Source organism: Peptacetobacter sp., from assembly GCF_029264495.1.
Taxonomy (GTDB): domain Bacteria; phylum Bacillota; class Clostridia; order Peptostreptococcales; family Peptostreptococcaceae; genus Peptacetobacter.
On the sequence record NZ_JARIBH010000019.1, the window covers coordinates 1 to 115,343 of the forward strand.

The window sequence follows — 115,343 nt, forward strand, 5'->3', positions numbered from 1 at the left end:
AATTAATAAATAATGAAGGAGCGATGTAATGCTAAAAGGAAAAATAATAAAAGGTTTAAGTGGATTTTATTATGTGGATACAGAAACAGGTTTATATGAATGTAAAGCTAGAGGAATATTTAGAAAACAAAAAATAACTCCTTTAGTTGGCGATAATGTAGAAATAAGTGTTGTTGATGAAGAAAATAAAAAAGGAATAGTAGAAATAATAGAAGAAAGAGAAACTGAACTTGTAAGACCACCAATTGCAAATGTAGATAAGGCACTAATTGTATTTGCTATTAAAGATCCTAAGCCTAATTTATCTCTTTTAGATAGATTTATTGTTCATGCAGAAAGAGAAAATTTAGATATAGTTATAATATTTACAAAGATTGACTTAGATGATGGCTCTTTAGATGAATTAATTGAAATATATGAAAAAGCAGGATATAAGGTCATACCAGTAAGTAGTGAAAAACATATAAATATAGATAAAGTAAAAGATGAATTAGTAGGTAATACAGTCGTATTTGCTGGACCATCAGGTGTAGGTAAATCAAGTTTACTTAATCAAATAGATGAAACTTTCCAGTTGAAAACAGGAACAGTAAGTGAAAAAATAGGAAGAGGAAGACATACAACAAGACATGCAGAGTTATTAAAGCTTGAATGTGGTGGTATGGTAGCGGATACTCCTGGATTTAGTTCTTTAGAATTAGATGGAATTGATGAAATGGAATTAAAAGAATATTTTATTGAGTTTGATGAATATGATGAATGCAAATTTGGTTCAAAATGCGTGCATGAAAATGAACCGAGTTGTGATATAAAAGAAGCTGTTGAAAATAATGAAATATCAAAACAAAGATATGAAAGTTATATACAGTTGCTAAATGAAATAAGACAGAAAAACAGTAGGAGGTATTAGATTATGGTTAAATTAGCACCATCAATATTATCAGCAGATTTTGCTAGATTACTTGAAGATGTAAAAAAAGTTGAAAAAGCGGGATGTGAGTATTTACACATAGATGTTATGGACGGACATTTTGTACCAAATATAACTCTTGGCCCAGCAATAGTTAAAAGTTTAAGAAAAGACGTGGATATGGTATTTGATGCTCATCTTATGATAGAAAATCCAGATAATTATATAGAAGAGTTTGTAAAAGCAGGATGTGATATAATAACAGTTCATGTTGAAGCATGTACACATCTTCATAGAACTATACAAAATATAAAATCACATGGAATAAAAGCAGGTGTTGTTTTAAATCCAGCGACATCTTTAGATACAATAAAATATGTTCTTGATGATGTAGATATGGTACTTTTAATGTCTGTTAATCCTGGATTTGGAGGACAATCATATATACCATGTGTAACTGAAAAAATAAAAGAGCTTAGAAAAATGATAGATGAAAGAGGTCTAGATATAGAAATAGAAGTTGATGGTGGAGTTAAACCATCAAATATAAAAGAAGTAGTTGAAGCTGGAGCAGATGTATGTGTAGCAGGTTCTGCAATATTTGGAAAAGAAGATATAGATGCTGCAGTTAAAGATCTTAGAGAAAACGCAAAATAAATTTAGAAATAGAGTGATTTTAATTTGAAAATTTGTATTTTTTTAAATGGGAATGTAAAAGATTATAATGAAATTAAACAAAAAATTGAATCTGAAAACTATGATAAGATTATTTGTGCCGATGGAGGTGCAAATCATACATTTAAGATGGATTTAATTCCGAATTATATAATAGGAGATTTAGATTCTGTAAAAGAAAATATTGTAGATTTTTATAAAGAAAAAGATGTTGAATTTAAAAAATTCCCAGAAAAGAAAAATGAAACTGATTCAGAATTATGCATAATTTTAGCAGATATGCTTGGTGCGACAAAAGTTGATTTATATGCAGCTTTGGGAGGAAGAATAGATCATACTTTAGCGAATGTAAAGTTATTAGAGTATATGAGAAGGAAAAATATAGAATCAAGAATAATAACAGAAGATGAGATTTTATATCTTGTTCATAATGAAAGGATAAATATAAAAGGTAATAAAGGAGATACTATATCTGTTATTCCTATAATGGGAGATGCAAAAGGTATAACTCTTTATAATTTAGAATATCCTTTAGATAATTTTACTATGGATTATGCCAAGCCAAGAGGAGTATCAAATGTTATGCTAGGTGAAGAATGTGGAATAGAAATAAAAGATGGATCTGCAATAGTTGTTAGAAATTTAAAAGAAGTATAAAGTGAAAATAAAAACAGTAGAATAATGTAAATTCTACTGTTTTTTTGTGAAATTTATCTTACTATGAAAAGTATTATTATCTAATATTAATAGAATTTGCATTTATATGTAAAAAATTTGCATAATATACAAAAAATGATATAATAATGATTAATATTTTTACAAAAATAGGGGGAATTATGAAAAAAATAGATTCAATAATTTTTGATTTAGATGGAACAATGTGGGATACAAGAGAAGATGTTGCACAAATATGGAATGAAGTATTAATTAAATATGGTATGGATGCAACTTTAACATCTGATAAAGTTGGAGAATGTATGGGTATGCCATATATTGAAGCAATTAATATTCTTTTAAGTCATGTACCAGAAAAAATGAGAAGTATCATAATGGAAGAGTGTTCTAGTGTAGAAGTGGAAAAAATAGATGAAAGAAATGGTGGGAAAATATTTGATAATGTAGAAAAAACTATAAAAGAATTATATAAAAATTATAAATTATTTATAGTAAGTAATTGTCAAAAAGGATATATAGAAGCATTTTTAAGAATCAACAAACTTGAAAAATATTTTACTGATATAGAAGATGCTGAAAATACTGGTTTAACTAAGGGAGAAAATAATAAATTAATAATAGAGAGAAATAATTTAAAGAATCCTATATATGTAGGGGATACTCAAGGAGATGCAGATAGTGCAAAGTTTGCAGAAATTCCATTTATATTTGCAGAATATGGATTCGGAAAAACCAATTATGCTGATAGAAGTATAAAAGATATATCGGATTTATTAAAATTAGATATATTATATTAAACCTATATTAATATAAAAACTGCTGTAAGTTTCACAGCAGTTTTTTATTAATAAAATATTATAAATCATGAAAAATAGGCTTCATTTTATCAAAAGTACAGAATTTTTTAAAACCAATTTCTTTCAATTCGTTTTTTAATTCTTCTATTTGAGAATTTGATAAATCATTTTTACAATGTGAATCACTACCAATACTCAAAATCTCTCCACCTAACTCTAAATATAATTTTAAAATATCTCTAGAAGGCATTAAATCGTCTAATTTATATTTTTTAGAAGATGTATTTAATTCAATACCTTTTCTATCTTTTATTATATATTTTAAAATTTTTGTTATTATTTCTATATTTTCTACAAAAGGATTATAACCATCTTTTTCATCATACCTCTTCATTAAATCCATATGACCGAGTACAGAGTAATTATGATAATTTTGAACTAAGTAATACATAGTATCAAAATAATTTTTATAATATTCTTTTTCAGTTTTTCCATCTTGATAACTATGATCCCAAAATTCTTTATCATCTATTTGATGAATAGATAATATTACAAAATCTAATGGATATTTATGGAATATATTTTCATATTTTTTAATATTGTGCTTTTGAATTCCAAACTCTAATCCATTTTTTATAGTTATTTTATCATGGTATTTTTCTCTAAAAAATTCTAAATCAGAAAAATATTTGTCATAATCGACGTTAAAATATTTTTTAGTTGCCTTATTATTTCTAAGATCTTCCCAATCATCTTTTATACCATAATCAACATGGTCTGTAAAACAAATTTCTTTTATTCCTAAAGAAATAGCATCTTTTATACAATCTTCCATAGGATAACATGAATCACTACTAAAAATTGTATGTGTGTGATAATCACAAAACATAAAATTCTCCTTTTAATCAAATAAATATACTATAATTATACCATTGCTAAATAAAAAAATGTATATAAGAAAATAAAATTTAAAATATAAATTGTAGGATAATATATGTAATACAATATAAATAAAATTTATTCATAAGACAAATTATAAAGTAAAGTATAGAATTTCTTAATATAATCTTTAAAAATATATCTACATAATCTTAAAAATTAATATTTATAATAAAGACAAATAAAAGAAAGGAGAGATAGGATGAGAATTATAAAAAATATTTTTTATAAATTATAAATCATCTTACAACTTAGTATGTTGTATAATAAAAATTGATAAAATATAAAATTTATATAACATAGGAGAATAAAAATGAATACATATAATATATTAATTGTAGAAGATGAAAAAGAAATTGCTGATGCAGTAGAAATATACTTAAAAAATCAAGGATATAATGTTTTTAAAGCTTATAATGGAATGGAAGCTATTGAAATAGTAGAAAAAACAGAAATACACTTATCTATTGTAGATATAATGATGCCTATAATGGATGGAATTACATTTACAATGAAAGTTAGAGAAAAATATAATTTTCCAATAATAATGCTTTCAGCAAAATCTGAAGAAGTAGATAAAATAATGGGACTTAATATTGGAGCAGACGATTATATAACAAAACCATTTAAACCACTTGAACTTTTAGCTAGAGTAAACTCGCAATTAAGAAGATATACAAAATACATGAATATCAAATCAAGCAATGATGAAATAATAGAAAAAAATAAAAATATATACGAGATAGGTGGATTAGAGTTAAATGATGATACAAAAGAAGTTAGTGTTGACGGAAATATAGTAAAATTAACTCCAATAGAATTTAAAATTTTAGCACTTCTTATGAAAAATCCTGGAAGAGTATTTCCTGCAGAAGAGATTTATGAAAGGGTGTGGAATGAAGTAGCGATAAATACAGATACTGTTATGGTTCATGTAAGAAATATTAGAGAAAAAATAGAGTTGGATTCAAAGAATCCAAGATATTTAAAGGTGGTGTGGGGAGTTGGATACAAAATTGAAAAAATATAAAAATATAAAATCAAATAAAGTTTTAATTAATATTTTAGTAATAATTATTTTATTAGTATCGTCTTTAGGAGTAGTAAAAAGCTATAAAAATATAGATAATACTAAAATAGATGAAAATTGCTTAAATAAAAAAGAGGTAGCAACGTATTTTACAAGGAACTATTATAATTTATATTGGAATATGAAAAAAAATACAGAAGGTATTCACAATCCATCAGAATTATTTTTGAATGAAAAAGATATAGATATATATTTAAAAGATATAGACTTAACTGTTAAAAAGGATGATGTTAAAAATGATTTCAATAGAGCTTTTTTTGAACATGAAGATGGATTTGACTCTAATGAAATAATTAAATATAACGTATATAATAAATTAAATAAAAAAACATATGCAAATGAAGATAAAGATTTAAAATATATAAGGGAATATGATTTAGATAAAAAAAATAATAATAAAATAAATGAATTAAAACAGAAGTATTTGCTATTTGCGACTGTAGATTTTAATAATAATGGAGAAGCAACAATAAAATCACTACATGGAGCCGATAAAAATAATTATCAAGAACTTGAAAATTACAACAATACAATAAATTCAGAAATAACAAGCGATAATTATTTTAATAAATATAGTGATGATTATATGAAGTATAGTTTAAGTCCAATAAAAGATACAGTAATAACAATTGGTATAACTAAAAATGATGCTAAAACTGTATTTAAAAATATATACACTTATGAATATTCAGATTATTTAAGTAACATTATATCAGGATCTAAAATTGATTCTTACAGACAAATAGTTGGATATTCAGTAAGTATTATGATTATATTTGCTATATTAGGATTAATACTACCAAATTCTATAAGAAATAATATACTAGGAATGGATAAAATCACAAAAATACCTATAGAAATATTATTTATAATTGCAAGTATAATTTTATCATTTTTCATTGCTTTTAATCCAGTAATTTTTGTAAATAGTACTATAGAAGATATTTTAAAATATGAATTATTAAATGTGTTGCCTATAACAAATGGTATATCAGAGATAATTATTGTAATAATAAACTTATTATATTGGATGTTATTATTTGCAATGTTATTTATGTTAGGTATATATATAAGAAATATGTTATTCTCAAAAGAAGATAGAAAAACAATATTTAGATCATCTATAATAGTAAAACTTATAAAATGGATGAAAAAACAAATAAAAGCATTTTTAAACTGGGTAGATAGATTAGATTTAAAAGATGGAAGAGAAAAATTAATATTATCATGTTTAGCTATAAACTTTATATTAATAGTTATTTGTTCTATAATGTGGGGATTTGGAATAATACTAGCTGTGATTTATACTATAGTTTTATACAAACTTATAAAGAAAAAAACAGCAAAAGTATTTGACGATTACGATAAACTAGAAAAAATAACTAAAGATATAGCAGATGGAGATTTTAAAGAAATTTCAGATGAAGATTTAGGTATATTTAATCCTATAAAAGAAAATTTACAGAATATAAAAGTTGGATTTAGTAATGCTGTAAATGAAGAAGTAAAAAGTCAGAAAATGAAAACAGAACTTATAACAAATGTTTCACATGACTTAAAAACTCCTCTTACTTCTATAATAACTTATGTAGATTTGTTAAAGAAAGAAGATATAACAGAAGAAGAAAGAAAAAAATATTTAGAAACTATAGAAAAAAAATCAAATAGATTAAAATTCCTTATTGAAGATTTATTTGAAGTGAGTAAGGCTACAAGTGGCAATATAACTATGAATCCTATGAAAGTAGATGTTGTATCATTAATAAAACAAACTATAGTAGAGCTAGAAGATAAGTTAAATGCATCACATCTTAAAATAAAGACAGATTTTCCAAGTGAAAAAGTTATATTAGAACTAGATAATATGAGGACATTTAGAATATTCTCTAATCTAATATCAAATATATCTAAATATTCTATGCCATATACTAGAGTCTATATAAGTGTAAAAAAAGAAGAGGAAACAACAGAAATAGAATTTAAAAATATATCAGCTGAAGAATTGAATTGCAATGTAGAAAATCTCACAGAAAGATTTGTTAGAGGAGATAAGTCTAGAAATACAGAAGGAAGTGGACTTGGACTTGCAATAGTAAAAAGTTTTACAGAACTTCAAGGTGGTAAAATAAATATAAGTTCTGATGGAGATTTATTCAAAGTAAATTTAACATTTAAGAATAAATAAATTTATACAGAATTAATTATAAAAAAGAAGTTATCTAAATAGATAACTTCTTTTTAAATATATTAAACTTTTATATAAATTATTAGTTTAGCATATATGTTATATGAATAATTTGAATTTATTCAATATTATTTTATAACTTCTATAGCTTCAAATCCTTCTTCATTTACAGCATTCATTAATGCTTCATCAGTTACTGAATCATTTGCATTTACAGTAGCAGATTTATTTTCTAAACTAACTTCTAAAACTTCTACACCATCTAGAGCTGAAAGAGCTTCAGTTATTCTATTTATACAGTGTTGGCATCCCATACCTTCTATTTTTACTATTCTTTTCATAATAAACCTCCAAATATTAAAATTATATACCTATAAGGGGTATATTTATTATAATTTGATTATAGACATAAAATACGCTAAAGTCAATATAGTGTTGATTTTATTTTAAAATTGTGATAATTTAATAGTAGACAACTGAATCAATTAAGATGTCTTCAGGGCAGGGTGAGATTCCCGACCGGCGGTATAGTCCGCGAGCGTTTTTACGCAGGAATTGGCAAAGGTTCAATTCAGGATTTGGTGAAATTCCAAAACCGACAGTATAGTCTGGATGAGAGAAGATGTGTTAATAATAATCTATAATAAAATAAATATATTTTGCTTATGAATAAATAATTAGATATAAATAATCTAGTTTAATAAAGTAATAAATTAAAAATTTTAAAATAGAGAGTTAGAACACCTGAAAGACACTTAAGTCAAATCAGGTGTTTTTTATTTTAAATTTTTAGGAGGAATCAGATATGATTGAAAGTAAGACAAAAAAATTAACAAGAGTGGCAATGCTTAGTGCATTAGCATTTGCAGCGGTATTATTTATAAGAATACCATTAGTATTATTTCTTGAGTATGATCCAAAAGATGTAATAATCACTATTGGTGGTTTTATATGGGGACCAAGTATATCATTTGCAGTAGCTATAGTAACTGCTTTTATAGAATTTTTAACTATAAGTGAAGATGGAATAATAGGATTAATAATGAATATAATTTCTATTTGTTCATTCTGTTGTACAGCAGCATTTATATATAAAAAAGATAGAACTTTAAGAGGATCTATAATAGGATTAATATCAGGAACAGCTCTTTTAACAGTAGTTATGATAATTTGGAATTATTTAGTAACTCCAATATATATGGGAATACCAAGAACTGAAGTTGTAAAATTACTTGTACCTGCAATACTACCATTTAATTTAATAAAAGGTGGAATAGATTCAGCTATTATACTTTTAATATATAAACCAATAGTGTCTGCATTAAGAAGAACTATATTAAAAACTGAAAATAATAATTCAGAAAAAATGAAAATTCATCCAGGAATAATGGCTATAGCATTATTAATAATAGTTACTTGTATTTTATTTGTAATGACAATAAAAGGTATAATTTAAATAAAGGATTTTTAATTTATTTATAGAATATAATATATACTAAAATAAATTAATTTAGGAGGAGTATATATGATAATAACTACAACACCAACAGTAGAAGGATATAAAATAGTAGAATACAAAGGAATAACATATGGAGAAGTTGTTTCAGGTGTAAACTTTTTTAAGGATTTTGCGGCAAGTATAACAAATATATTTGGAGGTCGTTCAAATTCTTATGAAGATGAACTTCAAAATGCTAGAGTAAAAGCATTAGAAGAATTAGAAGAAAGAGCACTTGCAAAAGGTGCAAATGCTATAGTAGGAGTAGATACAGATTATGAAGTATTAGGTGCTGACAATGGAATGCTTATGGTTACAGTATCTGGTACAGCAGTACTTATTGAAAAAGAATATTAAATTTAAATATAAAATATAAATTTAATAATGAAGTAATAAAACTACCAACTTTGGTAGTTTTATTTTTATATAAATATTTTGAAATTTAAAATATAAATTTGATTTTTTAAAATTAAGTTATTGACATAAAAAAAAATTACTTGTATGATAAAAATATAAAATTTAAAATAAAAATCTTAAGACTGGAGAGAGTAGCTGTTTTGATTTTAATACAGAGAGTTGCATAAAGCTGAGAATGCAGCATAAATAGATTCAGTGAATGGGTCCACGAGGAGAGAAGTGAATTATAGTAGCTTAAACGTTTCTGCACGTTACGCAGTAGAGAAATATATTATTTATATATAATTTAGGTGGTACCGCGGAAATTTCGCCCTAGTGTTTTACACTAGGGTTTTTTTATTAAAATATTTAGGAGGAGATTATGAATAAAATAGGTATAATAGGAGCAATGGAAGAAGAAGTATCATTACTTTTAGAAAAGATAGAATTAGAGGAAAAAGTTTTAAAAGCAGGATTAGAATTCTATGTTGGAAAATTAAGAGGAAAAGATGTAATAGTTGTAAAATGTGGTGTAGGAAAAGTAAACTCAGCAATGTGTACACAGATACTTATAAGTGAATTTAAAGCAGAAGCACTTGTAAATATAGGTGTTGCAGGAGCATTAAATGATGAATTAGATGTAAATGATATAGTAATATCAACAGATGCAATAGAATATGATATGGATGCATCTGCATTTGGAGATCCAAAAGGAACTATACCAAGAATGGATTGTTCTGAATTTAAAGCAGATGAAAAATTAGTAGAAGTTGCGTATGAAGCTGCTATAAAAGAAAATAAAGGACATAATGTAATGAAAGGTAGAATAGCTACTGGAGATTTATTTGTAGCAGATATGGAAACAAAAAATGAATTAGTAAATGATTTTGGTGGATATTGTTGTGAAATGGAAGGAGCTGCAATGGCACATGTTTGTTATCTGAATAAAACTCCATATGTAATAATAAGAGCTATGTCAGATAAAGCTGATGGAAGTGCAGATGTTACATTTGATGAATTTGCAAAAAAAGCGGCAATAACATCAGCGAATATAATAATGGATATGTTAGAAATGATATAATTTAAAAATCTAATTATAATGGAGGTAATAAAAATGGATGAAAAAAAAATAATTTTTAGTGGTGCACAACCATCAGGAAAAATGACACTTGGAAATTATCTAGGAGCTATAAAAAACTGGACAGACCTTCAAAATGATTATGATTGTTTTTTCAGTGTAGTTGATTTGCACGCTATAACAGTACCTCAAGAAGCTAAAGTACTTAGAGAAAATGCAAAAAAACTTTTAGCACAATATATAGCTTGTGGACTTGATCCAGAGAAAAATACAATATTTATACAATCTCATGTAAAAGAACACCTTGAACTTATGTGGATTTTAAATACTATGACTTATATGGGAGAGCTTAGTAGAATGACACAATTTAAAGATAAATCTCAAAAATCAGAAGCTAATTTAAATGCAGGACTATTTACATATCCTGTACTTATGGCAGCTGATATATTATTATATCAAACTGATTTAGTACCAGTTGGAGATGATCAAAAACAACATTTAGAATTAGCTAGGGATTTAGCGAATAGATTTAACAATAGATACTCACCTACATTTAAAATACCGGAAGGATATTTCCCAAAAGGTGGGGCTAGAGTGATGAGCTTACAAGAGCCAACTAAAAAAATGAGCAAATCTGATAAAAATGAAAATGCGTTTATACTTCTTGAAGACGATCCAGATACTATAAGAAGAAAAATAAAAAAATGTGTAACTGATTCAGAAGGAGTAGTTAGATATTCAAATGAACAGCCTGGAATAAAAAATCTTTTAGAAATATATTCATCTTTATCAGGAAAATCAATAGATGATATAGTTGGAATGTATGAAGGTAAAGGATACGGCATTTTTAAAGAAGATACAGCAGAAGTTATAGTAAATACAATAGAGCCAATAAGAGAGAAATATTTATATCTTTTAAATAATAAGGATTATCTTGAAAATATATACTCAGAAGGTGCAAAAAAAGCAGAGGCAAAAGCAAGAAAAACACTTAGAAAAGTATATAAAAAAGTAGGTTTTTTAGAAAGAAAATACTAATCTAAATAATATCAAATATATGTAAACTTATTTTGAAATATTGTTAAAGGCAACTCAAAATATATCGGAAATAATTATTTTTGAATATATTTTTGGTTGCTTTTATTTTAAAATTAGATAAAAAAAATGAGCTATACAAGCTCATCAAAAGGGTAAGGTTATTCCTACTTTTGGGGAAAGTAGAACTTAAGATTAACGATTTTATTTATATTTAAGTTAATCTGTTATTTTTTTATTTATATTTAGAGTATACACGTGATAAATAAAACTGTCAATAAAATATCAATAAAATGTTATAAAAAAATCAATATTAAATTTAGAAACAAATAATATCTTAAACTTGTATTATGATATAATAAAATATAGATAATTGTGTAGAGTTATAAAAAGTACTTATTAGGGGTGATATATTGATATACGAAATAATAATAGTTATTTTAATAGCTATAGATCAGATTATAAAATTTGGAGTACTAGAATTTCTTAAAGAAAAACAAAGTATTTCTATAATACCAAATATATTTCATCTTACATATGTAGAAAATAGAGGAGCAGCATTTGGCATGTTTCAAAATAGTCAAATTATATTTGTTTTAATAGCTATAATAGCTACTATAGTAGGTCTTTATTGGATACATAAAAATGATAATATAAATAAAATTGGTAAATCTGCTGTTATAATGATTATCTCAGGTGCTATTGGGAATTTAACAGATAGAGTTAGATTAGGCTTTGTTGTAGATTATTTTGATTTTAGAATAATATGGCAATATGTTTTTAATTTTGCAGATATATTAGTAGTATGTGGAACTATATTATTATGTTTTTATATATTAAAATATGCTGATACTAAATAAATGATTAGAAACTAAAAATTAGGAGAGATGGAATGTTAAAAAATATAAATAAAGAAGAAACATCTAAAGAAAACTACGAAGAAATAAAAAATTTTTTAGTAGAAGAAGATGAAGAAGGAGATAGATTAGATGTATATCTTTCAGACCAATTTATAGATATGTCTAGGAGTTATATACAAAAAATAATAAAAGATAAAAAGGTAACAGTAAATGGAAAAATAGAAAAAGCTAAATATCTTGTGAAAGAAGAAGATTTTATAGAAATTGAAATTCCAAAACCAAAAGTTTTAGAAGTAATACCACAAGATATACCAATAGAAATTATATATGAAGATGATGATGTTATTATTGTAAATAAACCTCAAGGAATGGTTGTACATCCAGCACCAGGTAATTATGAAAATACATTAGTAAACGCTATTTTATTCCATTGTAAAGACAATTTATCTTCTATAAATGGGGTTATAAGACCAGGAATAGTACATAGAATAGATAAAGATACTTCTGGTATACTTATGATAGCTAAAAATAATAATTCCCATAATTGTTTAGCAGAACAATTAAAAGATCATTCTATTACTAGAGAATACGAATTTATATGTCATGGAGTATTTAAAGAAGATAAAATTACTGTAGATAGACCAATTGGCAGAAATCCAAAAGATAGATTAAAAATGGCAGTAGTTGCAAATGGTAAAAGAGCGGTAACTCACTTTGAAGTTATTGAAAGATTTAATGGATATACTCATGTAAGAGCAAGACTTGAAACAGGAAGAACTCATCAAATAAGAGTACATGCTATGTCTATAAATCATCCACTAGTTGGAGATCCAGTATATGGACCTAAGAATTCAAAAATAAAAATAAATGGACAGGCACTTCATGCAAAAAAATTAGGTTTTATACATCCTACAACTCAAAAATATATTGAATTTGATTCTGAGTTACCAGAGTATTTCCAAAAGCTTTTGGAAAAACTAAGAAAATATTAGAGAATTTATAATATTATAAAATTTTATAACTTTTATTGAAGGAGATAAATATAATGAAAAAAGCTGAATTAATGGATGAAAAGGCTATGACAAGAGCTATAACAAGGATAAGCCATGAGATAGTTGAAAAAAATAAAGGAATAGAAAATATAGTTCTTGTAGGGGTGAAAACTAGAGGAATTCCTATAGCCAAAAGAATAGCAAAAAAAATAGAAGAAATAGAAGGTACATCTCTTCCAGTAGGAGAAATTGACATTAGTAGATATAGAGATGATATAAGTGAACGAAGAGTAGAAGTTGCACTTCATGACGATATTAATTTATTTGATACTGATAAAAAAACTGTAGTTTTAATAGATGATGTTCTTTATACAGGAAGAACTGTAAGAGCAGCACTTGACTATATAATAGATAATGGAAGACCAAAAGCTATTCAATTAGCTGTTTTAGTTGATAGAGGACATAGAGAGTTGCCAATAAGAGCGGATTATGTAGGTAAAAATGTACCAACATCTAAAAATGAATTTATATCAGTTAAATTAATAGAAATAGATGGAGAAGATTCTGTAACTATAAATGAGTAATATAAAAAATAATATTATACTTAGTATTATTTAAAAAATACTGAAATAAAAAACACCTAAATGATAAATATTTAAGGTGTTTTTTTATTAAAATTTATTAATTGTAAATAATAAAAAATGGTCTATCATCTGATAGACCATTATATCTTTCGAACAAAATTTTAATTAAGCTCTTTCAACTTTTCCAGAACGTAGACATCTTGTACAAACTTTAACTCTTTTTGGAGTTCCGTCCACTACTGCTCTAACAGTTCTTAAGTTTGCAGACCAAGTTCTTTTGTTGTGTTTATTTGAGTGTGATACTGTATTTCCTGAATGTTTACCTTTACCACATACGCTACATACTCTTGACATTTACCGCACCTCCTTAAAAAATAAATAACTATTTAAAGACTAAAAACATATTTATAATATCATAAACTAAAAAACTTTGCAAGATAAAAATATATTTCTTTAAATAACATATTGAAGAATACATTTTTATAATATAAAATTATATATATAAATGCTTAGAATGTAAATAAAAAAATTTATTATTTGAAAAATAAAAATTTTAATTTTATAAAAATACTTGATATTATCATAAAAATTAGATTATTATATGCTATATAGATTTAATTTATAATACAATTATGGTATTATATTATTTATATTGATTGTTATAAATTTTAGTATTTAAAATTTATTTAATTGTCAAAAAGACTTTTAAGGAGGTTCAGAATTATGACCGCAAAAATAATAAATGAATACGGATGTATAGAAATAGATAAGCATGTAATAGCACAGGTTGCCTATAGATCAGCTATGGAAAGTTATGGGCTTGTTGGGCTTGCATCAAGAACAAAAGGTATAGTTGAACTTTTAAAGGGAGAAAATGCCACAAAAGGTGTAAAAGTAGAAGAAGCCGAAGATAATACTGTTGAGATAGAACTTTCTGTAATAATGCAATATGGCGTTAATATATCTACAGTTGCTAATAATATAATAGATAAAATAAAATATACAGTAGAGAATTTAATAGGAATTAAAGTAAGTAAAATAGATATAAATGTACAAGGGATAAGAGTGAAATAGGAGGAAAACAATGACCGAATATATAAAAGCAAAAGCATTTAGAGAAATGTTTATTTCGGGTGCCAACAATCTTCAAAATAACAAAGATTTAGTAGACAAATTGAATGTATTTCCAGTTCCAGATGGTGATACAGGTACAAATATGTCTCTTACTATATCTTATGCAATGAAAGAATTGGCAAAAGTAGAAGAAGATGATATTACCAAAATATCAAAAGCAATGTCTAAAGGATCATTAATGGGAGCAAGAGGAAACTCTGGTGTTATACTATCTCAAATAATAAGAGGTATAGCAAAATCAGTTGAAGGAAAAGAAAAACTTTCAACTATGGATATGGCAAAAGCTCTAAAAGGTGGTTCAGATACTGCATATAAAGCAGTTATAAAACCAGTAGAAGGTACAATATTAACTGTTATAAGAGAAACATCTGAACACGCTATAAAGATAGCAAAAAAAGAAAAAGATATTAACAAATTCCTTGAAAAAGTAGTTAAGGAAGCAAATATTTCATTAGAAAATACACCAAACTTATTAAAAAATCTTAAAGATGCAGGTGTTGTAGACTCAGGTGGTAAAGGATTAGCACTTATCATAGAAGGATTCTATTTAGCTTCTATAGGTAAAGCTGTTGAAAAAGCTTCTAAAGAAAAGGAAGAACTTAAAAATGTTTCTATATCTTCATCTGATTACTCTTCATCAGAAGATATAAAATTTGGATATTGTACTGAATTTATATTAGAATCAGATAAAATAGATGATTCTAAAATAAGAGATATAATGTTAGGCTATGGAGATAGTTTAGCAGTAGTTGGAGATGAAGGTGTAATAAAAGTACATGTTCATACTAATGAACCAGGAAATGTTCTTCAAGAAGCATTAAAATATGGACAGCTTTTAACTATAAAAATAGAAAATATGAGAATGCAGCATGAAAATATACTTGAAGGATTATCAGAAGAAAGTTATCAAGAACCAGTAGAAGAAAAAGAATTTGCATTTATATCAACTTCTATGGGTGATGGTTTAGATAGTATATTTAAAGATTTTGGTGTTGATTGTGTAATCCAAGGTGGTCAGACAATGAACCCAAGTACAGAAGATTTTATGAATGCAATAGATAAAATACATGCTAAAAATATATTTATACTACCAAATAATAGCAATATAATAATGGCAGCAAATCAGGCTAAAGAACTTAGCGATAAAAATATAATAGTAATACCTACAAAAAATATTCCACAAGCAGTAAGTGTTCTTGTAGGATTTAGTCCAGATGCAACAGTTGAAGAAAATGAAGCTAGTATGTTAGATGCATTAAGCTATGTTAAATCAGGACAAGTTACATTTGCAGTTAGAGATACTGTTATGAATGGTATAGAAATAAAAGAAGGAAATATAATCGGTATTGCAGAAAAAGAAATGATTGCAGCTGGAGATGAAGTTGACGATGTAACAACTAAATTAATAGAAAGCTTAGTTGATGAAGACTCAGCTATAATAACTTTATTCTATGGAGAAGATGTTACAGAAGAACAGGCAGAAGAATTAAGAGAAAAATTAGAAGAAAAATTTGAAGACATAGACATAGAACTTTACTATGGTGGTCAACCTCTTTATTACTACCTGATTTCAGTTGAATAAAAATAACTAAAAGAATCCTGTATAACTTTAACCTGTTATACAGGATTTTTTTATTAAATAATAACTTAAGAAGGTGATAGATTTGTTTGGCATAATGAATGAAAGCATACAATATGTTAAAGGGATTGGTCCTAAAAAAGCTGAAAAACTAAATAGATTAGGAATATATTCAATAAGAGATTTATTATATTATTTTCCAAGACAATTTGAAGATAGAAGTATTATAAAAAAAATAGCTCAATTAGAAAATGATGAAAAAGTTACAGTCAAAGCAATAATAACAAATATAGAAACGTATACTGTAAAAAGAGGAATGACTATAACTAGAGTAGATGTAAAAGACGATACAGGATTTGCCAAACTTATATTTTTTAATAGAGAGTATATAAAAAATACATTTAGAGTAGGAGATAGTATACTAGCTTTTGGAAAAGTTAAAAAAAATGGAGGATTTATAGAATTAAATTCTTGTGAAGTAGAGTATTTATCAAATACTCCTAAAAACATAGGTAAAATGTTTCCTGTATATCCTCTTAGCTATGGTATAACAAATAAAGATATTTCTAATAATATAAGAAATGTATTTGAAAATAAAGATATAAAAATACCAGAATATCTGCCAAAAGAAATATTAGAAAAATACAGACTATGTGGAATAGAATATGCGATAAAAAATATACATTTTCCACAAAATAAAGAAGCATTAAAAATAGCATTATATAGACTTATATTTGAAGAACTTTTAATACTTCAATTAGGTTTATTTATGTACAGAAGTGGAAGTGAAAATGAAAAAGGAATTATCTTTAAAAAAGACAATAGACTAGATGATATTTTAGAATCATTACCTTTTAGACTTACCAAAGCACAGAGTAGAGCATTAGATGAAATAATTGATGATATGTGTTCTGAAAAGGTAATGAATAGATTAGTACAAGGTGATGTTGGTAGTGGTAAAACCGTTGTAGCTCTTTTAGCATTATCAGAATGCGTTTTTAATGGATATCAAGGCGCTATGATGGCTCCTACAGAAATACTAGCAAAACAACATTATGAATCATTTATGGAGACATTTAAAGATATAGGAATAACTGTTGAAATATTGACAGGAAGTACTTCAAAAAAACAAAAAGAAATTATTCTTGAAAAAGTAAAAAATGGAGAGATTGATATTTTGATAGGGACACATGCTTTAATAGAAGATAATGTGGAATTTAAAAATATTGGGCTTGTTATAACAGATGAGCAACATAGATTTGGAGTTAGACAGAGGGGAAAATTATCTTCAAAAGGAAATCCAGATATACTTGTTATGACAGCCACACCCATTCCTAGAACACTTGCACTTATATTATATGGAGATTTAGATATATCTATAATAGATGAACTTCCTCCAGGGAGAATGCCTATAGAAACAATTGCTGTTGAAAAAAAGAAAAGAGAAAAAGTCTATAATACATTAGTAAGAAAAGAAGTAGAAAAAGGTAGACAAGTTTACATAGTGTGTCCTCTTGTTGAAGAAAGCGATGTATTAGATATAACATCAGCAACAGAAACAGAAGAAGAAATAAAAAATGAATTTTTCCCAGATTTAAGAGTGGGACTTTTACATGGGAAAATGAAAGCCTCTGAAAAAGAAAATATAATGAATGATTTTAAAAATCATAAATTAGATATATTAGTTTCAACAACTGTTATAGAAGTGGGTGTAAATGTTCCTAATTCTACACTTATGATAATAGAAAATGCTGAAAGATTTGGACTTGCACAGCTTCACCAGCTTAGAGGAAGAGTTGGTAGAGGGAAATATCAATCTTATTGTATTTTGATTTATAATTCTAAAAGTGAAGTTTGTAGAAAAAGAATGGAAATAATGGAAGATACAAATGACGGATTTAAGATTTCTGAAAAAGATTTAGAAATTAGAGGTCCTGGAGAATTTTTTGGAACAATGCAGCATGGAGTACCAGAACTAAAAATTGCAAATTTATTTAAACATATGAAAATATTAAAAGTTGTCCAAAAAGAAGCAAGAATTATTATAGGCGAAGATCCTAATTTAGAATTTAAAGAACATAAAGGCTTAAAAAAAGAAATAGAATTAAAATTTAAAAATAAAATAGATGAAGATATAACTATGAATTAATAAATATGAATACAATATCAATTACTATATGATATAATCTAGTTATATTAGTATCAAAATTTAAATTATTAAAATATATATTTTAAAATCGAAAAATATTTTTAAGTTTATAAGATGATAAAATAAATTATAAGAAAATGGAAGGAGAAAAAATTGAGAGTTATTTCTGGTAAAATTAGAGGGTTAAAGCTTAATCCACCAAAAGATCAAAGCGTAAGACCAACAACAGATAGAGTTAAAGAATCACTTTTTAATATCATAAATTCATATGTAATGGATTCAAATGTATTAGATCTTTTTTCGGGGTCTGGATCTTTGGGTATAGAATGTTTATCAAGAGGTGCAAAACATTGTGTATTTTCAGATTTAAGTAAAGACAGTATAAATATTATAAAATCTAATATAAAAAAAGCAAGATTAGAAAGTGAAAGTACAGTCATAAATAAAGATTATAAAAACGTTATATCAGAGATGGGAATTAAAAGGAATAAATTTGATATAATTATGATCGATCCACCATATTATGAAGGACTTTTTATAGATTGTATAGAAAGAATAGATAATAATAATATACTTTCAGAAGATGGAATAATAGTAGTTGAACATGATAAAAAAGATGAACTTCCAGAGCAAATAGGAAATATTATAAAAATCAAAGAAAAAAAATATGGAATAACAATATTAAGTTTTTATAAATTAGATGTGGAGGATTGTGATGAATAAATGTAATAGAACGAAAGCTATTTTTGCAGGAAGTTTTGATCCTATTACTAATGGACATTTAGATGTTATAAGAAGAGCATCTAAATTATTTGCAGAACTTCAGATAGGAATACTTATAAATCCTAATAAAGAACCTTTATTTACGTTAGAAGAAAGAGTAAAACTTATAGAAGATTGTACTGCTGATTTAGACAATATAAAAGTAGTTGCTTTTGATGGATTACTTATAAAATACTGTGAAGAAAATGGAATAGATGTATTAGTTAGAGGTATAAGAAGTGCAGCTGATGTAGATTATGAATTACAGATGGCACATATGAATAAAGAATTGGATTCATCTATAGAGACAATCTTTTTACCAAGTAATACAAAATTTTCTTTCATAAGTTCATCGCTTATTAAAGAAGTATTATCCTTTGGTGCAGATATAGAAAATTTAGTCCCAGAACAAGCTTTAAAAGAGCTAAAAATAAAGATTGAAAAAAAGGAGATATAATATGCAAATAGAAGAATCACACATACTAGAACTTATAAAAGAGTTAGAGTTTCTTATACAAGAGGCATCTTCAGTACCTTTTTCAACACATAAATGCAGTATAGAAAGACAAGATGCTTTAGACATAATTAGTGATATAAAAAGGGCTCTTCCAAAAGAACTAGAACAAGCAGTAAGCGTTACTGAAGAAAGTAAAGATATAATGAATAGAGCTATAAGTGAAGCACATCAGATGATAGAAGATGCTGAAAATAAAGCCAATGAAATAATAGAAGATGCAAAAATAGAAGCAGAAGAACTAAGACAAGATACAGAAGATGCTGTAAATGAATATATAAATAGCAGCAAACCAGTTTTAGAAGCAGAAGAAAAAGCACATAAAATAATAAGTAATGCAAAAGCTGTATCAGAGGAAATAAAAGTTGGTACAGCAGAATATGCAGACGAACTTTTATTGGAAGTTGAGCAGCATATTGTATCAATTTTGGACGAAATCAGACAAAATCGCGAAGAATTTAAGTAAAAATCAAAAAAATATTTGCTAATATGCTGATTTTTTTATATACTATGAAAGGAAACTTTGTTAAGAAGAATAAATTTTCTTGAAATAATTTTAGTTAAGACCAATTAATTTATATAAAGAAAGGTGATACCAACATGGAAAGAAAAGTAGGAACAATTTCTAGAGGAGTAAGAGCTCCAATCATAAGAGAAGGAGATGATCTAGCAACAATAGTAGTAGATTCTGTTTTAGAAGCAGCAAAAAGTGAAAACTATGAAATGAGAGATAAAGACGTAGTAGCTGTTACAGAAGCAATAGTAGCTAGAGCACAGGGAAACTATGCAAAAATAGATGACATAGCTGAAGATGTAAAAAATCAGTTAGGTGGAGAAACAATAGGAGTTATATTCCCAATATTAAGTAGAAATAGATTTGCTATATGTTTAAAAGGTATAGCAAGAGGAGCTAAAAAAGTAGTACTTATGCTTAGCTATCCATCTGATGAAGTAGGAAACCATCTAGTAGACATAGAACTTCTTGATGAAAAAGGAGTTAATCCATATTCAGATGTACTTACTCTTGAAAAATATAGAGAATTATTTGGAGAAAATAAACATACATTTACAGGTGTAGATTATGTTGAATATTATTCATCTCTAATAAAAGAAGCAGGAGCAGAAGTAGAAGTTATATTTGCTAACAATCCAAAAGTTATATTAAACTATACTAAAAATGTATTAACTTGTGACATACATACAAGAAAAAGAACTAAGAGAATACTTAAAGAAGCAGGAGCAGAAGTTGTAATAGGTCTTGATGATATATTAACTAAATCTATAAATGGAAGCGGATTTAATGAAAATTATGGACTATTAGGAACAAACAAATCAACAGAAGAAACTGTAAAATTATTCCCAAGAGATTGCAAAGATTTTGTTGAAGAAGTTCAGTCACAGTTTAAAGAAAAAACTGGTAAAAATGTAGAAGTAATGGTATACGGAGATGGAGCATTCAAAGATCCAGTAGGAAAAATATGGGAACTTGCTGACCCAGTAGTATCTCCAGCATATACTTCTGGTCTTGAAGGAACTCCAAATGAAGTTAAATTAAAATATTTAGCTGATAATGACTTTGCTGATTTAAAAGGTGAAGAATTAAAAAATGCTATATCAGAATATATAAAAAATAAAGATAATGATTTAGTTGGTGAAATGGTATCTCAAGGTACAACTCCAAGAAGATTAACTGACCTTATAGGTTCATTATGTGACCTTACATCAGGAAGTGGAGATAAAGGAACTCCAATAGTACATATACAAGGATACTTTGATAACTTTACTAATTAATTATGAAGATTAATATAAATAAAAATGCTGTTGCTGTTTAGTAACAGCATTTTTAATCTGTATTATATAAAAATTTATATAATACAGATTAAAAAATACATTTGTGTTATAATATTAAAATAGAGATTGAAAAAATACTTTATTGGAGGGTATTATTATGAAAAAGAAATTATTATCATTTATACTTATTTCTACAGTTATATTTTCATCTATAATAATGACAGGATGTAATAAATCTGATAAAGAAGAAAATAAAGATCCAAATATAAATGTAGAAGTAGATATTGCAAAACCTAATATAGAAGAGTTTAAAAGTATAGAAATTCCTCAATTAGGTAGAAATATAAATAGAGATGAATTTAAAGTAATAAATATTTCTGTTTATACTAGTTATAGTGATAAATATTCAAATATGAAAATGACTATTCCTAAATTTGAAGGTAAATGTGGAACAGTAGACTCTATACAAAGATACATATCAGGAGACGTTTCATCAAGTGAAAATGATATAGATAGAGTGTTTAAATATGATGAAGATTTTATACTATATACAAAAGGACTTGATAATAAAGGGATAAAAAAATTATTAAATGAACATAAACTTGTATTTGAATATAATAAAGGTGATGAAAAAGAAAAACAGGTTATATCATTAGGAAATGAAGCTAATTTTATAAAATAAAAAGTAAAAAGTGTTGATTTTAAAGACTTTCAATCTTACTAATCAACACTTTTTTTATTTATCTTATATATATTGGTTTTTCAAAATAATCCATAGAACCTTTCAAAAGATGTCTATTTTTTCTATAATAAACACTATTGTATAAATCTGTACACTTTATATCATTTTCTATTAAAAATTTAAATGATTCATCATCCATAAAATGCTCTATTTCTGAAAATTTATTTATTATTTTAATATCAGATGAATTTTTTATTTTTTTTATAATCTCTCTACCTTTTGAATTAAAAGCTAATATTCTTACATATGGAATAGTTTCAATACTTTTAGCGAATGTTATATCCTCTTTTTTTATATCTAATAAAATATTATTCAAACATCTCTTTACTCTAGTCATAGTATAGCGTTTAGACTTTATCAAATGAATTAAATCATTATAATCTTTTGCTATAAGAGCAGATTTGAAAATTTTATTTTCGATTCCCTCAGAGATATCAAAATAAGAATCTAAATAAATTTTGTTTCTTATAATAGTTGATATTAATATATCAAAAAAATCTTTAGGATATACTGGATTAAAATTATTATTTATACGACTTAATACCATATTTAAAGTTGAATCGGGTATAGAGTTAGAAATATTATCAGATATAGTGCTAATCAAATAATTATTATCTACATGATTATTGTTAGAGTTAATATCTATTAAAATATCATCTATTTTTTTTCTAACTGCACTTGCAGAATTTATATTCCCAGATATTTCCTCTGAATTGTACTCAGACATAATACGTCCTATTGTAAAAGGTTTTATATCACTTTTTGATAATAATATCTGTTTAATATATTCAATCCCTAAAATATTGTTTGGAGAATTTAAAATATTACTTAAATTTTCTTCAGATAAATTATATTTTTTTAAATCATTTACTACAAATGAAAAATCATGTAAATTATCACATAGTCTAAAATCATTGTTTTTAATATAGTCAAATAAAGCTTTGTTCCTTGCAGATGGAAATAATATTCCATCATCTAAATATGATGTAAGGTAATTTTTAAATTCTATAGGTTCTAGACAAAGTATGTAAGCAATAAGAGATAATATACCAATATCACCCTCTTCACTTCCAAAACAAATAGAATTAACACAATTTAGAGAGTTTAATAGAGATATAGCCCCTTTAGCAAAAAGTTCAGCACTTTGAGATGCATAAATAGATGGAAGTTCAACAACTAAATCAACCCCTGACTCTACTGCACTTTTAGCCCTAGAGAATTTATCAAATAAAGCTGGTTCACCTCTTTGTATAAAATTACCACTCATAACAGCTATAGAAGCATCAGCACCTGTTTTTTCTAGTGATTTTTCAAGATGATATACATGTCCGTTATGAAATGGATTATATTCGACAATTAGACCTGTTATATTCATATAAATTTAAACTCCTTATAAAATTTCTACTAATAACAAGAGTATAACTCAAGTGAATGAAATAAAAAAGTAAAAAGGCTTTAAATTTATGCAAAAAAATGATATATTATTAATGTTAATTCGGTTTTTATATAAGTAATTATATTGTGGGATTAAATAGGGATACTTACAATATTAGAATGATAACAAAATTTCTGGAGGTATAAATAATGAAAGTATTAGTTTTAAACTGTGGTAGTTCTTCATTAAAATATCAGTTAATAGATATGGAAAATGAATCAGTTTTATGTAAAGGTTTAGTTGAAAGAATAGGAATAGAAGGTTCTGTTCTTAAACACGAAAAAGATGGTCTAGAAGAAAAATATGTTGTTGAACAGCCAATGAAAGACCATAAAGATGCTATAAAACTTGTATTAGATGCTGTTGTTGATGAAAAAGTTGGAGCAGTTAAAGATATGAAAGAAATAGATGCAGTAGGACACAGAGTTGTTCATGCAGGTGAAAAATTTGCTCATTCAGTAGTAATAAATGATGAAGTAATAGAAACATTAAAAGAATGTATAGACCTTGCTCCTCTACACAACCCAGCTAACTTAATGGGTATAGATGCATGCAAAGCTATATTACCAGATGTACCAATGGTAGGTGTATTTGATACAGCTTTCCATCAGACAATGCCTAAATCATCATACTTATATGGTCTTCCATATGAATTATATACTAAATATGGTGTAAGAAGATACGGATTCCACGGTACTTCTCATAACTACGTTTCTCAGAAAGCAGCAGAAATGTTAGGAAAAGATATAAAAGACCTTAAAATAGTAACTTGTCACTTAGGAAATGGTGCTTCTATAGCAGCAGTAGATGGTGGTGAATGTGTAGATACATCTATGGGATTCACTCCACTTGAAGGTTTAATAATGGGAACTAGATGTGGAGATATAGATCCAGCTATACTACCATTCTTAATGAGAAAAGAAGGTTTAGATGCAGACGGTCTTGATAAATTAATGAATAAAGAATCTGGTGTATACGGAATGACTGGTATATCTTCAGACTTCAGAGATATAGAAAGTGCAGCTAGTGAAGGAAATGAATTAGCACAGGCTACTTTAGATGCATATGTTAAAAAAGTTCAGAAATATATAGGTGCTTATGCAGCTGAAATGAATGGATTAGATGCAGTTGTATTCACAGCTGGTGTTGGTGAAAACGGAATAGGAATAAGAGCTGAAATAGCATCTAATATGGAATTCTTAGGAATGAAATTAGATGAAGAAGCTAATAATGTTAGAGGAAAAGAAACTGTAATATCTACAGCTGATTCTAAAGTAAAAATGTTATTAATACCAACTAATGAAGAATTAATGATAGCTAGAGATACTTTATCTTTAGTAAAATAATTTATTAGAGTATAAATATATAATTTTAAATAAATTATTTACCTATCAAGTAAAAATACTTGACAAACAAATTTATGATTTGTATAATAATTAGGTAAATGTAAAAGAGGTGAGCTTTATGATAATTAATATTGAAAACCTACGCAGAAAAGAAATTGATAAAATTGACTTGAATTTTTGCGAAGAAATTGATACTATTAGTTACTGTGATGAAAAATATAAATTAGCTTCACCTATTGAAGTTGAGGGTAAGATTACTCGCAACGGAAAAGGTCTGTATATAAATGCAAATATCAAGATGTCTATTGTGGATAGATGTTCTAGATGTTTGGACGAGGTAGAAGTTCCTTTAGATTTTAATATACAGGGCTTTATAGTACAAGATAAGAATTATTCTGAGGATGAATATGAAGAATTCGATGCATTTGTGGTAGAAGATTTAGAAAATGTAGATCTTTTAAACATAATAAGTCAGAATTTAGATTTTAATATGCCTCATAAAGTTCTTTGTGATGAAGATTGTAAAGGTCTTTGTCATGGATGTGGAGCAAACCTTAATAGAGAGGATTGCAGATGCAGCGAAAAGATAAATGACGAGGATAATATAGATCCACGTTTTGCTAAATTAAAAGAATTACTGAAAAATGAATAAAGAGGAGGTGTCTTAAATGGCAGTACCAAAGAGAAAAACTTCTAAATCAAAAAGAGATATGAGAAGAGCAGCTAACTCAAAAATGGTTGCACCAGGTTTCGTAGAATGCCCACAGTGTCATGAACCAAAATTAGCACATAGAGTTTGTCCTGATTGTGGATATTATAAAGGTAAAGAAATCGTAGAAAAATAATAATTTTAGAAATAAAAAACATGTAGATTTTGTCTACATGTTTTTTTATGTCTTTTTCTATATATTATAGATTTTATGTAATGTATAATATAATTATAAATTTAAAATTTTTAACAAAAGATGTATTTTTTAGGGGTAAATAAAAAATACAAAAAATATATGTTGAAAAAAAGGAAAATATAATATATACTACTATTAGTAGCTGGTACTAAAAACTAGCTATAAAAATTGGAGGTAACATGAAAAAGAGAAGTAAAGTTCAGAGACAAAAAGAACTAGTGGATATGTTAAAAACAGATCCGTTCTATACAGATGAAGAACTTGCGGATGTATTCAATGTAAGTGTACAGACTATCAGGCTAGATCGAATGACTCTTAATATCCCAGAACTCAGAGAAAGAGTAAAATCTATAGCTGAATCACAAAGTACAAAAGTAAAAACATTAGGAATGAAAGAAATCACAGGAGAAATTATAGATCTTTCTGTAGGAGAAATAGGAATTTCTATGTTGGAAATCAGCGAAGAGATGGTTTACTCGAAAACTGGTACTTTGAAAGATGCGTATATATTTTCGCTTGCAGAGTCGCTAGCGATGGCGATTATAGATACGCCAAAAGTAATAATGAGAGTTGCAAATATAAAATGTATTAAATTTGTTGAAAAAGGTGATAGACTAATAGCAAAAGCAGAGTTATATAGAAATATAGATAAAAAGCATTATGTCAAAGTTATTATAAATAACAAAAAACAAGAACAAATTTTTAGAGGAAAGTTTATATTTGAAGAAATGGAATAGGAGGAATTTATAATGAGAATAGCTTTAGATGGAATGGGTGGAGATAATGCTCCAATATCAAATGTTAAAGGAGCAGTAGATGCAATAAATGAATACAAAAATGTAGAAATAATTGTTACAGGAGATAAAGAAACTCTTGAAAATGAGTTTGCAAAATATAATTTTGATAAAAGTAGACTTGAAATAATACACACAACAGAAGTAGTTAGAAATGAAGATAAACCTGTAAAGGCTATAAGAAGTAAAAAAGATTCTTCTATGGTTGTAGCATTAAAATTAGTAAAAGATGGTCAAGCAGACGCTATTGTTTCTGCAGGTAATACAGGAGCACTTCTTGCTGGAGGATTGTTTGTAGTTGGAAGGATAAAAGGAATAGATAGACCTTGTTTATGTCCGACAATTCCAAATATAAATAAAGGAATGACTATACTTGCAGATGGAGGAGCAAATGCTGATTGTAAGCCTAGAAATTTAATTGAATTTGCAGCTATGTCAAATATATATGCAAAAAAAGTTCTAGATATAGAAAATCCTAGAGTTGCATTAGCAAATGTGGGTGCAGAAGAAGGAAAAGGGAATGATTTAGTAAAAAAATCATATGAAGAATTAAAAACACTTAATTTAAACTTTATAGGAAATGTAGAGGCTAGAGATGTTATAAACGATGCTACTGATATTATAGTTTGTGATGGGTTTACTGGAAATATACTTCTTAAATCCGTTGAGGGAGTTGCCCTTTCAGTTATGAAGCTTATAAAAGAAACTCTAATGTCTAGTACTAAAAGTAAAATAGGAGCTCTTTTAATAAAAGATGATATGAGAAAATTAAAAGATTTTATGGATTATTCAGAGTATGGAGGAGCACCACTATTAGGAGTTAAAGGCGGAGTAATAAAAGCACATGGAAGTTCTGATAGTAAAGCAATAAAAAATGCTATAAGACAAGCAATAAAATTTACTGAAGGAAATGTTGTTGAAGATATAAAATGTTTTATAGATGAGTACAGTAAAAAAGAGGAAGAAAAAGCTAACGGTGATGAAGAATAAATCACTAATAGGAGAATAATAATATGGATATAAAAGCAGGTATTATTGGAGTTGGAAGTTATGTACCTAAAAATGTAATTACTAATTCTGATTTAGAAAAGATAATGGATACCTCAGATGAATGGATAAAAACGAGAACAGGTATTTCTGAAAGAAGAATAGTATCTGAACTTGAAGCGACATCTGATATGGCATCAAAAGCAGCCTTAAACGCTATATCAAACTCAAAAATTAATGTAAATGATATAGATATGATAATTGTTGCTACAGTAACACCAGATAGTCCATTACCATCTACAGCATGTATAGTACAAGAAAAAATTGGTGCTACAAATGCTATAGCATTTGATTTGGCTGCAGCTTGTTCTGGATTTTTATATGCTATGAATATAGCAAAACGGTTTGTAGAATCTAAAATGTACAATAATATATTGTTAATAGGAGCAGAAACACTGTCTAGTGTTGTTAATTATGATGATAGATCTACAGCTGTTTTATTTGGAGATGGAGCTGGAGCAGCTATTATTTCAAAAGTAGAAGAAGGTGGAATATTATCTATTATCAATGGTGCAGATGGAACAGGTAAAGATTATCTTAAAATACCTGCTGGAGGATCCAGAATAAAAGCTGGAGAATATAGCATAAAAAATAAACTTCACTCAATAAAAATGTCTGGAAATGATGTATTTAAATTTGCAGTGAGAAAAATGTCAGAGGAATCTGTAAAAGCTATAGAAAAAGCTAAATTATCTCTAGAGGATATAGATTTTCTTATACCACATCAAGCGAATATCAGAATAATAGAATCTTCAGCAAAAAGATTAGGCCTTAAAAAAGATAAAGTTTATGTAAATCTAACTAGATATGGAAATATGTCATCAGCATCTATACCGGTAGCAATGGATGAAGCTTTTAGAGAAGGAAAAATAAAAAAAGGTGACAAAATTGTACTAGTCGGATTTGGTGGAGGTCTTACATGGGGATCTTCTGTTGTCCAGTGGAGTATATAGGAGGATTTATGAATAAAATCTGTGAAATACTTAATATAAAATATCCGATAATACAAGGAGGAATGGCTTGGGTTGCAGATGCGAATTTAGCATCAGCAGTATCAGAGGCAGGAGGATTTGGTATTATTGGAACAGGAAGTGCTACAGCTGATATTGTAAGAGAAGAAATAAGAAAATGTAAAAAAATGACTGATAAGCCTTTTGGTGTAAATGTCATGCTTATGTCACCGAATGTAGAATCAGTAATAGAGGTTATAATAGAAGAAAAACCAAAAGCTATAACTACAGGAGCAGGAAATCCGGCAAAATATATGGAAAAATTAAAAAAAGCAGGTATAAAAGTTATACCAGTTGTTCCTACTATAGCTTTAGCAAAAAGAATGGAAAAATTAGGTGCTGATGCTATAATTGCTGAAGGAACAGAAGCGGGAGGACATATAGGAGAGCTAACAACGATGGTTTTAATTCCTCAAATATCAGATGAAGTAAAAATACCAGTGATTGCAGCTGGAGGTATAGCTAACGGAAAAGGTATGGCAGCATCATTTGCACTTGGAGCACAAGGAGTTCAAATAGGAACTAGATTTATATGTTCTAAAGAATGTAATATACATGAAAATTATAAACAAGCAGTTTTGTCAGCAAAAGATAGAGATGCTATTGTAACAGGAAGAACAACAGGACATCCAGTTAGAACATTAAAAAATAAATTTTCTAAAGAATATTTAAAAATGGAAAAAGAAGGTGCTTCTAGTGAAGAATTAGATAGACTTGGAGCAGGATCACTCAGATTAGCAGTTATAGATGGAGATTTAGAAAAAGGATCTTTTATGGCAGGACAAAGTGCATCTATGATAAAAGAAATTAAATCTTGTAAAGAAATAATAGAAGAAATTGTAAAAGAATCTTCAAATATAATGAAAGAAATTTATTAGGAGGTACAACATGGGTAAAGTAGCATTAGTATTTCCTGGTCAAGGTTCTCAATATACAAATATGACAAAAGATTTGTATTATAAATTTGATGAAGCCAAAGAAATTATCGATAAAGCAAATTCTTTATTAGATTTCGATTTAATAAATATGATGCACAATGAAGAAAATAACAAACTTTTATCTAAGACTGAAAATACTCAACCTGCACTCTTGGCACATAGTATGTCTATCATAAAAATATTAGAAAAAAAGATTGATTTTAAGTACGATACATGTTTAGGGCTATCTTTAGGTGAATACACAGCTTTGACAGTAGCAGGAGCTATAAAATTTGAAGAAGCAGTTTCATTAGTAAGGAAAAGAGGACTCATAATGAGTAGAGAAGTACAAGATATAGAAGGAGCAATGTGTGCTGTAATAGGAGTAGATAAAAGCATTGTAGAAAAATGTATTCTCAAATTAAAATCAAACTTAGTTGAAATTGCAAATTATAATTCACCAAATCAAATAGTAATCTCTGGTGAAAAAAAAGCAGTAATAAATTTAGCTGAAATTCTAAAAAATAATGGTGCTAAAAGAACAATAATGTTAGATGTAAGTGGACCTTTTCATTCATCTTTGCTAAAAGGTGCTGGTAAAAAATTAAAAAATGAATTAGAAAAAGTAGATATTAAATATACAAAAGTACCTGTAATATCAAATGTAGATGCAAAAGAATATAAAAATATATGTGAAATAAGAGAAAAACTAGAAAAACAAATATACAGTTCTGTACTTTGGGAAGATTCGATAATAAATTTACTAGATAATGGATTTGATAGATTTATAGAGATAGGACCTGGAAAAACATTAAGAGGATTTATAAAAAAGATAGCATCAAAGAAAAAAGTCGATGTAGAAATAATCAATATAGATACATATGATGATGTAAATTCTTTTATAAAATCTTTTGGAGGGAACTATGGAAAATAACAAAATGAATTTTGAAGGAAAAAATGTATTAGTTACAGGTGGTTCTAGAGGGATTGGAAGAGCTATTGCATTATCCTTTGCAAAAAATGGAGCAAATATAATTATCAACTATACATCAAATGAAGAAGCAGCAATTAATGTAAAAAAAGAAGTCGAAAAATTCGGTAAACAATGTGAAATAATAAAATGTGATGTATCAAATTATGAAGATGTTTTAGGAATGATTGATAATATAATAAAAAAATTTAAAAAAATAGATGTACTTATAAATAATGCTGGAATAACAAAAGACAATTTACTTATGAGAATGAAGGAATCTGATTTTAAAAAAGTAATAGATATTAATTTAAATGGAGTATTTAATGTAACAAAAGCTGTTTCAAAATTTATGATTAAAGAAAAATTTGGGAAGATAATAAATATAACATCTGTTGTTGGAATTATAGGAAATGCAGGACAATCTAATTATTGTGCATCTAAGGCAGGTATAATAGGTTTTACAAAATCAATAGCAAAGGAATTAGCATCTAGAAATATAAATGTAAATGCAATTGCACCAGGATTTATAGAAACAGATATGACAGAGATATTAAATGAAAAATTAAAAGAAAAAATGATAGAACAAATTCCACAGAAAACAGTAGGAAAAGCAGAAAATATAGCAGATACAGCATTATTTTTAGCAAGCGATTTATCTAATTATATAACAGGACAAGTTATAAATGTAGATGGTGGAATGGTAATGTAATTGATAAAAAATTAAAAATTAGTAAATAAATTATTATAAAAAGAGAAAAATTGGAGGAAATGAAATGTTTAATAAAGTAGTAGAAATAATAGTAGATCAGTTAGGTGTAGAAAATGAAGGGATTACAATGGAAACATCATTAATGGATGATTTAGAGGCAGATTCTCTTGATGCAGTAGAAATAATAATGTCTTTAGAAGATGAATTTGATATGGAAATTCCAGATACAGAAGCAGAAAACTTTAAATCAATAGGTGATATAGTTAGATATATAGAGTCTAATAAATAAATTTTCATAAATACTAAATCTTAAATTTAATAAATTTGGAGGAAATTATGAAAAGAAGGGTTGTTATAACTGGACTAGGGTGCGTAACACCTGTTGGAACAGGTAAAAAAAATTTCTGGGAAAATATAAAAAATGGAGTATCTGGTATAGATAAAATAACTAGATTTAATTGTGAAAGCTATCAGACACAAATAGCTGGTGAAGTTAAAAATTTTGAACCAGAAAAGTATATAAACAAAAAAGAATTAAAAAAAATGGATAGATTTACACAGTTTGCAATAGCTGCATCAAAATTAGCTATAGAAGATTCAAAACTAGATTTAGATAGCATTGATAAAACTAGATTTGGGACTATAATAGGAACAGGTATTGGTGGAGTAGAAACTATTGAAAAGCAATATAAAAATCTATTAGAAAAAGGAAATAGAAGAGTAAGTCCATTTTTTATTCCAATGATGATAGGAAATATGGCAGCAGGACAAGTTTCTATAGAGTTTGGTGCAAAAGGTCCAAATTCAAATGTATGTACAGCTTGTGCATCTGGAACAAATTCTATAGGAGATGCATTTAAAATAATTCAAAGAGGAGATGCAGATATCATGATAGCTGGTGCAACAGAAGCTGCTATAACTGAGTTTGCATTTTCAGGATTTTGCAATATGAAAGCTATGTCTACAAATAATGATAATCCTAAAAAAGCATCTAGACCTTTTGATAAAGATCGAGATGGATTTGTGATGGGAGAAGGATGTGGAATTTTAATATTAGAAGAATTAGAAAGTGCTAAAAAGAGGAATGCTAATATATATGCAGAATTAGTTGGTTATGGAATGACATCTGATGCATATCATATAACTACTCCAGCAGAAAATGGAGAGGGAGCAGCTAGAGCTATGCAAGTTGCAATAAATGATGCTGAAATAGAAAATAAAAAAATAGATTATATAAATGCTCATGGTACATCTACATATTATAATGATTTATATGAAACTATGGCTATCAAAAATGTATTTAAAGAGCACTCAAATAATATATCTATATCATCAACAAAATCTATGACTGGGCATTTATTAGGAGCATCTGGAGCAATTGAAGCTATAATATGTGCACTATCAATACAAGATGGATTTATTCCACCAACAATAAATTTAGAAAATACAGAAGAAGAATTAAATTTAGACTATACTCCAAATAAAGGGAAAAAAAGAGAAGTTTTATATGCTATGAGTAATTCTTTGGGATTTGGAGGACATAATGCTAGTTTAGTATTTAAAAAATTTAAAGTCTAGAATACAAATTTATTTTATGAAAGATAATCAAAATACCTCTTTTACAATAATACACATAGATGTATTTTAAAGGAGGTATTTTTATATTTTTGAAATTTTTAATCCGCTGAAAAATATTACATTCTTGCATTGTTTCTTTCAATTTGGTATTATTATATCTATAAGTAGTTTTAATAATTGCGGAAAAATACCTAATATATAGGAGGTAAATATAAAATGGAAAATAATAGTTGTGGACAGATAAAAATATCTAATGATGTTGTTACTACAATAGCAGGTATATCAGCTTTAGAAGTTGAAGGTGTTGAATCGTCTCAGAGTATAGCGGATAAATTATTAAAAAATAATGGAGTTAAAATACAGATAGAAGACGAAAAAGTTTCTATTGATGTTATGATAATAGTTCAATTTGGACATGCTATACCAGATGTAGCGTTTAAAGTACAAGAAAATGTAAAAAATTCTGTTGAAACAATGACAGGGCTAGAAGTATCTCAAGTAAACGTACATGTTCAAGGTGTAAGTTTCAAAAAAGATAAAGAAGAAGCTAAGAAAAATTAATGGATACCCTCTGGTTTTTCAGAGGGTTTTTTAAGTGATTTAATCTTAAAAATCGTGGTTTTATTAAAACTTTAATATTATTAATATTTATTAACCAAAATAGAGCGGAAAGAAATTTAGGAGGAAAATATGGGATTTTGCAGAATAAAAACAGTAACATCTAGAGAATATATGATGAAATTTATATATAATTTGGATGTAATAAAAGATGATTTATCGGATTTAAAAAATAAAGTAAATAATTTTTTAGAAGGAAATGAAGAATACATAGTTAATAGATTTGAAGAATTAAAACTTCAAAATTCAGATGAAGCTGATATAAATGATTTAGAAAATAATGAAGAAATAAATATTTCAAATTATATAGATTTAAACTATGTATATAAAGTGTGTGATATATATGAGCAAAAACATCAAGAAATAGACGAGGCTATAGATAAATATGCTAAAAACTGGTCAATAATGACTATGCCAAAAGTAGATGTTGCTATACTTAGATTAGCAATAGCTGAAATAACATTTATAGATAGTATTCCAGAAAAAGTATCTATAAATGAAGCTATAGAAATGGCGAAAATGTACTGCGATGATAAATCTCCAAAATTTATAAATGGGGTTTTAGGTAGTTATTTAAATGATAGAAAATAATCGAATAATAATAGGGATTGATACTAGCTGCTATACAACTTCTATAGCAGCTATAACTTTAAATAGAGAAATAATATTCAATGAAAAGAAAATGTTAAAAGTGAAAAATGGAGAAAGAGGTCTAAGACAAAGTGAGGCTGTATTTCAACATATTAAAAATTTTGGAGAAATTTCACAACAAATAAAAAAATATTTTAATAATAAAAATTATAAAATAGAATTAGTATGTGCATCTAATAAGCCAAGAAACCTAGAAGAATCATATATGCCAGTATTTGAAGTTGGGAATAATTTTGCAAAAACAATTGCATCTTTATGCGATTGTAAAATGATTAATACAACTCATCAAGAAAATCATATAGCTGCATCTCTTTATGGTTGTAAGAAAGAAAATCTAAATAAATTTTTATCTGTACATATGTCTGGTGGAACTATGGAAATTCTACTTACTGAAAAAATAAAAAAAGGATATGAAACAAAAATTGTCGGTGGTACAAAAGATATAAGTTTTGGACAGTTGATAGATAGAGTAGGAGTAAAGATGGGGTATGATTTCCCAGCAGGAATATATATAGATAAAAATGCTATTTCATGTAAAGAAGATATAAAAGTTGGATTAAAAACATCAGTAAAAGAATCTTTTATAAATGTATCTGGAGTTGAAAATCAAGCATATAAACTTATGGAAGAAAAAAATAATAATTATGTATCAAAAGCAGTTATGAATTCTATTATAAAAAGTTTAGAAAAAGCAATAGTATTTTCATGTGAAAAGTTTGAAATATATGATGTAGTGTTTGTTGGTGGAGTTGCGTCAAGTAAATATATTTCAAATGTACTTACAAAAAAATTATTAAAAAAAGGAATAGATAGCTTTTTCACAGAAAGTGTATATTCATCAGATAACGCTTGTGGTTGTGCTATAATAGGGTTAGATAACTATTTAGGAGAAAGTACAAATGAAGATTAAAGCTCTTGAAATAAGTGAAGCAAATTCGTATATAAAAAAGATATTAAATAATGATCCGATATTGTATAACTTGAGAGTAAGAGGAGAAATCTCTAATTTCAAAGTTAATTCTAGCGGACATGTATATTTAACATTAAAAGATGAAACATCTAAAATGAAATGTATTATTTTTAAAAATAAATATGATAAATCTTTGAAATTGGAAGATGGTATAAAAATAATTGCTACAGGATATATTTCTGTATATGAAAGAGACGGATCTTATCAATTATATATAAATGAAATTGAAAGAGAAGGTGTTGGAAAGTTACACCTAGAATTTGAAAAACTAAAACAAAAACTTTACAAAGAAGGATTGTTTGATGAAAAATATAAGAAAAAAATACCTTATATGCCACAAAAAATAGGTGTTGTAACATCAGAAACAGGTGCAGTTATAAGAGATATAATAAATGTAGTAAAAAGAAGATTTCCTAAAGTGGAAATATTATTATATCCAGTATCTGTGCAAGGAATGAACTCAGCAGAAGAAATTGTAAAAGGAATAGAATTTTTTAATGAAGTAAAAAAAGTAGATACTATGATTGTAGGTAGGGGAGGAGGATCACTTGAAGAATTGTGGTCTTTTAATGAGGAAAAAGTAGCAAGAGCTATTTTTGCATCAGACATACCTATAATTTCAGCAGTTGGTCATGAAGTGGACTTTACTATTTGTGATTTTGTATCAGATATGAGAGCACCTACACCATCAGCTGCGGCAGAAATAGCAGTACCTAATATAGATGATTTATTATATAGATTAGATAATTGTAAAAAAAGATTAAAAACAGATATGTACACGTTTATAGACAGAGATAGAAATAAATTAGAAAATACATTTAATGAGATAAATTCTATTATAAAAAATAATATTGTAAAAGAAGGAAAAAATAATTTAAAATTGCTATCAAATAGACTATCTAAATCTATAGAATCTAAAATAGAAAAAGAAAAATATCAATTAGTTAGTATTTCAGACAGTATAAAAAATAATGTAAATCAAAATATAGATAAGAAAAAAGAACAATTAAAAAATAGTGCATCATTACTTCATAGTTTAAGTCCTCTTGCTACAATAGATAGAGGTTATTGTATGGTACAGAAAGAAGGATGTATAATTAATAGTATAGAAGATGTAAATATAGATGAAAATTTAAAAATTATGATGATTGATGGGAATATAGAGTGTAAAGTAAATTCAATAGAAAACAAACAATTTTAATTGAGAGGTAACTAAATGGATAATTTAGAAAATATGACTTATGAACAAGTTTATACAAGACTAGAAGAAGTTTTAAAACTATTAGAAGACAAAAGTACTGGTCTTGATCAATCGCTAGAATTATATGAAGAAGGAATCTCTTTATATAGAAAATGTGTAAGTCTTCTTGATGAAGCTGAAATGAAAGTAAAAAAATTTAATGAACTAGGTTTAGAGGAAGAACTTTAAATTAAAATTATTGTAAATCAACTTGAAAATTTTGAGTGAAATAATAAAATTTAGCTGATTATTGAGGAGGAAATAAAATGGATTTTAAGTCAGAATTAAAAAAGAGAGCTATAGATGCTGAAGAAATTATAAAAAAATATATGCCTAAAGAAGAAGGATATCAAAAAACAATTATGGAAGCAATGAATTATAGTTTGAGTTCAGGTGGAAAAAGATTAAGACCAATACTTACACTTGAAGCATGTAGGATAGTTCAAGGATGTAACAATAATGCAATTCCATTTGCTGCAGCAATAGAAATGATACACACATATTCTTTAATACATGATGATCTTCCAGCACTTGATAATGATGATTTAAGAAGAGGAAGAGCTACAAATCACAAAGTTTTTGGAGAAGCTATGGCTATTTTAGCAGGAGATGCTTTATTAAATTTTGCTTATGAAATAATGCTAAAAGAATCTATAGGAAAAGAAAATCCAGAAAGATATTTGAAAGCAACATATGAGATTGCTAGAGGAGCTGGAATATATGGTATGGTTGGAGGACAGGTAGTTGATGTTCAAAGCGAAAACACTAAAATACCAAAAGAAAAATTAGATTATATACATGAAAATAAGACAGCTGCTATGATGGTTGGATGTATGAGAGCTGGTGCATCAGTTGGAGGAGCTACTAAAGAGCAAATGGATTATATAACTGACTATGCACAAAAAATAGGCTTGGCATTCCAAATTGTAGATGATATTTTGGATATTGTTGGAGATGAAGCTAAATTAGGAAAACATGTAGGTAGTGATATAGAAAATAATAAATCAACATATCCTTCATTGTTGGGACTTGAAAAATCTAGAGAAATAGCTAAAAGCTTAATAGAAGATGCTAAGAAAAGTATATCAAAAGTTACTGATGATACTGAGTTTTTACATGGATTAGCAGATTATATTTTATCTAGAGATCACTAATAAAAATAAGGAGGTATATTATGAAATACCTTATAGAATTAACAAATAATGGAGCACTTGCAATAAGTTTAATAGCTTGTATATTAGCTCAAGTAATAAAGGTTTTTACAGGAAAAGAAAAAAGATTTGATTTGAAAAGAATAACAACTTCTGGAGGGATGCCTAGTTCTCATACATCTTTTGTAACTAGTTTAGCGACAGTTGTAGGTATGGTTGATGGATTTCATTCTACAAATTTTGCTATAGCTGTGGTTTTTGCGATGATAGTTATGTATGATGCAGCAGGAGTTAGAAGAGCGGTTGGAAAACAAGCAACAATATTAAATCAAATGTTAGAAGATATTCAACAAGGAAAGATAATACAAAATAAAAAATTAAAGGAACTCATTGGACATACACCTTTTGAAGTTTTAGGTGGAGCTATACTAGGTATAGTTGTGGCTTTGATACTGATGTAGTAAAGTAGAGGTGAAAATTAATGTACAAATATTTGGATCAAGTAAACTCTCCTCAAGATATAAAAAAGATGAATATAGAAGAATTAGATGAACTTGCAAAAGATATTAGAAAGTTTTTAGTGAGAAATATTTCTAAAACTGGAGGACATTTAGCATCTAATTTAGGAATAGTAGAGTTAACTTTAGCATTACATAAAGTATTTGATAGTCCAAAAGATAAAATTGTTTGGGATGTGGGACATCAATCATATGTACATAAAATTATAACTGGAAGAAAAGATAAATTTGAAAATTTACGACAGTTAAATGGTATGAGTGGGTTTCCAAAAGAAAAGGAAAGTTGTCATGATATAATAGATACAGGGCATAGTTCAACATCGATATCTACAGCTATGGGACTTGCATGTTCAAGAGATATAAAAGGAGAAGATGGAAGTGTTATAGCAGTTATTGGTGATGGTTCTATAACTGGTGGTATGGCAATGGAAGCTATAAATCAACTCGGATATATAAAAAATGATATGATAATAATTTTAAATGATAATGAAATGTCTATAGATAAAAATGTAGGTGGAATGTCTACATATATGTCTAGTATTATTAGAAATTCTAAGGTTCATAAAATGAAAGGTGAAGTGGATAAATTTTTAAATATAACTAGTACAGGTGGACAGATATCTAGAGCTGCTAGTAAATTAACTGATACTATAATGTATAGTTTTGTACCACAAGATTGTGCATTTTTTGATTCAATAGGAATAAAATACTACGGACCAATAGATGGGCATGATATAGGAGATTTAATTGCATGTCTAAAAAATGCAAAAGATAGAAAAGGACCTATGTTATTACATGTAATAACTAAAAAGGGGAAAGGATATAGATATGCAGAAGAGCATCCAGATAAATATCATGGAGTTTCAAAATTTGATATAAAAAAAGGAATACAGCCATCTAATAAAAAGAGTATATCAATAGCGGTTGGAGAAAAACTTTCTCAAATGGCATGTATAGATGATAAAATAGTAGCTATAACAGCAGCTATGCCATCGGGAACAGGACTTAATATTTTTGAAAAAAATCATCCAAATAGATATTATGATGTTGGAATAGCGGAACAACATGCAGTTGCATTCTCAGCAGGTCTTGCAAAAAATGGTATGAAACCATATTTTGCTGTCTATTCATCTTTTTTACAAAGAGGATATGACCAAATTTTACATGATGTCTGTATAACAAATAAAAATGTAACTTTTCTAATAGATAGAGCAGGTCTTGTTGGAAACGATGGAGAGACTCACCATGGGGAATTTGATTTATCATATTTAAATAGTGTTCCTGGAATAACAGTAATGGCACCAAAAGATACAAAAGAACTTATGTCTATGATGGATTTATCTTTAGAAATAGATGGTCCATGTGCTATAAGATATCCTAGAGGAAATTCATATGAATTAGGTATTGGTGAGTATGGAAAAATAGAAAAAGGAACATATGAAATTTTAAAATCTGGTGATGAAACAGTAATATTAGCTATAGGTGATATGGTTAAAAACTCTATTGAAGCAGCAAAAATACTTGAAAAAGAAGGTATAAATATAGGTGTAGTAAATGCTAGATTTTTAAAACCTATAGATGAAAAAATATTAGATGAAATTGTAAAAAAATATAAAAATATTGTAACAGTAGAAAATAATATAATTGTTGGAGGATTTGGAAGTAGAATATTACAATATATATCAGAAAAAGGATATAATAACAAAGTGATAAATATTGCACTACCTGAAAAGTTTATTCCACATGGAAGTTGTGAAGAATTACAAGAGTTAGCAGGAATATCTTCTGAAAAAATAATAGAAAGAATAAAAAATATTTAAATTTTATAGATTTTATATTATAAAAATCTTGAAATTTGGAAAGGATAATTATGAAAAAGAGAATAGATGTACTTTTAGTAGACCAAGGGTATTTTGAAAGTAGAGAAAGAGCTAAAAAAGCTATAATGGCTGGATTAGTTTTTGTAGATAATCAAAGATGTGATAAAGCTGGTACAGAAGTAAAAGAAGATGCAAAAATAGAAGTAAAAGGAAATCCTATACCGTATGTAAGTAGAGGAGGATTAAAATTAGAAAAAGCTATGAAAAATTTTGATCTTACATTAAAGGATAAAATATGTATGGATATAGGGGCATCAACTGGTGGATTTACTGACTGTATGCTTCAAAATGGAGCTATAAAAGTTTTCTCTATAGATGTTGGTTATGGTCAGCTAGCTTGGAAGCTAAGAAGTGATGAAAGAGTAGTTTGTATGGAAAGAACTAATATAAGAAATGTCACAGTAGAAGATCTTAAAGAATTTCCAGATTTTGCATCTATAGATGTATCTTTCATATCTTTGAAATTAGTTTTACCTGTAGCTAAAAAACTACTAAAAGATGGTGGAGAAATAGTAGCTCTTATAAAACCTCAATTTGAAGCTGGAAGAGAAAAAGTTGGTAAAAAAGGTGTTGTAAGAGAGACATCAACTCATATAGAAGTAATAGAAATGATATCGGATTTTGCAGTTGATAGTGGATTTTCAATAAAAAATATAGATTTTTCACCAATAAAAGGTCCTGAAGGAAATATAGAGTATCTTATACATTTATGTACATCAAATGAAGGATTTACATATGATAGAGAAAATCACTTTAAAAAAGTGAAAGAAGTGGTAGAAAGATCACACGAACTTAGTAAATAATAAACAATATAAATTTAATAAAAATAAAATGATTTTAAGTTTGGAGGTGAGTTTGTAGTATAGATAAAATACTACAGATTTGATTTGATTCTTGAAGTATATATGAAAAATTGTGCTCTTGTAGAAGAGTTAAGACTCACTATAGATAAAAATTTAAATATTTTAACAGGAGAGACTGGTTCTGGAAAATCTATAATAATAGATGCAATAGGATTATGTTTAGGAAATAAATATGATAAGTCATTTTTAAGAAAAGGAACTGAAAAAGGTTTTGTAGAAACGGTATTTTCTTCGGATAATAACAATTTAAAAAAGATAATGAAAGAAAATGATATTGATATGGAAGATGGTATAATTACTATTACAAGAGTTATTTATTCCGATGGTAAAAGTACTGCTAGAGTAAATGGAAGAACGGTAAAATTATCACTTTTAAAAGAGATAGTTTCATATTTAATAGATATACATGGACAGCATCAAAATCAACTTTTATTTGATCCTAGTAGGCATTTAACATTTATTGATTCATTTGCTGGAGAAAATATTTTTTATGCTAAAAAAGATTACAAAGATTTATATGATGAGTATTCTAAAAAAAAGTCAGAGTTATCTAGATTAAATGATAATAAAGATGAAATGGAGATTCAAAGGGAAATAGACTTATTGAAATTCCAAATAAATGAAATAGATTCAGCAAATTTAACTCAAGATGAATATGATGAACTTTTGAAAAAGAGAGAAGTATTTAGAAATAGCGAAAAAATATACAATAGTCTTAATATATCCTATGAAGCAATACATAACAATGATGTAAATGCAATAGACATTATAGGTAGGATAGTAAGTGAGTTATCGTCTGTATCATCATTTGATGATAGAATAGAAGCTATTTATAATGATATAGAGAGAATAATGTATGAGTTACAAGATTTATCCGGAGATATAAGAAATTATAAAGATAATATAAACTTTGAACCATATGAATTGGAAGAAATAGAAATTAGATTAGATGAAATAAATAATCTTAGAAGAAAATATGGTAACACAATAGATGAAATATTTGAGTTTTATGATAAAATTTCTAAAAGATTATATGATATTTTAAATAGAGATGAAGAGAAAGAAAGATTAAAATCGGAATTAAAATCTATTGAGATAAAACTAAATGAAAAAGCAGAAATTTTAACTGATATAAGGAAAAAAGAAGCAGAAAAAATGAGTAATCTTCTTATTAAAGAATTAGAAAGTATGGATATGAAAAATGTTGCTTTTTCAACGGAATTTACAGAAAAAGATTTTTCACATGATGGAAAAGATAGCATAGAATTTATGGTGTCCTTTAATATAGGAGAAGATTTAAGACCGATTTCTAAGGTAGCATCTGGAGGAGAAATTTCAAGATTTATGCTAGCATTTAAAACAATACTAGCTGATAGTGATGAAATAGATACATTAGTATTTGATGAAATAGATACAGGTATTAGTGGTATAGCAGCTCAAAATGTTGGAGAAAAATTATCTGATATAGCTACAAAAAAACAAATTATTTGCATAACACACTTGCCACAAATAGCAGCAAATGCAGATACTCATTATTGCATAGAAAAGAAAAGTGATGGGGAAAGAACATTTACAATTGTTGAAAGATTAGATGATGAAGGAAAGAAAAAAGAAATATCTAGATTGATATCTGGTAAACAAGTTACAGAAAAAACAATAGAACATGCAAAAGAAATACTTACATTGTCTAAAGAATATAAGAATAAAAGAGTGATATAAAAATAATGCCTGTAGTTTAAAATCTGTTAAAAGTAAATAGGAGTAAGAGATATGACTAATGATGAAAAATTCTTATATATGAGTATATATAAATATATAGAAGAAAACCAAAAAAACAGTTTAAATGAGAAGGATATTATTTTAATAAACACAATAGAAGAAGATTCAATAGAATTTATGCAAAAAATAGGTATAAGAAGTAATTTGAAGGGATATAAGTATTTGAAAGAGTCGATATATTTAGAGTTGCTAAGTGATACTAAATATAATATAAAAGAGTATAATACATTAATAAAAGCTATAGCAGAAGAAAATAATACTGGAAAGCTAAATATAGAAAGAAGTATGAGATATGCTATAGAAGTTTTAAAAAATAGTAGAGATTATAATGAATTGAATGAAGTTATAGGTAAAAAAATTTTTTCAAAATATGAAATACCATCAAACTTGGAGTTTGTTTTTTCAGCAGCAGAAAAAATAAGATATTCAAAGTCTAGACGAAATACTTTTAGAAATTAAAATAAAAAATAATAAAAAAATTTCTAGGAAGTGAAATTCAATTGCACTTCCTTATTTTTTTGTTAAAAATATATTGTTATACTTAAAAAAAGTTTATAAATTTTCAAATAAAAAAATAAATATATATCTAATAAAAATAAAAAAATAAATAAAATGTTAAAATTAGTCGGTTTATAGAAAAATATGATATAATATAATGTGATTTTATAAAATTTGGAGGGTTCAATATGATAGTCAAGTCACCGATAAAGGTAGACCGCAAAACAAAGAAACTTGCTAAAAGAATCCAACCTGGTGAAATAGCAGTTATAAATCATACAGATATTGATGAGGTTGCAGCAAATTCTTTAGTTGAAGCTAAGGTCAAATTAGTTATAAATGCCGCTGAGTCTATAAGTGGTAGATATCCTAACAAAGGACCTGGTATTTTAACAGAAAACAACATACTTATAATAGATAGAGTAGGAGAAGAGCTTTTTAATAGCTTAACTGAAGGAGAAGTATTAGAAGTTGAAGATGGGAAAATATACAGAAATGGAGAGTTTTTAGGCGAAGGTGAAGTTCTTACAAAAGAAAAAGTAGCAGTTCAAATAAAACTTGCATACGAAAATTTAGGAGAAGAACTTGATAGATTTATAGACAACACAATAGAATATGCTAAAAAAGAAAAAGGATTTATATTGGGTGAAGTAGAAATTCCAAAAGTAAAAACAAACTATCAAGGTAGACAAGTTTTAATTGTAGTAAGAGGTCAAGATTTTAAAGAAGATTTAGCTACAATGCTTTCATATATTGAAGAAGTAAAACCTATTTTAGTGGGTGTTGATGGTGGAGCAGATGCACTAATGGAATTTGGTTATAAACCAGATGTTGTTGTTGGTGATATGGATAGTGTAAGTGATGAAGCTTTAAAAGCAGCTGATGAAATAGTAGTCCATGCATATACAGATGGTAGAGCTCCTGGATTAAAAAGAGTACAAGATTTAGGTTTAGATGCTGTAGTATTCCCAGCTCCAGGAACAAGTGAAGATATAGCAATGCTTATAGCATATGAATATAACGCAGAATTAATAGTAGCTTTAGGAACACATTCAAATATAATAGATTTCCTTGAAAAAGGAAGAAAAGGTATGGCAAGTACATTTTTAGTTAGAATGAAGATAGGTGCTAAACTTATAGATGCAAAAGGCGTAAACTTACTTTATAGAAGTAAATTAAAAATAAAATATATTTGGGCATTAATAGCAACAGCATTATTCCCTGTATTAATAGTGGCATCATTATCACCAAGAATACAGCAGTTTATACATCTAATGCAAATAAAATTGAGAATAATGCTTAGTATGTAGTTATATTAGGAGGAAGTAATTATGCATATAAATATGAAATACTATATTGTTTCGATAGGAGCGATTTTTCTAGCACTAGGAATAGGAATTCTTGTTGGATTCAATCTAAATAACAATGAAGAAATAAGTAAACAGCAGGCAAATATAATAAAACAACTTGATGAAGAATTTAATGACATCAAAGAAGAAAATAGCAATCTTAAAAAAGAATTAAATGGAACTGATAAAAAATATAATGCCTTAATAAGTTATGTAAATAAAAATGCGGACTCTTTAATGACAGGTTCATTAACAGATAAAAATGTGGCAGTAATATCTACTTATGAAAAATCAGAAAACGTAAATACACTAAAAAATATAATAAATGAATATGGTGGTTCATTAGCCTTTGATTTAACATTTAACAAAGAAATAACAGATGAAAAAATTATAAAAGAAGCTGCTAAAAAAACAGGAGAAAAATTTGAGTCAACAGCAGATATTGTAAATTATACATTTGATATGATAAAAAGAGGAAATAATGAATCTTTAAATATATTAAAAGATTTAAAAATTATAAATATAAATTCAGAAAATGGAGAAATAGCTAATTTTTCTTCAGCTATAATATTAGCTCCATCAGAATCATCAAATCCTAATGAAAAGTTTAATAAATTAGATAAATTTGTAGTATCAAAATTAAAATCACAAAATAAATATATTGTAGAAGCACAAACTACAAAATCAAAGACTTCATATGTTGAACAATATGCTAAGAATAAAGTTGCAACTGTAGACAACATAGATGAAAAAACAGGAACACTTTCATTAGTGTCTTTAGTACAAGATGAAAATCTTGTTGGTAATTTTGGAAGATTAGATACAGCATCTTCTTTAATACCAATGGAAAAATAAGGAGAAAAAAATGAAACATTATACTAGTATAATAATGCCTGCATTTAATGAAGGTAGTAGAATAAAAGCTACTCTTGAAGGGATAGTAGGTATAGAAGAAATAGATGAGATAATTGTTGTAGATGATGGTTCATCTGACAATACTGAATCAGAGGCAAAAAGTGTAAAAAGTGAAAAAGTAAAAGTTTTTAGATTGGACAAAAACAGAGGAAAAGGATATGCACTTAATTTTGGACTTAAGGAATCTTTAAAAAATGCTGATATAATAGGATTTTTAGATGCAGATTTAGGATCTTGTTCATCAGAAGTAATAAAAATAATTAAACCAGTAATTGATGGCGAAGTAGATGTTACTATAGCACAATTTCCTGGAGCCAAAAAAAAGGGTGGTTTAGGATTAGTAAAAGGACTGGCAAAAGAATCTGTATATGAAATGACAGGAGTAGAATTAAATGCTAGTATCTCTGGACAGAGAATATTTAAAAGAGAAGTAATAGAAAGATTTAAAACTATTCCATATGGTTATGGAGTAGAGGTTGGTATGTCTATAGATATACTTAAATGGGGATATAAAATAAAAGAAGTTCCAGTACAAATGACTCATAATGAAACTGGAAGAGATTTAAAAGGTTTTATACATAGAGGGAAACAATATTACCATATTAAAAAAGTTGTTAAGCAAAAGAAAAAAGAATGGGGTGTTAAATAATGCCGGATATGTACATGATGATTATACTTTCATTGATTGGATTTTTTGGAACACTTTTTATAATACCTATGTTTAAAAAAATGCTAGTAGAAGGTGAAATAGTTAGACCAAACTATAAAAAAGATATGATTCCCGTAAGTATGGGAATTGTATTTATACCTATGTTAGTTATAGCTTCTATAATACTTGCATATTTTGATAGAGATTTAAATCATATGAAATATTTATTTATGTTTTTATTTGCAGTTTTATCAATGTCATTTGCAGGAATAATGGATGATATAATAGGAAATAGAAATGTCAGCGGATTAAAGGGGCATTTTAAAAGTCTTTTTAAAGGAACGCTTACAACTGGAGGATTTAAAGCACTTTATGGAGGATTTGTAGGATTATTAATATCTGTAGTATTGACAAATAGTATTCCAGAAATAATTTTAAATACATTAATAGTGGCTTTATCAACAAATCTTATGAATCTTATGGATTTAAGACCAGGTAGAGCTATAAAAGTTTATTTATTAATCATGCTAGTTATGATATTTACACTTACAGGATTTAATAAAGTATTGATGTGTTTATTAGTCCCATCAGTATTAGCATACTTTAATCAAGATCTTAAAGCTAAATGTATGATGGGAGATGCAGGATCTAACGTACTCGGTATATCAATAGGAATATTTATGGTGTATGGTTATTCTATAAATATAAAAATAGCATGGCTTGGATTTCTAATTGCAATACATATTTTTACTGAAAAATATTCACTTACTGAAATAATAGAAAAAAATAAAGTCCTTAATTTCTTGGACAGATTAGGAAGGTAGTTATTTATGCTAAGTAAAAAAGTTGGAGAAGTAGTAGAAATAAAAAAACAAAATGGTCAAATAGATGATATAAGAGTGAAAATAGGTAATGAAATTTTCAAATCTTATAATTATCCTAAAATGACTGGAAATGTAAATATAGGAGATAAAGTTCTATTAAATACTACAGCTGTTGAACTTTCTTTAGGAACTGGAGGATATCATTATGTTATATCCAACCTAGATAATATGGAGTCTAATTTAGAAGGAAAAGGTCATATAATGAAACTTAGATATACTCCAATGCAGGTAAGGGTAGATTCAGTAGAAGATCATGAAAGTAAATATCATAGTATATTTGAAAAATTCGAAAGTTTAAATAACATACCAGTAGTAGTTGGAACATTACATAGTATGCTGACTCCTTTTGCAGCTACGTATAAAAGACTTAATCCTAATAAAAAACTTGTATATATAATGACAGATGGAGCAGCTCTTCCAATATATTTTAGTATGAATGTTGATACATTAAAAAATAAAGGCTTGATAGATTCTACAATAACATTTGGAAATGCTTTTGGTGGAGATTATGAATGTATAAATATATATACAGCATTAATTACAGCAAAGGAAATCGCAAAAGCGGATGCAGTTTTTGTTAGTATGGGGCCAGGAATTGCAGGTACAGGAACTAAGTATGGTTTTACTGGTATAGAACAAGGAACAATACTTGATGCTATATCAAAACTTGGTGGGAGACCTATTGCAATACCAAGAATTAGTTTTGCAGACCAAAGAGAAAGACATAATGGTATATCGCATCACAGTATAACAATATTAAGTGAAATTGTTAATGTAAAATCTGAGATACCAATCACTTTATATGATGGTGAAAAAATAAAGAAAATAGAAAATCAAATAAAAGAAAATAAATTAGATAAAAAACATAAAATAGCATATATAAAAAATAATAGAACGAAAGATGATATAGATAGCTATGGTCTGAAGGTCAGAAGTATGGGAAGAAATTATGAACAAGATAGTGAATTTTTTGATTCAGCAGCTTCTGCAGCAATCTATATAACGGAAAATAAATAAAATTAAATTTATTTTAATTTATAATAAAACCTGACCTTAAAAGATTTCGTATGAAGTCATACGATAGCTAGAAATCGAATAAGGAGTTAAGGATGAACAATACAATAGATAAATATATAGACTATATAGAAAATAAAAGAAAATTATCTTTTAATACTGTTTCATCTTATAGCATGGATTTAAAAAAATATGCAGAATATCTAAAAAGAAAGAATATAAATATCAATGATGTAGTAGAAACAGATATATTAAACTATTTAGTAGATTTAGAAAAAAATAATGTATCTGTATCTACTATAGCAAGAATGATATCTTCAATAAAATCTTTTCATGATTATTTATTCTTTAGTAAAATATGTGATATAGATCCATCTAAGAGTATAAAAAAACCTAAAATAAAAAAAGAGACAGTAGAAATTTTAACTGAAGAAGAAATAGAATCGCTTTTAAATTTTGAAAATCTTGATACGGACAAGCTAAAAAGAGATAAAGCTATATTTGAAGTTCTCTATGGAACAGGAATGAAAGTATCTGAGTTGATAGATTTAAATTTGAGTGATGTTGACTTTGAAATGAGCAACATAACATGTTCTTCAAGTAAGAACAAAAGAGTTATACCTCTTATAGAAGTGACTAAAAAATATTTAAAACTATATGTAGATGAATCTAGAGATAATATGGCATCAGATGGAGAAAAAGCATTATTTGTTAGTTCTTTAGGTCATAGATTCACAAGACAAGGACTTTGGAAAATAATAAAAAAATATTCAAATAAAGCAAATATAAATAAAAATATAAATCCAACTATGTTAAGACATTCATTTGCTATACATATGATAAATAAAGGAGCAAATATTGCTTCTGTAAATAAAATTTTGGGAAATACAAACTTAGCAAGTATTCAATCTTATATAAACTGTATAGATTCAAATATGAGAAGAGAGATGAATTTAAAACATCCTAGAAAATAATAATGCTAAAAAAGGAATTATAATAATTTATATGAATAAAAAGTCTAATATTGATTATTAGACTTTTTTTATGTTTTTTAAACAAGTAAAAAAAATAAAGTTTTTTGATGAATCATTGGAAAAAGTAATGATTATATAATATAATTTATAATTGTAGTATTGTATGCTGGATGAAATCTGTAGACATAAATAAAAATATATAATATAATTGCAAATATTAAAGAATTATAATTTAAATTCTATTCAAAAGGAGAAAAAAATATGAAGAAGAAGTTTTTAGCTATTTTGATAATTTTGGTTATAATAGTGGCATTTGGGGGTATATATTTTAAGAATCAATCTGGTGCATATGATGTAAATGAAGAAAAAGAAGTAATAGTAGACATACCATCAGGATCAAGCATTGATAATATATCAAATATACTTAGCGAATCAAAACTTATAAAAAATAAATTAGTGTTTAAAATAAATACTAAAATAAGTGGAAAAGCATCAGAATTTAAAGCCGGAAAATATAGATTTGATCAATCTTATACAAATGAGGAGATTATAAATGATATAGCATCTGGAAAAACATATCATTCAGGTCCTAAAATTACAGTTAAAGAAGGAGCAACATCAAAAGAGATAGTTGAAGAATTAGTAAGTAAAAATCTAGGAAATACAGATGTATATAATAAGCTTATAAATAACCCATCTGAATTTAAAAATGAATTTGAATTTTTAAGAGATGAAAATATAAAAAGTTTAGAAGGATTTCTTTATCCAAGTACATATTATTGTGAGAAAACAGATAGTGAAAAAGAAATTGTTACTAAAATGTTAAATAAATTCAATGAAATTTATTTGAGTGGTATAAAAGAAGAAATAAAAAATAAAAATTTAAATTTATATGATATTATAAAAATGGCTTCGATAATAGAAAAAGAAGCTGTTTTAGATGAAGATAGACCAATTATTTCAAGTGTATTTTATAATAGATTAGATAAAAAAATGCCACTTCAATCAGATGCAACAATACAATATGCTTTTAAAGAAAGAAAAAAGGTTGTTAGCTATGATGATTTAAAAATAGAGTCACCATATAATTCTTATAAATATAAAGGATTACCACCTACACCAATATCAAATCCTTCTTTAAAATCAATTGATTCAGCAATAAATCCTGATAAAACAGATTATTTATACTTTGTTGCTAAGACAGATGGTGGAGGGAATAATTATTCTAAAACTTATGAAGAACATTTAAAATATGAAAAACAATATAAAGAGCAGAGAGAAAAACAGAAAAAGGAATCTTCTGAAAAACGATAATTTATAATGTTGAAAACTAGATAAGGGGAGAGATTTTATGAGCAATATAGTAAACGATCTTGTTGAAGAGTATATAAGAGAAACACTGCAAGAAAAAGATGGTATACTTAAAGAATTAGAAATTTATGCACATGAAAATAGTGTTCCAATAATTCATAAAGAAGTATCAGATCTTTTGAAAGTTCTGTTGAAAATGAAAAAGCCTAAAAGAATACTTGAGGTTGGGTGTGCAATAGGATATTCTTCAATATTTTTTGCGACAGTTTTAGAAAATGATGTAGAAATCATAACAACTGAAAGAAATGAAAAAATGATAGAAAAAGCTAAAGAAAATATAAAAAGAGCAGGCCTAGAAGATAAGATAACTATTCTTGAAGGTGATGCAGAGGAAACATTGAAAAATGTAGATGGAGAATTTGATATGATTTTTATAGATGCAGCTAAAGGTCAATATCAATTGTTCTTTGATTTAGTAATAGATAAATTAAAAAGAGGTGGGCTTGTTGTTTCTGATAATATACTATACAAAGGAATGGTAGCACATGATGACTTTGTTGTTAGAAGAAAGAAAACAATAGTAAAAAGAATGAGAAATTATTTAGACTATATATGTACATGTGATTATTTAAGTACATCTTTAATACCTATTGGAGATGGAGTTGCGTTAAGTTATAAAGAAGGGGAGAGAAATAATAATGGAAAATAAAAAAGTAGAATTACTGGCTCCAGCAGGAGACCTTGAAAAATTAAAAACAGCCATAATATATGGAGCAGATGCTGTATATATTGGTGGAGAAGTATTTGGAATGAGATCAGCTGCAAAAAACTTTAGTATAGAAGATATGGCTGAAGGAGTAGAATTTGCACATGAAAGAGGTAAAAAAGTATATGTTACAGTAAATATAATACCTCATAATGAAGATTTTAAATATTTAGATGAATACTTATTAGAATTAGAAAGAATTAATATAGATGCAATAATAGTATCAGACCCAGGTGTTATAAGTGTAGCAAAAAGAGTTGTTCCTAATATGGAATTACATTTAAGTACTCAAGCAAATACAACAAATTATGAAAGTGCTAAATTCTGGTATAATCAAGGAATAAAAAGAGTTGTTGTAGCTAGAGAAATGTCTTTTGATGAAATAAAAGAAATAAGACAAAATACGCCAGAAGATATGGAAATAGAAGCTTTTATGCATGGTGCAATGTGTATATCTTATTCAGGAAGATGTTTAATAAGTAACTACATGACAGGTAGAGAAGCTAATAAAGGTTCTTGTGCTCAATCTTGTAGATGGCAATATTACCTAATGGAAGAAAAAAGACCAGGTGAATATTTCCCAATATATGAAGATGAAAGAGGAACATTCTTCTTCAATTCAAAAGACCTTTGTATGATAGAACATATTCCAGAGCTTATAGAATCAGGAATAATGAGTTTAAAAATAGAAGGAAGAATGAAAACTGCTTATTATGTTGCTACAGTTGTAAGAGCTTATAGAATGGCAATAGATGCATACTATGAAGATCCAGAAAATTGGAAGTTTAACCCTATGTGGATGGAAGAACTTAAAAAAGGTAGCCATAGACATTTCACAACTGGATTCTACTTAGAAAAACCAGACACAGATGACCAGAATTATGAATCAGCATCTTATGTAAGAAATTATGATTTTATAGGTGTTGTAAGAGGTAAAGATGAAGAAACAGGTTTAACAATAGTTGAACAAAGAAATAAAATGTCTGTAGGTGAAGATATTGAAATAATGGCTCCATATAAAGAAACTATGTTTGCTAAAATATTAGAAATGTATAATGAAGATGGTGAACCAATAGAGTCAGCACCACATCCAAGACAAATAGTAAAAATGAAATTGGATATTCCAGTAGATAAAGATTATATGCTTAGAAAACCAATAGAAGAAAAAATAGATAACTAATAATAAAAACTCTCTCTATCTAATATAGAGAGAGTTTTTATTATAAATTTAATGAATAAAATATTAAAATATGTATATAAAAATTAAAATTTGAAAATTATATATATTGAAAGGAGAAAATATGAGTACAAATTATAAAACAAAACTTTTTGCATTAATAGGTCATCCAATTAGTAATAGCTTTTCACCAATTATGCATAGTTATTTATTTGAAAAGTATAATATAAATGGCAGTTATCTTTGTTTTGATGTAGAACCTGAAAAAATAGAAGATGTAGTAGATAATATGAAAAATTTAAAAGTTAGTGGATTTAATATAACGATTCCATACAAAACAGAAATAGTTAATTTACTAGATAAAATAGATAGAAATGCAGAGGTTATAGGCTCGATAAATACTGTTAAAAATGAAAAAGGTGTATTTAAAGGATATAATACTGATGGAAAAGGTTTTGTAAAATCTATATTAGATCATAATTATGATATAAAAAATAAAAAAGCTTTGATCTTAGGATGTGGAGGTGCATGCAGAAGTATAGTAGTTGAACTTGCATCAAAAGGAATAAAAACAATAGATATAAGAAATAGAAGTATAGATAATGCTATAAAAATAAAAGAAAACCTAAATAAGTATTTTGATACAGAAATTTTGATATCTCAAAAGTCCATAGAAAAATATGATCTGGAAAAATATGATTTTTTAATAAATACAACACCAATAGGAATGGAAAGTGATGAATGTCCTATAGATGAAAGTATTAGAATTTCAAATGATTTAATTGTTTGTGATATAGTATATAAACCGCATAGGACGAATTTGATAAAATGGGCAGAAAACAATAACTTAAAAATAATTTATGGTATTGATATGCTTATAAATCAAGGTATTTATGCTTTTGAAATATGGACAGGGAAAAAGGTTGATAAAGAAGATATAAAAATATTAAAAAAAATATTTGAAGATAATAAAATTTAATATTCAGAAGGTGATATAGGTGGGATAAAAAATTATAAAGTAAATTATAGTTACAAAAATAGAAAAAGAGAAGGGGTTATAATTACAGATGCAATTATAGCACTTTCAATATTGTTTTTGTCGGTATATCTTTTTTCAACATTTAACAATAATACAAATTCTATGCTAAATGAAAATAAAAATTATAAGGAATTAGTAGAAAAAGCAGAAATAGAGCTAAATAATGAATTAGATAATATAAAAAATGGTAATATAAGTCAAAGTACAAATATAAATAAAAATAATGATGAAATTAAAATAGAAAAAAGAATAAATTTGATAGATAAAAAAAGAAATATTTATAAAGTTACAGTATTTGCACATGAATCTGATAAAAAAATAACTCTAGAAGGATATGAAAAGAAAGATGAATATGATTAAATTTTCAAAACGAAAAAGAGGAAGTGTTTCACTCGCGGCTATAATTGTTTTAACATTTCTTACAATATCTTGTTCAGCACTTCAAGTGAGATTAGATGATTATATTAAAAGCGAACATATAGATATAGAATCTGAAAATTTACTGAGAAAAGCTGAAGGGGTTACTTTAATAGCAAAAGAAAAAGTAATAGAAGCTACTCAAAATTTGTACGATGAGAGTATAAGTAAGAATGATTTAAAAAATAAGATAGAAAGTTTTTCTTATAGAAAAAAATATATATCTACAATAGAAAATTTATCAGATGTAAATATAGATAATTCTAAAATAGACGTTTATCAAGATGATATAAAAGAAGATGGTTCTTTATTATATAAATTTTGGATAAATATTACAGTAAAGGATCCTAAAAAAGATATGATTAGGAAAATGTCTTTGTGTGTGACTTTAAAGAATATATATATAGATAAAGTTAAAAAAGAAGATAAAGAAAAAATTGAAGAAAATAAAGAAGATATTAATAAAAAAGATGAAATAAAAGATGTAAATAAAAATAATCCGAATGAGAATATCGAAAGTAATGAAAATAATAATTTAAAAGAAAATAATAATTTAAAAGAAAATAAAGATATTATTGATGAAGATGATGTACCAATAAAATATAATGCTAAGGATGCACTGATATTTAGAGTAGAAAAAGAATATTAAATGGAGATATTATTATGAAAAGAGAAGGAATGTGAGCACTGTAGAACTGATAATAGGTATGAGCCTTATGGTATTACTAGTAGGGCTATCAATACCAAAAGTTGATACAGGTTATGCAAAAACAAAATGGGAACGGAGAAAATTTTGCTCTGAAATAAGACTTACAAAAAGAAAAAATCTATCAGGAAAAAGTGAATCAATTAGAGTTACAAATAAAAATGGAAATAGCTATTATATTATACAAAAAGGTCTTAATATAGAAAAAATAGTTGAAATACCAAACAAAATAAAGTTGTATAGCTCTATGGATTCAATATCGTTTAAAGAAGATGGAAGGCCTTATGAGTCGGGAATAGTGGATTTTCAATATAGAGAAAAAATATATCAGATAACAATAACTCCTATATCAGGTAGAATTTTATTCAAGGAGGATATATATGCTAATGAAAAATAAAACTTTTCCTAAAAAAGAAGGATATTTAATGGTTGAAATTTTTTGTGCAATAAGTATATCTTTAATTGTAATGAATATAGTTACCATAATGCTAAAAGATTCTAATAATTTAGTTAATCAAACAGATAATAGAATAGAAATAATGGAACAATTTAGTGAAATGAAATCTACTATAAAAAGAGAACTTAGGAATTCAAATAATATTAAATTTTATTATAAAGGAAATAGTATTTTTTTAGATAATAAATTTGAAAGAATAGATAAAATAAGGTTTTCTCAATTTGAAGATGTAAAAAATGGAAATCCAGTTATAATAAATAGAGAAATGTTTTTATCTAGAGATAAAAATAAAATTTTTATATATTACAATGGAGGATCTTTTGAAATAGGAAATTATGTTGTAGATATGGAAGTGAGAAAAGAGTCAAAAGATAATTTTTCAATTAAATTAAAACTTAATAAAAATAATAATAACTTTAGTGATATAATAAATATAAGAACAAGAAATTGATGTTATTAGAATAGTAAAAACACTTGTTTAAATCATATATTATATGATATTATGTTATCAGTAGGATTATGAATTATTATAATAATACGAAAAATAGCCTTTAGAGGTTAAGTAATATTTATTGGAGGTTATGTAAATGGTAACAGCAAGTGAATTCAGAAAAGGTGTAACTTTTGAAAAAGATGGTCAGCCATGTCTAGTAGTAGATTTCCAGCACGTTAAACCTGGAAAAGGGGCTGCTTTCGTTAGAACAAAATACAGAAATCTTATAACAGGAGCAACAAGAGAAGAAGCTTTCAATCCAAGTGATAAATTCCCAAAAGCTCAGATAGAAACTAAACAGATGCAGTATCTATACAATGATGGTGAATTATACTACTTCATGGATCAGGAAACATTTGATCAGATAGCATTAGATTACGTACGGGTTGAAGATGCTATAAAATTCATGAAAGAAAATGAAGTTGCTACAATAAGATTCTTCCAAGGAAGTCCATTTGAAGTTGAAGGACCTAACTTTGTTGAATTAGAAATAACTGAAACAGAACCAGGTATAAAAGGAAATACAGCAAGTAATGTTACAAAATCAGCTACTGTAGAAACTGGAGCAGTTGTTCAGGTTCCTTTATTTATAAATGAAGGAGATAAAATAAAAATAGACACTAGAACTGGTGAATATTTATCAAGAGTAAACAACTAATATCAAATTTTTTGTTATTATCGATTAATTAATATCGGTACATATTTGAAATCATAGAAGGCGAGGGGCAGGACATGAAATATTTAAAAGAAGATGTTGCATACCTAAAAGGATTAGCAGAAGGACTTGAAATAGCAAGTGAAGGAAGTACTGGAAAAGTTATTGAAAAAATAATATCTAGTTTAGATAATTTTGCTGATGCTATAAATGAACTTCAAAGTGAAAATGAAGAACTTCGTGAATATATTGAAGATATGGATTCTGATTTAGCAGATATATATGAAGATATGGAAGAAATAGAAGAAAATCTAGAAGATATATATGATGAAATGGAAGAAATAGAAGACGATATAGAAGATCTTTACGATTGTGATTGCGAAGATGAAGATGACGAAGATGATTATAGCTATATTGAAATGGAATGCCCATACTGCGGTGAACTAGTAGAAATAGACGAAGATGAACTTTACGATGATGAATTAGATATAGTTTGTCCATGTTGTAAAGAAGTAATATTATCTTCAGAGGATTTCGAAGATGAATGCGAAGATGAATGCTGTTCATGCGAAGGATGCTGTGGAGAAGACGAATAATAAATCGATCTTTATAGAAAAATAAAAATCTATGTAAAATTAAAAAATGCCTATGAGATTGTTTTTCATAGGCATTTTTTTATGATACAATAAATCATAGGTATAACGGAAATTTAATAAAATATTTGATAAAGTGAATTCAAATAAAAATAAATGGAGGTATAAAAATGCAATCTTTTAATAGCATAAGAGAAAATATAGATAAATTTGAATCTGTGATAGGATATAACTTTAACAATAGAGAGTATATATTAGAAGCACTTACACATAGTTCATATTCAAATGAAAATAGAAAGTTTAAATATAATGAAAGAATGGAGTTTTTAGGAGATTCAGTACTTGGATTAGTAATAAGTGATCATATATTTAAAAAAGAAAAAAAAGTACCAGAAGGAGAACTTACTAAATTAAGAGCAAATATAGTTTGTGAAGGTTCTCTTAGTGAAGCTGCTAAAAAAATAGATTTAGGAAAATATATTCTTTTAGGAAGAGGAGAAGAGGCAACTGGAGGTAGAGAAAGAAAATCTATATTAGCAGATGCATTTGAAGCAGTTATTGCAGCGATATATTTAGATGGAGGGATTGAAAGTGCATCTAAATTTATACTAAATAATCTTTCTAATATTATAAAAGACTCAATAGATGGAAAAATATTTAGAGATTACAAAACACAACTTCAAGAAGAATTACAAAAAAATGGAACTAGTAATATATGGTATAAATTATTAGAAGAAAATGGTCCAGACCATAATAAAACATTCAAAATGATGGTTGGTGTAGACGAAAAAGAACTTGGAATAGGTGAAGGTAAAAGTAAAAAAGAAGCAGAACAGGTTGCAGCAAAAGCGGCAATAGCATATTTAATAGATAATGAAAGATAGGTGAATGAATATGAAAAAAAGAATAATACCTATTTTTGTGCCACATCAAGGTTGTCCAAATGATTGTATATTTTGCAACCAAAAAAAAATAACAGGTGTTAGTACAACAGTAACACCAGAAATAGTAAGAAATATAATAGAAGAATGTCTTCCAACAATAGATGAAGATGCTCAAGTAGAAATAGCATTTTTTGGAGGAAGTTTCACAGCAATAGATATAGATATACAAAGAGGCCTTTTATCAGTTGCAAAAGAGTATAAAGATAAAGGAATTGTAAAAGATATAAGGATGTCAACAAGACCAGATTGTATAACAGATGAAATTTTAGATATGGTAAAAGAATATGGAACAACAATAATAGAGTTAGGTGTACAGTCTTTAGATGAAAAAGTACTTGAAGATAGTATAAGAGGACACAATTCAAGTGTAGTATATAAAAGTGCTGAAATGATAAAAAAACACGGCATAAATTTAGGACTTCAAATGATGATAGGATTACCAAGTGATAATGAAAAAAAATGTATATATACAGCGAAAGAATTTATAAAAATGAATCCATTTTGTGTAAGAATATATCCTACATTAGTGATTAAAGAAACTGGTTTAGAAAGACGGCTTGAAGCAGGAGCATATAAGCCATTTTCTTTAGAAGAAAGTATTAATATTGTCAAAAAATTATTAGTTTTATATTATACAAATGATATAAATGTAATAAGAGTTGGGCTTCAAGCGACAGATGATATTCAACTTGGAAAAGATGTTATAGATGGACCATATCATCCTGCTTTTAGGGAATTAGTAGAATCTGAAATGATTAAAGATTATATTATATATGTATCAAATATGAACAATGAAAAAAATATAACCATTGGAGTTAATAAAAGAAATATTTCTAAAGCTATAGGTAATAAAAAATCAAATATAAAAAATTTAAAAACAGATAAAGGAATTTCTTTAAAAGTAAAAGAAGAAAGTGTAGAAATAGAAACATATAATTTCTATGGAGAACATGGACTAATAGATAGTGTTTCTATAGATGAAATGAATAAAAAATTATTAGAAATATATGATTTATAAATAGATAAAGAGAGGAGATGAGGCGGTGTTTTTAAAAGAGCTAGAACTAAAAGGGTTCAAATCCTTTCCAGAAAAAACAGATATAATTTTTAAAAATGGAATAACAGCAATAGTAGGTCCGAATGGAAGTGGGAAAAGTAATATATCTGATGCAGTAAGGTGGGTACTCGGTGAACAAAGTATAAAAAGTCTTAGAGGAGACAAATTAGAAGACGTAATTTTTGCAGGATCTGAAAAGAAAAAACCTATGAATTATTGTGAAGTATCTCTTACTATAGATAATACAGATGGAGAAATAGATTTAGAATTTACAGAAATAACAATAAAAAGAAGAGCTTATAGAAGTGGAGAAAGTCAATTCTTTTTAAATGGAAAAGCATGTAGATTAAAAGATATTAAAGAATTATTTTTAGACACTGGTATAGGAAAAGATAGTTATTCTATAATAGAACAAGGAAAAGTTGATGAGATTTTAAGCAATAATCCTATCGTAAGAAGGAAAGTCTTTGATGAAGCATGTGGAATATCAAAATATAGATACAAAAAACAAGAGGCAGAAAAAAATCTTAAAAATACATCTGAAAATTTAGAGAGAATAAATGATATTTATATAGAAATAGAAAAGCAAATAAATCCATTGAAAAAGCAAAAAGAAAAAGCAGAAAAGTATATAGAAGTTTCTTCTAAACTTAAGGAATTAGAGATAAATAGTTTTTTAAGAGAAATAAACAAGATTGATAAAGAGTCTAAAGAAATAAAAAAACAGTTAGAAGATAAAGAAAATGAAATAAAAAGAGAAGAAGAATTTAATAGCAATTTAGAAAAAATATCTGAAGAATTAAGATTAGAAATAGATATTTTAGATGAAGAAATTGAAAAGGAAAAAGAATATTCATCTTCTTTAAAAGAAATTATTTCTAAAAAAGAATCTGAAATAGATATTATCAAAGAAAAAAATAATAACAAAAATAAAGAAATAGATAGAAAAAAAGAAGAAATAAAAAATCTAACTATAAAAATTGAAAAAAATGAAGAAGAAATAAAAACTAATTCTCAAAACATAGAGATTTTAAACGTAAAAAAAGAAGAGTTAGAAAAAAATCTAAATGAAAAAGGATATAAAAATAAAGAACAAAAAGAAAGTTTAGAAAATGTTGAGAAAAAAATAGATGATTTAAAAGATGAAATAATAAATCTATTAAATGATAAACAGACTATATCTAATAATATTTCTACGCTTGAAGCCAACAAGAATAATATGAACCAAAGATGGCGGAGTATAGATGAAATAACTAACGAAAATGAAGAAAAAATAAAGATAATATCTAAAGAAATAGATAAAGAAATTAAAGCATTAGAAAAACTTGACTCTGAATTAAATGAAGTTAGTAATAATACATCAAAAGTAAAAATTAGAATTGATGAAATATCAAAAGAGTCTTCAGAATTAGAAAAAAATATAGTAGATAATAAGTATGAATTAAATAAATTAGAATCTAAGAAAAATATATATGTAGAGATGGAAAATCAATATGATGGTTTTAATAGAGGAGTAAAAGAGGTATTAAAAAATAAAGGCTTAAAAGGAATAGATGGAGCAGTAGCACAGATAATAAATGTTTCTGAAAAATACGAAAAAGCAATAGAAGCATCACTAGCAGCTGCTATGCAAAATATAATAACAGAAAATGAAAATAGTGCAAAAGATGCCATAGAATTTTTAAAAAAGAATGAATTAGGTAGAGTTACATTTCTTCCATTAAATGTAGTTAAATCAAATTTAATAGATTTAAAAGAAATTAATTCAAATATAAAACCTCTTGGAATAGCTTCAGAACTTTTAGACTATGATGATAAGTATAAAAATATCATAGAGAGTTTATTGGGGAAAACTATTATAATAGAAAACATAGATGATGCTATAAAGTTTGCAAAAGATACTAATTATAAAATAAAAATAGCTACTCTAGATGGAGAAATATTAAAACCAGGTGGCTCTATAACTGGTGGTAGTATAAAAAATAATGGAAAATTATTATCTAGAAAAAGATTAATAAATGAATATACAGATAAAATAAATAATATTACTAATACTATAGGCGAAAAAGAATTAAATTTAAAAAATTTAAAAGATGAAAAATCTTTACTATACGAAACTAGAGATAAGTATATAGGTGAGAAAAATAATATAGAAAAAAATATTCTTCTTAAAAATACAGAAGCAAAAAAATTACAAGAAAAAGTAGATGAATGTAAAATTAATATAGAAAAACTTGAAAGAGAAAAAGAAAGTATTAGTTCTAATATGGAGTACACTATATCAAAATTAAAATCTACAAATGAAAAAATTGATTCTATTGATAAAAAAGTTGAAGTTTCTAAAAATGAAGTTGAAAAATTAAATAAAGATTTAGAAAATAGTAAAAATAGTTATGATAAAAATAAAAATGAATACGATGGATTGAATATAACATTAATAAATTTAAAAAATGAATTGAAGTCTTTAAAAATAGATAATGACAGAGTCTTGTTAGAAACTAAATCTACAAATGAAAAAATAGAAAATATAAAAAAAGAAATAGATAATGATTTGAAAGAAATAGAAATATTTAAAGAAAAAATAAATAAAGAAGATATTGAAAAAATAAACATACAAGAAGATATTTCAAAAGTTTTAAAATTATTAGATAACAAAAAAGATAAAAGAAACAATCTTAAGATTGATAGTGATGCAAAAGAAAAAGAAATAAAACAAAATGAACGAAAAATATTGGAATTCAAAGAAGAACTATATAAAATAAATTCAAAATCAGATAGATTAAAAAATAATAGAGAAAGTTATTTAAGTAAGATGTTTGAACAATACAGTATGACATTTGTCCAAGCATCGGAAATTAGAAATGATGATTTAAATATAAGCAAAAAAGAAATAGACGCATTGAAAAAAGAAAAAAAATCAATAGGAAATGTAAATATAGAGTCTATAGAAGAATATAAAGTTAAAAAAGAAAGATATGACCTTTATAGTTCACAAAAATTAGACTTAGAAGAGTCTATTCTTGGTATAAATAAGCTTATAAAAGAATTAGAACATAATATGAGAATAGAATTTGTTGAACAGTTTGAAAAAATTTCAATTAATTTTAAAAATGTATATTCTAAATTATTTGGTGGTGGTACAGGAGAATTATCATTGGCAGATAAAGAAAATATATTAGAAAGTGATATAAATATAACAGCACAACCACCAGGTAAAAAGATGAAAAATATAAATCTTTTATCGGGAGGAGAAAAAGCATTAACTGCTATATGTATATTATTTGCTATAATAATTTCTAGACCAACACCATTTTGTATATTAGATGAAATAGAAGCTCCATTAGATGATGTAAATGTTTATAGATTCGGTGAATTTTTAAAAGAATTATCTAATGAAACTCAATTTATAGCGGTTACTCATAGAAGAGGTACTATGGAAGCAGCTGAATATATATATGGAGTTACTATGCAAGAAAGAGCTATATCAAAAATAATAAGTTTAAAATTAAAAGAAGCAGAAGAATTTGCAGGTATAGTATAAGAAATTTTAATTATGGAGGAGATAGATTTGTTTAAAAAATTATTTGGCTTTGGAAAAAAGAAAGAAGAAGTAATTGAAAATGAAATCGTTGAAAATGAAGAACTTTTAGAAGAATCAGAAATAGAAGAATCAGAAGAAGATTCAGTTAAAGAAGAACTTTTAGAAAAAACTATTTCAGAGAAAGTGCAAGAAGAAACAACTTGTGAAGAAAATAAAACTGTAACAATTTCAGAAAAAGATATAAAATCTATAGAAGAAGATATGTTAGAAGAAGAAACTATAGAAGAAGAGTTTAAATTAGAAAATGATATAGAAACAAATTGTACTGATGAAGAAGGTATGGAAGAAACTATAGAAGAAGAATTAAATGAAGGTAGAGAAAAACCAAGTTTTGCAAAAGAAAGTTTATTTTCTAGATTAAAGCAAGGTTTAATAAAAGCAAAACAAGGAATAACAGATAGAATAGATGATGTTTTAAAATCTTATACAAGTATAGATGAAGATCTATTTGAAGACCTAGAAGAAGTTTTAATAACAGCAGATGTTGGTGTTAATACAACTATGGAAATAATAGAGGAATTAAATGATAGGGTCAGAAAAAATAAAATAACTAATCCTATGGATGTAAGAGAAGAATTAAAAGGAATAGTAGAAGAGATACTATCAAAAGGTAATTCAAAATTAGACATAGAAGCATCACCTTCTATAATAATAATGGTTGGTGTAAATGGAGTTGGAAAAACAACAACAATAGGTAAACTTGCTTTAAGATATAAATCAGAAGGTAAAAAAGTAATGTTAGCAGCAGCAGATACATTTAGAGCAGCAGCTACTGAACAACTTGATATATGGGCTAAAAGAACTAATACAGAAATAGTAAAACATCATGAAGGTGCAGATCCTGGAGCAGTAATATTTGATGCAATAAAAGCTGCTAAAGCTAGAAAAACAGACGTTCTTATATGTGATACAGCTGGTAGACTTCATAATAAATCAAATTTAATGAATGAGTTAGGTAAAATATTTAAAATAATAGATAGAGAATATCCAGAAGCAAAAAAAGAAGTATTATTGGTTGTAGATGCTACTACTGGACAAAATGCAGTTGTTCAGGCAAAAAGTTTTAAAGAAGTTGCAGATATAACAGGAATAGTTCTTACTAAGCTTGATGGTACAGCAAAAGGTGGAGTTGTATTAGCTGTTAAATCAGAGGTAGATGTACCAGTTAAGCTTATAGGAGTTGGAGAAAAAGCAGAGGATCTTCAAGATTTTGATGCAAAAGCATTTACAGATGCATTATTTGGCAATTAGGTATAAATTAATTATTATTGTTGTATAAAAATGTCAAAATTTCAATAAAAACCGTTGACAATATAGGTCTTATAATATAAAATACAATAGTAGTGTAAAGTAGTTAACCTTTACAGAGGGTAACTTTAGTAAAAGTTGTATTTTATATTTAAAACCTTATTCGTAAATTTAATAATTGTAACAGGAAGTGAAAAAATGAATTTGGAGAAGATGATAGAAGTTGGACAACTATTTGAGGTTTATAAAAATCTACTTACAGATAAACAAAAAGAAATAGTTTCACTTTATTATGAAGAGGACTATTCATTAGGAGAAATAAGCGAAAATCTAAAAGTCTCAAGACAAGGTGTGTATGATACGCTTAAAAGATCTGAAAAAGTTATGAAAGATTATGAACAAAAACTACATCTTTTATCAGAACTTCGAAAAAAAGAAGAATCTGTTAAAGTTATTAGAGAAAAAATTATTGACATTAAACAAGATTTATTGCACAATATAGATTGTGTCGATTTAGTCCCTAAGCTAGATGAAATAGAAGACTTATGTAGGGGGATAATAGAATGATATTTGAAGGATTATCTGATAAATTACAAAATGCTTTTAGTAAGTTAAAATCAAAAGGAAAACTTACTGAAAAAGATGTAAAAGAGGTTATGAGAGAAGTTAAGCTTGCTTTATTAGAAGCGGATGTTAACTTCAAAGTAGTAAAAGATTTTATAAAAAAAGTACAGGAAAGATGTGTTGGTCAGGATGTTATGAAAAGTCTTACTCCGGGACAACATGTAATAAAAATAGTAAATGAAGAGCTAACTGCTTTAATGGGTGATGTCCAAAGTAAAATAATGATATCATCAAAACCACCAACAGTTATAATGATGGTAGGTTTACAAGGGGCAGGTAAAACAACTACATCTGGTAAATTAGGCGGATACTTTAAAAAACAAGGGAAAAAACCTTTATTAGTTGCAGGCGATGTTTATAGACCAGCAGCTATAAAACAGTTACAAGTAGTTGGAGAAAAGCTAGATATACCTGTATTTTCAATGGGTGATAAAGAAAGCCCAGTAAATATAGCAAAAGCAGCATTAAGCCATGCTCAAAAAAATGGAAATGACATGGTTATAATAGATACAGCCGGTAGATTACACGTAGATGAAGCATTAATGAATGAACTTAAAGATATTAAATCTGAAGTAAAACCTCATGAGATACTTCTTACTGTAGATGCTATGACAGGACAGGATGCAGTTAACGTTGCAGAAAGTTTTAATGAAGCATTAGGTATAGATGGTGTAGTTCTTACTAAATTAGATGGTGATACAAGAGGTGGAGCAGCGTTATCAATAAGAGCTGTTACTAACAAACCTATTAAATTTATAGGTATGGGGGAAAAATTAGATGATTTAGAACCTTTCCATCCAGATAGAATGGCATCTAGAATACTTGGTATGGGAGATGTACTTAGTCTAATTGAAAAGGCACAAGAAGCTGTAGATATTGAAAAAGCAAAAGAGCTTGAACAAAAATTAAAGAAACAAGAATTTGATTTTGAAGATTTATTGAGCCAGTTTGAACAATTAAAGAAAATGGGATCTATGGATAAAATATTAGGTATGATGCCTGGTATGGCTAATATGAAGAATCAAATAGGAGATGTAGATCTTAAGAATAATAAAGAAATGAAACATAGTATGGCTATAATACAATCTATGACATTAGAAGAGAGAAGAAATCCTTCTATATTGAATGCTTCTAGAAAGAAAAGAATAGCTAAAGGAAGCGGAACAACAGTTCAAGAAGTAAACAGATTAATTAAACAGTTGAATGAAATGAAAAAAATGATGAAGATGTTTACTGGAATGACACAAGGCAAGGGTAAAAAGAAAAGGGGCGGTTTTGCCGGATTACCTTTTTTTAAATAATAAAAAATAGAAAAAATTTTCGGAGGTGGCTGTAATGGCAGTTAAAATAAGATTAAAAAGAATGGGAGCAAACAAAAAACCTTTCTACAGAATAGTAGTAGCAGACTCTAGAGCTCCAAGAGATGGTAAATTTATAGAAGAAATAGGATACTACAATCCAGTAGTAGAACCAAAAGTATTAAAAATAAACAATGAAAGTGCTGAAAAATGGTTAGCTAATGGTGCTCAGCCAACAGAAACAGTTAAAAAATTATTAGAACAGAACGGTGTTAAAACTTCTAAATAATAAACAGGAGATGTAAAACTATGATAAAAGAGCTAGTTGTAGATATAGCTAAGGCTCTAGTTGATAACCCCGATGAAGTTGTAGTTAATGTTTCAGAAGAAAATGATGAAATTATATTAAAATTAACTGTTGCTTCAGATGATATGGGAAAAGTTATCGGGAAACAGGGAAGAATAGCAAAAGCTATAAGAACTGTAGTTAGATCCGTTGCAAATAAAGAGAAAATAAAAGTATCTCTTGAAATAGTATAATTTGGATTAGGTCTTTTGGCCTAATCCTTTTTAATAACTATAAATTGATTTATAATAGGACCTACAAAAATATTTTAACAAAGGTGGATATTATGGCAAAAAAAATAACACATTTTAAAGTTGGAAAGATAGTTAAAACTCAAGGTCTTAAAGGAGATGTAAGAATCTATCCTACAACAGACGATATATACAGATTTGACTTTTTAGAAGAATTCTATGTTGGAAAAGATAGAGAAAATGCATGGGAAGTTGAAAATGTAAGATATAAAGGAAACCTTGTTATAATGAAAATAAAAGGTATAGATAAAGTCGAAGAAGCTGAAAAGCTTGTAGGTAAAGATATTTATGTATCTAGAGATGAATCTTTTGAACTTGAAGAAGGTGAATTCTTTATAGCAGATATGATTGGTATAGATGTATTTACAGTTTCAGGTGAAAAAGTAGGAGTTTTAAAAGATGTACTTCAATATTCAGCTAATGATGTATACGTAATAAAAAATGAAGAAGGAAAAGAATACTTAATACCGGCTGTTATGAAATTTGTTCCTGAAATAGATATAGAAGAAGGAAAAATGATAATAGACCCTATAAAAGGTATGCTTGAAGATTAGGTGATACAATGAGATTTCACATAATGACCTTATTTCCTGAAATATTTAACTCTTATATGAATGAAAGTATAATGAAAAGAGCTATTGAAAAAAAAATAATAGATTTTAAAGTATATAATATAAGAGATTTTTCGGAAAATAAGCACAAAAAAGTAGATGATTATCCATTTGGTGGTGGAGCTGGTATGGTAATGACTCCACAACCTATAATAGATACATATAAATATATAGTAAAAGAAAATAATATAAAATCTCCAAGAGTTATTTACTTAACACCAAAAGGAAAAGTTCACTGTCAAGAAATTGCAAAAAAAATGGCGACTGAAGAAGATATAATACTTCTTTGTGGTCATTATGAAGGAATAGATCAAAGAGTGATAGATATGATAGTGACAGATGAAATATCTGTAGGAGATTATGTACTTACAGGTGGAGAGTTACCTGCACTTATAGTGATAGACTCTATCTCAAGGCTTATTCCAGGTGTCCTTGGTCAAAATGAATCATTTGAAGATGAGTCATTTGAAAATAATTTATTAGAATATCCTCAATACACTAGACCTAGAGTATATGAAGGAATAGAAGTTCCAGAAGTTTTATTATCTGGAAATCATAAGAAAATAGATGAATGGAGAAAAGAAGAATCCATTAAAATAACAAAAGAAAGAAGACCAGATCTTCTAAAAAGAAATAAATAAAAAACTTGTAAATGAGTTTTTTTTATAGTATAATATAACTTGTCGATAATACGGGCGTTCCTCTGTGCACCGGTCAAGCATCAATGAACGTCTATGATTTTAGGAGGAAATATGAACGAAATAATAAGAGCAATCGAAACTGAACAGTTAAAAAATGAAGTTCCTAACTTTGGACCTGGGGACACAGTAAAAGTACACGTTAGAATCGTGGAAGGTAAAAGAGAAAGAATACAGGTATTTGAAGGTGTAGTATTAAAAAGACAAGGTGGAGGAGCAAGAGAAACTTTCACTGTTAGAAAAATGTCTTTCAACTGTGGTGTAGAAAGAACTTTCCCAGTACATTCACCAAAACTAGAAAAAATAGAAGTAACTAGAAGAGGTAAAGTAAGAAGAGCTAAACTAGGATACTTAAGATCTAGAGTAGGTAAAGCTGCTAAAGTTAAAGAAGCAAAAGGATATAAATAATATCTGATTTAATATGTAAGAACAGGGACTGATTAAATTATCAGTCCTTTTTCTATAAATAAGATAATTACAATTTATTTATAAAATAAAAATAAGGAGGATTAGTATGAGAGATAATGAATATGATTATCTTACAGATGATAATCTTAATATAAACTGGTATCCTGGACATATGAAAAAAACGAAAGATCTTATGAAAGCTAATTTGAAATTAGTAGATGTAGTAGTAGAATTATTAGATTCAAGAATACCATATAGTAGTAAAAATCCAGATATAGATGTATTGACTGCTGGAAAACCGAGAGTAGTACTTCTTAATAAAAGTGATATATCAGATAGATCAAAGCTGAATAAATGGATAAATTACTACAAAGAACAAGGGATAAAAGCTATTCCAATAGATGCGATGAAAGGTACAGGAGTTAATAAAATAATTGATGAATGTAAAAATGCAGTAAAGGATAAAATGGACTCTCTAAAAGAAAAGGGAAGAAAAGAAAGAGCTATAAGAATAATGATAGTTGGAGTTCCTAATGTAGGAAAATCTTCGTTAATAAATAAATTGACAGGAAGAAGAAGTACTCAAACAGGAGATAGACCAGGTGTTACTAAAGGTAAACAATGGGTAAAATTAAGAGGAAACTTAGAATTATTAGATACACCAGGTATACTATGGCCAAAGTTTGAAGATCAAGATGTAGCATTAAATCTAGCTTTTACTAGAGCTATAAAAGACGAAATATTAGATATAGAAACTCTAGCATTAAGACTAATAGAAAAACTTATGATTATAGAGCCTGAAAAAATAAAGGCTAGATATAAACTTGAAACGCTTGGAGAATCTGGAATAGAAACTATGGATATGATAGCTAAAAAAAGAGGCTTTATAACAGGTAGAAAAGAAATTGATTATACAAGAACTGCTACAACTGTGTTAAATGAATTTAGAACAGGAAAATTAGGAAATATAACTTTAGAAGTTCCAGAAGATATTAAATAATAAGAAATACTTTTATAAAATATAATAAAAAATATTTTTATAAAAGAAACTCGAAATAAATAAGCTATAAAAATAGAGTATGTTATAACGAAACATTATAATATACTCTATTTTTATTATATAAATTTTAACAATAAAGATTTAATATTCAATATGAGTATATAATATAACTAATTTAACTGTTGATATTTTATCAACAAAGTTTTTGATTATTCAGAAAAATGCCAAGATTTAGAAAAAATATCTTGACACATAGAGAATATGAATATAAAATAAAATTTGTAATGATAAAGAAAATATTGAACCTCGGGAAAATGTTTTCTAAAATTGTTTTAATTTATTTTAGGTCTAAAATGATCTTTATTTTGGGGAGGAGAACTTATGATTAAGCAGAAAGGAAGTTATAAAGACATAATAGTATTTGGATTTGCATTATTTGCTATGTTTTTTGGAGCAGGTAATTTAATATTTCCACCATATCTAGGAATAATAACAGGTCCAGAATGGTTAAAAGCATTTGGGGGATTTACATTTGCAGATGCAGGACTAGCACTTTTAGCAGTTATGGCAACAGCTAAATATGATGGTGATGTTATAGAATTATTTAAAAGAGCAGGTGGAAAATTAGCAATAGTACTTGGATGTGCAGATATATTATGTATAGGGCCTTTTTTAGCAATACCAAGAACTGGAGCAACAACATATGAAATGGGAATAATGCCATTATTAGGCAATACAATACCAATAGCAGTATTTGCAGCGATATTTTTTATAATAACTTATATACTTACAATAAAACCATCTAAAGTTGTCGATATAGTAGGGCGGGTTTTAACACCAGCATTATTAATAGCACTTGCTGTTATAATAGTAAAAGGAGTTGTATCTCCACTTGGTCCAATAGTTAAAGAACCTATGATACAAGGAGTAGTAGGAGAAGGAATAGCACAAGGATATCAAACAATGGATGCATTTGCAGCAATAGCATTAGCATCAGTACTTATAGTATCTCTTAATGAAAAAGGATATAATACTGTTGGATTGAAATTAAAAGCGATAATAAAAGCTGGAGCATTAGCTTGTATAGGATTAGCACTTGTATATGGAGGGTTATGTTACTTAGGTGCGACTGTATCTAGTATGTATGGGGTAGAAGCACAACAATCTCAAGTTATAGTTAATATAACAGAAGGACTTTTAGGATATACAGGAAAAGCAATTCTTGCTGTATGTGTAGCACTAGCATGTTTAACAACATCAATAGGACTTACTTCTGCAACAGGACAATTCTTTGAAAAGCTAACAAATGGTAAATTAAAATATAAAACAGTAGTTCTTTGTGTTTGTGTATTTTCAGCATGTATGGCATCTATAGGTGTAGGAGGAATAATAAAAGTAGCAGGTCCAGTATTGAGCATAGTATATCCACCTACAATAGTATTAGTTATTTTAGCATTTTTCAGTGAAAAAATAAAAAATGATAATGTGTACAAATTTACAGTATATACATCATTAGTAGTAAGTATACTTACTGTAATCCAAAGTTATGGAGTAACAGTACCATTTTTAGATTACTTACCATTAAAAGAATTTGGATTTAATTGGGTAGTTCCAGTTATAATATTTGGAATAATAGGGTATTTTGTACCAAGTAAAAATTTAAATATTGAAGTTGCTAATTAATAAAAAAATTTATAATTTTAGAAAAAAATTAATAATATAGAATAAAAAGTCGAGTAATTTTTAAAAATTAACTCGACTTTTTTTAAATTAAAATAGGTTTATTTTTTAACGTATAAAAAAGCATATATAAAAATAAAAAAATGTATACAAAATAATATAAATATTAAAATATAAGAATAAAATATTGAAAATTCCGAAAAAAGAATAAAATATAATATAATTCTATAAATATAAAAAATAACTATATAAAAAAATAATTTTAAATCTTAAAAAATGAGGATTTTATCTGAGCATATAAATATATTGAAAAATCTAAAAAAAGAAAAAAATAATTCATATAAATTTAAATGTATAAAAATCATATAATATTTAAAATTACAGTATTTTATTTATAAAGAATAGCTAAATCTATAATAGATATATAATTAAGTGATAAATCTAAAACAAAAAAATACATCTGAAAATTAGAAAAATTAAGACTATTTTTTATATTATTGACATATAAAAAACTCAAATATATAATTAAAAACATGTTTAAAAGTTTATTTTCAAAAATTGCAAACGTTCGCAATTTTATTTATTTTATTTTTATAAGGAAAAATTATATGAGTGATTTACTCAAGGGGGAAAGTGAAAATGGAACAAAAAAGAAGTAGTAAGGATATTATAGTCTTTGGATTCGCATTATTTGCTATGTTTTTTGGGGCAGGAAATTTAATATTTCCACCTTATCTAGGAATAATAACAGGTCCTAAATGGCTAGTATCTTTTATAGGATTTACATTTGCAGATGCGGGTTTAGCGCTTTTGGCAGTTATGGCAGCTACAAAATTTGAAGGGGATCTTAATAAGATGTTCTCAAGAGCTGGCAAAAAATTAGGTATAGCAATTGGATGTGCAGATATATTATGTATAGGACCTTTATTAGCAATACCAAGAACTGGAGCAACAACATACGAAATGGGAATAATTCCTATATTTGGAGATAAAATACCAGTAGCGTTATTTTGTATAGTATTTTTTATACTTACATATATATTAACAATAAAACCATCAAAGGTTATAGATATAGTAGGACAGTTTTTAACACCAGCATTATTAATAGCTTTAGCAGTTATAATAGTAAAAGGTGTAATATCACCACTTGGACCAATAATAAAAGAACCTATGATCCAGGGCGTGGTTGCAGAAGGAATAGCACAAGGATATCAAACAATGGATGCATTTGCAGCAATAGCATTAGCATCAGTACTTATAGTATCAATGAATGAAAAAGGTTATCATTCAACAAGTGATAAACTTAAAGCTATATTAAAAGCAGGAGCATTAGCATGTGTAGGATTAGCACTTGTATATGGAGGATTATGTTATTTAGGTGCAACAGTATCTTCATATAATGATATAAATGCAGTTCAGACACAGGTTATAGTTAATATAACTCAAGGATTACTTGGAAATGTAGGAAAAACTCTTTTAGCAATAGCAGTAGCATTAGCATGTTTAACAACATCAATAGGGCTTACATCTGCTACAGGTCAGTATTTTACAAATCTTACAAATGGAAAAATTTCATATGGAAAGATAGTAACAATAGTTTGTGTATTTTCAGCATGTATGGCATCTATAGGAGTTGGAGCTATAATTAAATTTGCATCACCAATATTAAGTATAGTATATCCACCTACAATAGTTCTGATAGTATTAGCTTTCTTTAATGAAAAAATAAAAAATGATAATGTGTATAAATTTGCTACATATATGTCTTTAATTATAAGTATATTGACAATATTACAAAGTTATGGAATAAATGTTCCTTTAATAAATTTACTTCCATTTGCAACTTTAGGATTTAACTGGGTTGTTCCTGTTATAATAGCAGGTATAGTTGGTAACTTTGTTAAAACAGAAGCTTAAATTTAGATAATTAGTAATAAAAAAATTATATAGTATAATAAAAAAATAAATAAAAGTAAAAATGTAAAAACGCTATATTTTAAAATATAGCGTTTTTTAAAATGTAAATTTTGTGAAAATTTTATAAATTGAAAAAATATATTGACATTTTTGCTTATCGAAATGTATAATAGAAGAAAGTTAAGGAATTATTTAAATTTTTAGAAAAATTAAAAAATAAAAAGAATTATTATTAACAGGAATTATGAATGGTGGAGGTGCCAAAAATGGGTAAAGAAAAGGTAGAATTTAAAGATTTAATGGTAGTTGGATTTGCATTATTTGCAATGTTCTTTGGAGCAGGTAACTTAATATTCCCACCTTATTTAGGAGTAGAAGCTGGATCTAGTTGGTTTACTGGATTTATCGGATTTCTATTTGCTGATGGTGGTTTAGCTTTATTAGCAGTTATAGCGGCCACTAGATTTAAAGGCGATACATCAAAAATGTTTGATAGAGCTGGACATAAATTAAGTATAGTTTTAGGATCAGCTATAGTAATATGTATAGGACCGCTTTTAGCAATACCAAGAACAGCGGCTACAACATATGAAATGGGTATATTACCTACAATAGGGCCGGGATTTAATAATATATTATTCTCAATAATATTTTTCGCATTAACTTTAGTATTAACAATAAAACCATCAAAGGTTGTTGATATAGTAGGACAGTTTTTAACACCAGCATTATTGATAGCACTTGCTATACTTATTGTTAAAGGTATAATATCACCTCTTGGAGAGATAAGACCTGATTCATTAGTGCCAGCAGTGTTCTCTGAAGGTGTAAATCAGGGATATCAGACAATGGATACATTAGCAGCAACAGTATTCTCAACAATAGTAATAGTATCTATAATGGATAAAGGATATAAAGAAGAATCTCAAATGGTAAAAGCTACAATAGGAGCTGGAGCTATAGCAGTTATAGGAATGGGATTAGTATATGGTGGTCTTTGCTACTTAGGAGCAACAGTATCAACTAAATATGGAATGGATGTAGAACAGACTGCATTAATAGTTTCTATAACAGAAGCTCTACTAGGTCAAACAGGAAAAGTTTTATTAGCTATAATCGTTGCACTAGCATGTTTAACAACATCAATAGGATTAACTTCAGCAGCAGGAAGATATTTCTCAACTTTAACAAACGGAAAATTAAAATATGAACATATAGTAATAGGTGTATGTATATTCTCTGCAGTAGTATCTAATTTTGGTGTTAGTACAATTATAAAATTCTCAGCACCAATATTAAGTATAGTATATCCAGCAACAATAACTTTAATAATACTATCATTATTTGGAAATAAAATAAAAAATGATAATGTATTTATATGTGCAACATATATGGCATTAATAATAAGTGTACTTACAATAATGGGAGTTAAAGCGGTAGTAACTCTTCCAGGATATCAGTTTGGATTTAACTGGATTTTACCAGTAGTATTCGCTGCTATAATAGGAATTTTCATTCCTTCAAAAAATAAACAAGCCTAACTTAAATATATTTAATAAATAAAAGACCGTTAGTTTTTCTAACGGTCTTTTATTATTATTTTTTTATCTATAAAAAATCTTATTTAGTTAATATGGAAATAGTATATTTTGATATAGAAGATGTATAAAAATCATTTTTACTGTATAATTATACTTATAATAATATGGAGGAATAATATATGAAAGATAAAAGTGTAAAAGAGATTAAAGAAATAGTAGATAATTTAAAAGAAGAAGAATATCTTGATTTTATAGAAAAATTAAAAGGCGATGAAAGAAAATCTGTAAACAAAATAGCTATCAGTTTAGCTAAAAAATTAGATAAAATAAGATTAGAAGAAGAGCGATTGGAAAGAATAAATAGCTTTGAAAATGAAGGATATGAAAAAGGATATACTTATATAGCAGGTGTAGATGAAGCAGGAAGAGGGCCTCTTGCGGGACCTGTTGTAGCTGCTGTAGTAGTATTTAAAAAAGGAACAAAAATAAAGGGAATAAATGATTCTAAAAAATTAAGTGAAGAAAAAAGAAATGAGTTATTTGATAAAATAAAAGAAGAAGCATTAGATTTTGGAATAGGAATAGTAAATAATGAAGAAATTGATGAATATAATATATTAAATGCTACATATATGGCTATGAAAAAAGCATTAAATTGTTTAAAAAAAGAGCCAGATTATATTTTAGCAGATGCAGTTCATATTCCAGATGTAGAAATAGAACAAAATTCTATAATAAAAGGAGATGCGAAATCCATATCAATAGCAGCAGCAAGTATTTTAGCTAAAGTAACAAGAGATTCTCTTATGTATCAATATGATGAAATATATCCAGAATATGGCTTTGCACATCATAAAGGATATGGAACGGCAGAACACTATAAAGCAATAGATGAAAATGGAATAACTCCAATACATAGGAAAAGTTTTCTTAAAAATGTTCTTTAAAATTAATAAATTTTAAATATAAATAAAAGTTAATTTATGGGGGTAAAAAATGGATTATAATGAAATGTTAAAAAATGCAAAAGAAAAATTAAATGGAAGTTGCAAAGTATGTAAAGTTTGTAATGGAGTAGCTTGTGCAGGAGAAGTGCCAGGTATGGGAGGAAAAGGAACTGGTCAAGCGTTTATAGAAAATATAAATGCTCTTGAAAAGGTCAAATTAAATATGAGGGTAATACACAATGTATCTAATCCAGACACAACTATAGAATTATTTGGCAAAAAAATGGATGCACCAATATTTGCAGCACCAGTAACAGGTACAACTTTAAATATGGGTGGAAAATTAACAGAAAGAGAATATATAGAGCCTGTTGTTGAAGGATGTTCAAATTCAGGAATATATGCAATGGTAGGAGATACGGCAGTAGATGCATTTCTTATAGAAAATTTAGATGTTTTAAAATGCCATAATGGAAATGGAATAGTATTTATAAAACCTTGGGACAATGAAAACATAATAAAAAAAATAAAATTAGCTGAAGAAGCAGGAGCTTTTGCAGTAGGAGTTGATATAGATGCTTGTGGATTAGTCACTTTATCACTACATGGAAAACCAGTTCTTCCTAAAAATATAAATCAAATAAAAGAATTAGTAAACTCAACAAAATTACCTTTTATATTAAAAGGAATAATGACTGTTGAAGATGCTCTTATGGCAGTTGAAGCTGGAGCAGATGCTATAGTAGTTTCAAATCATGGAGGAAGAGTATTAGATTTTACTCCAGGTTCAGCAGATGTACTTCCAGAAATAGCTAAAGCAGTAAAAGGTAAAATAAAAATACTTGCAGATGGAGGAATTAGAACTGGTGTGGACGTTGAAAAAATGATTGCACTAGGAGCAGATGCAGTATTAATAGGTAGACCATTTGTAACAGCTTCATTTGGTGGTGCTACAGATGGGGTTGAGACATACATAAAAAAAATAAAATCAGAACTAGAAGGTGCAATGATTTTAACAGGATGTCAACAAATATCTGATATAGATGAAAAGGTTATATATAGATAAAATTAAATTATAATAAAAATTAAAGAAAAAAGAGGTAAAAAAGATTTTAATATAGAATTATATAATAAGCAAATAAAAAAGGAGGGATTTCTATGACTGAAAGAAATTATGATACAGCCTTAAAAGAAATTGAAAAATTTGTTAAAGAAAGAGAAGAGATCATAAAATCTGCAGGAGACTGGATAGATAGATACATTGCAGATAGAGCCCTTCCTATGGAGCTAAAGGATAAATGTGCTGATTGGCAACAAGAATTAATAGATGTGTTAGAAGCACAAGTCCTAGAAGCAAAAGACTATTATATCTGTGTAAAAGAAAAAATGGATCAGATGTAAGTTTTTAGCAAAATAATTCTACTTTAATATCAAAATCAAGCGGTCTGATGGAAAAATTAATTCATAGACCGCTTTTTATTTTAACTAATTATTCAGAAATATAACAATCAACTATTTCTCCAACATACATAGTATGAATATCTTCGGGATCAGAATAACATTCATTAAATAAATTATCTACTAAAAATTGAGATTCTTTTAAATCATTTTTAAATAATTTCTTACAAACAAAAACAAGTTTTGATTCTTCATAAGCAAATCCATTTTCGATATCTATAAGATTTAAACCTTCTACATTCATTTTATCAATATCTCTTCCAGATTTTGTTCCAAGAAGAGAAAGTTGTTCCTTAAAATCATCTTTTAAAAATGTAAGTGTATAAAAATCGCTATTATCCATAAATTCTTTAGTATATCTACTTTGTCTAACATAAACAGTAGTAACATTTTTTCTCCAAAGAACTCCCATTCCACCCCAACTTACAGTCATTGAATTGAAAGAATTTTTATCACCAGCCATTAAAAGAGCCCAGTCAGTATTTAAAAGTGTAAAAGGATTAATGCTTAAATCTTTTAAATCTATTTTTTTTAACATAATAATAAAACCTCCTATTTTGATATATATATAATATTACAATTTTAAAAATTAAAAGTATATATATATTTTAAATATTTTAATAAAAAGTATAAAAAAAATATTTGTTGGAATAATAAATATAGAAATTATCTATAAAAATAATAGGAGGTTATATAGTTTTATGAATAATGTAGAAAAAGGAAGAATTGGAGAAAATATAGCACTCAAGTTTCTTATAGACAAAGGAGCAACTATATTAGAAAGAAATTATTGGAGTAAATTCGGTGAGATAGATATAATAGCATATTTTGATGCAACGGAAATAGTTTTTATAGAGGTTAAAAGCAGGACTAATTGTAAATATGGATATCCAGCTGAAGCAGTGGATATAAATAAACAAAATAAAATAAGAAAAACAGCTGAATATTACATAATGAGTAATTTTATAGAAGATGTATCAGTTAGATTTGATGTAATAGAAATTTATATTAAAGATAGAAAAATTAAACATATAATAAATGCATTTTAAAATATTATAGGAGATGATTTTATGATAAGTTCTATTAATTCAAGGAACATTATAGGAATAGACAGTTGTGATATAAAAGTTGAAGTCGATATAAGTAAAGGTATACCATCATTTAATATAGTAGGACTAGCAAGTACTGAAATAAAAGAAGCCAGAGAAAGAGTTAAATCTGCAATTATAAATAGTGGTTACAAATTCCCAAATGCTAGAATAGTTGTAAATTTATCACCAGCAGACATGAAAAAACAAGGCTCTTTTTTAGATTTACCAATAAGTCTTGGTATACTTAGTGAAAAAATACATATAAATAGAAAAGAATTAGAAAAATTAGTATTTGTTGGAGAACTTTCGCTAGATGGTAGTGTAAAGTCGATAAAAGGGATACTACCAATAATAATAGGCGCAAAAGAAAATGGCTATAAAAAAGTATTTATTCCAAAAGATAACTTTTTTGAGTGTAGCTTTATAGATAATATAGAAATAATACCTGTAAAAACTTTAAAAGACTGTATATCTATAATAAATGGAAGTATAAAAAATTTAGAATTAGAAGAGAGAAAATCTGCTTTGCTAAGTGAAATAAATATAAATGAAGAAAAAGAAGAAGATATTGATTTTAGCGACATAAAAGGAAACTTATATTTAAAAAGATGTGCTGAAATATCTATGGCAGGCGGACATAATATGCTTATGATAGGACCACCAGGTTCTGGTAAGTCATTTATTGCAAAAAGAATGAATACTATATTACCTGATATGACAAAAGAAGAAATGTTAGAAGTTAGTAGAATTTATAGTGTATCATCAGATTCAATAGAAAGAAAAGGACTTATTGAGAAAAGGCCATTTAGATCTCCACATCATACATCAACAAGTATTTCTTTGATAGGAGGTGGTATAGATTCTAAAGCTGGTGAAGTTACTATGGCAAATAAAGGAATATTATTTTTAGATGAACTAGCAGAATTTAATAGAAAAACACTAGAAGCATTAAGACAACCTATAGAAGATAGAAAGGTTAATGTTTCTAGATTAAAATACAGTATAACATATCCAAGTGATTTTATATTGGTAGCAGCTATGAATCCTTGTCCATGTGGATACTATAGGTCAGAAACAGAATGTAGATGTAGACAATACGAAATAGATAGATATTTAAATAAGATATCTGGACCATTATTAGATAGAATAGATATTTTCACAGAAGTGAAAACTATTTCATTTCAAGAATTAAATTCAAATGTAAAAAATGAAACTTCTCATGAAATAAAAAAAAGAATAGAAAATGCTAGAAAAATACAAAGAGAAAGATTTAAAGGAGAATGTGGAAAATTAAATAGAGATATGAACAGTAATGATATAGATGAGTTTTGTAAAATTGATGAAAAGACAAAAAATATATTAAAAATTATTTTTGAAAAATATAGATTGAGTAATAGAAGCTATACTAGGTTATTGAAAGTTGCAAGAACTATAGCAGATTTAAATGAAAGAAAAAATATAGAAGAAAATGATATATTAGAAGCTTTTTCTATGAGAAAAGCTTATTATACTTATTTTTCAAAAGGATATAATTTATAAAATGGAGGAATAATAATGGATAAAAAAGATGTATACTTATGGTTATATGGTGTAGTTGGTTGTAGCAACCTTACTATAGATAAAATAGAGAAACAAGTAATAAAAATTGAAGATATATTTGATTTTTCTAATGAAACAATATATAATTTTGAAAGTGTAAATGAGAAAATAAAAGAAAATATTATTAAATATAGAAAAAAGGTAACTATTGATGATTATAAAGAAATGCTTTATAAGAAAAAAGTTAAGTATTCTATAATATTAGATGAAGATTATCCAAAAGATTTAAAGAACATATATGATGCACCAAAAGTCATTTTTTATAAAGGAGATATTTCAAATATTGGGAAAAATTTTTCTATTGGTGTAGTTGGTTCTAGAAAACCGACTGGATATGGAGTTGAATGTACAAAAAAAATAACAAGAGAACTTTCTGAATACGGTATAAATATAATCAGTGGTCTTGCTATAGGAATAGATGCAATAAGCCATGAAACAGCATTATTGGGAAATGGAAAAACATTTGGTATCTTGGGTTCTGGAATAGATAATCCTCTTCCAAAGACAAATATTCGACTTATGAATAAAATTGTCGAATCTGGAGGAGCAGTTATATCAGAACATGGAATAAACAAAAAGGTACTACCATATTATTTTGCTAAAAGAAACAGAATAATAAGTGGATTGAGTGAAGGTGTTATTGTAATAGAAGCTGCAATAAAAAGTGGAGCATTGATAACAGCTGAGTTTGCAGCAGAGCAAGGAAGAACGGTTTTTGCTGTTCCAGGAAGTTTATTTTCTGAAAATAGTAGAGGTTGTCATAAACTAATTAAAGATGGAGCAAAATTAACAGAAAGTATAGATGATATTTTAGAGGAATTTGAAACATTTAAATTAAAAATAATAAAAAAAGATGAAAAATATGATAATATAAATATAAAATTAAGTGAATTTGAAAATATAGTTATTGATATTATTAAAAAAAATGGTACTATAGATATTGATTCTTTATGTAGCCAATCAAAAATAGGTATTGAAAATGTAAATCCTATTATAGAAAAATTAAAACTGTATGGTCTTATTTTTGAAATAGAAAAAGGGGTGTACAGTATGAAAATATAAGAAATAAATTATGATGGAGGTGTGTTTTTTGGCAAAAATATTAGTTATAGTGGAATCACCAGCAAAAGCTAAAACTATAGAAAAATTTCTTGGTAAAAGCCATTACACAGTAAAAGCATCTGTAGGACATGTTAGAGATCTTCCAAAAAGTAAATTGGGTATAGATATAGAAAATAACTTTGAGCCAGGATATATAAATATAAGAGGAAAAGGTGACTTGATAAAAGATTTAAAAAAAGCGGCAAAAAAAGCTAGTAAAGTTTATCTTGCAACCGACCCCGATAGAGAAGGGGAAGCAATTTCTTGGCACTTAGAACATATACTAGGAATTGAAAATGATGAGGAATGTAGAATAGAATTCAATGAAATAACAAAGGATGCAATAAGAAAAGCTATAAAAAATCCTAGAAAGATAAATTTAAATTTAGTAGATGCACAACAAGCAAGAAGAGTAATAGATAGACTTCTTGGTTATCAAATAAGTCCTGTACTTTGGCAGAAATTGAGAAAAGGTCTGAGTGCAGGTAGAGTACAGTCTGTTACAACAAAATTGATATGTGATAGAGAAAAAGAAATAGATGCATTTATACCAGTTGAGTATTGGACAATAGACATTAAATCTGAAACTCAAAATAAAGATATTATAGATTTTAAATTAGTATCTAAAGATGGAGAAAAAATAGAAATAAAAAGCAAAGAAGAAGTAAATGATATATTAAGAATTATAGAAAATAAAGATTTACAAATCGAAAAAATAGAATCTAAAAAAAGAAAAAAATCAGCACCAAAACCTTTTACAACAAGTGTTCTTCAACAAGAAGGTGTTAATAAATTAGGATTCTCAACTAAGAAAACAATGATGGTAGCACAGGAGTTGTATGAAGGAATTGATATAAAGGGAGAAGGAACAGTTGGTTTGATTTCTTATATAAGAACGGATTCAAATAGAATTTCTGAAGAAGCAAAAGAAAAAGCAGAAGTATTTATAAAAGAAAATTTAGGAGATGAATATTATAAAGAAGAAAAAAAATCTTCTAATAAAAAAAGTGCTAAAAAAGTACAAGATGCTCATGAAGCTATAAGACCTACATCTGTAGATAGAACTCCAGAAAGTATAAAAGATTCTTTAACTAAAGATCAATTTAAATTATATAACTTAATTTGGAGAAGATTTGTAGCAAGTCAGATGAGTGAATCAGAATTTGAACTTATGAATGTAGAAAGTAAGATAGAAAATATTACTTTTAAAGCTACAGGTTCAAAAATGATATTTGATGGATATACAAAAATATATAATTTCTATGGAAGAGAAGATAAAATACTTCCTGAAATATCAGAAAAAGATGTTCTTAAAGTAAATGAAATTTTACCAGAACAACATTTTACACAGCCACCAGCTAGATATACAGAAGCAAGCCTTGTTAAAACTTTAGAAGAATTAGGAATAGGTAGACCAAGTACATATGCTCCAACGATAGCAACTATCTTAAATAGAGAATATGTTGAAAAAAATGCATCTAGTTTAAAACCAACTGAACTTGGTATATTAGTAACAGAAATATTAGAAGCTAATTTTTCTAAATTAATGGACGTAGATTTTACTGCAAAACTTGAAAATCAGCTCGATACAATAGAAGAAGGAGAGGCTAATTGGAAAAATGTTGTAAAAGAATCTTATGAACCATTTGAAGAAGCTATAAAAGAAGCACTTGAAAATATAGAAAAGGTTAATATGGATGTTGAAACAGACGAAATATGCGAATTGTGTGGATCTAATATGGTAATAAAATATGGTAGATTTGGAAAATTTATGGCATGTAAAAATTATCCTGAATGTAAAAATACAAAACCAATAGTAAATAAAATAGGTGTTAAATGTCCTAAATGTAAAGAAGGAGAAATAATACTTAGAAAAAGTAAAAAAGGAAGAGCTTTTTATGGATGTAGTAAATATCCAGATTGTGATTTTGTAGAGTGGAATAAGCCGGTAGAAGAAGTCTGTCCAGAATGTGGTTCTTATATGGTAGAAAAAATATCTAAAAAAGCAAGTAAGCATATTTGTTCTAATAAAGAATGTGGTTTTGAAAAAGAAATAGAAACTGAAAACTAAGTATACTAAAAATTTTAATATATTGTGGAAAATTGAAAAAATTTTAGCAAAATACAAATAATTCCGAAATGAATTAAAATTAAAAATAGTATATAAAATAGTGAAAATTAAAAAAAATGCCAAAATTATATTGAAATCAACTTGAAGTTATGATAATCTTTTTATAGAATAGTAGAAAAGTAGAGATTTTATGCGAAAATCTAAAAGTTATTATATCAAACAGATTCATTTATTGAGTATAAAAGTTTGACAAGGAGATGAATTCAATATGGTAAGTGAATTATTACAAAAAACAAGAAAAATAAACAGAACATTACAGACTAGCGGTGGTAGCAATATATCATTCAACCTACTTGCTGGTGTGTTAGGAGATGTTTTAGGTTCAAATACTTATATAATAAGTGCAAAAGGTAAAGTATTAGGTCTTCATTTAGCTAATGAAGAAGATAGTTCTGTAATAGAGGACGAAATAACAAAACAAAAATGGTTCCCAGAAGAATACACAAAAAATCTTCTAAAAATAGAAGATACTAAAGAAAATATAACAGGTGAAGAAGCTTTAAAAATATTCCCATATGAACATGGTAGATTAGATAAAAAAACAGTTGTAGTGCCAATTCACGGAAGTGGAGAAAGATTAGGAACACTAATAATAACTAGATACGAAAATGACTTTACAGATGAAGATTTAGTTGTTGCAGAATATTCAGCTACTGTTGTAGGATTAGAAATTTTAAGAGCTATAAGCGAAGAAATGGAAGAAGAAATGAGAAAAAAAGCTGTTGTACAGATGGCTATAGGAACACTTTCATATTCTGAACTAGAAGCTGTTGAGCATATATTTGCGGAACTTGATGGAAAAGAAGGTCTTTTAGTAGCTAGTAAAATAGCTGATAGAGTTGGAATAACTAGATCAGTTATTGTAAATGCACTTAGAAAATTTGAAAGTGCAGGTGTTATAGAATCTAGATCTCTAGGAATGAAAGGAACACATATTAGAATATTAAATGATAAATTATTAGAAGAACTTTCTAAAACAAAAGAAAGTAGATAATAGATATTATCAAAAAAATATTTTATAATATAATAAATATTAGAGATATCATGTTATGATATCTCTTTTTTATTGATAATAATATATTATAATAAATTATAGAGGGTGATAAAATGCAACCATTTGCAGATAGATTAAGACCGAATAAAATAGAAGATATGGTAGGTCAAAAGCATATAATAGGAAAAAATAAGGTCATGAACAGAATAATAGAACGAGGAAATATTCCAAATATGATTTTTTATGGGCCTCCAGGAACGGGAAAAACAACACTTGCTAATATAATAGCTAATGTGACAGGTAAAAAATATGTTAAGTTAAATGCTGTAAATTGTGGTGTAAAAGAAATTAAAGAAGTTATAGAGTCCTCTAAAAGAGATTTATTTTCTTATAATGGGATAATTTTAATGTTAGATGAAATACAAGCATTAAATAGAAAGCAGCAACAGTCTTTATTAGAGGTTATAGAAGATGGTTCTGTTACATTAATAGCAAGTACAGCAGATAATCCATATTTTGTTATATATAAAGCAATACTGAGTAGAAGCACAGTATTTGAGTTTAAACCAATAGAAAAAGAAGATATAGTAGAGGGATTAAAAAACTGTATAGAAAAATTAAAAGATAGTAAAACATATAAAATTAATATGGTAGAAGATGAAGCATTGTATCAAATAGCGAATATAAGTAATGGAGATATGAGAACAGCTATTAATAGATTAGAACTTGCATTCAATTTAGGAATAAATATATCAGATGCTACAGTCGATATAACTTTACAAAATGTTATAGATAGTTCAATAGCAAAATCTGTTAACTATGATAGAAAAGGAGATGAAGGGTATTCAATACTATCGGCTTTTCATAAATCATTAAGAGGTTCTGATGTAGATGCATCTTTACATTACTTAGCGAGATTAATTAAGGCAGAGGATATACAAAATATAACGAGAAGACTTCTTTGTGTTGCTTCAGAAGATGTTGGATTAGCTGTTCCAAATGCAATAAGTATTGTATATGCATGTGTATCATCTGCACTTCAATTGGGATTTCCAGAAGCTAGACTTCCTTTAGCTCAAGCGACTATTTATTTAGCACAATGTCCAAAGTCGAATTCTGTAATAAATGCTATCGATAAAGCTATCTATGATGTGGAAAATAATGAAATTGGAGAAATTCCAAATCATTTAAAAGATGCACATTATTCAGGTGCAGCGAAATTGGGAAGAGGTATAGAATATAAATATCCTCATAATTATAAAAATAATTGGGTAGATCAAGAATATTTACCAAATTCTTTAAAAGATAGAAAATACTATATTCCAGGAGAAAATAAAAATGAAAGGGCATATAGTTCATATTGGAAGCAAGTTAAAGAAAATAGTAAGTAAAGATAATAAATAAAAATGTAAAGGATTATAAAGAAAAAATTAATAAATAATCGAGTACCTATAGAAAAAACTAATAAAAATAATCTTGACAAAATTAGTAGGATATAATATTATTAATTCATAGCAAATCAGTAGGAATTAAAAAGAAGGTGATATATTGAAACTTTCAACAAAAGGTAGATATGGTTTAAAAGCGATGTTTGAACTAGCTATAAATTATGGTAAAGAACCAATATCTATAAAATATATATCTGATAAGCAAAATATATCAGAACGGTATTTAGAGCAAATATTTTCTAAGTTAAAAAAAGCAGGACTTATAAAAAGTATAAGAGGTGCACAAGGAGGATATTTTTTAGCGAAAGAACCAAATGATATATCAGTTGGAGATATTTTAAATGTACTTGAAGGACCGATTACTATATCAGAATGTTTAAAAGAGGAAGGAAGTTGTAGTAATTCATCTAGGTGTGTAACAAGATTAGTTTGGAAGAAGATGAAAGATGCTATAGATGAAGTTGTAAATACTACTTTTTTACAAGATATGGTAGATGATTGGAAAGCTCAAGATAAAGACAGATTTCTTATTTAATTATAAAATAGATTATAAAATACAAATTCAAAAAAGTGATTAAATTTATAAATTTAGGATATAAATAAAATAAGAGAAAATTAGAAATTAAGTATTAAGTTAAAATATAGTTAAAAGTCTTAAAAGCAAGTGAAAGGGGAAAGATTATGGAAAATAAAAGAATATATATGGATTACTCAGCAACAACACCAGTAAAAAAAGAAGTTATAGATGAAATGCTTCCGTACTTTAATGAAGGATTTGGAAATGCATCAAGTTTTTATGATTATGGTCATGAAGCAAAAGATGCGTTAGAACTAGCAAGAACTAGAGTAGCAAGTCTTATAAATGCTGATCCAAATGAAATATATTTTACAGCAGGTGGTTCAGAAAGTGATAACTGGGCAATAAAAGGGGTGGCATTTGATTTACAAAGAAAAAATAAAGGTAATCATATAATAACATCTAAAATAGAACATCATGCTGTGTTACATACATGTGAATATCTAGAAAAAAACTTTGGCTTTGAAGTTACTTACTTAGATGTTGATGAAGAGGGAAAAGTAAGTCCAGAAGATTTAGAAAAAGCAATAAAAGATAACACAATACTAATAAGTATAATGTTTGCAAATAATGAAATTGGAACAATAGAACCAATAAAAGAATTAGTAGCAGTAGCAAAAAAACATAAAATATTATTCCATACTGATGCAGTACAGGCTGTTGGTAATATACCAGTAGATGTAAAAGACCTTGGAGTAGATATGGTTAGTATGTCTTCTCATAAGATATATGGACCTAAAGGTGTAGGAGCTTTATTTATAAGAAGAGGATTAAGATTTGATAATCTTGTACATGGTGGAGCTCAAGAAAAAAGAAGAAGAGCTGGTACAGAAAATATACCTGCAATAGTAGGGTATGGAAAAGCTGCAGAATTAGCAAAAGAAAATATGGAAAATCATGTAAAAGAACTTACAAGATTAAGAAATAAATTGATAGAAGGTATAAAAGAAAGAATACCATACACAAGAATAAATGGTAGTTTAGAAGATAGACTTCCAGGAAATGTAAACTTTGCATTTAAATTTATAGAAGGTGAAGGAATATTATTACTTCTAAATCATGCAGGAATATCTGGTTCAAGTGGTTCTGCTTGTACATCTGGTTCATTAGATCCTTCACATGTACTTTTAGCGATTGGATTACCACATGAAATAGCTCATGGTTCATTAAGATTAACTGTTGGTGATTTTACGACAGATGAGGATATAGATTATATAATAGAAGTTTTACCAAAAGTAATAGAGAGATTAAGAAGTATGTCTCCTCTATATGAAGAAGCATTAAATAGTGAAAATAAATAATACATTAGTGTTATTTGATAAAATAAAAATAGTAAACAAGTTTAATAGATTAAAATAAAATTATGAATTTTGGAGGAAATTAATTATGCAATATAGTGATAAAGTTATGGATCATTTCATGAACCCTAGAAATATGGGAGCAATAGAAGATGCAAGTGGTGTAGGTGAAGTTGGAAATCCAACTTGTGGAGATATAATGAAAATATATCTTGATATAGAAGATGAAATAATAAAAGATGTAAAATTTAAAACATTTGGATGTGGTAGTGCAATAGCAAGTTCATCAATGGCTACAGAGATGATAAAAGGTAAAAGTATACATGAAGCACTTCAGTTAACAAACAAAGCTGTTGCAGAAGCTTTAGACGGTTTACCACCAGTTAAAATGCACTGTTCAGTTCTTGCAGAACAAGCAGTTAAAGCAGCTCTTATAGATTATGCTAAAAAACACGATATAGTAATTCCTGAGCTAGAAGGTTATGAAATAACAGATGCTCATGAGCATGAAGAAATAGAAGAAGACTAACAAACAGAGCATATAAACTATAGAGGTGTTAAATAATATGAAAAAGAAAGTTATGTTAGGTATGAGTGGCGGAGTTGATAGCTCCGTCGCTGCATATCTTTTAAAAAAACAGGGTTATGATGTCATTGGTGTAAATATGAGACTGTCTAATGATAAAACAGAAGAAGAAAAAAGAATGACAGAAGCAACAATAAGAGATGCAAAAAGTGTAGCAGATAAACTAGATATCCCCCTTCATGTTTTAGATTTTCATAAAGAATTTAAAGAAAAAGTAATAGACAATTTTATAAAAGAATATTCAGAAGGAAGAACGCCAAATCCTTGTATTGTGTGTAATAAATTTATAAAATTTGGTTTATTTTTTGATGTTGCAAAAAAATTTGACTGTGATTATGTTGCAACAGGACATTATGCTAGAGTTGTAAAAGATGAAAAAACAGGAAGATTGATGCTTAAAAAAGGAAGTTCTGGGAAAAAAGATCAAACTTATAATTTATATAATATAAAGCAAGAACAATTATCTAGAATACTATTACCAATAGGATTATATGAAAAAGATGAAGTGAGAAGTATAGCAAAAGAAATTGGACTTGATGTACATAATAAAAAAGATAGTCAGGAAATATGCTTTATCAAAGATGATGATTATGTAAGGTATCTAAAAGAAAATTCAGATATAAATATAAAATCTGGAGATTTTGTTGAAAAAGATGGTAATAAAATAGGAAAACACAAAGGAATAATAAACTATACAATAGGTCAGAGAAAAGGACTTGGAATAGCATTTGGGAAACCAATGTTTGTAATAGATATAAATTCAAAGGACAATGTAGTTGTATTAGGTGATAATGATGACTTATTTAAAAAAGAACTTATAATAAATAATGTAAATACTATACCATTTGATTTTGCAGATGTTGAAGAACCATTTACAGTTGAAGCAAAAGTTAGATATTCTGCTAAACCATCTATAGCTAAAATTTATAAAATTTCAGATAATAGTGCAAGAGTAGTGTTTGAAGAAAGTCAAAGAGCTATAACAAAAGGACAATCACTAGTAATGTATGATGGTGATATGTTAGTTGGTGGCGGAATTATAGATGAGATAATAAAATAGAGATTTGATTTATAATTTTTAAAATATATAATCTAATTTTAAGATATAAAAATCTTGAAAAAGATTTAAAAATTTAGTATTATAGTAAATATATAAAAAGTAAAAATTTTGAAAATGCTATGAAAAGAAGTAGTAGGCTTACTGATTTTGTACAGAGATAGGGAGTAGCTGAGAACCCTTCAAATAAGAAAGTTGAAGCAGTCTTGGAGCAGAAATTCTGAACTTTAAGTAGGAATTTACGTTAGTTACGTTAAGACTAAGGAATACCGGAGAATCAGATTTTAATCTGTAAATTAGGGTGGTACCGCGAATAATACTCGCCCCTATGTTAATACATAGGGAGCGAGTTTTTTTTCGTAAAAAAATAAAATTGGAGGAAAATATTATGGAAAAAATGGGATTAAACGAAATAAGAAGTAAATTTTTAGAGTTCTTTAAAACTAAAGAACATTATGTAGGAGCTAGTTATCCTCTTGTGCCAAATAATGACAAGAGTTTACTATTAATAAATGCGGGAATGGCTCCACTTAAAAATTATTTTTCTGGAGTAGAAGCTCCACCAAAAAGTAGAATGGCAACTTGCCAAAAATGTATAAGAACTGGAGATATAGAAAATGTAGGTGTTACAGCTAGACATGCTACATTCTTTGAAATGCTAGGAAACTTTTCATTTGGAGATTATTTCAAAAGAGAGTCTTTATCTTGGGGATGGGAATTTGCTACTAAATGGTTAAATATACCAGAAGAAAAAATATGGGTTACTGTATATGAAGAAGATGACGAAGCATATGATATATGGTCAAAAGAAATGGGATTCCCTGAAGAAAGAATAGTTAGATTAGGTAAAGATGATAACTTCTGGGAAATAGGACTTGGACCATGTGGACCATGTTCAGAAATCTACTTTGATAGAGGTGAAGAATATGGCTGTGGATGTGCTGATTGTAAACCAGGATGTGATTGTGATAGATTCCTTGAATTCTGGAATCATGTATTTACTCAGTTCTCAAAAGAAGAAGATGGTAGCTATAGTGAATTAGAAAATAAAAATATAGATACAGGTATGGGACTAGAAAGAATAGCTTGCATAATGCAAGGTGTAGATAACATATTTGAAGTTGATACAATACATTCAGTATTAGAAGCAGTTTCAAAAGTTGCAAACATAGAATATGGTAAAAATAAAGAAAATGATAAATCTATAAGAATTATAACTGATCATATAAGAGCCGTATCATTCCTTATAGCAGATGGAGTTTTACCATCAAATGAAGGTAGAGGATATGTACTTAGAAGATTACTAAGAAGAGCTGCTAGACATGGAAAACTTTTAGGAATAAAGGGAACATTCTTAGAAGGATTAGTTGATGATGTTATAAAAGTAAGTGGAGAAGCTTATAAAGAATTAGTTGAAAAACAAGATTATATTAAAAAAGTTATAAAAATAGAAGAAGAAAAATTCAATGAAACTATAGATCAAGGTATAGAAATGTTGAATTCTTATAAAGAAGAACTTAAAAAAGAAGGAAAAACAGTTCTTAATGGAGAAATAGCATTTAAACTTTATGATACATATGGATTCCCTCTAGATTTAACTGTAGAGATATTAAAAGAAGAAGGACTTTCTGTAGATGAAAAAGAATTTGCAGAAGAAATGGAAAAACAAAAAGAAAGAGCAAGAACAGCTAGAGGAAATATGGATGGTGAAAGTTGGAAAGAAGATCCTCTTTCTAAAGAAGATAATGTATCATCTGAATTTGTAGGATATAAAGAATTAACAGGAGAAGGTAAAGTATTAGCTATAGTTGAAGATTCAGAAATAGTTAACTCTGCAAAAGAAGGAAAAGAAGTTATAATAGTATTAGATAAAACTAATTTCTATCCAGAAGGTGGAGGACAAGCAGGAGATACTGGTATATTAAAAAATGAAAATGTCGTAGTATGTGTTAAAAATACTAAAAAAGGTCCAAATGGAAGTATAAAACATTTCGCAACAATAAAAGAAGGAGAATTAAAAGTTGGTGATACATTAACTTGTGAAGTAAATAGAGAAACAAGAATGGCTTGTGCAAGAAATCATACAGCTACACATTTACTACATAAAGCATTAAAAGAAGTTTTAGGAGATCATGCTAATCAGGCTGGTTCATTAGTTACAGCAGATAGACTAAGATTTGACTTTACTCACTTTGAAGCGGTTACAAAAGAAGAATTAAAAGAAATAGAAGAAAAAGTAAATAATGCTATATTTAATTCTTATGATGTTATTGCAGAAACAATGGATATAAATTCAGCTAAAGAAAAAGGTGCAGCAGCTTTATTTGGTGAAAAATATGGAGATGAAGTAAGAGTTGTTACAATGGGTGATTACTCTATGGAACTTTGTGGTGGTGCACATCTTGCTAATACATCACAAGCAGGAATATTTAAAATATTATCAGAAAGTGGAGTAGCATCAGGAGTAAGAAGAATAGAAGCTATAACAGGAAAAGCAGTTTATGAATATATTAACAAAAAAGATGAGTTAATATCAAAAGTTTGTGCTACAATAAAAGCAAAAGAAGAGGGATTATTACATAGAGTAGAAAATGTTTTAGAAGAAAACAAAGGATTAGAAAAAGAATTACATAATCTAAAAACTCAAATAAGTATGCAATCAGCAGATAGCGCTTTAGACTCAAAAATAGAAATAAATGGTGTAAACTTAGTTACTAATAAATATGAAAATATGGATATGAATACATTAAGAGATACAGCTGACAACTTAAGAGATAAAATGGAAACAGGTGTGGTTGTACTAGCTAATGTAGCAGATGGAAAATTAAACTTTATTGTAACAGCAACTAAAGATGTTATAGAAAAAGGCATACATTCAGGAAATATAGTAAGAGAAGTTGCAAAAATAGCTGGAGGAAAAGGCGGTGGTAGACCTAATATGGCTCAAGCCGGCGCTACTGATATATCAAAAGTTGATGAAGCCTTAGATTATGCTAAAGAAGTTATAAAATCTCAAGTAAAATAATTTCTCTAAAAAAGAGGAGGTTTTTGAAATGAGTATGGATAATATGGATTTCACTATGAAATTTGAAGGAGCTCAGCAAGATAAAATGACAGTTGAAGAAGCAATGGAAATAGTTTATGAGGCTCTAAAAGAGAAAGGATATAACCCTGTAAATCAAATTATAGGGTATCTCCTTTCTGGAGACTCTAGTTATATAACTAGTTATAATGATGCAAGAGGTGTTATAAGAAAATTTGAAAGAGATGAAATTCTTGAAGAAATTATAACTAAATATTTAAAAGAAAGTAGGTAGGTGAATGTTCAAGAAATTTATGTCAATACTTGCATCTCTATTTATAATTTTTAGTTCTACATTTGCAAATGTAAGTGCTGAACAAACAAAAGGAAAAGTTATATTTATTAATATGAGTAGAACTAACCTTGAAAATATGATGAGTATAAAAGAAATTAAAATGCTCCTTGAAAAAGAAGGTTATGTTGGGTTAATGAATATAAAAGGAGATCAAGGTAATGATGATGCTAGAAGTTTAGCGACTATGGGTGCAACTGGAAGATCTACAATTGCAAAATTTGATGATAAAGATGCAGTTGATTTTATAGAACCAAATAAAGTTCAGAAAAAAGAATATGAAACATCAACAGGAAAAAAAGCTAAAAAAATAGTAAATATGGAATCAAATAGAACCTTAAATGAAAATATAGAAAAAGGTGAATTTGAATCAACTCTTGGAGTAGTTGGACAGGTTCTATCAGAAAATGGATATAAAACATCAGTAATAGGAAATTCAGATTACAATGATTATAACGGAAATCTTGTAAAAAATAGAAATATTGCATTTGCAGCTATGGATAATTTTGGGAGAATAGATGATGGAAATATAGAAAATATAAATATAAAAGATACATCTATGCCATTTGGAATATCTACTGATTACAAAAAATTAAAAGAAGATACAAAAAGATTATATAAAAATACTGATGCAATATATGTAGATTTAGGTGATACATATAGACTAGACGAATATAAAATGAACCTAAATAAAAATACATATGAGAAAATGAAATTTAGAACATATTCTAGAATAAATTCATATTTAAAAGAAGTATTTTCTATGATAAATGAAAAGGATACTGTTTATATAGTTAGTGCATTTCCAAGTAATTTAGATTATAGCAATAAAAAAAGATTTTCACCTATTATAAAATATTCAAAATCAGAAAAAGGAAAAGGTCTTTTAACATCTCCTACAACTAGAAGAGATGGAATAGTTGCTAATATGGATATTGGTGTAGATATTCTTAATAATTTTGGATTATCTAATGAGATGATGCTTGGAAGAACTATGTCAAATATCAAAAAAGAAAATAATATAGAATTTCTTGAAAAAGAATATGAAAAAATAAACTCAATAGCTCTTATAAGAGCAGGTGTTGTAAATACATTTGTTGGAGTAGTATCTGCATCTTGGGTAGCAGGATTAGTAGCAGTATTAATTTCTAAAAGAATTCCTAAAAAATATAAAGGAAAAATATTTAATATACTTAAAGAGCTTATAAAATTTGGCATAATTATGCCATTATCATTTATGATAGCTCCAATATTTAATTTTAGCGGACAAATTAGTATGTCTATATGTGTAATAGCTGTAACATTACTGATTTATATAGTATCAAAAACGTTATTCAAAGAAGATGACTTAAAACAAATGGGATTTATTGCGTTGGTGACAATACTTTTAATAGCAGTAGATGCTGTATTTGGAACATATCTTATGAAAAATAATATAATGAGTTACGATGCTATGGTAGGTGCAAGATATTATGGTATAGGAAATGAATATGAAGGTGTTACAATAGGAAGTGCAGTATTTGCATTTGCAGTACTTTTATATTATAAAAAAATACCAAAACTATTATCAGCTGTAGCCTTTGTTATAATACTTATAACAAGTGCCTACCCATCAATGGGAGCCAATGTTGGTGGAGCAATTTCAGAAAGTGCAGCATATATGCTATTTATACTTCTTATGTATAATATAAAAGTTGATTGGAAGAAAGCTTTGGGTATAATAGTGGCTGTTGCGTGTGTAGTAATAGCATTTGCTTTTATGGATATTTCTTCAGGAAGTCCATCTCATTTAGGTTTATTCGTTCAACAAATAATGCTAAATGGACCTGGTGAAGTAATTCTTATGTTTACTAGAAAAATACAGATGAATGTGAAACTTGCTCAAACTAGTGTATGGGTTAATATATTAATAGCGGGTATAGTTATAATTGCATCGCTAATATTTAAACCTAACAAACATTTCAGATTTATTGCAGAAAAATATCCAATAGTATTTAAAGGATTTATTGCATCTATGATAGGTTGCATAATAACTTTACTAGTAAATGATTCAGGAATTGTTGCTGCATCAACAGCATCAATTTATATATTAATACCAGTTATGGTTATAAGTATAAATATGGTTTTAAAAGATAGTGATAAGGAGAAAATAGATGCTGACAGGTAGAATAATGGGGCTTGATATAGGAGATAGAACAATTGGTGTTGCTGTAAGTGATCTTATGGGAATGACAGCTCAAGGTGTAAAAACTATAAAAAGAACAAGCAAAAAAAATGATATAGATGAAATAAAAAATATAATAAAAGAAAAAAATGTTAATTTAATAGTGTCTGGTCTTCCTAAAAATATGAACGGAACAGTTGGACCACAGGGAGAAAAAGTAAAAAAATTCTGTGAGCTAATAAAAGAAGAAATCGATATAGATATAGAATTTTGGGATGAAAGATTAACGACAGTTGCCGCAGAAAAAACACTTATAACAGCTGATGTAAGTAGAAAAAAAAGAAAAAATGTAATAGATATGATGGCAGCAGTTTTAATATTACAAGGATATTTAGATTATAAAGTTAAATAATTTGAGTAGAATATAAAAAAATGGGTATAATAAAACTAAATGATAATTATTTAATTTTCATATGAAAGATATTAGTAAATAATAGAAAATAATTGTTATAATATAGTTTCTATTATATAATAAAAGTAAATAAAAAAGATATGAGGTGAATACAGATGGAAGAAAATAAAATAAATGAAAATGTAGTAAACTTAATAGATGAAAATGGTGAAGAGGTAGCTTTTGAAATAATACTAACTCTTGAAGCTGAAGGAAAAGAATATGCAATATTAATGCCTTTAGAAGACAATGAAAGTGAAGAAGCGTATATATATAGAATAGATGAAGATGAAGAAGGTGAAATGTTAGTACCTTTAGAAGATGATGAAGAATATTCAAATGTTGTAGCAGTATATGAAGCTATAATGGAAGAAGAAGGACTTAATTTTGAAGAATAATAAGTAAATGAGATAATGCTGTAGTAGAAATTATTTCTATTACAGCATTTATTTTAATTTTTAACTTAGACTGATTAATAAATGAGAAAAGGTGTGGTAAATATGAGCAATGGAATGGATCTTTTAAAAGAAAAATTGAAAAAAACTGGTTTTAAGATTACACCACAGAGGAGAGCGATAATAGAAGTTCTACTTGAAAATAGATACTATCATCTTAGTAGCGAAGAGATATATGATAAAGTTAGAGAGAGTTGTCCAGAAATAGGATTAGCAACAGTATACAGAACTATGCAGCTTTTAGATGAAATAGGAGCTATATCAAAGTTAAACTTAGATGATGGTTGTATAAGATATGAAATAGACTTAGACAAAGAAGGACATAATCATCATCACTTAGTATGTTTAAACTGTGGTAAAATAATAGGCGTTGAAGAAGATCTTTTAAAAGATATTGAAACAAAAATTCAAAAAAATTATAATTTCTTTGTACTTAATCATGATTTAAAATTTGATGGATATTGTGAAGACTGTTATAAAGAAATAAAAAAAAATAAATAAATAAAAAGCCAATAAATCTATTAATTGATTTATTGGCTTTTTTTATAAGAATTTCAACATTAAATGTATGGTTACTATAAATAAAATAAGAATAATTAAATTTTCTATTATATTACTAAACTTACCTCCGACTTTTATATATCCTAAAGAAATCATATTTTTAGAAAAAGGATAAAAAATAGCTACACCTTGTCTTGTAAACATATCACAAATTATATGAAGTAGATACATAAAACTGGATAAAAAAGCTAAAAATTCATAATCTATTAAAATAGATATTGGTTTCATAATTAAGTAAACTATAATTACCATAAAAAAACTATGAGAAAAATTTCTATGTCTTAGCCAAGGAAATATTGAAAAAATAATAAATGGTATTATAAAAGATAGATTTACTTTGGCTAAAAATAAAATTATCGATAATAAAAATAAAGTTCCTGTTATAAGAGCTTTTCTCATATTATAATGTGTTATTTTTTTTTCTAAAAAAATTATAGTGAAAAAAGTTATAAAGGCACTAATAAAAAAACTGCTACTAATCTTTATTGATACTAAAAAAATTGCTATATCCAAAAAAAATAATATCAATTTATATAAAAATTTAGAAAAGTTTTTTTTCAAAATAATGCCAGAAATTATTGAATTAGATTTATCTAAATCAGGTAATGTAGAAAATACAGCAGATGAAACAATAGTTGTAGGAATAATAGGCTGAGAAAAAATTAATGATAATTGTATTCCAGTTATTATACCGACAGCACAATGAGTTTTACCTCGCATTTTACACCTCCTCAATCTTATAAAAAATATATTTTATTATATCATAATAACAAAATATATTGATTAAATATAAAAAGAATTGTGAAATAAATCTGAATTTTTTAGAGATAAAAATTGTAAAGGAGTCTAAAACTATTGAAATTTAGAGATTTTAATTAGAAATATAAAAGTAAAGAATTCTTATAGTATAAATATATCTTATATTATATTTGAAACTGTGTTACAATAATATTAATTGGTAGGGTATCGTGAAGAATTATTAAAAATAATTTATATTGTACTAAACTTTTAAGGTGAGAAATAGAAAATTATATCGGAAATTTCTATTTAGTATAAAGTTTAAAAATTAGCATATAAATTGCATAAGTTTAATAAGAAGTAAATATATTTAATTTTTAAATATATATTATTTTTATGTAAATTAAAGTAAACGTTATAATAATTATTGCAAAATAAAATAATTGTTTTTCTGAATGAATTGAATAGAAAATAAAAAAAATAAATAAAAGGAGATGATGTTATTGTTAAAAAACGATGAACAGATAAAAGTCATTCCACTAGGTGGAATGAATGAAATAGGTAAAAACATGACAGTTATCGAGTATAGAGACGAAATAATAATAATCGATGCAGGTCTTAGTTTTCCAGAAGATGAAATGCTAGGTATAGATATAGTTATACCAGATATAAGTTATTTAGTTAAAAACAGAGATAAAATAAAAGGTATATTTATAACGCATGGACACGAAGATCATATAGGAGGATTACCATACCTTTTAAAGAAGATAAATATACCAGTATACGGTTCTAGATTAAGTATGGGACTTTTAGAAGTTAAGCTTAAAGAACATAAATTAGAAAATGTTGAACTTCATGTAATAAAACCACGCCAAACAATAAAACTTAGAAATATGGAAGTAGAATTTATAAAAACTACTCATAGTATACCAGATTCATACTCTATAGCAGTACATACAGACCAAGGTGTAATATTCCATACAGGTGATTTTAAAATAGATTTAACACCTATTGATGGAGATGTATTAGATTTTCGGAGAATATGCGAACTAAGTGAAGAAGGTGTAATTCTAATGCTTTCTGATAGTACTAATGCAGAAAGACCGGGATATACAAAATCTGAAAAAAAAGTAGGATTAGGATTAGATGATTTATTTACAAAAGCAGGAGATAGCAGAATAATAGTAGCTACATTTGCATCTAATATACATAGATTACAACAGGTTGTAGATGCAGCAAAAAAACACAATAGAAAAGTGACTGTTTCTGGAAGATCTATGTTAAATGTTGTAAATGTTGCAAAAGAATTAGGATATCTTGATATAGAAGATGAAATGATAATTGACTTAAATGAATTAGGAAATTATGAGGATAAAGAATTAGTAATAATAACTACTGGTTCTCAAGGAGAGCCTATGTCAGCACTTGCTAGAATGGCAAACTCTGAACATAAAAAAATAGAAATAAAGGAAGGCGATTTAGTAATAATATCAGCTCATCCGATACCAGGAAATGAAAAGTTAATATCTAAAGTTATAAACTTTTTACTTGAAAAAGGAGCAAATGTTGTATCTAGTGATATAGCAGATATTCATGTTTCTGGTCATGCTTGTCAACAGGAATTAAAATTAATGTTAAGGTTAGTAAAACCAAAATTCTTCCTACCAGCACATGGAGAATATAGAATGCTGAAAAAACATGCTGAACTTGCAAATAGTTTAGGTATAGAAAAAGAAAATATATTTGTTTTAAATAACGGAGATATATTAGAAGTAGGGAAAGAAAATGCTGCAATAAAAGGAAAAGTTGCTACAGGAAATATATTAGTCGATGGATTAGGTGTTGGAGATGTAGGAAATATAGTTCTTAGAGATAGAAAACATCTTTCAGAAGATGGTCTTATGACAATAGTAGTTACAATTTCTAAAGAAGAAGGAAAAGTACTAGCAGGTCCAGATATAATATCTAGAGGTTTTGTATATGTAAGAGAATCAGAGGATCTTATGGATGGAGCAAAACAAATAGTAAGAAATGTTTTAAATGAATGTGAAGAACATAATATAAAAGAATGGGCTTATTTAAAAAATAGTATAAAAGAACAATTAAAAGAGTATCTTTATCAAAAAACAAAGAGAAATCCTATGATATTACCTATAATAATGGAAGTATAAAATTGAAAATTAATAAAGAGCTGGATAATAGTCCAGCTTTTTAAAGTTAGGAGTATTAAAATGAGAAAAAAAATAACATCAAAAACTAGATTAGGAGCAGCAGTTGGTTTTTTATTTCTTACAGTATCATGCATGTATGTATATTTTACAGGAATAGATAAATCTATTTTAACACTTATAAGTGCAGCTGGATGCTTAGGGGTATCAGTATATGAATTGAAAAGAATATCAGATATGAAAAATAAAAATTAAAATTTTTAAAATTAAATACATAAAAATTTTTTTTGATTTTATAATATTTTTTTATATATTGATTAATAATAAAAATTATACTTTACGGGGATACAAAAATGGTATAATATATTTTATATAAAGTGTATATATTTTAAAAGTAGGAAGACTATATAAAATAAATACAAAGGAGAAAAGCTATGATAAAATTTGATGTATCACACGCATGTAAAATGGAAGAAATATTAGCTCATCAGGATAGAGTAAATGCTCTTCACAAAGAAATTGTAGAAAAAACTGGAACAGGAAATGATTTTCTTGGTTGGGTAGATTGGTATAAAAATTATGATAAAGATGAATTTAGCAAAATAAAAGAAAGTGCTAAATACATAAGAGAAAATTGTGATGTATTTCTTGTTTGCGGTATAGGAGGATCATATTTAGGTGCTCGTGCAGCTATAGAAATGATAAATGGTCTTTATGCAGACAAAAAACCAGAAATAATATTTATAGGAAACACATTCTCTTCTACATATGTATCTCAAGTAATGAAATATATAGAAGGAAAAGAAGTTTGTGTAAATGTAATATCTAAATCAGGAACAACAACAGAAACTGCTTTAGCTTTCCGTCTTTTAAAACAATTTATGGAAAATAAATATGGAAAAGAAGAAGCTAAAAATAGAATATTTGCAACAACAGATAAATCAAGAGGAACATTAAGAGCTATGTCTGATAAAGAAGGATATACTACTTTTGTAATTCCTGATGATATAGGTGGAAGATATTCTGTTATAACTCCTGTTGGTTTATTACCAATAGCAGTAGCAGGAATAGATATAGATGCAATGATGGAAGGTCTAGAAGAAGCTTATAATGATTTTAAAGATCCAGATCTTAATAAAAACACTGCTTATGCATATGCAGTTGCAAGAAGAGTATTAGAAGAAAAAGGTAAATGTGCTGAAATGTTTGTAAGTTACGATCTTAATACATCAATGCTTGCAGAATGGTGGAAACAGTTATTTGCTGAATCAGAAGGAAAAGATGGAAAAGGAATATTACCATGTAGTGCAGTATTTTCAACAGACCTTCATTCAGTAGGTCAGTTTATACAAGATGGTACTAAATGTTTATTTGAAACATTAGTATTATTTGAAAATCCAATAGAAGATGTTATATTCCCTTCTGATGAAGAAAATATGGATGGAATGAACTACTTAGCTGGAAAAAATATAGATTGGATAAATAAAATGGCAATGCAAGGAACTCTTGATGCACATGAAAATACTGGAGGAGTACCAAATCTTTTAATAACAGTAGAAGATATGAGTGCAAAAAGCTTTGGATACTTATGTTATTTCTTCTTCAGAGCTTGTGCTATGACTTGTTATATGATAGATATAAATCCATTTAATCAGCCAGGAGTTGAAGTATACAAAAAGAATATGTTCAAACTTTTAGGTAAAAACTAAGAAATTGACTAGATATATTAAAAGCTACAGATATAATCTGTAGCTTTTTTATTGTATAAAAATTATTATAAAAAAGAAATAAACTAAAAAAAGCCAATTTGCTAAATAATATCAGATTGGTTATAATATATAATAAAGAAAACTAATTTTGAAAGGAAAATAATTTATGAATATAATACCATCTTTGATAGCTACAGCTGCATCAATAGCAATAGCAATATCAGTCCATGAGTTTGGTCATGCATATTCTGCACATCTTTTAGGAGATGACACTGCAAAACTTACAGGAAGAATGACTTTAAATCCATTAAAACATGTAGATCCAATAGGACTTTTAGCTTTGATAATATTTCGTATAGGTTGGGCTAAACCAGTACCAGTAAACCCTATGAATTATAAAAATTATAAAATAGGGAATCTTATTGTTTCATTAGCAGGAATAGTATTTAATTTAATAACAGCGATAATATGTGCAATTATATATAGTAATTCGCAACTATATGGCGTACAACTGCTTACATATACATGTATAATATATAATATAGGATTTGCAGCATTTAATTTATTACCAATACCACCACTTGATGGATGGGGAATAATAGAAACATTCGTTCCATACAAATGGAACAATTACTTATACAAAATAGAAAGTGTGAGTGGAATAATATTAATAGTATTTATAATAACAGGTGCTTATAGAATAATAATAAATCCTATTCACAGCTTATTTATTAATATAGTGCAAATGTTTATGTTTTAATATATAATTTAGGTGTAAAAGATAGTTAAAAAGGAGATTATATGAAATATAATATACAATTAAAAGTATACGAAGGACCAATGGACCTTTTATATGATCTTGTAACAAAACAAAAAATAGACATAAAAGACATAGAAATATCGGAAATAACAAGACAATATTTAGATTACTTAGATGCATTAGAAGCAATGGATATGGAAATAACAAGTGACTTTATAACTATGGCTTCAAAACTTGTAGAAATAAAATCTAGATATTTACTGTATATACAAAGAGAAGATGATATGGAAGAAGACCCAAGAATGGAACTTGTTGAAAGATTAGAAGAATATAAAAAATATAAGCAAATTTCAAAAGAAATAAAAGAAAAAGTAAATGAAGAACATGATAGATTTTTTAGAAAAAAAGAAGAATTTATTGTAGAAGATAAAATAAGTTTGGAGGATATTTCTATTTCCAAAATGTTAGAAATATTACCGAAGTTATTAAAAAATATAGAAAAAACAGAAGAGCATATAGAAGATGAACTTCTTAATAAAATTGTAAATAAAAAAATTATATCTGTTGAAGAAAAAATATTTTCTATAAGAGAAACTTTAAAAGAAAAAAATAAAATTAATTTTTTAGATACGATAGATAAAACAAATAAAAGTGATATAATAGCTTCGTTTTTATCTATTTTAGAGTTGATAAAAGAAAAAGAAATTATCGTCACTCAAGATGAATTTTTTGAAGATATAATAATTTTAAAAAGAATTGATTAAATAAAAATTAATTCTGAGGAGAACTAATATGAAGCGAGAAGATATAAAAAATATAATAGAAGCTATTATGTTCGCATATGGAGAACCAATTACAATAAAAGAATTAAACTCTATTATAGATAAGGATTTATCACATAAAGAAATAGAGATTATGATGAATAACCTTATAAATGAATATAAAGAAAATAATAGAGGAATTCAGATTATTAGACTAGAAAATAAATATCAGATGTGTACAAATGAGAACTATTCAGATTATATAAAAATGGTTCTTGAACCCAAAAAGAAAAAAACACTTAGTCAAGCGACATTAGAAACATTGACAATAATAGCATATAAACAACCAGTTACAAAATTAGAGATAGAAAATATAAGAGGTGTAAAGTGCGATAAAGCTATAAAAACACTGCAAGATAATTCATTGATAATAGAAGCGGGAAGATTAAATAAAATAGGAAAACCTATAATATATAAAACTAGTGATGAGTTTTTGAAATTACTAAATATAGAATCTATAAATGAATTGCCTAAAGTAGAAGAAATAGAAAATAATATTTAGTTTTTATAAAAATATTCCTAAAAATGTGGAGGTAAAAAATGAAAGATAGAGACTTATCAATTATACTACTTAAAAATATACATTTATTTCATAGTATAGTAAAAGTAATAGTAAATGAACACAATGAAACTAGAATACTTACAGAAAGACAATTTTTTGCACTTAAAAAAATGTCTGAATTAGACAAAATGGAGCTTAAAAATCTTAGTAAAGCTCTTCATGTATCGACATCAAGTCTTTGTATACTTTTAAATAAACTAGTTGAACAAGGATATGTTTATAGAGAAGAAGATAGAAAAGATAGAAGAAATACTTTTTATGGTATAACTGATAATGGAAAAGAAGTTCTTGAAAAAGAAAAAAATACTATTTTAGAAATTATCGATAGTAAAATAGGTAGTATAGAAGAAAGCAAAAAAGAAGATTTTTCTAATGCACTAGAATTAATATACGATACGTTAAAAGATACATTAAAATAATAAAAAGCCTACTGAGTAAAGTAGGCTTTTATTATTTTGATATTAAAAACTTTTAAAAAAATAAAATATAAGATATTTATAATTATTTTAAAATTGCTTCATTTAAAATTTCTCCTATAGGAGCATTTATTTTTAAAGAAACCTTATTATCTAAAGAAGTTGAGCTTTTATTTATAATAACCAAATCTTTTCCCTTATAATAATTAATAAAACTAGCAGCTGGATAAACAACTAAAGAAGTGCCTCCAACTATTAATAAATCGGCATTTTTAATGGCAGTTATAGCACCATTTACAACATTATCATTAAGAGATTCTTCATATAAAACTACATCTGGTTTTATAATAGAGCCACATTCATCGCATTTTGGAATGATTTCATCTGAATTTAAAATATAGTCTAAATCAAAAAATTTGTGACATTTTGTACAATAATTTCTTTGAACAGAACCATGTAGCTCAAATACATTTTTACTACCAGCCATTTGATGTAGACCATCGATATTTTGAGTGACAATAGCTTTTAATTTACCGATTTTTTCTAGATGTGCAAGTGCTTTATGAGCATTATTAGGTTTGGCATCTGTATACACTAACTTATCTTTATAAAATTCATAGAAATATTCTGGATATCTTACAAAAAATGAAAATGATACAACTTCTTCAGGTGAAAAATGTCTATTCAATTTTTGATTAAATAAACCATTAGAGCTTCTAAAATCTGGAATATTTGATTCAGTAGAAACGCCAGCACCTCCAAAAAATACAATATTATTGTGAGATTGTATTAAATCTTTTAATTTATTAATTTCTTTTTCATACATAAAATCATCTCCTAAATTATTTATATTTTATACCAATATAATAATATAAATTTGCAAACTTGTCTAAAAGAGATATTCTTTACTTAGAGTATGCAAATGGATTATAATTATTATAAATAGCTTAAAATAAAATTGAAGGGAGATTTAAAGATGAAAAAAAGAACGATGGCTACAGCTTTTGCTATGATTCCAATGCTTGTATCTAATGCTAATGCGGATACAACAAAAATTGGTGTAATTAGTTCAACATATTTAAATATAAGGTATTCACCTTCAACATCAGGAAAACTACAACTAGTGCTTAAAAAAAATGATAAAGTATCTATAATTGGAGAAAAAAATGGATGGTATAAAATAAAAACAAATTCTGGAAAAATAGGTTGGGCTATTTCAAAATATATAAAAGTAGAAAATAATAAAAAAATGCTTAGGACAAGTATAAAGAAAGTAGTTATAGCAGATGTATTAAATATTAGAAGTGGACCGAACACAACATATTCATCTATTGGAAAACTATACAAAAATAACAAAGTAGAGGTTATTTCAGAATCTAATGGTTGGAGTAAAATAAAATTTGGTTCAAAAATAGGATATGTATCTTCTGAATATTTAAAAGAACTAAGCAATGAAAATCATAATTTACCTCAAAGCACAAAAAAGACGATTCAAGAAGTAACATCGTCTATTTTAAATGTAAGAAATGGAGCAGGAGGAAAATATACAAAAATAGATACACTGCATAAAGGCGATTTAGTAACAGTGCATTCTGTTGATAATAATTGGGCTAAAATAGAATATAATGGTAAAAATGGATACGTTTCATCGATATATTTAAAATATGTATCCGATAAAGTAGAAGAAGATGAAAACATAAATAATGAATATGACAATTCAGATATTGTACCAGGGTCATATATTCAAAAAACAAAAAAAGAATATTCTTTAGATGATATGGTAGAAGTTCAATATATAAAAGGTCAAAATGGTGGAAATTTAATAACAAGAAGAAATATCAATATTTTAGATAATGAATATACAAGTTTACTTTGCAGAACAAATCCAAAATCATATGACAAACCTACTAGAGATGAAATTAAATATTATATAGATCCAACAAATTTCACATCTCATAAAGAAGGAATAATGCAGTTTGTTAGATTGGATAAATATACAGATTCAATATCAGCGAAATCTTTAAATAATTATTTTTCATCAAAAGGAAAGGATTGTATTTTCAATGGAAAAGGTCAAGCCTTTATAGATGCTGCAAAAAAATATGATATAGATGTAACATATTTTGTATCTCATGCAATGTGGGAGACAGGAAATGGGAAATCAAACCTTGCAAAAGGTCAACTAGTAAGTGTTGTAGATGGAATAGAATTAGATGAACCAATTATTGTATATAATTTCTTTGGAATTGGAGCTACTGATGGGAATGCACTTGAAGGTGGAAAAATTACAGCATACAAAAATGGATGGACATCTATTGAACGAGGAATAGATGGTGCTGCAAAATGGATTTCTAAAACATATATACATAATTCAAAATATAATCAAAATACAGTATATAATATGAGATGGAGTTATGATTATAGTTGGCATCAATATGCAACCGATGTAAATTGGGCAAATGGTATATCGAAAATGATGTCATCTCTTATTACAAGATATGGAAATGGGAAAGATTTATTAATAGATATACCAGAGTATAAATAACATATAAGATAAATTATAAAAATCATGTATTATATATGTACATGATTTTTGTTTACTTAAGAAAAAGTGAAATTAACTAGGAGAGAAAAATTGGAAAATCTAAAAGAATGTATGATAAAAATGGATATAAATAACACTTCTTTAATGAATAAAATGGAGAATGTTTATATAAAAAAAGTTATTTATTTCAAAGAAAATAAGACGGTTTATTTTTATTTAACATCAAAAGATATAGTTTTATATGAACACTTAAGAAGAGTTCAAAGAGAAATAAAAGATAAAAATAAATATTTTAGAGATATTAAGTTTAAAATAGAATATACAGGTTTTGAAAGAAAATCTGAGAAAGATATAATAAAAAAATATTGGGTTAATATAGTTTATATATTAAAACAACTTTGTCCATCAATAGCAGGATGGCAAAAAGATATTGAATATTTATGTATAGAACATAAATTAAAAATAAAAATCCCTAAAAGTATATTTTATAAGAGAATAATGGAAAAAAATATAGTAAATATACTAAAACACACTATAAGTGAAGAGTTAGGTTTGGATTTAGAAATAGAAATAGAAAGTGCAATAGATGAAAAAATAGATAAAGAAAAAATAGTAAATAAAATAGAAAGTGAATTTAATGAAAAAGTTCTAATTATAGAGAAAGAAAATAGAAATAGCAACAATGATATAGAAGAATCTGGATATGTTATAAAAGACGAAAAAGATGAAAATATGATTTATGGAGAAGATGTAAATTCTTTAACTGAAAAAATATCATCATTAGACAATAATTCTGGAACTGTTGGAATAGAAGGAACTATTTTTAATATAGAAACAAAAGAACTTAGAAATGGTAAGATATTACTTATGATAATGATAACAGATTATACAAGTTCTATAACTTGCAAACTATTTCTTACTGATACAAATAAAGATTGGGTTCTTAAAAAAATTAGCAAAGGAATGTATGTAAAAATAAAAGGAGACGTATTATATGATACATTCCAAAGAGAAATAAGTATGACAATAAGTGGAATAAGAAAAGAAGAACGAATAGAAAGAAAAGATTTATCTGATGAAAAAAGAGTTGAATTACATGCACATACACAGATGTCATCTATGGATGCAATATGCTCTGTAAAATCACTTATAGCTCGTGCAGCAAAATGGGGCCATAAGGCAATTGCAATAACAGATCATGGTGTAGTACAGGGATTTCCAGATGCTATGAATGCTGCAAAGAAAGAAGGTATAAAAGTTTTATATGGAGTAGAGGGATATTTAACAGAAGATAATAAAGATGCTATAGAAGATGCAAATGATGAGTTATTATCTCAAGAATTTGTTGTATTTGACTTAGAAACAACAGGTTTTTCAAATATAAATGATAAAATAACAGAAATTGGGGCAGTAAAGATAAAAGATTTTAAGATAGTAGATAGATTTAGTGAATTAATAAATCCACAAAAAGATATATCATATAAAATACAAGAATTGACGGGTATAACAAATGAAATGGTAAAAGATAAACCTACAATAGAAGAAATACTACCAAAATTTATGGAATTTGTAGGAGAAGATGTTTTAGTTGCTCATAATGCAGATTTTGATACAGGGTTTATAATGCAAAAATGTATAGAACAAGGAATTGAATATAAAAATAAAAAGATAGATACATTGATGCTAGCTAGAATAATGTTGCCAAACTTAAAAAGATATAAGTTAGATAAAGTTGCAAAAGAAGTTGGTGTTCAGTTACTAAATCATCATAGAGCTGTTGACGATGCTGAAGCAACTGCAAATATTTTTATAAAATTCTTAGAAAGATTAAGAAAACAAGGGGTAGAAAAATTATCTGATGTAAATAAGGTTTTGGGAAAAGTAGATTATACGAAGTTAAAAGCACATCATATAACACTTATAGCAAAAAATCAAATTGGGATAAAAAATTTATATAAAATTGTTTCAGATGCACATATAGAACACTTCTATAGAAGTCCAAGAATTTTACAAAGTGTACTTGAAAAAAATAGAGAAGGAATTATAGTTGGCTCAGCTTGTGAAGCTGGGGTTGTTTATGAAGCAGCAAAAAAAAGATTACCTAATAATGAAATGGAAAAAATAGTTGCTCCATATGATTATTTAGAAATAATGCCTATAGATAATAATAGGTTTATGATAGAAAATGGTGAAGTAAAAGATGAAGAAGAATTAAAAGAAATAAATAAAAGAATTGTAGAAGTAGCTAAAAAGTTTGGGAAAATACCTGTAGCTACTGGAGATGTACATTTTTTAGATAAGCATGATGCTATTTTGAGGAGAGTTTTAAAAGTGTCTCAAGGTTTTAAATTGGATGATGAAGAAACATACCTTCATTTCAGGACAACAGATGAGATGTTAGAAGAATTTTCTTATTTGGGAAAAGAATTAGCTTATGAAGTAGTGGTAAAAAATACAAATTTAATAGCTGATATGGTAGAAGATGTAAAACCTATTCCAGATGAAACATATCCACCGATAATAGAGGGATCTGATGTAGAACTTAGAGAAATGTGCTATAAAAAAGCTAGAGATATTTATGGAGATAAGTTGCCTGAAATAGTTGAAAAAAGACTAGATAGAGAATTAAACTCTATAATAGGTAATGGATATGCTGTGATGTATATAATAGCACAAAAACTAGTTGCAAAGTCATTATCTGATGGATATTTAGTTGGATCTAGGGGGTCTGTTGGTTCATCGTTTGCCGCAACAATGAGTGATATAACAGAAGTTAATCCTCTTCCAGCACATTATGTTTGTCCAAATAAAAATTGCAAGTATTCATATTTTTATGAAATAGGAGAATGGGGATCTGGAATAGATTTACCGGATAAAATTTGTCCTAAGTGTGGAGAAAAACTTATAAAAAATGGACATGATATACCATTTGAAGTATTCTTAGGTTTTGAAGGGGATAAAGAACCAGATATAGACCTTAACTTTTCAGGATCTTATCAGCCTACAATTCATAAATATACAGAAGAACTTTTTGGAAAAGGACATGTATATAGAGCTGGAACAATAGGAACAGTAGCAGAAAAAACAGCTTTTGGTTATGCAAAAAAATATGTAGAAGAAAGTGATATTTCTGTGCCAACGGCTGAAGTATATAGACTTGCAGAAGGGTGTACAGGAGTTAAAAGAACATCTGGACAGCATCCAGGTGGGGTAATGGTTATACCAGATTATAAAGATGTTTTTGATTTTACTCCTATTCAATATCCAGCAAATGATGTTGACTGTGGTGTAATAACAACGCATTTTGATTATCATTCTATAAGTGGGAGAATTTTAAAACTAGATATACTTGGACACGATGGACCTACAATTATAAGAATGCTTGAAGATATAACAGGAATAACAATAACAGATATTCCATTAGATGATCCTGAAACTATGTCTTTATTTACATCAACAAAAGCATTAGGTGTAAAACCAGAAGACATCGATTGTGAAATCGGATGCTTGGCTATTCCAGAATTTGGAACAAAATTTGTTAGACAAATGCTTTTAGATACAAAACCAACCACTTTTGCAGAACTTGTAAGAATATCAGGATTATCACATGGTACTGATGTTTGGGTAAACAATGCACAAGATTTAGTGAAAGAAAATATTGTTGGATTAAAAGATGTTATATCGACAAGAGATGATATAATGAACTATTTGATATTTAAAGGTCTTCCACCTAAAATGAGTTTTACAATAATGGAAAGTGTAAGAAAAGGTAGAGGTTTAAAACCTGAACATGAAAAAACTATGAGAGAAAACAATGTACCAGAGTGGTATATAAATTCTTGTAAAAAAATTAAATATATGTTCCCTAAAGCACATGCTGTTGCGTATGTTATGACGTCTTTTAGATTGGCGTATTGTAAAGTACATTATCCTGAAGCTTTCTATGCCACATATTTTACAACAAAAGTAGAGGATTTTGATGCAGATCTTATAATAAAAGGATATGATGCAATAAAAGCAAAGAAAAAAGAAATAGAAGAATTAGGAAATGAAGCTACTCAAAAAGAAAAGGGTATGTATATTATCTTAGAAGTAGCACAAGAAATGTATGCAAGGGGAATAAAAATAGCTCCAGTTGATATTTACAAATCATCTGCATCTGAGTTTGAAGTTGTAGAAAAAGGTCTTTTAAGACCACCAATGACAGCTCTTCAAGGAGTTGGAGAAAATGCTGCTATACATATTGAAGAAGAAAGAAAAAATGGTGAGTTTATTTCCAAAGAAGATTTTAGAAAAAGAACAAAGATTTCTAGAACGGTTGTAGAAACTTTAGATAAACATGGAGCATTAGGAAATATGAGCGATAAAGACCAACTATCTTTATTTTAATTAATTATTGACAAAACTTGCAAATACAATAAATTTATGATAATATATAAATTAATACAGTTTATCTTTTACAGGGAAAGGAAGAGTGAGGCAGTGGTTCTCACTCTTTTTTATGGAAAAAGAAAGAAAAAATTACAATTGAATAAGGAGGATAGATAATAATGAGAAAAAATGAAATAGTTGCCAAAGTTGAAGAGTTTGTAACTGCTATAACTGATGAAAAAGGCTTTGAAACAGTAGATGTAGAATATGTAAAAGAAGCAGGTCAGTATTATTTAAGAGTATATATAGATAAAGAAGGTGGTATATCTCTTAATGAATGTGAAGAAGTTAGTAGAGAACTAAGTCCAAAACTTGATGAAAATGACTTTATAGAAGAAAATTATTATCTAGAAGTATCTTCTCCAGGAATTGATAGAGCACTAAAAAGAGATAAAGAGTTTGTAAAATACAAAGGTAGAGATGTAGAAATCAAACTTTATAAAGCTATTGATGGTGTTAAACAGTTTGAAGGGGAATTAGTAGGATTAGATGATGAAAATAATATAGTTGTTATAATAAATAATGAAGAAGTAAAATTTAATAGAAAGGATGTTGCAATTATAAGATTAGCTATAAAATTCTAATTTTAGTAATGCACGAGGAGGAAAAATGAATCAGGAGTTTTTAAACGCATTAAATGAAATCGTAGAAAACAAAGGTATAGACAAAGAAGTATTAATAGAAACTATAGAACAAGCTTTATTAACAGCTTATAAGAAAAACTTTGGACAGGCACAAAATGTAGAAGTTGAATTTGATAGAGAAAATGGAGATATAAAAGTATACTCTACTAGAGAAGTAGTTGATGAATCTAACTATTATGATAGTTTCCTAGAAATAGAACTTACAGAAGCTAGAAAAATAAGTCCAAGTTATGAAATAGGTGACATAATAAGAAATGAAGTTACTCCAAGTAATTTTGGAAGAATAGCAGCACAGACAGCTAAACAAGTTGTTGTTCAGAGATTAAGAGAAGCAGAAAGAGAAATAGTATACAATGAATTTATGGAAAGAGAAAGTGAAATAGTAGATGGTGAAATAACTAGAGCTACTCCAAGCGTTGTATATGTTGACCTTGGTAAAATAGAAGGTGTAATGACTCAAAGTGAAAAAATAGATAAAGAAGTATATAAAGAAGGACAAAGAATAAAAGTTTATGTTGTAGAAGTTAAAAAAGGAAGCAAAGGTCCTCAGATAATTATATCTAGAAGTAATCCAGGTCTTGTAAAAAGATTATTTGAATTAGAAGTTCCTGAAATTGAACAAGGTATAGTTCAGATAAAATCAATAGCAAGAGAAGCAGGTTCAAGAACAAAAATGGCAGTTAAATCATTAGATGAAAAAATAGATCCAATTGGTGCTTGTGTAGGACCAAAAGGTTCAAGAGTTAAAAACATAGTTGATGAACTTGGAGATGAAAAAATAGATATAATAAAATATAGTGATGATTATGCTGAATTTATATCAGCATCATTAAGTCCATCAAAAGTTGTTAAAGTAGATGTAAATGAAGATGAAAAATCAGCATTAGTAGTAGTTCCAGATTATCAGCTTTCATTAGCTATAGGTAAAGATGGACAAAATGCTAGATTAGCTGCAAAACTTACTGGATGGAAAATAGATATAAAAAGCGAATCTCAGTATGAAGAAGAATTAGCTAATGGAGTATATGACAAAAAAGAAGAGTCAGAAATAAGTGATGAACTTAATGAATTTATTGATGAAGAAATATTTGAATCAGTAGAAGAAGATTTAAAATTCGATGAAATAGAAGATAGTATAGAAGAATAATATATTAAATGAGGAGGGATGACTTTGCAGAAAGTAAAAAAAATACCTCAAAGAAAATGTATAGCATGTCAAGATAGAGATTCTAAAAAAGGTCTTATAAGAATTGTTAAAAATAAAGAGGGCGAAATATTTTTAGATCCAACAGGCAAAGCAAATGGAAGAGGGGCTTATATTTGTAAAAGTTCTGAATGTCTAAAAAAAGCTATAAAAAGCAAAGCACTAAATAGAGCTTTTAAAATGGAAGTACCAGATGAAATATATGAACGTTTACTTATGGAGTTAGAAAACAATGAATAATACATCTAAGAAAAAAGTAATGTCTCTATTAGGTCTAGCTACTAGAGCTAGAAAAGTTGTATCTGGAGATGATACAACACTTCAAGATTTAAAAAAAGGTAAAGTATTTTTAGTTATAGTTGCTACAGATGCATCAGATAATACTAAAAAGCTTTTTAGAGATAAATCATCTTTTAGAAATATAAAGATGATAGAATATGGAACAAAAGAAGAAATAGGAAATGCAATCGGGAAATCTTTTAGAGCTGTTATAGGTGTAGAAGATAAAGGATTTGCAAACAGGTTAGAAGAATTAATAGAAGAAATTTAATATAGGGGGTGGTCTTGTGACAACAAGCGTAAACCAATTAGCAGAAGAATTAAGAATATCAAGTGAAGAGTTAATAGAAAAATTAGCTGCTTATGATATAGAAGTATCAAGTGAAGATGACGTTCTTGAAGGAGAAGAATTTGAGCTTGCATATGAAATGATAAAAGAAGAAATAAGAGCTGAAAGAGGAAATGTAATATCAATTAATGGAAAAATAACTGTACAGGATTTAGCAAATGAAATGGATAAAACTGTATCAGAAGTAATAAAAGAACTTATGATGATGGGTACAATGGCTACAATAAATCAAGAAATAAGTTTTGAAATAGCTTCATTAGTTGCTACAAAATTCGGATTTGAACTTACTACAGTAGATGATACTGAAACAGAAGATGAAATAGAAAAATTAATGGAAATAGAAGAAGATAAAGAAGAAGATTTAAAACCTAGACCACCAGTAGTAACAGTTATGGGACATGTTGACCATGGTAAAACTTCATTACTAGATGCAATAAGAAAGACAAATGTTACAAAAGGTGAAGCAGGGGGTATAACTCAGCATATAGGGGCTTCAGAAGTAAAAATAAATGGACAGAAAATAGTATTCCTAGATACTCCAGGACACGAAGCTTTCACATCTATGAGAGCAAGAGGTGCTCAGGTTACAGATATAGCAATATTAGTTGTTGCAGCAGATGATGGTATAATGCCACAGACTGTAGAAGCAATAAACCATGCAAAAGCAGCAGAAGTACCACTAATAGTAGCTATAAATAAAATAGATAAAGAAGGAGCAAACCCAGATAGAGTAAAACAAGAACTTTCAGAACATGGACTTCTTGTAGAAGACTGGGGTGGAGATGTTATAGCAGTTCCAGTTTCAGCTAAGAAAAATGAAGGTATAGATCATTTATTAGAAATGGTTTTACTAGTTGCAGAAATGGAAGAATTAAAAGCAAATCCAGATAAAAGAGCTGTTGGTACAGTAATAGAAGCTCAGCTTGATAAAGGTAGAGGACCAGTTGCTACAGTACTTGTTCAAGGTGGTACTTTAAGAGTTGGAGATCCAATAGTAGCAGGAGTTGCAAGTGGTAAAGTTAGAGCTATGATAAACTCAAAAGGAAAAAGAGTGAAAGTTGCAGGTCCTTCAACAGCTGTTGAAATACTTGGTCTTTCTGATGTTCCTCAGGGTGGAGACCAATTTGTAGAAGTAACAAGTGATAAAGTAGCTAGAAGTATAGCTGAAAAAAGACAACAGCAACAAAGAGAAGAAATGTTAAAATCAAGTCAGAGATTATCACTTGACGATCTATTCAACCAGATGAATGATGGATTAAAAGAACTTAATATAGTAATAAAAGCAGATGTTCAGGGTTCTGTTCAGGCAGTGAAACAGTCATTAGAAAGATTATCTAATGATGAAGTACAGGTTAAAGCAATACATGGTGGTGTTGGTGCTATAACAGAAACAGATGTACTTCTAGCTGCAGCATCTAATGCTATAATAATAGGATTCAATGTTAGACCAGTATCAGGTGCAGAATCATTAGCTGAAAAAGAAAATGTAGATATGAGAACATATACAATAATATATAAAGCTATAGAAGATATACAGGCTGCTATGTGTGGTATGCTTGATCCAGATATAATAGATGAAGATACAGGTAAAGCAGAAATAAGAGAAACTTATAAAATATCTGGTGTAGGAACAGTTGCTGGATGTTATGTAACAAGTGGTAAAATATATAGAAATTCTAAAGCTAGAATAGTAAGAGATGGTATAATCGTACATGAATGTGAATTAGCTGCTCTTAGAAGATTCAAAGATGATGTAAAAGAAGTTGCAGAAGGATACGAATGCGGTATGAGTTTTGTAAACTATAACGATATAAAAGAAGGCGATATAGTTGAAGCTTATATAACTAAAGAAGTTGAAAGAACATTATAAGAAATGTTAAGATGTTTCTCTTAATTTTAGAGGATTAAACATATTTGAATCGGCTGTGAAATTAAAAATATAATAGGAAAGAGGTCGAAGATATGACATCATATAATAGAACAAGAAGAATATCAGAAGAAATAAAAAAAATAATAGGACAAATGTTAATAAATGGAATAAAAGATCCTAGAATAACATCTATGATAAGTGTAACAGATGTTGATGTTACTAATGATTTAAGATATGCATTTGTATATGTTAGTTTATTAGGTGGAAATGAAGAAGAATCTCTTGCTGGATTAAAAAGTGCAGCAGGCTATATAAGAAGAGAAGTTGGAAGAAAAGTAAAACTTAGATACATTCCAGAAATAGTATTTAAAATAGATGATTCTATAGAAAGAGGAATGTATATGGATAGTCTGATTAAAAAAGTTCAGGAAACTGATGCAGCAAACAGCGAAGAGGTAGAGGAAGATGAAGAATAATTTTATTCAACAAATAGATAATGTGATAAAGTGCATTGAAGAAAACAATGAATTTGTACTAACATCACATGTAAGTCCAGATGGAGATAATATTGGTTCTACATTGGGAATGCATAGATTTTTAAATAGTATTGGTAAAAAAGTATACTATGTTTTAGATGATGAGATTCCATCAAACTTAATATTCCTTAAAGATGATATAGAAAAATTGAATTCATCAGAATTTGACACTAAAAAAGACTATATTCTAATATCTTTAGATTGTGGAGATGAAAAAAGAATTTGTACAAATGATGATATAAAAAAATATGCTAAAAAAAGAATTTGTATAGATCATCATGCTAGTAATGATGCTAGTTTTAGTGAAGTAAATTATATAGATAGTGAAGCATCATCTACATGTGAATTAGTATTTAATCTTATAAGAAGATATAGCGAGTTAAAAACAACAGATTATATAGATGAAAAAATTGCAACAAGACTTTATGCAGGATTGTCAACAGATACTGGAAATTTCCAATATTCATCAACAAGTCCTGAAACATTTGAAATGGCAAAAATTCTTCTTGAGCATGGTGCTAAAAGAGATATGCTAATTCAAAAATTGTATCAAAGTAATTCTTTTAATTACTATAGATTACTTGGAGATGCATTAAATACATTAAAAGTAGAAAAAGCATCAACTGGAAAACTTGTTGCATCAATATCTGTATCTATAGATATGATGAAAAAACATTCTATAGGATTTAATGAAATTGATGGACTAACAACATATACTAGAGATATAGAAAATGTAGAAGTAGGAATACTTCTAAAAGAAAAAAGAAAGGGCGAAATAAAAATAAGCCTACGTTCAAAAAATGATATAGATGTAAGCCAAATTGCTATGCAGTTTGGTGGAGGTGGACATATAAAAGCCGCTGGTTGCACAATCAATGATACTATTGAAAATGCCGAAAAAATTATAAAAGAGCGGGTTTTAAGGGCTTTTTAGGATTAACTATATGGATAAGATAATAAGTATTTTAAAACCTACTGGAATGACATCAAATGATGTTGTTGGAAAAGCTAGAAAAATTTTAAAAATTAAAAAGATAGGACATACTGGAACATTAGATCCAGATGCTGCAGGAGTTCTCCCTATTTGTATAGGGAGAGCTACTAAAGTAAGTGAACTTATTTTAAATAA

At 27.1% G+C, this 115,343-nt stretch carries 117 protein-coding genes, 1 riboswitch and 2 other annotated features (1 of these 120 running past the window's edge); of the genes, 110 read left to right on the forward strand and 7 right to left on the reverse strand.

What is annotated here, in order from left to right; genetic code table 11:
* Window positions 1-28 precede the first annotated feature (28 nt).
* The 4 genes from rsgA (at window position 29) to Q1J78_RS01385 (ending at window position 3,057) form a co-directional block, all read left to right on the forward strand.
* Window positions 29-910 carry a ribosome small subunit-dependent GTPase A gene (gene rsgA, locus Q1J78_RS01370; protein WP_300279760.1) on the forward strand — a complete coding sequence of 294 codons (882 nt, stop codon included), beginning with the start codon at window positions 29-31 and terminating at the stop codon, window positions 908-910.
* A gap of 3 nt (window positions 911-913) precedes the next feature.
* On the forward strand, window positions 914-1,567 hold the full coding sequence (gene rpe, locus Q1J78_RS01375; protein WP_300279762.1) for a ribulose-phosphate 3-epimerase: 654 nt from the start codon (window positions 914-916) through the stop codon (window positions 1,565-1,567).
* A gap of 24 nt (window positions 1,568-1,591) precedes the next feature.
* Window positions 1,592-2,242 carry a thiamine diphosphokinase gene (locus Q1J78_RS01380; RefSeq protein ID WP_300279764.1) on the forward strand — a complete coding sequence of 217 codons (651 nt, stop codon included), beginning with the start codon at window positions 1,592-1,594 and terminating at the stop codon, window positions 2,240-2,242.
* Window positions 2,243-2,421: 179 nt separating this feature from the next.
* The gene (locus Q1J78_RS01385; protein ID WP_300279766.1) at window positions 2,422-3,057 is read left to right on the forward strand and encodes an HAD family hydrolase; all 636 of its coding nucleotides are present in this window, start codon (window positions 2,422-2,424) and stop codon (window positions 3,055-3,057) included.
* 58 nt (window positions 3,058-3,115) lie between these two features.
* Here the strand turns inward: Q1J78_RS01385 and Q1J78_RS01390 are convergent, their stop codons facing one another.
* The gene (locus Q1J78_RS01390) at window positions 3,116-3,946 is read right to left on the reverse strand and encodes a histidinol-phosphatase HisJ family protein (protein WP_300279767.1); all 831 of its coding nucleotides are present in this window, start codon (window positions 3,944-3,946) and stop codon (window positions 3,116-3,118) included.
* Between the two features lie 363 nt (window positions 3,947-4,309).
* Between Q1J78_RS01390 and Q1J78_RS01395 the strand changes: the two genes are divergently transcribed.
* Entirely contained in the window at window positions 4,310-5,026 is a 717-nt protein-coding gene (locus tag Q1J78_RS01395) for a response regulator transcription factor (protein WP_300279770.1), read from the forward strand.
* Complete coding sequence (locus Q1J78_RS01400) at window positions 5,001-7,271, forward strand: sensor histidine kinase (RefSeq protein WP_300279773.1); 2,271 nt, start codon at window positions 5,001-5,003, stop codon at window positions 7,269-7,271. The genes Q1J78_RS01395 and Q1J78_RS01400 overlap by 26 nt, the downstream gene beginning before the upstream one ends.
* A 128-nt stretch (window positions 7,272-7,399) precedes the next feature.
* On the opposite strand, the gene Q1J78_RS01405 is transcribed toward Q1J78_RS01400, so the two are convergent.
* Entirely contained in the window at window positions 7,400-7,612 is a 213-nt protein-coding gene (locus Q1J78_RS01405) for a heavy-metal-associated domain-containing protein (protein ID WP_300279778.1), read from the reverse strand.
* Between the two features lie 147 nt (window positions 7,613-7,759).
* Window positions 7,760-7,899: riboswitch (FMN riboswitch) on the forward strand.
* Between the two features lie 177 nt (window positions 7,900-8,076).
* On the opposite strand from Q1J78_RS01405, the gene Q1J78_RS01410 reads away from it, so the two are divergent.
* From Q1J78_RS01410 to pyrR, 7 genes are all read left to right on the forward strand, one after another.
* Window positions 8,077-8,727, forward strand: a complete 651-nt coding sequence (locus Q1J78_RS01410) for an ECF transporter S component (RefSeq protein WP_300279781.1) — start codon at window positions 8,077-8,079, stop codon at window positions 8,725-8,727.
* Window positions 8,728-8,796: 69 nt separating this feature from the next.
* Window positions 8,797-9,126: a putative heavy metal-binding protein gene (locus tag Q1J78_RS01415; RefSeq protein ID WP_300279783.1), complete on the forward strand. Its 330-nt coding sequence runs from the start codon at window positions 8,797-8,799 to the stop codon at window positions 9,124-9,126.
* A 169-nt stretch (window positions 9,127-9,295) separates the two neighbouring features.
* Window positions 9,296-9,504 (forward strand) — a binding site (T-box leader).
* 43 nt (window positions 9,505-9,547) lie between these two features.
* Window positions 9,548-10,246, forward strand: a complete 699-nt coding sequence (locus tag Q1J78_RS01420; protein WP_300279786.1) for a 5'-methylthioadenosine/adenosylhomocysteine nucleosidase — start codon at window positions 9,548-9,550, stop codon at window positions 10,244-10,246.
* Window positions 10,247-10,279: 33 nt separating this feature from the next.
* Window positions 10,280-11,281: a tryptophan--tRNA ligase gene (trpS, locus tag Q1J78_RS01425; protein ID WP_300279789.1), complete on the forward strand. Its 1,002-nt coding sequence runs from the start codon at window positions 10,280-10,282 to the stop codon at window positions 11,279-11,281.
* Between the two features lie 410 nt (window positions 11,282-11,691).
* Window positions 11,692-12,138 (forward strand): signal peptidase II, encoded by a 447-nt coding sequence (gene lspA / locus Q1J78_RS01430; RefSeq protein WP_300279792.1) that lies wholly within the window; start codon window positions 11,692-11,694, stop codon window positions 12,136-12,138.
* Between the two features lie 32 nt (window positions 12,139-12,170).
* Entirely contained in the window at window positions 12,171-13,130 is a 960-nt protein-coding gene (locus tag Q1J78_RS01435) for an RluA family pseudouridine synthase (protein ID WP_300279794.1), read from the forward strand.
* Window positions 13,131-13,180: 50 nt separating this feature from the next.
* Complete coding sequence (gene pyrR / locus Q1J78_RS01440; protein WP_300280149.1) at window positions 13,181-13,714, forward strand: bifunctional pyr operon transcriptional regulator/uracil phosphoribosyltransferase PyrR; 534 nt, start codon at window positions 13,181-13,183, stop codon at window positions 13,712-13,714.
* Between the two features lie 165 nt (window positions 13,715-13,879).
* Here the strand turns inward: pyrR and rpmB are convergent, their stop codons facing one another.
* Entirely contained in the window at window positions 13,880-14,068 is a 189-nt protein-coding gene (gene rpmB, locus Q1J78_RS01445) for a 50S ribosomal protein L28 (RefSeq protein ID WP_300279797.1), read from the reverse strand.
* A 369-nt stretch (window positions 14,069-14,437) separates the two neighbouring features.
* Here rpmB and Q1J78_RS01450 point away from each other — a divergent pair, with 369 nt between their 5' ends.
* The 8 genes from Q1J78_RS01450 to Q1J78_RS01485 all read left to right on the forward strand — a co-directional run bounded on the left by Q1J78_RS01450 (window position 14,438) and on the right by Q1J78_RS01485 (window position 22,325).
* A complete protein-coding gene (locus Q1J78_RS01450; protein WP_300279800.1) occupies window positions 14,438-14,788 on the forward strand; it encodes an Asp23/Gls24 family envelope stress response protein in 351 nt (116 codons plus the stop codon).
* A 10-nt stretch (window positions 14,789-14,798) separates the two neighbouring features.
* Window positions 14,799-16,430 (forward strand): DAK2 domain-containing protein, encoded by a 1,632-nt coding sequence (locus tag Q1J78_RS01455; RefSeq protein ID WP_300279802.1) that lies wholly within the window; start codon window positions 14,799-14,801, stop codon window positions 16,428-16,430.
* Between the two features lie 94 nt (window positions 16,431-16,524).
* Window positions 16,525-18,576 carry an ATP-dependent DNA helicase RecG gene (gene recG, locus Q1J78_RS01460; protein WP_300279805.1) on the forward strand — a complete coding sequence of 684 codons (2,052 nt, stop codon included), beginning with the start codon at window positions 16,525-16,527 and terminating at the stop codon, window positions 18,574-18,576.
* 153 nt (window positions 18,577-18,729) lie between these two features.
* Window positions 18,730-19,299: a 16S rRNA (guanine(966)-N(2))-methyltransferase RsmD gene (gene rsmD, locus Q1J78_RS01465; protein WP_300279808.1), complete on the forward strand. Its 570-nt coding sequence runs from the start codon at window positions 18,730-18,732 to the stop codon at window positions 19,297-19,299.
* Window positions 19,292-19,795: a pantetheine-phosphate adenylyltransferase gene (gene coaD, locus Q1J78_RS01470; protein WP_300279811.1), complete on the forward strand. Its 504-nt coding sequence runs from the start codon at window positions 19,292-19,294 to the stop codon at window positions 19,793-19,795. The genes rsmD and coaD overlap by 8 nt, the downstream gene beginning before the upstream one ends.
* A gap of 1 nt (window position 19,796) precedes the next feature.
* Window positions 19,797-20,318, forward strand: coding sequence for a hypothetical protein (locus Q1J78_RS01475; RefSeq protein ID WP_300279814.1), 522 nt, complete (start codon window positions 19,797-19,799; stop codon window positions 20,316-20,318).
* 134 nt (window positions 20,319-20,452) lie between these two features.
* Entirely contained in the window at window positions 20,453-21,643 is a 1,191-nt protein-coding gene (locus tag Q1J78_RS01480) for a coenzyme F420-0:L-glutamate ligase (RefSeq protein WP_300279817.1), read from the forward strand.
* A gap of 157 nt (window positions 21,644-21,800) precedes the next feature.
* Window positions 21,801-22,325: a hypothetical protein gene (locus tag Q1J78_RS01485; protein WP_300279820.1), complete on the forward strand. Its 525-nt coding sequence runs from the start codon at window positions 21,801-21,803 to the stop codon at window positions 22,323-22,325.
* A gap of 58 nt (window positions 22,326-22,383) precedes the next feature.
* Here the strand turns inward: Q1J78_RS01485 and Q1J78_RS01490 are convergent, their stop codons facing one another.
* Complete coding sequence (locus Q1J78_RS01490) at window positions 22,384-23,760, reverse strand: nucleotidyltransferase (protein WP_300279823.1); 1,377 nt, start codon at window positions 23,758-23,760, stop codon at window positions 22,384-22,386.
* Between the two features lie 209 nt (window positions 23,761-23,969).
* Between Q1J78_RS01490 and Q1J78_RS01495 the strand changes: the two genes are divergently transcribed.
* From Q1J78_RS01495 to Q1J78_RS01770, 56 genes are all read left to right on the forward strand, one after another.
* Window positions 23,970-25,166 (forward strand): acetate/propionate family kinase, encoded by a 1,197-nt coding sequence (locus Q1J78_RS01495; protein WP_300279826.1) that lies wholly within the window; start codon window positions 23,970-23,972, stop codon window positions 25,164-25,166.
* A gap of 118 nt (window positions 25,167-25,284) precedes the next feature.
* Window positions 25,285-25,818 (forward strand): YceD family protein, encoded by a 534-nt coding sequence (locus tag Q1J78_RS01500; RefSeq protein ID WP_300279829.1) that lies wholly within the window; start codon window positions 25,285-25,287, stop codon window positions 25,816-25,818.
* A 16-nt stretch (window positions 25,819-25,834) separates the two neighbouring features.
* Window positions 25,835-26,011, forward strand: a complete 177-nt coding sequence (rpmF, locus tag Q1J78_RS01505; RefSeq protein WP_300279832.1) for a 50S ribosomal protein L32 — start codon at window positions 25,835-25,837, stop codon at window positions 26,009-26,011.
* Between the two features lie 239 nt (window positions 26,012-26,250).
* Window positions 26,251-26,808: a transcription factor FapR gene (gene fapR / locus Q1J78_RS01510; protein ID WP_300279835.1), complete on the forward strand. Its 558-nt coding sequence runs from the start codon at window positions 26,251-26,253 to the stop codon at window positions 26,806-26,808.
* Window positions 26,809-26,820: 12 nt separating this feature from the next.
* Window positions 26,821-27,855 (forward strand): phosphate acyltransferase PlsX, encoded by a 1,035-nt coding sequence (gene plsX / locus Q1J78_RS01515; RefSeq protein WP_300279838.1) that lies wholly within the window; start codon window positions 26,821-26,823, stop codon window positions 27,853-27,855.
* Between the two features lie 23 nt (window positions 27,856-27,878).
* On the forward strand, window positions 27,879-28,865 hold the full coding sequence (locus tag Q1J78_RS01520) for a beta-ketoacyl-ACP synthase III (protein ID WP_300279841.1): 987 nt from the start codon (window positions 27,879-27,881) through the stop codon (window positions 28,863-28,865).
* Between the two features lie 8 nt (window positions 28,866-28,873).
* Window positions 28,874-29,800 carry an enoyl-[acyl-carrier-protein] reductase FabK gene (fabK, locus tag Q1J78_RS01525; protein ID WP_300279844.1) on the forward strand — a complete coding sequence of 309 codons (927 nt, stop codon included), beginning with the start codon at window positions 28,874-28,876 and terminating at the stop codon, window positions 29,798-29,800.
* Between the two features lie 10 nt (window positions 29,801-29,810).
* The gene (fabD, locus tag Q1J78_RS01530) at window positions 29,811-30,773 is read left to right on the forward strand and encodes an ACP S-malonyltransferase (RefSeq protein WP_300279847.1); all 963 of its coding nucleotides are present in this window, start codon (window positions 29,811-29,813) and stop codon (window positions 30,771-30,773) included.
* Window positions 30,763-31,521 (forward strand): 3-oxoacyl-[acyl-carrier-protein] reductase, encoded by a 759-nt coding sequence (fabG, locus tag Q1J78_RS01535; RefSeq protein WP_300279850.1) that lies wholly within the window; start codon window positions 30,763-30,765, stop codon window positions 31,519-31,521. Before fabD ends, fabG begins: the two co-directional genes overlap by 11 nt.
* 64 nt (window positions 31,522-31,585) lie before the next feature.
* Window positions 31,586-31,810 carry an acyl carrier protein gene (gene acpP / locus Q1J78_RS01540; RefSeq protein ID WP_300279854.1) on the forward strand — a complete coding sequence of 75 codons (225 nt, stop codon included), beginning with the start codon at window positions 31,586-31,588 and terminating at the stop codon, window positions 31,808-31,810.
* A 47-nt stretch (window positions 31,811-31,857) separates the two neighbouring features.
* Window positions 31,858-33,099, forward strand: a complete 1,242-nt coding sequence (fabF, locus tag Q1J78_RS01545; protein WP_300279856.1) for a beta-ketoacyl-ACP synthase II — start codon at window positions 31,858-31,860, stop codon at window positions 33,097-33,099.
* Between the two features lie 216 nt (window positions 33,100-33,315).
* Complete coding sequence (locus tag Q1J78_RS01550) at window positions 33,316-33,660, forward strand: Asp23/Gls24 family envelope stress response protein (RefSeq protein WP_300279859.1); 345 nt, start codon at window positions 33,316-33,318, stop codon at window positions 33,658-33,660.
* Between the two features lie 129 nt (window positions 33,661-33,789).
* Window positions 33,790-34,308 carry a transcription antitermination factor NusB gene (gene nusB / locus Q1J78_RS01555; RefSeq protein ID WP_300279862.1) on the forward strand — a complete coding sequence of 173 codons (519 nt, stop codon included), beginning with the start codon at window positions 33,790-33,792 and terminating at the stop codon, window positions 34,306-34,308.
* The gene (locus Q1J78_RS01560; protein ID WP_300279865.1) at window positions 34,295-35,278 is read left to right on the forward strand and encodes an O-sialoglycoprotein endopeptidase; all 984 of its coding nucleotides are present in this window, start codon (window positions 34,295-34,297) and stop codon (window positions 35,276-35,278) included. The genes nusB and Q1J78_RS01560 overlap by 14 nt, the downstream gene beginning before the upstream one ends.
* Window positions 35,268-36,539 carry an exodeoxyribonuclease VII large subunit gene (xseA, locus tag Q1J78_RS01565; protein WP_300279868.1) on the forward strand — a complete coding sequence of 424 codons (1,272 nt, stop codon included), beginning with the start codon at window positions 35,268-35,270 and terminating at the stop codon, window positions 36,537-36,539. The genes Q1J78_RS01560 and xseA overlap by 11 nt, the downstream gene beginning before the upstream one ends.
* A 15-nt stretch (window positions 36,540-36,554) precedes the next feature.
* A complete protein-coding gene (gene xseB / locus Q1J78_RS01570) occupies window positions 36,555-36,767 on the forward strand; it encodes an exodeoxyribonuclease VII small subunit (protein ID WP_300279871.1) in 213 nt (70 codons plus the stop codon).
* Window positions 36,768-36,844: 77 nt separating this feature from the next.
* Window positions 36,845-37,732, forward strand: a complete 888-nt coding sequence (locus Q1J78_RS01575) for a polyprenyl synthetase family protein (RefSeq protein WP_300279874.1) — start codon at window positions 36,845-36,847, stop codon at window positions 37,730-37,732.
* A 20-nt stretch (window positions 37,733-37,752) separates the two neighbouring features.
* The gene (locus Q1J78_RS01580; protein ID WP_300279877.1) at window positions 37,753-38,190 is read left to right on the forward strand and encodes a divergent PAP2 family protein; all 438 of its coding nucleotides are present in this window, start codon (window positions 37,753-37,755) and stop codon (window positions 38,188-38,190) included.
* 20 nt (window positions 38,191-38,210) lie between these two features.
* Complete coding sequence (gene dxs, locus Q1J78_RS01585) at window positions 38,211-40,067, forward strand: 1-deoxy-D-xylulose-5-phosphate synthase (RefSeq protein ID WP_300279879.1); 1,857 nt, start codon at window positions 38,211-38,213, stop codon at window positions 40,065-40,067.
* Between the two features lie 50 nt (window positions 40,068-40,117).
* Window positions 40,118-40,930 carry a TlyA family RNA methyltransferase gene (locus Q1J78_RS01590; RefSeq protein WP_300279882.1) on the forward strand — a complete coding sequence of 271 codons (813 nt, stop codon included), beginning with the start codon at window positions 40,118-40,120 and terminating at the stop codon, window positions 40,928-40,930.
* An 84-nt stretch (window positions 40,931-41,014) separates the two neighbouring features.
* Window positions 41,015-42,709: a DNA repair protein RecN gene (recN, locus tag Q1J78_RS01595; RefSeq protein WP_300279885.1), complete on the forward strand. Its 1,695-nt coding sequence runs from the start codon at window positions 41,015-41,017 to the stop codon at window positions 42,707-42,709.
* Between the two features lie 51 nt (window positions 42,710-42,760).
* Window positions 42,761-43,228, forward strand: coding sequence for a sporulation initiation factor Spo0A C-terminal domain-containing protein (locus Q1J78_RS01600; protein ID WP_300279888.1), 468 nt, complete (start codon window positions 42,761-42,763; stop codon window positions 43,226-43,228).
* A gap of 227 nt (window positions 43,229-43,455) precedes the next feature.
* Window positions 43,456-44,577, forward strand: coding sequence for a putative cytokinetic ring protein SteA (gene steA / locus Q1J78_RS01605; RefSeq protein ID WP_300279891.1), 1,122 nt, complete (start codon window positions 43,456-43,458; stop codon window positions 44,575-44,577).
* 21 nt (window positions 44,578-44,598) lie between these two features.
* Complete coding sequence (locus tag Q1J78_RS01610) at window positions 44,599-45,471, forward strand: copper transporter (protein ID WP_300279894.1); 873 nt, start codon at window positions 44,599-44,601, stop codon at window positions 45,469-45,471.
* A 10-nt stretch (window positions 45,472-45,481) separates the two neighbouring features.
* A complete protein-coding gene (locus Q1J78_RS01615) occupies window positions 45,482-46,180 on the forward strand; it encodes a glycosyltransferase family 2 protein (RefSeq protein ID WP_300279897.1) in 699 nt (232 codons plus the stop codon).
* Window positions 46,180-47,004 carry an MraY family glycosyltransferase gene (locus Q1J78_RS01620; protein ID WP_300279900.1) on the forward strand — a complete coding sequence of 275 codons (825 nt, stop codon included), beginning with the start codon at window positions 46,180-46,182 and terminating at the stop codon, window positions 47,002-47,004. The genes Q1J78_RS01615 and Q1J78_RS01620 overlap by 1 nt, the downstream gene beginning before the upstream one ends.
* 6 nt (window positions 47,005-47,010) lie before the next feature.
* Window positions 47,011-48,081, forward strand: a complete 1,071-nt coding sequence (locus Q1J78_RS01625; protein ID WP_300279903.1) for a DUF3866 family protein — start codon at window positions 47,011-47,013, stop codon at window positions 48,079-48,081.
* Window positions 48,082-48,173: 92 nt separating this feature from the next.
* Window positions 48,174-49,052 (forward strand): tyrosine-type recombinase/integrase, encoded by an 879-nt coding sequence (locus tag Q1J78_RS01630; protein ID WP_300279906.1) that lies wholly within the window; start codon window positions 48,174-48,176, stop codon window positions 49,050-49,052.
* A 261-nt stretch (window positions 49,053-49,313) separates the two neighbouring features.
* Window positions 49,314-50,366: an endolytic transglycosylase MltG gene (gene mltG, locus Q1J78_RS01635; RefSeq protein WP_300279908.1), complete on the forward strand. Its 1,053-nt coding sequence runs from the start codon at window positions 49,314-49,316 to the stop codon at window positions 50,364-50,366.
* A 37-nt stretch (window positions 50,367-50,403) separates the two neighbouring features.
* Window positions 50,404-51,072 (forward strand): O-methyltransferase, encoded by a 669-nt coding sequence (locus tag Q1J78_RS01640; protein WP_300279911.1) that lies wholly within the window; start codon window positions 50,404-50,406, stop codon window positions 51,070-51,072.
* Window positions 51,062-52,309, forward strand: coding sequence for a peptidase U32 family protein (locus Q1J78_RS01645; protein WP_300279914.1), 1,248 nt, complete (start codon window positions 51,062-51,064; stop codon window positions 52,307-52,309). The genes Q1J78_RS01640 and Q1J78_RS01645 overlap by 11 nt, the downstream gene beginning before the upstream one ends.
* 121 nt (window positions 52,310-52,430) lie before the next feature.
* Window positions 52,431-53,285 (forward strand): shikimate dehydrogenase, encoded by an 855-nt coding sequence (gene aroE, locus Q1J78_RS01650; protein ID WP_300279917.1) that lies wholly within the window; start codon window positions 52,431-52,433, stop codon window positions 53,283-53,285.
* 117 nt (window positions 53,286-53,402) lie between these two features.
* The gene (locus tag Q1J78_RS01655; RefSeq protein ID WP_300279920.1) at window positions 53,403-53,705 is read left to right on the forward strand and encodes a hypothetical protein; all 303 of its coding nucleotides are present in this window, start codon (window positions 53,403-53,405) and stop codon (window positions 53,703-53,705) included.
* Window positions 53,698-54,411, forward strand: a complete 714-nt coding sequence (locus tag Q1J78_RS01660; protein ID WP_300279923.1) for a hypothetical protein — start codon at window positions 53,698-53,700, stop codon at window positions 54,409-54,411. Before Q1J78_RS01655 ends, Q1J78_RS01660 begins: the two co-directional genes overlap by 8 nt.
* A gap of 31 nt (window positions 54,412-54,442) precedes the next feature.
* The gene (locus Q1J78_RS01665; protein ID WP_300279926.1) at window positions 54,443-54,865 is read left to right on the forward strand and encodes a hypothetical protein; all 423 of its coding nucleotides are present in this window, start codon (window positions 54,443-54,445) and stop codon (window positions 54,863-54,865) included.
* On the forward strand, window positions 54,849-55,376 hold the full coding sequence (locus Q1J78_RS01670) for a hypothetical protein (protein WP_300279929.1): 528 nt from the start codon (window positions 54,849-54,851) through the stop codon (window positions 55,374-55,376). Before Q1J78_RS01665 ends, Q1J78_RS01670 begins: the two co-directional genes overlap by 17 nt.
* A gap of 136 nt (window positions 55,377-55,512) precedes the next feature.
* A complete protein-coding gene (gene efp / locus Q1J78_RS01675; protein ID WP_006440085.1) occupies window positions 55,513-56,076 on the forward strand; it encodes an elongation factor P in 564 nt (187 codons plus the stop codon).
* Window positions 56,077-56,150: 74 nt separating this feature from the next.
* On the forward strand, window positions 56,151-56,669 hold the full coding sequence (locus Q1J78_RS01680) for a CD1247 N-terminal domain-containing protein (RefSeq protein ID WP_300279941.1): 519 nt from the start codon (window positions 56,151-56,153) through the stop codon (window positions 56,667-56,669).
* A 167-nt stretch (window positions 56,670-56,836) separates the two neighbouring features.
* Window positions 56,837-57,550 carry a ribonuclease III gene (gene rnc, locus Q1J78_RS01685; protein WP_300279944.1) on the forward strand — a complete coding sequence of 238 codons (714 nt, stop codon included), beginning with the start codon at window positions 56,837-56,839 and terminating at the stop codon, window positions 57,548-57,550.
* A 10-nt stretch (window positions 57,551-57,560) separates the two neighbouring features.
* Complete coding sequence (locus Q1J78_RS01690) at window positions 57,561-58,628, forward strand: elongator complex protein 3 (protein ID WP_300279947.1); 1,068 nt, start codon at window positions 57,561-57,563, stop codon at window positions 58,626-58,628.
* Window positions 58,629-58,653: 25 nt separating this feature from the next.
* The gene (gene smc / locus Q1J78_RS01695; protein ID WP_300279950.1) at window positions 58,654-62,208 is read left to right on the forward strand and encodes a chromosome segregation protein SMC; all 3,555 of its coding nucleotides are present in this window, start codon (window positions 58,654-58,656) and stop codon (window positions 62,206-62,208) included.
* A gap of 27 nt (window positions 62,209-62,235) precedes the next feature.
* Complete coding sequence (gene ftsY / locus Q1J78_RS01700; protein ID WP_300279953.1) at window positions 62,236-63,519, forward strand: signal recognition particle-docking protein FtsY; 1,284 nt, start codon at window positions 62,236-62,238, stop codon at window positions 63,517-63,519.
* Between the two features lie 195 nt (window positions 63,520-63,714).
* Window positions 63,715-64,083: a YlxM family DNA-binding protein gene (gene ylxM / locus Q1J78_RS01705; RefSeq protein ID WP_300279956.1), complete on the forward strand. Its 369-nt coding sequence runs from the start codon at window positions 63,715-63,717 to the stop codon at window positions 64,081-64,083.
* A complete protein-coding gene (gene ffh, locus Q1J78_RS01710) occupies window positions 64,080-65,441 on the forward strand; it encodes a signal recognition particle protein (protein WP_300279959.1) in 1,362 nt (453 codons plus the stop codon). The genes ylxM and ffh overlap by 4 nt, the downstream gene beginning before the upstream one ends.
* A 34-nt stretch (window positions 65,442-65,475) precedes the next feature.
* Window positions 65,476-65,727 carry a 30S ribosomal protein S16 gene (rpsP, locus tag Q1J78_RS01715; RefSeq protein WP_300279962.1) on the forward strand — a complete coding sequence of 84 codons (252 nt, stop codon included), beginning with the start codon at window positions 65,476-65,478 and terminating at the stop codon, window positions 65,725-65,727.
* Window positions 65,728-65,750: 23 nt separating this feature from the next.
* The gene (locus tag Q1J78_RS01720; protein ID WP_300280152.1) at window positions 65,751-65,978 is read left to right on the forward strand and encodes a KH domain-containing protein; all 228 of its coding nucleotides are present in this window, start codon (window positions 65,751-65,753) and stop codon (window positions 65,976-65,978) included.
* Between the two features lie 92 nt (window positions 65,979-66,070).
* Window positions 66,071-66,589: a ribosome maturation factor RimM gene (gene rimM, locus Q1J78_RS01725; protein ID WP_300279965.1), complete on the forward strand. Its 519-nt coding sequence runs from the start codon at window positions 66,071-66,073 to the stop codon at window positions 66,587-66,589.
* 8 nt (window positions 66,590-66,597) lie between these two features.
* Window positions 66,598-67,287, forward strand: a complete 690-nt coding sequence (gene trmD, locus Q1J78_RS01730) for a tRNA (guanosine(37)-N1)-methyltransferase TrmD (RefSeq protein ID WP_300279968.1) — start codon at window positions 66,598-66,600, stop codon at window positions 67,285-67,287.
* A 111-nt stretch (window positions 67,288-67,398) separates the two neighbouring features.
* Window positions 67,399-67,752 carry a 50S ribosomal protein L19 gene (gene rplS / locus Q1J78_RS01735; RefSeq protein ID WP_300279970.1) on the forward strand — a complete coding sequence of 118 codons (354 nt, stop codon included), beginning with the start codon at window positions 67,399-67,401 and terminating at the stop codon, window positions 67,750-67,752.
* A 106-nt stretch (window positions 67,753-67,858) separates the two neighbouring features.
* On the forward strand, window positions 67,859-68,752 hold the full coding sequence (gene ylqF / locus Q1J78_RS01740; RefSeq protein ID WP_300279973.1) for a ribosome biogenesis GTPase YlqF: 894 nt from the start codon (window positions 67,859-67,861) through the stop codon (window positions 68,750-68,752).
* A gap of 381 nt (window positions 68,753-69,133) precedes the next feature.
* A complete protein-coding gene (brnQ, locus tag Q1J78_RS01745; protein WP_300279976.1) occupies window positions 69,134-70,435 on the forward strand; it encodes a branched-chain amino acid transport system II carrier protein in 1,302 nt (433 codons plus the stop codon).
* 636 nt (window positions 70,436-71,071) lie between these two features.
* Window positions 71,072-72,349, forward strand: coding sequence for a branched-chain amino acid transport system II carrier protein (gene brnQ, locus Q1J78_RS01750; protein ID WP_300279979.1), 1,278 nt, complete (start codon window positions 71,072-71,074; stop codon window positions 72,347-72,349).
* A gap of 266 nt (window positions 72,350-72,615) precedes the next feature.
* Entirely contained in the window at window positions 72,616-73,890 is a 1,275-nt protein-coding gene (brnQ, locus tag Q1J78_RS01755; RefSeq protein WP_300279982.1) for a branched-chain amino acid transport system II carrier protein, read from the forward strand.
* 179 nt (window positions 73,891-74,069) lie between these two features.
* On the forward strand, window positions 74,070-74,837 hold the full coding sequence (gene rnhB, locus Q1J78_RS01760; protein WP_300279985.1) for a ribonuclease HII: 768 nt from the start codon (window positions 74,070-74,072) through the stop codon (window positions 74,835-74,837).
* A gap of 49 nt (window positions 74,838-74,886) precedes the next feature.
* Window positions 74,887-75,903: an alpha-hydroxy-acid oxidizing protein gene (locus Q1J78_RS01765; RefSeq protein WP_300279990.1), complete on the forward strand. Its 1,017-nt coding sequence runs from the start codon at window positions 74,887-74,889 to the stop codon at window positions 75,901-75,903.
* A 92-nt stretch (window positions 75,904-75,995) separates the two neighbouring features.
* Window positions 75,996-76,238, forward strand: coding sequence for a hypothetical protein (locus tag Q1J78_RS01770; RefSeq protein WP_300279993.1), 243 nt, complete (start codon window positions 75,996-75,998; stop codon window positions 76,236-76,238).
* Between the two features lie 88 nt (window positions 76,239-76,326).
* Here Q1J78_RS01770 and Q1J78_RS01775 read toward each other — a convergent pair whose 3' ends face one another.
* Window positions 76,327-76,833, reverse strand: coding sequence for a flavin reductase (locus tag Q1J78_RS01775; RefSeq protein ID WP_300279996.1), 507 nt, complete (start codon window positions 76,831-76,833; stop codon window positions 76,327-76,329).
* Window positions 76,834-76,996: 163 nt separating this feature from the next.
* Between Q1J78_RS01775 and Q1J78_RS01780 the strand changes: the two genes are divergently transcribed.
* From Q1J78_RS01780 to Q1J78_RS01855, 16 genes are all read left to right on the forward strand, one after another.
* Window positions 76,997-77,344 carry a YraN family protein gene (locus tag Q1J78_RS01780; RefSeq protein ID WP_300279998.1) on the forward strand — a complete coding sequence of 116 codons (348 nt, stop codon included), beginning with the start codon at window positions 76,997-76,999 and terminating at the stop codon, window positions 77,342-77,344.
* A 21-nt stretch (window positions 77,345-77,365) separates the two neighbouring features.
* Window positions 77,366-78,925 carry a YifB family Mg chelatase-like AAA ATPase gene (locus Q1J78_RS01785; RefSeq protein ID WP_300280001.1) on the forward strand — a complete coding sequence of 520 codons (1,560 nt, stop codon included), beginning with the start codon at window positions 77,366-77,368 and terminating at the stop codon, window positions 78,923-78,925.
* Between the two features lie 15 nt (window positions 78,926-78,940).
* Entirely contained in the window at window positions 78,941-80,047 is a 1,107-nt protein-coding gene (dprA, locus tag Q1J78_RS01790; RefSeq protein WP_300280004.1) for a DNA-processing protein DprA, read from the forward strand.
* Window positions 80,048-80,075: 28 nt separating this feature from the next.
* Entirely contained in the window at window positions 80,076-82,157 is a 2,082-nt protein-coding gene (gene topA / locus Q1J78_RS01795) for a type I DNA topoisomerase (protein ID WP_300280007.1), read from the forward strand.
* 268 nt (window positions 82,158-82,425) lie between these two features.
* Window positions 82,426-83,211, forward strand: a complete 786-nt coding sequence (gene codY, locus Q1J78_RS01800; protein WP_300280010.1) for a GTP-sensing pleiotropic transcriptional regulator CodY — start codon at window positions 82,426-82,428, stop codon at window positions 83,209-83,211.
* A gap of 113 nt (window positions 83,212-83,324) precedes the next feature.
* Window positions 83,325-84,602, forward strand: a complete 1,278-nt coding sequence (locus Q1J78_RS01805) for a replication-associated recombination protein A (protein ID WP_300280013.1) — start codon at window positions 83,325-83,327, stop codon at window positions 84,600-84,602.
* Between the two features lie 157 nt (window positions 84,603-84,759).
* Window positions 84,760-85,194, forward strand: coding sequence for an RrF2 family transcriptional regulator (locus tag Q1J78_RS01810; RefSeq protein WP_300280016.1), 435 nt, complete (start codon window positions 84,760-84,762; stop codon window positions 85,192-85,194).
* Window positions 85,195-85,340: 146 nt separating this feature from the next.
* Window positions 85,341-86,537: a cysteine desulfurase NifS gene (nifS, locus tag Q1J78_RS01815; RefSeq protein ID WP_300280020.1), complete on the forward strand. Its 1,197-nt coding sequence runs from the start codon at window positions 85,341-85,343 to the stop codon at window positions 86,535-86,537.
* Window positions 86,538-86,622: 85 nt separating this feature from the next.
* Entirely contained in the window at window positions 86,623-87,063 is a 441-nt protein-coding gene (nifU, locus tag Q1J78_RS01820) for a Fe-S cluster assembly scaffold protein NifU (RefSeq protein WP_300280023.1), read from the forward strand.
* 37 nt (window positions 87,064-87,100) lie between these two features.
* The gene (mnmA, locus tag Q1J78_RS01825) at window positions 87,101-88,180 is read left to right on the forward strand and encodes a tRNA 2-thiouridine(34) synthase MnmA (RefSeq protein WP_300280026.1); all 1,080 of its coding nucleotides are present in this window, start codon (window positions 87,101-87,103) and stop codon (window positions 88,178-88,180) included.
* Window positions 88,181-88,290: 110 nt separating this feature from the next.
* Window positions 88,291-88,508: a binding site (T-box leader), on the forward strand.
* Window positions 88,509-88,565: 57 nt separating this feature from the next.
* Window positions 88,566-91,202, forward strand: a complete 2,637-nt coding sequence (alaS, locus tag Q1J78_RS01830; RefSeq protein WP_300280029.1) for an alanine--tRNA ligase — start codon at window positions 88,566-88,568, stop codon at window positions 91,200-91,202.
* Window positions 91,203-91,236: 34 nt separating this feature from the next.
* Window positions 91,237-91,494: an IreB family regulatory phosphoprotein gene (locus Q1J78_RS01835; protein ID WP_330683211.1), complete on the forward strand. Its 258-nt coding sequence runs from the start codon at window positions 91,237-91,239 to the stop codon at window positions 91,492-91,494.
* Between the two features lie 4 nt (window positions 91,495-91,498).
* A complete protein-coding gene (locus tag Q1J78_RS01840) occupies window positions 91,499-93,718 on the forward strand; it encodes a hypothetical protein (protein WP_300280035.1) in 2,220 nt (739 codons plus the stop codon).
* Entirely contained in the window at window positions 93,705-94,127 is a 423-nt protein-coding gene (ruvX, locus tag Q1J78_RS01845; RefSeq protein WP_300280038.1) for a Holliday junction resolvase RuvX, read from the forward strand. Before Q1J78_RS01840 ends, ruvX begins: the two co-directional genes overlap by 14 nt.
* A gap of 170 nt (window positions 94,128-94,297) precedes the next feature.
* Entirely contained in the window at window positions 94,298-94,564 is a 267-nt protein-coding gene (locus Q1J78_RS01850; RefSeq protein WP_300280154.1) for a DUF1292 domain-containing protein, read from the forward strand.
* Between the two features lie 102 nt (window positions 94,565-94,666).
* Window positions 94,667-95,122, forward strand: coding sequence for a Fur family transcriptional regulator (locus tag Q1J78_RS01855; RefSeq protein WP_300280156.1), 456 nt, complete (start codon window positions 94,667-94,669; stop codon window positions 95,120-95,122).
* Window positions 95,123-95,164: 42 nt separating this feature from the next.
* Here Q1J78_RS01855 and Q1J78_RS01860 read toward each other — a convergent pair whose 3' ends face one another.
* Window positions 95,165-95,902, reverse strand: coding sequence for a metal-dependent hydrolase (locus Q1J78_RS01860; protein ID WP_300280041.1), 738 nt, complete (start codon window positions 95,900-95,902; stop codon window positions 95,165-95,167).
* A 512-nt stretch (window positions 95,903-96,414) separates the two neighbouring features.
* Here Q1J78_RS01860 and Q1J78_RS01865 point away from each other — a divergent pair.
* The 7 genes from Q1J78_RS01865 (at window position 96,415) to Q1J78_RS01895 (ending at window position 102,359) form a co-directional block, all read left to right on the forward strand.
* On the forward strand, window positions 96,415-98,091 hold the full coding sequence (locus Q1J78_RS01865) for a ribonuclease J (protein ID WP_442952118.1): 1,677 nt from the start codon (window positions 96,415-96,417) through the stop codon (window positions 98,089-98,091).
* Between the two features lie 60 nt (window positions 98,092-98,151).
* A complete protein-coding gene (locus Q1J78_RS01870; RefSeq protein ID WP_300280047.1) occupies window positions 98,152-98,343 on the forward strand; it encodes a hypothetical protein in 192 nt (63 codons plus the stop codon).
* 179 nt (window positions 98,344-98,522) lie between these two features.
* Entirely contained in the window at window positions 98,523-99,797 is a 1,275-nt protein-coding gene (locus tag Q1J78_RS01875; RefSeq protein WP_300280050.1) for a glucose-6-phosphate isomerase, read from the forward strand.
* A 166-nt stretch (window positions 99,798-99,963) separates the two neighbouring features.
* Entirely contained in the window at window positions 99,964-100,557 is a 594-nt protein-coding gene (locus Q1J78_RS01880) for a site-2 protease family protein (protein ID WP_300280053.1), read from the forward strand.
* Window positions 100,558-100,598: 41 nt separating this feature from the next.
* Window positions 100,599-101,321, forward strand: coding sequence for a segregation and condensation protein A (locus Q1J78_RS01885; protein ID WP_300280056.1), 723 nt, complete (start codon window positions 100,599-100,601; stop codon window positions 101,319-101,321).
* 28 nt (window positions 101,322-101,349) lie between these two features.
* Complete coding sequence (gene scpB / locus Q1J78_RS01890) at window positions 101,350-101,880, forward strand: SMC-Scp complex subunit ScpB (protein WP_300280059.1); 531 nt, start codon at window positions 101,350-101,352, stop codon at window positions 101,878-101,880.
* Between the two features lie 38 nt (window positions 101,881-101,918).
* A complete protein-coding gene (locus Q1J78_RS01895; protein ID WP_300280062.1) occupies window positions 101,919-102,359 on the forward strand; it encodes a MarR family winged helix-turn-helix transcriptional regulator in 441 nt (146 codons plus the stop codon).
* An 82-nt stretch (window positions 102,360-102,441) separates the two neighbouring features.
* On the opposite strand, the gene Q1J78_RS01900 is transcribed toward Q1J78_RS01895, so the two are convergent.
* Window positions 102,442-103,182 (reverse strand): NAD-dependent protein deacylase, encoded by a 741-nt coding sequence (locus tag Q1J78_RS01900; protein WP_300280065.1) that lies wholly within the window; start codon window positions 103,180-103,182, stop codon window positions 102,442-102,444.
* A gap of 150 nt (window positions 103,183-103,332) precedes the next feature.
* Here Q1J78_RS01900 and Q1J78_RS01905 point away from each other — a divergent pair, with 150 nt between their 5' ends.
* From Q1J78_RS01905 to truB, 10 genes are all read left to right on the forward strand, one after another.
* On the forward strand, window positions 103,333-104,901 hold the full coding sequence (locus Q1J78_RS01905; protein WP_300280068.1) for an SH3 domain-containing protein: 1,569 nt from the start codon (window positions 103,333-103,335) through the stop codon (window positions 104,899-104,901).
* Window positions 104,902-105,012: 111 nt separating this feature from the next.
* The gene (locus tag Q1J78_RS01910) at window positions 105,013-109,290 is read left to right on the forward strand and encodes a PolC-type DNA polymerase III (RefSeq protein ID WP_442952119.1); all 4,278 of its coding nucleotides are present in this window, start codon (window positions 105,013-105,015) and stop codon (window positions 109,288-109,290) included.
* Between the two features lie 161 nt (window positions 109,291-109,451).
* Window positions 109,452-109,916 carry a ribosome maturation factor RimP gene (rimP, locus tag Q1J78_RS01915; RefSeq protein ID WP_300280074.1) on the forward strand — a complete coding sequence of 155 codons (465 nt, stop codon included), beginning with the start codon at window positions 109,452-109,454 and terminating at the stop codon, window positions 109,914-109,916.
* 25 nt (window positions 109,917-109,941) lie between these two features.
* Window positions 109,942-111,123 carry a transcription termination factor NusA gene (nusA, locus tag Q1J78_RS01920; RefSeq protein ID WP_300280077.1) on the forward strand — a complete coding sequence of 394 codons (1,182 nt, stop codon included), beginning with the start codon at window positions 109,942-109,944 and terminating at the stop codon, window positions 111,121-111,123.
* Between the two features lie 18 nt (window positions 111,124-111,141).
* Window positions 111,142-111,420, forward strand: coding sequence for an RNase P modulator RnpM (gene rnpM, locus Q1J78_RS01925; protein ID WP_300280080.1), 279 nt, complete (start codon window positions 111,142-111,144; stop codon window positions 111,418-111,420).
* Window positions 111,413-111,730 carry a L7Ae/L30e/S12e/Gadd45 family ribosomal protein gene (locus Q1J78_RS01930; RefSeq protein WP_300280083.1) on the forward strand — a complete coding sequence of 106 codons (318 nt, stop codon included), beginning with the start codon at window positions 111,413-111,415 and terminating at the stop codon, window positions 111,728-111,730. The genes rnpM and Q1J78_RS01930 overlap by 8 nt, the downstream gene beginning before the upstream one ends.
* 16 nt (window positions 111,731-111,746) lie before the next feature.
* Window positions 111,747-113,678, forward strand: a complete 1,932-nt coding sequence (gene infB / locus Q1J78_RS01935) for a translation initiation factor IF-2 (RefSeq protein ID WP_300280086.1) — start codon at window positions 111,747-111,749, stop codon at window positions 113,676-113,678.
* 92 nt (window positions 113,679-113,770) lie between these two features.
* Window positions 113,771-114,154, forward strand: a complete 384-nt coding sequence (gene rbfA / locus Q1J78_RS01940; RefSeq protein WP_300280089.1) for a 30S ribosome-binding factor RbfA — start codon at window positions 113,771-113,773, stop codon at window positions 114,152-114,154.
* Window positions 114,144-115,148, forward strand: a complete 1,005-nt coding sequence (locus Q1J78_RS01945; RefSeq protein WP_300280092.1) for a DHH family phosphoesterase — start codon at window positions 114,144-114,146, stop codon at window positions 115,146-115,148. The genes rbfA and Q1J78_RS01945 overlap by 11 nt, the downstream gene beginning before the upstream one ends.
* A gap of 10 nt (window positions 115,149-115,158) precedes the next feature.
* Window positions 115,159-115,343, forward strand: partial view of a tRNA pseudouridine(55) synthase TruB gene (truB, locus tag Q1J78_RS01950; protein ID WP_300280095.1) — the 5' end (the start) only. Its footprint extends 724 nt past the window's final position; only the first 185 of its 909 coding nucleotides appear in the window; it begins with the start codon at window positions 115,159-115,161; its stop codon lies off the right edge, out of view.

Bases quoted from the DNA above. Each gene is read 5' to 3' on its own strand.
- fabK (WP_300279844.1), top strand. From the start codon at position 28,874: ATGAATAAAATCTGTGAAATACTTAATATAAAATATCCGATAATACAA.
- Q1J78_RS01390 (WP_300279767.1), bottom strand. From the start codon at position 3,946: ATGTTTTGTGATTATCACACACATACAATTTTTAGTAGTGATTCATGT.
- ylqF (WP_300279973.1), top strand. From the start codon at position 67,859: ATGAGAGATAATGAATATGATTATCTTACAGATGATAATCTTAATATA.
- coaD (WP_300279811.1), top strand. From the start codon at position 19,292: ATGAATAAATGTAATAGAACGAAAGCTATTTTTGCAGGAAGTTTTGAT.
- Q1J78_RS01905 (WP_300280068.1), top strand. From the start codon at position 103,333: ATGAAAAAAAGAACGATGGCTACAGCTTTTGCTATGATTCCAATGCTT.
- ruvX (WP_300280038.1), top strand. From the start codon at position 93,705: ATGCTGACAGGTAGAATAATGGGGCTTGATATAGGAGATAGAACAATT.
- Q1J78_RS01885 (WP_300280056.1), top strand. From the start codon at position 100,599: ATGAAATATAATATACAATTAAAAGTATACGAAGGACCAATGGACCTT.
- Q1J78_RS01435 (WP_300279794.1), top strand. From the start codon at position 12,171: ATGTTAAAAAATATAAATAAAGAAGAAACATCTAAAGAAAACTACGAA.
- fabF (WP_300279856.1), top strand. From the start codon at position 31,858: ATGAAAAGAAGGGTTGTTATAACTGGACTAGGGTGCGTAACACCTGTT.
- Q1J78_RS01680 (WP_300279941.1), top strand. From the start codon at position 56,151: ATGAAATATTTAAAAGAAGATGTTGCATACCTAAAAGGATTAGCAGAA.
- Q1J78_RS01620 (WP_300279900.1), top strand. From the start codon at position 46,180: ATGCCGGATATGTACATGATGATTATACTTTCATTGATTGGATTTTTT.
- Q1J78_RS01645 (WP_300279914.1), top strand. From the start codon at position 51,062: ATGGAAAATAAAAAAGTAGAATTACTGGCTCCAGCAGGAGACCTTGAA.
- rpmF (WP_300279832.1), top strand. From the start codon at position 25,835: ATGGCAGTACCAAAGAGAAAAACTTCTAAATCAAAAAGAGATATGAGA.
- fabG (WP_300279850.1), top strand. From the start codon at position 30,763: ATGGAAAATAACAAAATGAATTTTGAAGGAAAAAATGTATTAGTTACA.
- recG (WP_300279805.1), top strand. From the start codon at position 16,525: ATGAATGAAAGCATACAATATGTTAAAGGGATTGGTCCTAAAAAAGCT.
- Q1J78_RS01835 (WP_330683211.1), top strand. From the start codon at position 91,237: ATGGATAATATGGATTTCACTATGAAATTTGAAGGAGCTCAGCAAGAT.
- Q1J78_RS01490 (WP_300279823.1), bottom strand. From the start codon at position 23,760: ATGAATATAACAGGTCTAATTGTCGAATATAATCCATTTCATAACGGA.
- Q1J78_RS01615 (WP_300279897.1), top strand. From the start codon at position 45,482: ATGAAACATTATACTAGTATAATAATGCCTGCATTTAATGAAGGTAGT.
- steA (WP_300279891.1), top strand. From the start codon at position 43,456: ATGATAGTCAAGTCACCGATAAAGGTAGACCGCAAAACAAAGAAACTT.
- Q1J78_RS01480 (WP_300279817.1), top strand. From the start codon at position 20,453: ATGGAAAGAAAAGTAGGAACAATTTCTAGAGGAGTAAGAGCTCCAATC.
- Q1J78_RS01405 (WP_300279778.1), bottom strand. From the start codon at position 7,612: ATGAAAAGAATAGTAAAAATAGAAGGTATGGGATGCCAACACTGTATA.
- brnQ (WP_300279976.1), top strand. From the start codon at position 69,134: ATGATTAAGCAGAAAGGAAGTTATAAAGACATAATAGTATTTGGATTT.
- rpsP (WP_300279962.1), top strand. From the start codon at position 65,476: ATGGCAGTTAAAATAAGATTAAAAAGAATGGGAGCAAACAAAAAACCT.
- brnQ (WP_300279982.1), top strand. From the start codon at position 72,616: ATGGGTAAAGAAAAGGTAGAATTTAAAGATTTAATGGTAGTTGGATTT.
- trpS (WP_300279789.1), top strand. From the start codon at position 10,280: ATGGATGAAAAAAAAATAATTTTTAGTGGTGCACAACCATCAGGAAAA.
- Q1J78_RS01690 (WP_300279947.1), top strand. From the start codon at position 57,561: ATGAAAAAAAGAATAATACCTATTTTTGTGCCACATCAAGGTTGTCCA.
- Q1J78_RS01590 (WP_300279882.1), top strand. From the start codon at position 40,118: ATGAAAAAGAGAATAGATGTACTTTTAGTAGACCAAGGGTATTTTGAA.
- fapR (WP_300279835.1), top strand. From the start codon at position 26,251: ATGAAAAAGAGAAGTAAAGTTCAGAGACAAAAAGAACTAGTGGATATG.
- rimM (WP_300279965.1), top strand. From the start codon at position 66,071: ATGGCAAAAAAAATAACACATTTTAAAGTTGGAAAGATAGTTAAAACT.
- nusB (WP_300279862.1), top strand. From the start codon at position 33,790: ATGGGATTTTGCAGAATAAAAACAGTAACATCTAGAGAATATATGATG.
- acpP (WP_300279854.1), top strand. From the start codon at position 31,586: ATGTTTAATAAAGTAGTAGAAATAATAGTAGATCAGTTAGGTGTAGAA.
- rnc (WP_300279944.1), top strand. From the start codon at position 56,837: ATGCAATCTTTTAATAGCATAAGAGAAAATATAGATAAATTTGAATCT.
- Q1J78_RS01770 (WP_300279993.1), top strand. From the start codon at position 75,996: ATGACTGAAAGAAATTATGATACAGCCTTAAAAGAAATTGAAAAATTT.
- dprA (WP_300280004.1), top strand. From the start codon at position 78,941: ATGGATAAAAAAGATGTATACTTATGGTTATATGGTGTAGTTGGTTGT.
- scpB (WP_300280059.1), top strand. From the start codon at position 101,350: ATGAAGCGAGAAGATATAAAAAATATAATAGAAGCTATTATGTTCGCA.
- Q1J78_RS01600 (WP_300279888.1), top strand. From the start codon at position 42,761: ATGACTAATGATGAAAAATTCTTATATATGAGTATATATAAATATATA.
- Q1J78_RS01780 (WP_300279998.1), top strand. From the start codon at position 76,997: ATGAATAATGTAGAAAAAGGAAGAATTGGAGAAAATATAGCACTCAAG.
- codY (WP_300280010.1), top strand. From the start codon at position 82,426: ATGGTAAGTGAATTATTACAAAAAACAAGAAAAATAAACAGAACATTA.
- rplS (WP_300279970.1), top strand. From the start codon at position 67,399: ATGAACGAAATAATAAGAGCAATCGAAACTGAACAGTTAAAAAATGAA.
- Q1J78_RS01520 (WP_300279841.1), top strand. From the start codon at position 27,879: ATGGATATAAAAGCAGGTATTATTGGAGTTGGAAGTTATGTACCTAAA.
- nusA (WP_300280077.1), top strand. From the start codon at position 109,942: ATGAATCAGGAGTTTTTAAACGCATTAAATGAAATCGTAGAAAACAAA.
- Q1J78_RS01385 (WP_300279766.1), top strand. From the start codon at position 2,422: ATGAAAAAAATAGATTCAATAATTTTTGATTTAGATGGAACAATGTGG.
- Q1J78_RS01500 (WP_300279829.1), top strand. From the start codon at position 25,285: ATGATAATTAATATTGAAAACCTACGCAGAAAAGAAATTGATAAAATT.
- dxs (WP_300279879.1), top strand. From the start codon at position 38,211: ATGTACAAATATTTGGATCAAGTAAACTCTCCTCAAGATATAAAAAAG.
- nifU (WP_300280023.1), top strand. From the start codon at position 86,623: ATGCAATATAGTGATAAAGTTATGGATCATTTCATGAACCCTAGAAAT.
- trmD (WP_300279968.1), top strand. From the start codon at position 66,598: ATGAGATTTCACATAATGACCTTATTTCCTGAAATATTTAACTCTTAT.
- Q1J78_RS01580 (WP_300279877.1), top strand. From the start codon at position 37,753: ATGAAATACCTTATAGAATTAACAAATAATGGAGCACTTGCAATAAGT.
- mltG (WP_300279908.1), top strand. From the start codon at position 49,314: ATGAAGAAGAAGTTTTTAGCTATTTTGATAATTTTGGTTATAATAGTG.
- Q1J78_RS01895 (WP_300280062.1), top strand. From the start codon at position 101,919: ATGAAAGATAGAGACTTATCAATTATACTACTTAAAAATATACATTTA.
- rsgA (WP_300279760.1), top strand. From the start codon at position 29: ATGCTAAAAGGAAAAATAATAAAAGGTTTAAGTGGATTTTATTATGTG.
- mnmA (WP_300280026.1), top strand. From the start codon at position 87,101: ATGAAAAAGAAAGTTATGTTAGGTATGAGTGGCGGAGTTGATAGCTCC.
- rbfA (WP_300280089.1), top strand. From the start codon at position 113,771: ATGACATCATATAATAGAACAAGAAGAATATCAGAAGAAATAAAAAAA.
- plsX (WP_300279838.1), top strand. From the start codon at position 26,821: ATGAGAATAGCTTTAGATGGAATGGGTGGAGATAATGCTCCAATATCA.
- Q1J78_RS01610 (WP_300279894.1), top strand. From the start codon at position 44,599: ATGCATATAAATATGAAATACTATATTGTTTCGATAGGAGCGATTTTT.
- brnQ (WP_300279979.1), top strand. From the start codon at position 71,072: ATGGAACAAAAAAGAAGTAGTAAGGATATTATAGTCTTTGGATTCGCA.
- Q1J78_RS01660 (WP_300279923.1), top strand. From the start codon at position 53,698: ATGATTAAATTTTCAAAACGAAAAAGAGGAAGTGTTTCACTCGCGGCT.
- Q1J78_RS01765 (WP_300279990.1), top strand. From the start codon at position 74,887: ATGGATTATAATGAAATGTTAAAAAATGCAAAAGAAAAATTAAATGGA.
- Q1J78_RS01420 (WP_300279786.1), top strand. From the start codon at position 9,548: ATGAATAAAATAGGTATAATAGGAGCAATGGAAGAAGAAGTATCATTA.
- Q1J78_RS01930 (WP_300280083.1), top strand. From the start codon at position 111,413: ATGAATAATACATCTAAGAAAAAAGTAATGTCTCTATTAGGTCTAGCT.
- Q1J78_RS01910 (WP_442952119.1), top strand. From the start codon at position 105,013: ATGATAAAAATGGATATAAATAACACTTCTTTAATGAATAAAATGGAG.
- Q1J78_RS01485 (WP_300279820.1), top strand. From the start codon at position 21,801: ATGAAAAAGAAATTATTATCATTTATACTTATTTCTACAGTTATATTT.
- Q1J78_RS01880 (WP_300280053.1), top strand. From the start codon at position 99,964: ATGAATATAATACCATCTTTGATAGCTACAGCTGCATCAATAGCAATA.
- Q1J78_RS01395 (WP_300279770.1), top strand. From the start codon at position 4,310: ATGAATACATATAATATATTAATTGTAGAAGATGAAAAAGAAATTGCT.
- aroE (WP_300279917.1), top strand. From the start codon at position 52,431: ATGAGTACAAATTATAAAACAAAACTTTTTGCATTAATAGGTCATCCA.
- Q1J78_RS01625 (WP_300279903.1), top strand. From the start codon at position 47,011: ATGCTAAGTAAAAAAGTTGGAGAAGTAGTAGAAATAAAAAAACAAAAT.
- Q1J78_RS01415 (WP_300279783.1), top strand. From the start codon at position 8,797: ATGATAATAACTACAACACCAACAGTAGAAGGATATAAAATAGTAGAA.
- Q1J78_RS01855 (WP_300280156.1), top strand. From the start codon at position 94,667: ATGAGCAATGGAATGGATCTTTTAAAAGAAAAATTGAAAAAAACTGGT.
- Q1J78_RS01410 (WP_300279781.1), top strand. From the start codon at position 8,077: ATGATTGAAAGTAAGACAAAAAAATTAACAAGAGTGGCAATGCTTAGT.
- xseA (WP_300279868.1), top strand. From the start codon at position 35,268: ATGAAGATTAAAGCTCTTGAAATAAGTGAAGCAAATTCGTATATAAAA.
- Q1J78_RS01495 (WP_300279826.1), top strand. From the start codon at position 23,970: ATGAAAGTATTAGTTTTAAACTGTGGTAGTTCTTCATTAAAATATCAG.
- Q1J78_RS01870 (WP_300280047.1), top strand. From the start codon at position 98,152: ATGAGAAAAAAAATAACATCAAAAACTAGATTAGGAGCAGCAGTTGGT.
- Q1J78_RS01450 (WP_300279800.1), top strand. From the start codon at position 14,438: ATGACCGCAAAAATAATAAATGAATACGGATGTATAGAAATAGATAAG.
- Q1J78_RS01775 (WP_300279996.1), bottom strand. From the start codon at position 76,833: ATGTTAAAAAAAATAGATTTAAAAGATTTAAGCATTAATCCTTTTACA.
- rimP (WP_300280074.1), top strand. From the start codon at position 109,452: ATGAGAAAAAATGAAATAGTTGCCAAAGTTGAAGAGTTTGTAACTGCT.
- Q1J78_RS01560 (WP_300279865.1), top strand. From the start codon at position 34,295: ATGATAGAAAATAATCGAATAATAATAGGGATTGATACTAGCTGCTAT.
- Q1J78_RS01945 (WP_300280092.1), top strand. From the start codon at position 114,144: ATGAAGAATAATTTTATTCAACAAATAGATAATGTGATAAAGTGCATT.
- Q1J78_RS01640 (WP_300279911.1), top strand. From the start codon at position 50,404: ATGAGCAATATAGTAAACGATCTTGTTGAAGAGTATATAAGAGAAACA.
- Q1J78_RS01550 (WP_300279859.1), top strand. From the start codon at position 33,316: ATGGAAAATAATAGTTGTGGACAGATAAAAATATCTAATGATGTTGTT.
- ylxM (WP_300279956.1), top strand. From the start codon at position 63,715: ATGAATTTGGAGAAGATGATAGAAGTTGGACAACTATTTGAGGTTTAT.
- efp (WP_006440085.1), top strand. From the start codon at position 55,513: ATGGTAACAGCAAGTGAATTCAGAAAAGGTGTAACTTTTGAAAAAGAT.
- Q1J78_RS01805 (WP_300280013.1), top strand. From the start codon at position 83,325: ATGCAACCATTTGCAGATAGATTAAGACCGAATAAAATAGAAGATATG.
- alaS (WP_300280029.1), top strand. From the start codon at position 88,566: ATGGAAAAAATGGGATTAAACGAAATAAGAAGTAAATTTTTAGAGTTC.
- Q1J78_RS01785 (WP_300280001.1), top strand. From the start codon at position 77,366: ATGATAAGTTCTATTAATTCAAGGAACATTATAGGAATAGACAGTTGT.
- rpe (WP_300279762.1), top strand. From the start codon at position 914: ATGGTTAAATTAGCACCATCAATATTATCAGCAGATTTTGCTAGATTA.
- Q1J78_RS01875 (WP_300280050.1), top strand. From the start codon at position 98,523: ATGATAAAATTTGATGTATCACACGCATGTAAAATGGAAGAAATATTA.
- fabD (WP_300279847.1), top strand. From the start codon at position 29,811: ATGGGTAAAGTAGCATTAGTATTTCCTGGTCAAGGTTCTCAATATACA.
- Q1J78_RS01670 (WP_300279929.1), top strand. From the start codon at position 54,849: ATGCTAATGAAAAATAAAACTTTTCCTAAAAAAGAAGGATATTTAATG.
- rpmB (WP_300279797.1), bottom strand. From the start codon at position 14,068: ATGTCAAGAGTATGTAGCGTATGTGGTAAAGGTAAACATTCAGGAAAT.
- Q1J78_RS01900 (WP_300280065.1), bottom strand. From the start codon at position 103,182: ATGTATGAAAAAGAAATTAATAAATTAAAAGATTTAATACAATCTCAC.
- ffh (WP_300279959.1), top strand. From the start codon at position 64,080: ATGATATTTGAAGGATTATCTGATAAATTACAAAATGCTTTTAGTAAG.
- Q1J78_RS01860 (WP_300280041.1), bottom strand. From the start codon at position 95,902: ATGCGAGGTAAAACTCATTGTGCTGTCGGTATAATAACTGGAATACAA.
- rnhB (WP_300279985.1), top strand. From the start codon at position 74,070: ATGAAAGATAAAAGTGTAAAAGAGATTAAAGAAATAGTAGATAATTTA.
- rnpM (WP_300280080.1), top strand. From the start codon at position 111,142: ATGACTTTGCAGAAAGTAAAAAAAATACCTCAAAGAAAATGTATAGCA.
- Q1J78_RS01630 (WP_300279906.1), top strand. From the start codon at position 48,174: ATGAACAATACAATAGATAAATATATAGACTATATAGAAAATAAAAGA.
- xseB (WP_300279871.1), top strand. From the start codon at position 36,555: ATGGATAATTTAGAAAATATGACTTATGAACAAGTTTATACAAGACTA.
- nifS (WP_300280020.1), top strand. From the start codon at position 85,341: ATGGAAAATAAAAGAATATATATGGATTACTCAGCAACAACACCAGTA.
- Q1J78_RS01840 (WP_300280035.1), top strand. From the start codon at position 91,499: ATGTTCAAGAAATTTATGTCAATACTTGCATCTCTATTTATAATTTTT.
- Q1J78_RS01865 (WP_442952118.1), top strand. From the start codon at position 96,415: ATGATGTTATTGTTAAAAAACGATGAACAGATAAAAGTCATTCCACTA.
- Q1J78_RS01475 (WP_300279814.1), top strand. From the start codon at position 19,797: ATGCAAATAGAAGAATCACACATACTAGAACTTATAAAAGAGTTAGAG.
- Q1J78_RS01575 (WP_300279874.1), top strand. From the start codon at position 36,845: ATGGATTTTAAGTCAGAATTAAAAAAGAGAGCTATAGATGCTGAAGAA.
- Q1J78_RS01455 (WP_300279802.1), top strand. From the start codon at position 14,799: ATGACCGAATATATAAAAGCAAAAGCATTTAGAGAAATGTTTATTTCG.